The organism is Pseudomonas akapageensis, assembly GCF_011355085.1.
Taxonomy (GTDB): Bacteria; Pseudomonadota; Gammaproteobacteria; order Pseudomonadales; family Pseudomonadaceae; genus Aquipseudomonas; species Aquipseudomonas akapageensis.
In genome coordinates, this window is record NZ_VXCP01000028.1 from 1 (window position 1) to 115343 (window position 115343).

Annotated in this window: 98 protein-coding genes and 8 pseudogenes (1 of these 106 running past the window's edge); 46 read left to right on the plus strand and 60 right to left on the minus strand. The window is 60.5% G+C overall.

Features of this window, described 5'->3' with window-relative positions; genetic code table 11:
• Window positions 1–51: 51 nt before the first annotated feature.
• The 6 genes and pseudogenes from F2S13_RS18175 to F2S13_RS18200 all read right to left on the minus strand — a co-directional run bounded on the left by F2S13_RS18175 (window position 52) and on the right by F2S13_RS18200 (window position 8227).
• Window positions 52–1200, minus strand: a pseudogene (locus F2S13_RS18175) (alpha-hydroxy acid oxidase).
• An 18-nt stretch (window positions 1201–1218) separates the two neighbouring features.
• Window positions 1219–2781, minus strand: a complete 1563-nt coding sequence (locus F2S13_RS18180) for an acetolactate synthase large subunit (protein ID WP_218583983.1) — start codon at window positions 2779–2781, stop codon at window positions 1219–1221.
• Window positions 2778–4123, minus strand: a pseudogene (locus F2S13_RS18185) (MFS transporter). The gene F2S13_RS18180 and the pseudogene F2S13_RS18185 overlap by 4 nt, the downstream one beginning before the upstream one ends.
• An 86-nt stretch (window positions 4124–4209) precedes the next feature.
• Window positions 4210–5271 carry an NAD(P)-dependent alcohol dehydrogenase gene (locus tag F2S13_RS18190; protein ID WP_166363279.1) on the minus strand — a complete coding sequence of 354 codons (1062 nt, stop codon included), beginning with the start codon at window positions 5269–5271 and terminating at the stop codon, window positions 4210–4212.
• A gap of 55 nt (window positions 5272–5326) precedes the next feature.
• Window positions 5327–6784, minus strand: a complete 1458-nt coding sequence (locus F2S13_RS18195; RefSeq protein ID WP_166363281.1) for an acyl-CoA reductase — start codon at window positions 6782–6784, stop codon at window positions 5327–5329.
• 3 nt (window positions 6785–6787) lie between these two features.
• Window positions 6788–8227 (minus strand): phenylacetate--CoA ligase family protein, encoded by a 1440-nt coding sequence (locus tag F2S13_RS18200; RefSeq protein ID WP_166363283.1) that lies wholly within the window; start codon window positions 8225–8227, stop codon window positions 6788–6790.
• Between the two features lie 311 nt (window positions 8228–8538).
• Between F2S13_RS18200 and F2S13_RS18205 the strand changes: the two genes are divergently transcribed.
• Together F2S13_RS18205 and F2S13_RS18210 are read left to right on the plus strand one after the other, a co-directional pair.
• Window positions 8539–9690, plus strand: a complete 1152-nt coding sequence (locus tag F2S13_RS18205; RefSeq protein WP_166363285.1) for an iron-containing alcohol dehydrogenase — start codon at window positions 8539–8541, stop codon at window positions 9688–9690.
• Entirely contained in the window at window positions 9687–10346 is a 660-nt protein-coding gene (locus F2S13_RS18210) for a TetR/AcrR family transcriptional regulator (RefSeq protein ID WP_166363287.1), read from the plus strand. Before F2S13_RS18205 ends, F2S13_RS18210 begins: the two co-directional genes overlap by 4 nt.
• A gap of 97 nt (window positions 10347–10443) precedes the next feature.
• Here the strand turns inward: F2S13_RS18210 and F2S13_RS18215 are convergent.
• Both F2S13_RS18215 and F2S13_RS18220 read right to left on the minus strand, forming a co-directional pair.
• A pseudogene (locus tag F2S13_RS18215) lies at window positions 10444–11560 on the minus strand (DUF1329 domain-containing protein).
• A gap of 26 nt (window positions 11561–11586) precedes the next feature.
• Window positions 11587–13009, minus strand: a pseudogene (locus F2S13_RS18220) (DUF1302 domain-containing protein).
• Between the two features lie 298 nt (window positions 13010–13307).
• Between F2S13_RS18220 and F2S13_RS18225 the strand changes: the two are divergent.
• The 9 genes from F2S13_RS18225 to F2S13_RS18265 all read left to right on the plus strand — a co-directional run bounded on the left by F2S13_RS18225 (window position 13308) and on the right by F2S13_RS18265 (window position 22372).
• Complete coding sequence (locus tag F2S13_RS18225) at window positions 13308–14495, plus strand: lipid-transfer protein (RefSeq protein ID WP_166363289.1); 1188 nt, start codon at window positions 13308–13310, stop codon at window positions 14493–14495.
• Between the two features lie 64 nt (window positions 14496–14559).
• The gene (locus tag F2S13_RS18230) at window positions 14560–15000 is read left to right on the plus strand and encodes a MaoC family dehydratase N-terminal domain-containing protein (protein WP_166363291.1); all 441 of its coding nucleotides are present in this window, start codon (window positions 14560–14562) and stop codon (window positions 14998–15000) included.
• A 10-nt stretch (window positions 15001–15010) separates the two neighbouring features.
• Window positions 15011–15430, plus strand: coding sequence for a MaoC/PaaZ C-terminal domain-containing protein (locus F2S13_RS18235; RefSeq protein WP_166363293.1), 420 nt, complete (start codon window positions 15011–15013; stop codon window positions 15428–15430).
• A gap of 50 nt (window positions 15431–15480) precedes the next feature.
• Window positions 15481–16308: an SDR family NAD(P)-dependent oxidoreductase gene (locus F2S13_RS18240; protein ID WP_166363295.1), complete on the plus strand. Its 828-nt coding sequence runs from the start codon at window positions 15481–15483 to the stop codon at window positions 16306–16308.
• Between the two features lie 189 nt (window positions 16309–16497).
• Entirely contained in the window at window positions 16498–17082 is a 585-nt protein-coding gene (locus F2S13_RS18245; protein ID WP_166363297.1) for a DUF2889 domain-containing protein, read from the plus strand.
• A gap of 30 nt (window positions 17083–17112) precedes the next feature.
• Window positions 17113–18546 (plus strand): DUF1254 domain-containing protein, encoded by a 1434-nt coding sequence (locus F2S13_RS18250; protein WP_166363299.1) that lies wholly within the window; start codon window positions 17113–17115, stop codon window positions 18544–18546.
• An 18-nt stretch (window positions 18547–18564) separates the two neighbouring features.
• On the plus strand, window positions 18565–19599 hold the full coding sequence (locus tag F2S13_RS18255; RefSeq protein ID WP_218583984.1) for a DUF1254 domain-containing protein: 1035 nt from the start codon (window positions 18565–18567) through the stop codon (window positions 19597–19599).
• A 24-nt stretch (window positions 19600–19623) separates the two neighbouring features.
• Window positions 19624–21198, plus strand: a complete 1575-nt coding sequence (locus F2S13_RS18260) for an arylsulfatase (RefSeq protein ID WP_425500238.1) — start codon at window positions 19624–19626, stop codon at window positions 21196–21198.
• A gap of 31 nt (window positions 21199–21229) precedes the next feature.
• A complete protein-coding gene (locus F2S13_RS18265) occupies window positions 21230–22372 on the plus strand; it encodes an acyl-CoA dehydrogenase family protein (protein ID WP_166363305.1) in 1143 nt (380 codons plus the stop codon).
• Between the two features lie 109 nt (window positions 22373–22481).
• Here F2S13_RS18265 and F2S13_RS18270 read toward each other — a convergent pair whose 3' ends face one another.
• Window positions 22482–23042, minus strand: a complete 561-nt coding sequence (locus tag F2S13_RS18270) for a hypothetical protein (RefSeq protein ID WP_166363307.1) — start codon at window positions 23040–23042, stop codon at window positions 22482–22484.
• A 555-nt stretch (window positions 23043–23597) separates the two neighbouring features.
• On the opposite strand from F2S13_RS18270, the gene F2S13_RS18275 reads away from it, so the two are divergent.
• Window positions 23598–24053, plus strand: coding sequence for an REP-associated tyrosine transposase (locus F2S13_RS18275; RefSeq protein WP_166363309.1), 456 nt, complete (start codon window positions 23598–23600; stop codon window positions 24051–24053).
• A 235-nt stretch (window positions 24054–24288) separates the two neighbouring features.
• Here the strand turns inward: F2S13_RS18275 and F2S13_RS18280 are convergent, their stop codons facing one another.
• The 5 genes from F2S13_RS18280 to F2S13_RS18300 form a co-directional block, all read right to left on the minus strand.
• Window positions 24289–25650 (minus strand): DUF1329 domain-containing protein, encoded by a 1362-nt coding sequence (locus F2S13_RS18280; RefSeq protein ID WP_166363311.1) that lies wholly within the window; start codon window positions 25648–25650, stop codon window positions 24289–24291.
• Between the two features lie 9 nt (window positions 25651–25659).
• Window positions 25660–27444: a DUF1302 domain-containing protein gene (locus F2S13_RS18285; protein ID WP_343047521.1), complete on the minus strand. Its 1785-nt coding sequence runs from the start codon at window positions 27442–27444 to the stop codon at window positions 25660–25662.
• A 63-nt stretch (window positions 27445–27507) separates the two neighbouring features.
• Window positions 27508–27888, minus strand: coding sequence for a c-type cytochrome (locus F2S13_RS18290; RefSeq protein ID WP_166363313.1), 381 nt, complete (start codon window positions 27886–27888; stop codon window positions 27508–27510).
• 183 nt (window positions 27889–28071) lie between these two features.
• Window positions 28072–29523 (minus strand): arylsulfatase, encoded by a 1452-nt coding sequence (locus F2S13_RS18295; protein WP_166363315.1) that lies wholly within the window; start codon window positions 29521–29523, stop codon window positions 28072–28074.
• A gap of 106 nt (window positions 29524–29629) precedes the next feature.
• A complete protein-coding gene (locus F2S13_RS18300; RefSeq protein WP_166363317.1) occupies window positions 29630–31102 on the minus strand; it encodes a flavin monoamine oxidase family protein in 1473 nt (490 codons plus the stop codon).
• Between the two features lie 239 nt (window positions 31103–31341).
• On the opposite strand from F2S13_RS18300, the gene F2S13_RS18305 reads away from it, so the two are divergent.
• Window positions 31342–32349: an AraC family transcriptional regulator gene (locus F2S13_RS18305; protein WP_166363319.1), complete on the plus strand. Its 1008-nt coding sequence runs from the start codon at window positions 31342–31344 to the stop codon at window positions 32347–32349.
• Window positions 32350–32511: 162 nt separating this feature from the next.
• Here the strand turns inward: F2S13_RS18305 and F2S13_RS18310 are convergent, their stop codons facing one another.
• Complete coding sequence (locus F2S13_RS18310; RefSeq protein ID WP_166363321.1) at window positions 32512–33111, minus strand: CoA transferase; 600 nt, start codon at window positions 33109–33111, stop codon at window positions 32512–32514.
• A gap of 124 nt (window positions 33112–33235) precedes the next feature.
• Between F2S13_RS18310 and F2S13_RS18315 the strand changes: the two genes are divergently transcribed.
• Window positions 33236–34963, plus strand: coding sequence for a diguanylate cyclase (locus F2S13_RS18315; RefSeq protein ID WP_166363323.1), 1728 nt, complete (start codon window positions 33236–33238; stop codon window positions 34961–34963).
• Here the strand turns inward: F2S13_RS18315 and F2S13_RS18320 are convergent, their stop codons facing one another.
• Window positions 34964–35662, minus strand: a complete 699-nt coding sequence (locus F2S13_RS18320) for a WS/DGAT domain-containing protein (protein ID WP_246237931.1) — start codon at window positions 35660–35662, stop codon at window positions 34964–34966. It lies immediately after the preceding gene.
• Entirely contained in the window at window positions 35620–36204 is a 585-nt protein-coding gene (locus F2S13_RS18325) for a DUF2889 domain-containing protein (protein ID WP_166363325.1), read from the minus strand. The genes F2S13_RS18320 and F2S13_RS18325 overlap by 43 nt, the downstream gene beginning before the upstream one ends.
• A gap of 481 nt (window positions 36205–36685) precedes the next feature.
• Between F2S13_RS18325 and F2S13_RS18330 the strand changes: the two genes are divergently transcribed.
• From F2S13_RS18330 to F2S13_RS18345, 4 genes are read left to right on the plus strand one after another with little or no spacing between them, the layout of a single operon-like run.
• The gene (locus F2S13_RS18330) at window positions 36686–36859 is read left to right on the plus strand and encodes a hypothetical protein (RefSeq protein WP_166363327.1); all 174 of its coding nucleotides are present in this window, start codon (window positions 36686–36688) and stop codon (window positions 36857–36859) included.
• A 13-nt stretch (window positions 36860–36872) separates the two neighbouring features.
• Window positions 36873–38579, plus strand: a complete 1707-nt coding sequence (locus F2S13_RS18335; protein WP_166363329.1) for an FAD-dependent oxidoreductase — start codon at window positions 36873–36875, stop codon at window positions 38577–38579.
• Between the two features lie 15 nt (window positions 38580–38594).
• Window positions 38595–39371, plus strand: coding sequence for an SDR family NAD(P)-dependent oxidoreductase (locus tag F2S13_RS18340; RefSeq protein ID WP_218583985.1), 777 nt, complete (start codon window positions 38595–38597; stop codon window positions 39369–39371).
• Window positions 39372–39398: 27 nt separating this feature from the next.
• Window positions 39399–40154 (plus strand): glucose 1-dehydrogenase, encoded by a 756-nt coding sequence (locus F2S13_RS18345; RefSeq protein WP_166363331.1) that lies wholly within the window; start codon window positions 39399–39401, stop codon window positions 40152–40154.
• Window positions 40155–40296: 142 nt separating this feature from the next.
• Here the strand turns inward: F2S13_RS18345 and F2S13_RS18350 are convergent, their stop codons facing one another.
• From F2S13_RS18350 to F2S13_RS18375, 6 genes are all read right to left on the minus strand, one after another.
• Entirely contained in the window at window positions 40297–40728 is a 432-nt protein-coding gene (locus tag F2S13_RS18350; protein ID WP_166363333.1) for a RidA family protein, read from the minus strand.
• A 67-nt stretch (window positions 40729–40795) separates the two neighbouring features.
• Complete coding sequence (locus F2S13_RS18355; protein ID WP_166363335.1) at window positions 40796–41542, minus strand: DUF3726 domain-containing protein; 747 nt, start codon at window positions 41540–41542, stop codon at window positions 40796–40798.
• A gap of 1 nt (window position 41543) precedes the next feature.
• The gene (locus F2S13_RS18360; RefSeq protein WP_166363337.1) at window positions 41544–43247 is read right to left on the minus strand and encodes a hypothetical protein; all 1704 of its coding nucleotides are present in this window, start codon (window positions 43245–43247) and stop codon (window positions 41544–41546) included.
• Between the two features lie 26 nt (window positions 43248–43273).
• A complete protein-coding gene (locus F2S13_RS18365; RefSeq protein WP_166363339.1) occupies window positions 43274–44824 on the minus strand; it encodes a BCCT family transporter in 1551 nt (516 codons plus the stop codon).
• Window positions 44825–44947: 123 nt separating this feature from the next.
• Window positions 44948–45934 (minus strand): dipeptidase, encoded by a 987-nt coding sequence (locus F2S13_RS18370; RefSeq protein ID WP_166363341.1) that lies wholly within the window; start codon window positions 45932–45934, stop codon window positions 44948–44950.
• 13 nt (window positions 45935–45947) lie between these two features.
• Complete coding sequence (locus F2S13_RS18375) at window positions 45948–47390, minus strand: aldehyde dehydrogenase family protein (protein ID WP_166363343.1); 1443 nt, start codon at window positions 47388–47390, stop codon at window positions 45948–45950.
• Window positions 47391–47481: 91 nt separating this feature from the next.
• Here F2S13_RS18375 and F2S13_RS18380 point away from each other — a divergent pair, with 91 nt between their 5' ends.
• Window positions 47482–48390 carry a LysR family transcriptional regulator gene (locus F2S13_RS18380; RefSeq protein ID WP_166363345.1) on the plus strand — a complete coding sequence of 303 codons (909 nt, stop codon included), beginning with the start codon at window positions 47482–47484 and terminating at the stop codon, window positions 48388–48390.
• Window positions 48391–48402: 12 nt separating this feature from the next.
• Here the strand turns inward: F2S13_RS18380 and F2S13_RS18385 are convergent, their stop codons facing one another.
• The 10 genes from F2S13_RS18385 to F2S13_RS18430 form a co-directional block, all read right to left on the minus strand.
• Complete coding sequence (locus F2S13_RS18385) at window positions 48403–48678, minus strand: type II toxin-antitoxin system RelE/ParE family toxin (protein ID WP_166363347.1); 276 nt, start codon at window positions 48676–48678, stop codon at window positions 48403–48405.
• Complete coding sequence (locus F2S13_RS18390; protein WP_166363349.1) at window positions 48678–48950, minus strand: CopG family ribbon-helix-helix protein; 273 nt, start codon at window positions 48948–48950, stop codon at window positions 48678–48680. The genes F2S13_RS18385 and F2S13_RS18390 overlap by 1 nt, the downstream gene beginning before the upstream one ends.
• A 268-nt stretch (window positions 48951–49218) precedes the next feature.
• Window positions 49219–50322, minus strand: coding sequence for a choline metabolism transcriptional regulator GbdR (gene gbdR / locus F2S13_RS18395; protein ID WP_166363351.1), 1104 nt, complete (start codon window positions 50320–50322; stop codon window positions 49219–49221).
• 196 nt (window positions 50323–50518) lie between these two features.
• Window positions 50519–52162, minus strand: coding sequence for an acetolactate synthase large subunit (locus F2S13_RS18400; protein WP_166363353.1), 1644 nt, complete (start codon window positions 52160–52162; stop codon window positions 50519–50521).
• A 51-nt stretch (window positions 52163–52213) separates the two neighbouring features.
• Complete coding sequence (locus F2S13_RS18405; RefSeq protein ID WP_166363355.1) at window positions 52214–52435, minus strand: formate dehydrogenase subunit delta; 222 nt, start codon at window positions 52433–52435, stop codon at window positions 52214–52216.
• Window positions 52432–55320 carry a formate dehydrogenase subunit alpha gene (gene fdhF, locus F2S13_RS18410; protein WP_166363357.1) on the minus strand — a complete coding sequence of 963 codons (2889 nt, stop codon included), beginning with the start codon at window positions 55318–55320 and terminating at the stop codon, window positions 52432–52434. The genes F2S13_RS18405 and fdhF overlap by 4 nt, the downstream gene beginning before the upstream one ends.
• Window positions 55317–56879: a formate dehydrogenase beta subunit gene (locus F2S13_RS18415; protein ID WP_178119026.1), complete on the minus strand. Its 1563-nt coding sequence runs from the start codon at window positions 56877–56879 to the stop codon at window positions 55317–55319. Before F2S13_RS18415 ends, fdhF begins: the two co-directional genes overlap by 4 nt.
• Window positions 56876–57352, minus strand: coding sequence for a formate dehydrogenase subunit gamma (locus tag F2S13_RS18420; protein WP_166363359.1), 477 nt, complete (start codon window positions 57350–57352; stop codon window positions 56876–56878). Before F2S13_RS18420 ends, F2S13_RS18415 begins: the two co-directional genes overlap by 4 nt.
• A 297-nt stretch (window positions 57353–57649) precedes the next feature.
• Window positions 57650–58852, minus strand: coding sequence for an NAD(P)/FAD-dependent oxidoreductase (locus F2S13_RS18425; protein WP_166363361.1), 1203 nt, complete (start codon window positions 58850–58852; stop codon window positions 57650–57652).
• Window positions 58853–58984: 132 nt separating this feature from the next.
• Window positions 58985–60004 carry a GlxA family transcriptional regulator gene (locus F2S13_RS18430; RefSeq protein ID WP_166363363.1) on the minus strand — a complete coding sequence of 340 codons (1020 nt, stop codon included), beginning with the start codon at window positions 60002–60004 and terminating at the stop codon, window positions 58985–58987.
• 219 nt (window positions 60005–60223) lie between these two features.
• Between F2S13_RS18430 and F2S13_RS18435 the strand changes: the two genes are divergently transcribed.
• Window positions 60224–61210 (plus strand): alpha/beta fold hydrolase, encoded by a 987-nt coding sequence (locus tag F2S13_RS18435; protein ID WP_166363365.1) that lies wholly within the window; start codon window positions 60224–60226, stop codon window positions 61208–61210.
• 176 nt (window positions 61211–61386) lie between these two features.
• Complete coding sequence (locus tag F2S13_RS18440; RefSeq protein WP_166363367.1) at window positions 61387–62844, plus strand: catalase; 1458 nt, start codon at window positions 61387–61389, stop codon at window positions 62842–62844.
• Window positions 62845–63007: 163 nt separating this feature from the next.
• On the opposite strand, the gene F2S13_RS18445 is transcribed toward F2S13_RS18440, so the two are convergent.
• Window positions 63008–68473 carry a trifunctional serine/threonine-protein kinase/ATP-binding protein/sensor histidine kinase gene (locus F2S13_RS18445; RefSeq protein ID WP_166363555.1) on the minus strand — a complete coding sequence of 1822 codons (5466 nt, stop codon included), beginning with the start codon at window positions 68471–68473 and terminating at the stop codon, window positions 63008–63010.
• 263 nt (window positions 68474–68736) lie between these two features.
• On the opposite strand from F2S13_RS18445, the gene F2S13_RS18450 reads away from it, so the two are divergent.
• The 5 genes from F2S13_RS18450 to wrbA all read left to right on the plus strand — a co-directional run bounded on the left by F2S13_RS18450 (window position 68737) and on the right by wrbA (window position 73264).
• On the plus strand, window positions 68737–69120 hold the full coding sequence (locus tag F2S13_RS18450; protein WP_166363369.1) for a response regulator transcription factor: 384 nt from the start codon (window positions 68737–68739) through the stop codon (window positions 69118–69120).
• Between the two features lie 251 nt (window positions 69121–69371).
• On the plus strand, window positions 69372–70574 hold the full coding sequence (locus F2S13_RS18455; protein WP_166363371.1) for an NAD(P)/FAD-dependent oxidoreductase: 1203 nt from the start codon (window positions 69372–69374) through the stop codon (window positions 70572–70574).
• 252 nt (window positions 70575–70826) lie between these two features.
• The gene (locus F2S13_RS18460) at window positions 70827–71510 is read left to right on the plus strand and encodes a nitroreductase (RefSeq protein WP_166363373.1); all 684 of its coding nucleotides are present in this window, start codon (window positions 70827–70829) and stop codon (window positions 71508–71510) included.
• A gap of 82 nt (window positions 71511–71592) precedes the next feature.
• The gene (locus tag F2S13_RS18465; protein ID WP_166363375.1) at window positions 71593–72543 is read left to right on the plus strand and encodes a ring-cleaving dioxygenase; all 951 of its coding nucleotides are present in this window, start codon (window positions 71593–71595) and stop codon (window positions 72541–72543) included.
• A gap of 91 nt (window positions 72544–72634) precedes the next feature.
• Entirely contained in the window at window positions 72635–73264 is a 630-nt protein-coding gene (gene wrbA, locus F2S13_RS18470; protein ID WP_166363377.1) for an NAD(P)H:quinone oxidoreductase, read from the plus strand.
• A gap of 57 nt (window positions 73265–73321) precedes the next feature.
• Here wrbA and F2S13_RS18475 read toward each other — a convergent pair whose 3' ends face one another.
• Window positions 73322–73933 (minus strand): glutathione S-transferase family protein, encoded by a 612-nt coding sequence (locus F2S13_RS18475; protein WP_343047523.1) that lies wholly within the window; start codon window positions 73931–73933, stop codon window positions 73322–73324.
• A gap of 178 nt (window positions 73934–74111) precedes the next feature.
• Here F2S13_RS18475 and F2S13_RS18480 point away from each other — a divergent pair, with 178 nt between their 5' ends.
• Window positions 74112–75122: a glutathione S-transferase family protein gene (locus tag F2S13_RS18480; protein WP_218583987.1), complete on the plus strand. Its 1011-nt coding sequence runs from the start codon at window positions 74112–74114 to the stop codon at window positions 75120–75122.
• A gap of 68 nt (window positions 75123–75190) precedes the next feature.
• Here F2S13_RS18480 and F2S13_RS18485 read toward each other — a convergent pair whose 3' ends face one another.
• Window positions 75191–76084 (minus strand): tryptophan 2,3-dioxygenase, encoded by an 894-nt coding sequence (locus F2S13_RS18485; protein WP_343047524.1) that lies wholly within the window; start codon window positions 76082–76084, stop codon window positions 75191–75193.
• 333 nt (window positions 76085–76417) lie between these two features.
• Here F2S13_RS18485 and F2S13_RS18490 point away from each other — a divergent pair, with 333 nt between their 5' ends.
• Complete coding sequence (locus F2S13_RS18490) at window positions 76418–77329, plus strand: LysR substrate-binding domain-containing protein (RefSeq protein WP_166363379.1); 912 nt, start codon at window positions 76418–76420, stop codon at window positions 77327–77329.
• A gap of 4 nt (window positions 77330–77333) precedes the next feature.
• Here F2S13_RS18490 and F2S13_RS18495 read toward each other — a convergent pair whose 3' ends face one another.
• Both F2S13_RS18495 and F2S13_RS18500 read right to left on the minus strand, forming a co-directional pair.
• Window positions 77334–78698 (minus strand): amidase, encoded by a 1365-nt coding sequence (locus F2S13_RS18495; RefSeq protein ID WP_343047525.1) that lies wholly within the window; start codon window positions 78696–78698, stop codon window positions 77334–77336.
• A complete protein-coding gene (locus F2S13_RS18500) occupies window positions 78695–79813 on the minus strand; it encodes an iron-containing alcohol dehydrogenase (RefSeq protein ID WP_166363381.1) in 1119 nt (372 codons plus the stop codon). Before F2S13_RS18500 ends, F2S13_RS18495 begins: the two co-directional genes overlap by 4 nt.
• 344 nt (window positions 79814–80157) lie before the next feature.
• On the opposite strand from F2S13_RS18500, the gene F2S13_RS18505 reads away from it, so the two are divergent.
• Together F2S13_RS18505 and F2S13_RS18510 are read left to right on the plus strand one after the other, a co-directional pair.
• The gene (locus tag F2S13_RS18505) at window positions 80158–80376 is read left to right on the plus strand and encodes a hypothetical protein (protein ID WP_166363383.1); all 219 of its coding nucleotides are present in this window, start codon (window positions 80158–80160) and stop codon (window positions 80374–80376) included.
• A 142-nt stretch (window positions 80377–80518) separates the two neighbouring features.
• Window positions 80519–81412, plus strand: coding sequence for a SphA family protein (locus F2S13_RS18510; RefSeq protein WP_166363385.1), 894 nt, complete (start codon window positions 80519–80521; stop codon window positions 81410–81412).
• Window positions 81413–81455: 43 nt separating this feature from the next.
• On the opposite strand, the pseudogene F2S13_RS18515 reads toward F2S13_RS18510, so the two are convergent.
• Window positions 81456–82154: pseudogene (locus F2S13_RS18515) on the minus strand (L,D-transpeptidase family protein); the annotation flags it as partial.
• Between the two features lie 101 nt (window positions 82155–82255).
• Here F2S13_RS18515 and F2S13_RS18520 point away from each other — a divergent pair.
• Window positions 82256–83287 (plus strand): LysR substrate-binding domain-containing protein, encoded by a 1032-nt coding sequence (locus F2S13_RS18520; RefSeq protein ID WP_246237933.1) that lies wholly within the window; start codon window positions 82256–82258, stop codon window positions 83285–83287.
• On the opposite strand, the gene F2S13_RS18525 is transcribed toward F2S13_RS18520, so the two are convergent.
• Entirely contained in the window at window positions 83186–84775 is a 1590-nt protein-coding gene (locus F2S13_RS18525) for a winged helix-turn-helix domain-containing protein (protein WP_166363389.1), read from the minus strand. The genes F2S13_RS18520 and F2S13_RS18525 overlap by 102 nt on opposite strands.
• 261 nt (window positions 84776–85036) lie before the next feature.
• On the opposite strand from F2S13_RS18525, the gene F2S13_RS18530 reads away from it, so the two are divergent.
• The 4 genes from F2S13_RS18530 to F2S13_RS18545 all read left to right on the plus strand — a co-directional run bounded on the left by F2S13_RS18530 (window position 85037) and on the right by F2S13_RS18545 (window position 89025).
• Window positions 85037–85789: an SDR family oxidoreductase gene (locus F2S13_RS18530; protein ID WP_166363390.1), complete on the plus strand. Its 753-nt coding sequence runs from the start codon at window positions 85037–85039 to the stop codon at window positions 85787–85789.
• A 42-nt stretch (window positions 85790–85831) separates the two neighbouring features.
• Window positions 85832–86245: a cupin domain-containing protein gene (locus F2S13_RS18535; RefSeq protein ID WP_166363392.1), complete on the plus strand. Its 414-nt coding sequence runs from the start codon at window positions 85832–85834 to the stop codon at window positions 86243–86245.
• A 96-nt stretch (window positions 86246–86341) separates the two neighbouring features.
• The gene (locus F2S13_RS18540; RefSeq protein ID WP_166363394.1) at window positions 86342–87439 is read left to right on the plus strand and encodes an HlyD family secretion protein; all 1098 of its coding nucleotides are present in this window, start codon (window positions 86342–86344) and stop codon (window positions 87437–87439) included.
• Window positions 87436–89025, plus strand: a complete 1590-nt coding sequence (locus tag F2S13_RS18545) for an MFS transporter (RefSeq protein ID WP_166363396.1) — start codon at window positions 87436–87438, stop codon at window positions 89023–89025. The genes F2S13_RS18540 and F2S13_RS18545 overlap by 4 nt, the downstream gene beginning before the upstream one ends.
• Window positions 89026–89072: 47 nt before the next feature.
• Here F2S13_RS18545 and F2S13_RS18550 read toward each other — a convergent pair whose 3' ends face one another.
• Together F2S13_RS18550 and F2S13_RS18555 are read right to left on the minus strand one after the other, a co-directional pair.
• Complete coding sequence (locus F2S13_RS18550) at window positions 89073–89483, minus strand: cupin domain-containing protein (protein ID WP_178119027.1); 411 nt, start codon at window positions 89481–89483, stop codon at window positions 89073–89075.
• A gap of 110 nt (window positions 89484–89593) precedes the next feature.
• Window positions 89594–90349 (minus strand): SDR family oxidoreductase, encoded by a 756-nt coding sequence (locus F2S13_RS18555; RefSeq protein ID WP_166363398.1) that lies wholly within the window; start codon window positions 90347–90349, stop codon window positions 89594–89596.
• Window positions 90350–90748: 399 nt separating this feature from the next.
• On the opposite strand from F2S13_RS18555, the gene F2S13_RS18560 reads away from it, so the two are divergent.
• Window positions 90749–91699 carry a ring-cleaving dioxygenase gene (locus F2S13_RS18560; protein ID WP_166363400.1) on the plus strand — a complete coding sequence of 317 codons (951 nt, stop codon included), beginning with the start codon at window positions 90749–90751 and terminating at the stop codon, window positions 91697–91699.
• Window positions 91700–91758: 59 nt separating this feature from the next.
• Here the strand turns inward: F2S13_RS18560 and F2S13_RS18565 are convergent, their stop codons facing one another.
• Window positions 91759–92334, minus strand: coding sequence for a ferritin family protein (locus F2S13_RS18565; RefSeq protein ID WP_166363402.1), 576 nt, complete (start codon window positions 92332–92334; stop codon window positions 91759–91761).
• 282 nt (window positions 92335–92616) lie between these two features.
• Between F2S13_RS18565 and F2S13_RS18570 the strand changes: the two genes are divergently transcribed.
• Both F2S13_RS18570 and F2S13_RS18575 read left to right on the plus strand, forming a co-directional pair.
• Complete coding sequence (locus F2S13_RS18570; RefSeq protein ID WP_166363569.1) at window positions 92617–93576, plus strand: LysR family transcriptional regulator; 960 nt, start codon at window positions 92617–92619, stop codon at window positions 93574–93576.
• A 98-nt stretch (window positions 93577–93674) separates the two neighbouring features.
• Window positions 93675–95108: a mechanosensitive ion channel family protein gene (locus F2S13_RS18575; protein WP_166363404.1), complete on the plus strand. Its 1434-nt coding sequence runs from the start codon at window positions 93675–93677 to the stop codon at window positions 95106–95108.
• Window positions 95109–95167: 59 nt separating this feature from the next.
• Here F2S13_RS18575 and F2S13_RS18580 read toward each other — a convergent pair whose 3' ends face one another.
• Genes F2S13_RS18580 through F2S13_RS18590 form a run of 3 tightly spaced genes read right to left on the minus strand, consistent with a single transcriptional unit; the run spans window position 95168 to window position 97595 of the window.
• Window positions 95168–95818 (minus strand): response regulator transcription factor, encoded by a 651-nt coding sequence (locus F2S13_RS18580; protein WP_166363406.1) that lies wholly within the window; start codon window positions 95816–95818, stop codon window positions 95168–95170.
• 50 nt (window positions 95819–95868) lie between these two features.
• A complete protein-coding gene (locus F2S13_RS18585) occupies window positions 95869–96801 on the minus strand; it encodes a sensor histidine kinase (RefSeq protein WP_246237934.1) in 933 nt (310 codons plus the stop codon).
• Window positions 96798–97595 (minus strand): TetR/AcrR family transcriptional regulator, encoded by a 798-nt coding sequence (locus F2S13_RS18590; RefSeq protein WP_246237935.1) that lies wholly within the window; start codon window positions 97593–97595, stop codon window positions 96798–96800. Before F2S13_RS18590 ends, F2S13_RS18585 begins: the two co-directional genes overlap by 4 nt.
• Window positions 97596–97706: 111 nt before the next feature.
• Between F2S13_RS18590 and F2S13_RS18595 the strand changes: the two genes are divergently transcribed.
• From F2S13_RS18595 to F2S13_RS18620, 6 genes are all read left to right on the plus strand, one after another.
• On the plus strand, window positions 97707–98885 hold the full coding sequence (locus F2S13_RS18595) for an HlyD family efflux transporter periplasmic adaptor subunit (protein ID WP_166363410.1): 1179 nt from the start codon (window positions 97707–97709) through the stop codon (window positions 98883–98885).
• Between the two features lies 1 nt (window position 98886).
• Window positions 98887–100419 (plus strand): DHA2 family efflux MFS transporter permease subunit, encoded by a 1533-nt coding sequence (locus tag F2S13_RS18600; protein ID WP_166363412.1) that lies wholly within the window; start codon window positions 98887–98889, stop codon window positions 100417–100419.
• A gap of 135 nt (window positions 100420–100554) precedes the next feature.
• A complete protein-coding gene (locus F2S13_RS18605; RefSeq protein WP_166363414.1) occupies window positions 100555–101223 on the plus strand; it encodes an ATPase in 669 nt (222 codons plus the stop codon).
• Window positions 101224–101298: 75 nt separating this feature from the next.
• Window positions 101299–101982: a nitroreductase gene (locus F2S13_RS18610; RefSeq protein ID WP_166363416.1), complete on the plus strand. Its 684-nt coding sequence runs from the start codon at window positions 101299–101301 to the stop codon at window positions 101980–101982.
• Between the two features lie 112 nt (window positions 101983–102094).
• On the plus strand, window positions 102095–102373 hold the full coding sequence (locus F2S13_RS18615) for a ribbon-helix-helix domain-containing protein (protein WP_166363418.1): 279 nt from the start codon (window positions 102095–102097) through the stop codon (window positions 102371–102373).
• Window positions 102373–102687: a type II toxin-antitoxin system RelE/ParE family toxin gene (locus tag F2S13_RS18620; RefSeq protein WP_166363420.1), complete on the plus strand. Its 315-nt coding sequence runs from the start codon at window positions 102373–102375 to the stop codon at window positions 102685–102687. Before F2S13_RS18615 ends, F2S13_RS18620 begins: the two co-directional genes overlap by 1 nt.
• A gap of 96 nt (window positions 102688–102783) precedes the next feature.
• Here F2S13_RS18620 and F2S13_RS18625 read toward each other — a convergent pair whose 3' ends face one another.
• Entirely contained in the window at window positions 102784–103110 is a 327-nt protein-coding gene (locus F2S13_RS18625; RefSeq protein WP_166363422.1) for a DUF3077 domain-containing protein, read from the minus strand.
• A 656-nt stretch (window positions 103111–103766) separates the two neighbouring features.
• Between F2S13_RS18625 and F2S13_RS18630 the strand changes: the two genes are divergently transcribed.
• Window positions 103767–104018, plus strand: coding sequence for a hypothetical protein (locus F2S13_RS18630; protein WP_166363424.1), 252 nt, complete (start codon window positions 103767–103769; stop codon window positions 104016–104018).
• Between the two features lie 101 nt (window positions 104019–104119).
• Here the strand turns inward: F2S13_RS18630 and F2S13_RS18635 are convergent, their stop codons facing one another.
• The 4 genes and pseudogenes from F2S13_RS18635 to F2S13_RS18650 all read right to left on the minus strand — a co-directional run bounded on the left by F2S13_RS18635 (window position 104120) and on the right by F2S13_RS18650 (window position 105930).
• A complete protein-coding gene (locus F2S13_RS18635; RefSeq protein WP_246237936.1) occupies window positions 104120–104323 on the minus strand; it encodes a cupin domain-containing protein in 204 nt (67 codons plus the stop codon).
• A 204-nt stretch (window positions 104324–104527) separates the two neighbouring features.
• A pseudogene (locus tag F2S13_RS29705) lies at window positions 104528–104815 on the minus strand (short chain dehydrogenase); the annotation flags it as partial.
• Window positions 104816–104896: 81 nt separating this feature from the next.
• Window positions 104897–105139, minus strand: coding sequence for a hypothetical protein (locus tag F2S13_RS18645; protein WP_166363428.1), 243 nt, complete (start codon window positions 105137–105139; stop codon window positions 104897–104899).
• A gap of 125 nt (window positions 105140–105264) precedes the next feature.
• A complete protein-coding gene (locus tag F2S13_RS18650) occupies window positions 105265–105930 on the minus strand; it encodes a trimeric intracellular cation channel family protein (protein WP_343047526.1) in 666 nt (221 codons plus the stop codon).
• 252 nt (window positions 105931–106182) lie between these two features.
• On the opposite strand from F2S13_RS18650, the gene F2S13_RS18655 reads away from it, so the two are divergent.
• Window positions 106183–106386 carry a hypothetical protein gene (locus F2S13_RS18655; protein ID WP_166363430.1) on the plus strand — a complete coding sequence of 68 codons (204 nt, stop codon included), beginning with the start codon at window positions 106183–106185 and terminating at the stop codon, window positions 106384–106386.
• Window positions 106387–106564: 178 nt separating this feature from the next.
• Here the strand turns inward: F2S13_RS18655 and F2S13_RS18660 are convergent.
• From F2S13_RS18660 to ttdB, 9 genes and pseudogenes are all read right to left on the minus strand, one after another.
• A pseudogene (locus tag F2S13_RS18660) lies at window positions 106565–107145 on the minus strand (thiolase family protein); the annotation flags it as partial.
• An 8-nt stretch (window positions 107146–107153) separates the two neighbouring features.
• The gene (locus F2S13_RS18665; RefSeq protein WP_166363432.1) at window positions 107154–109265 is read right to left on the minus strand and encodes a 3-hydroxyacyl-CoA dehydrogenase NAD-binding domain-containing protein; all 2112 of its coding nucleotides are present in this window, start codon (window positions 109263–109265) and stop codon (window positions 107154–107156) included.
• 40 nt (window positions 109266–109305) lie between these two features.
• On the minus strand, window positions 109306–109671 hold the full coding sequence (locus tag F2S13_RS29710) for an acyl-CoA dehydrogenase C-terminal domain-containing protein (protein ID WP_343047532.1): 366 nt from the start codon (window positions 109669–109671) through the stop codon (window positions 109306–109308).
• A gap of 12 nt (window positions 109672–109683) precedes the next feature.
• Window positions 109684–110818 (minus strand): annotated as a pseudogene (locus tag F2S13_RS29720) (acyl-CoA dehydrogenase family protein); the annotation flags it as partial.
• Window positions 110815–111255 (minus strand): acyl-CoA thioesterase, encoded by a 441-nt coding sequence (locus F2S13_RS18675; RefSeq protein ID WP_166363434.1) that lies wholly within the window; start codon window positions 111253–111255, stop codon window positions 110815–110817. The gene F2S13_RS18675 and the pseudogene F2S13_RS29720, both read right to left, overlap by 4 nt.
• A gap of 4 nt (window positions 111256–111259) precedes the next feature.
• Window positions 111260–112543: a histidinol dehydrogenase gene (gene hisD, locus F2S13_RS18680; protein ID WP_166363436.1), complete on the minus strand. Its 1284-nt coding sequence runs from the start codon at window positions 112541–112543 to the stop codon at window positions 111260–111262.
• Between the two features lie 77 nt (window positions 112544–112620).
• On the minus strand, window positions 112621–113667 hold the full coding sequence (locus tag F2S13_RS18685) for a LacI family DNA-binding transcriptional regulator (RefSeq protein WP_166363438.1): 1047 nt from the start codon (window positions 113665–113667) through the stop codon (window positions 112621–112623).
• Window positions 113668–113935: 268 nt separating this feature from the next.
• Window positions 113936–114802 (minus strand): isocitrate lyase/PEP mutase family protein, encoded by an 867-nt coding sequence (locus tag F2S13_RS18690; protein ID WP_166363440.1) that lies wholly within the window; start codon window positions 114800–114802, stop codon window positions 113936–113938.
• 98 nt (window positions 114803–114900) lie between these two features.
• Window positions 114901–115343, minus strand: the 3' portion of a protein-coding gene (gene ttdB / locus F2S13_RS18695; protein ID WP_166363442.1) for a L(+)-tartrate dehydratase subunit beta. 166 nt of this gene lie beyond the right edge of the window; 443 of the gene's 609 nt are visible here — the last part of the coding sequence; its start codon lies beyond the right edge, outside the window; its stop codon occupies window positions 114901–114903.

Sequence of the window (115343 nt, forward strand, 5' to 3'; positions counted from 1 at the left end):
CCCCAACCCCTAAAACGGGGGCGATACTGTTGCCGCCCCACTGCCGCCCGGTTAACCGAAGGTGCCGGGCAACAGGATACCGCTATCGACCTTCTGCACATCCGTGACGCCACAGAACGCCATGGTCAGGTCCAGTTCCTTGCGGATGATCTCCAGGCACTTGCTCACGCCCGACTCGCCCATTGCCCCCAGGCCATACAGGAAGGCACGGCCGAGGTAGACCCCCTTGGCACCGAGTGCCAGTGCCTTGATCACGTCCTGCCCGGAGCGGATGCCGCCGTCCATGTGCACTTCGACCTGCCCGCCGACTGCTTCGACGATGGCCGGCAAGGCCGCAATCGAGGACGGCGCGCCGTCGAGCTGGCGACCGCCATGGTTGGACACAATCACCGCATCGGCGCCGTGTTGTACGGCCAGCCGTGCATCCTCGGCATCGAGGATGCCCTTGATGATCAGCTTGCCGCCCCATTGTTGCTTGATCCATTCGATGTCGTCCCAGCACAGGGTCGGATCGAATTGTCGGGCGGCCCAGTGCGCCAGGCTGATGGTGTCATTGACACCGCTGGCATGCCCGAGAATGTTGCCCAGATTGCGCCGCGACGTGCCGAGCATGCCGCGGCACCAACGCGGCTTGGTCATCATGTCCAGGAGATTGGGCAGGGTGAGCCTGGGGGGCGCCGAAAGTCCGTTGCGGATGTCCTTGTGGCGTTGCCCGGGCACTTGCAGGTCGAGAGTCAGCACCAGCGCGGAACAGCCCGCCGCCTTGGCGCGTTCGATGAGCTGGCGAATGAAGCGGCGGTCGCGCATCACATAGAGTTGGAACCAGAACGGTGTGCGAGTGTGCGCGGCAATATCTTCGATCGAGCAGATGCTCATGGTCGACAAGGTAAAGGGCACGCCGAACTTCTCGGCGGCCCTGGCCGCATGAATCTCACCGTCGGCGTGCTGCATGCCAGTCAGCCCTGTGGGCGCCAGGGCAACCGGCATGGCGACTTCCTGGCCGGCCATGGTGGTCTTGAGCGTTCGGTTTTCCAGGTTGACCGCGACCCGCTGGCGAAACTTGATGTGTTCGAAGTCGTCGCTGTTGGCGCGATAGGTCGACTCGGTCTAGGAGCCGGAATCGGCATAGTCGTAGAACATGCGCGGTACGCGGCGCTTGGCGAGGACGCGCAAATCTTCGACGGAAGTAATGACAGGCATCGTTGATTCCCTTTCAGGTTATGACTGAATGACCAGTTCGATCAGGAAAGGGCCCGGAGTGCCATTGGCCATCGCGAACAGTTCGTTGAACTGGGCCATATCGTCGGCGCGGGCGGCGTTAACACCCATGCCGTTGGCGAGTTTCACCCAGTCCAGGTCCGGATTGCCGATATCGAGCATGTCCAGCGCGGTCTTGCCGGTGGTGGCGCCTACGCTGGCCAGTTCGTGTTGCAGGATGGCGTACTTGCGGTTGGCCAGGACCACCACGGTGACGTCGAGTTTCTCCCGGGCCATCGACCACAGTGCCTGCACCGTATACATGCCCGACCCGTCGGCCTGCAGGGCGATGACGCGTCGGTCGGGTGCCGCGATGGCAGCGCCGAGGGCCAATGGCAGGCCGTCGCCAATGGCACCGCCCGTGACCTGCAGCCAGTCGTGCGGCGCCGCGTTGACCGTACCGGGGTAAAAGGCCTGGCCGAAAGTGACGCTTTCGTCGACGACGATGGCGTTTTCCGGCAGCAGGGCGTTGAGGCTTTGCGCGACCGCCGCCGAGGTGATGGCGCCGCTGCCGGGCTCCAGGTTTACCGGCGTGCAGGCGGGCGCTGGGAGCTGCGGGGCACCCAGTTCATCAGCCAGGCGCGCCAAGGCGTCGGCCAGGTCCTCTTCGGGGCGGGCCAGCACATGGACGACAGCGTCTTCCGGGTACGGTCGCGGCGACTTGCCCGGATAGGCGAAGAAGGTCGCCGGCACCGGTGTACCGACCAGAATCACGTTGGTGATACCTGCCAGTCTGGCGCGCGCCATGTCGCCGAAGTAGGGCAGGCGTTCGACGGCAAAGCGCCCACGGCCACGGGAGACACGCGCATTGGCGGTGGTCGAGAGCAAGCGGGCGTCGGTGGCGGCAGCAATACGGTGGGTGCTGGCCAACGCATCCTGCTCCAGCGCACTGCCAGCGAGCAGCAGAAGAGTCGGTTGACCGCTGCGCAGCACTCGAGCCATCTGCACGACCGTACCGGGGGCCACCTTGGGCGTCGGGATCGGCGCCAGTGGCGCGGCCACCGCGCCGCCAGCGTCCCAACAGACATCCGACGGCAGGATCAGGCTGGCGATACCGCCCGGTGCGGTACAGGCGGCCTGTACTGCGGCAGCGGCAGCCGAGCCGACGGAGCTGGCCTGGGTAGCGGTGCGTGTCCATACCGAGACCGGACGGGCCCAACCTTCGGTATCGGCGGTCAGCGGGGCGTCGAACGGGCGGTGATAAGTGGCCTGGTCGCCAACGATATTGACCACCGGCGTGTTGGCACGCTTGGCGTTGTGCAGGTTGGCCAGGCCATTGGCCAGGCCCGGGCCGCAATGCAGCAGGGTTGCGGCCGGCTTGCCGGCAATGCGCGCATAGCCATCGGCGGCACCGGTTACCACGCCTTCGAACAGGCCCAGCACGCAGCGCATGCCGGGAACGCGGTCCAACGCCGCGACGAAGTGCATCTCACTGGTGCCGGGGTTGGCAAAGCAGGTGTCCACGCCGCAGTCGAGCAGGGTCTGTACCAGGCTTTCGGCGCCGTTGATCGAAGTCTTGTTCATGCTTGCTCCTTGGTTGGGTTCGAGTTGCGTCGTTCGTTGAGGCTGCGGGCAGGAATTCCGATCAGTAGTGCCAGGACACCCAGTACCAGGACGACGGCGATCATGTCGAAGGCCAGGTACAGGTTGCCGGTTGCGGCCTTGATCGCCCCCACCGTGGCCTGGCTGGCGACGCCGGCCAGGTTGCCAAGGCTGCTGATCACGGCAATCCCGCCAGCGGCACCGGCAGCGTTGAGAAAGGCCGGAGGAATCGTCCAGAACAGTGGCACGGCGGACAACGCTGCTGCCGCGCCCAGGGCCAGAAGCGCTATGGAAAGCATGGCATTGCCCTGGGCAAGGCCGAGCAGGGCGAAACTGCAGGCGCTCACCAGCATGGTCAGGCCCAGGTGCCAGCGCCGTTCCATATGCCGATCCGAACTGCGACCGAGCAGGTACATGCCCGCGATCGCCCCCAGGTAGGGCAGGCTGGTGACCATGCCGATGGGTTTCAGATCGTTCAGGCCAAAGTCGCGAATCAACGTGGGCATCCAGTAGGACACGGTGTTCGAGCCGCTGTAGATGCAGAAATACACGAGCCCTGCGATATATAGCCGAGGATCGCGCAACACCTGGGCAAAGCCGCCATGTGCCTTGCCCGGTTCGGCCACAAGTGCGGCAGCAAGCGCCTGCTTTTGCTCGGGGCTGAGCCAGGTGGCCTGGGCGGGTTTGTCGGTCAGCCAGAACCAGCCGAATAGACCGAGCCCGATGGCCGGGATGCCGGTAAGCACGAAGAGCATCTGCCAGTCGCGCAACCCCAGCCAGCCATGCAGGTTGGTCATGATCGCACCGGCCAGCGGGCCGCAAATGATCCCGGCGACCACCCCCGCCATCATGAATGCCGCCGTGATGCGACCCCGCAAGGGGCGGGAAACCAGTAGGTCATGTACAGGATCACGCCGGGGAAGAAGCCGGCTTCGGCCATCCCCAGCAGGAATCGCGCACCAATCAGCTGGTTCGGCGTGGTGACGAACGCCGTGGCCACCGTGACCAGGCCCCACAGCACCATGATGCGCGTGAGCGTGGCCCGGGCGCCGACGCGCTGCATGTACAGGTTGCTGGGTACTTCAAAGAGGATGTAGCCGAAATAGAAGATACCGGCGCCGATGCCATAGGCGGCATCGCTCAACAGGATGTCTTCGGCCATGCGCAGCTTGGCGAAGGAGATATTGATGCGGTCGATCGCGTTGATGATGAACGCGACCAGCAGGAAGGGCATCAAGCGCCAGATGATACGGCGATAGGTGCTGGCCAGAAGGGCGCCAGGGCGCACCTCGGCGAGCGGCAAGGTTTGCTCGAGTTGATTCATGTCGTTTCCTGCGCGGTTAACCGTTTATTTTTTTTGTCTGGTACGCGAGGGGGGCGCTGCGGTGGCGGGCACCGCAGCGCAACACTTCAGTCCAGCGTCACGTCACGCAGGGTGGTCATGTCGATCACGAAGCGGTACTTCACGTCGTTGGTCTGCAGGCGGTCGAAGGCGGTATTGATGTCCTGGATGTCGATCATTTCGCAGTTCGGCAGCACCTGATGTTCGGCGCAGAAGTCCAGCAGTTCCTGGGTAGGCTGGATGCCACCGATGATGGAACCGGCCAGGGTGCGGTTGTTGCGCATCAGCAGGCCACCGTGGATCGGCTCCAGCGGTTCGATCGCGCCGACCAGCACCATCACGCCTTCGCGACCCAGCAGCATCAGGTAGGGGTTGACGTTGTGGCGGCTGGGTATGGTGTCGAGGATGAAATCGAAGGCATTGGTCGCGGCCAGCATCGCCTGCTGATCGTTGGACAACAGCACATGACTGGCACCCAGCGCGCGGGCGTCGTCGGCCTTGCCCGGTGAAGTGGTCAGCACCGTTACCTCGGCACCGAGCGCGACGGCCAGTTTCACCGCCAGGTGACCGAGCCCGCCGAGACCGACAACGGCCACTTTCGAGCCTTTGCCCACGCCGTAACGGCGCATCGGGTTCCACACGGTAATACCGGCGCACAGCAAAGGCGCGGCGAAACGTGGATCAAGGTTTTCGGGCATGCGCAGGACGAACTGCTCACGCACCACGATATGGTCGGAGTAACCGCCGTAGGTGTTCTCGCCGGTAACCCGATCCTTGCCGTTGTAGGTGGTCGTCGGGCCATGGTTGCAGAGTTGCTCCTGGTGCTCTTCGCAGGGTGTGCAATGCTGGCAGCTGTCGACCAGGCAACCGACCGCGACCCGGTCGCCGATCTTGAAGCGGCTGACGTTGCTGCCGACCGCGGTGACGTGGCCGACGATCTCGTGGCCCGGTACGCAAGGGTAGACGGTGTTGTTCCAGTCGTTGTGCACCTGGTGGGCGTCCGAGTGGCAGACGCCGCAATAGGCGATATCGATGGCGACGTCATCGGCGCGCAGGGCACGACGCTCGAAACGAATCGGGGTGAGGGCGCCGTGTGCCTCGTGGGCGGCGAAACCTATGCAAGTAGACATGGGTGAATCCTTCTTTTTTAAAAAAAAGTACCCCGACAGGGCCGGGGTACGGTGTTCAGATCGACGGGCGCAGCCAGGGCGCCGGCGTCGTTTCGGGCGAGGCAATCTGGTTGGATATCCATTTACCCATTCGCCGCAGCGGCTCGATGGAGTCCTGCGGGGCGGCCCATTTCATCGCAGCTGCATAGCCCAGCGAGACGATGCGCTGGGCGCCATACAAGGGCAGGATGTCCTTGAGTTCATCCTTGATGCTTTCCGGGTAGATGCCGACGGTCTGGGTGTAGGAGTCCACCGCAGCCATCACCTCGCTCAGATCGTCCACCGGCACCAGGTTGGCGGTGCGGTCGTCGAGCAGGGTGGCGAAGGACACAGGCTCCGGTATCTGCGAGCAGATGATCGCGCCTTCGCCGTCCTTGCCGCCGATCACCTGGTACCACTCGTCATCCAGGCGCAGTGCATCGACTTCGGCCTTCAGATTCTGGTCGTAGCGCTTGGGCACGGTGCTGAGGGTGTTGGGCAGGGTCTGCATGGCGTCGTAGACATAGCGGCCCAGGGTGTTCAGCTGCGCCAGGCCGGCTTCGTCGGTGCCGCTTTGCACGTAGACCACCCGGGCACAGACGCAGCCCTTCTGGTTCAGGGCGCCGATGTCGCTGGCCAGGCGCAGGGCGGCTTCGCGCAGGGTTGCTTCGCTGGCAAAGGTATCCTTGCCGATAATGCTGGCGCTGCGCTTGGGGTCGAGGGAGATCAGTTCCAGGCCCGGCTGGATGTACTGGGTGACATGCTTCATCGAAGCGTAGCCGCCCCAGGCGACGATCTTCTCCAGGTTCTGTGGCTGGTAGAGGCGTTGTTCGAAGGCCTGGTCGCCGCCTTTCCAGTAGGCCACGCTGAGGTGTTTGGTCAGTGGATGCTCGGGCGCCATTTCGACCATGGTGCGGGCGATGGCCAGGGCGGTGAACGGGTCGTTGGACGGCGCCTTGATGATCGCGTCGCTGCGCAGGACCATGTTACGGATGATGGTCAGCAGGGACAGTGCGGTGGCGTTGCCGGCGACGATGTGCAGAGTGCGTGCGCCGAAGCAGCGGGTTTCCAGCTCGGTGCCATCGATCAGCTGCTGCTTGACCCAGCCTTCCAGGTACTTGACGCCCATCGTGCTTTCCACGGCTTCGGTGATGGCCTCGCGGCTGAGCATGTGGCGCAGGCCCATGTAGCTGCCCTTGACCATGGTCGGGGTGGTGGGCGCGGTCAGGTAGGACAGCTCGCAGGCTTCCTGCAGGAAGGGATTTTTCGCAAGGTCCAGGCGCTCGCCGAGGGCCTGGGCGTAGTCGAGGATGTCCTCGAAGCTGAGCGTGTACAGATCGGCCAGTTTGGCCGGGTTGCCCAGCGGCAGCTTGTCGATGTACTTGTGCGCATCGGGGGTGAGGAAGGCGAGGTCGCCACCACGGCCGCCCACTTCGATCAGGTTGTCGGTGATGACCTGGCCACGGATGATCATCGGTGCGATAGGTTTGCTCACGGCTCAGCCCTCGAAGGTGTTCAGGAAGTCCATCGCTTCGCGATGTGAGTTTTCGGTCGCGGCGCAGGTGATCTTGTCGTCGCCGCCGTTCTTTTCGCTGTAGCGCTGGATCGGGCCGACCACGTAGCGGCTCGGCCGGCCGCAGGCGCAGGGCTTGTCCCATTCGATAGTGATTTCATCGCCGGTGATAAAGCCGCCCCAACGCGCTTCGGCGCCCAGGTCGAAGAACGCTGCGCGTCCAGTGACCCGGCCGGCGCGTGGCAGTGGCTTGCTGGTGTCCGGGTCGAGCAGGTAGGCGATGACGGTGGGCGCCAGGTGGAAGTGACCTTGATCGCAGCGTGCGTGGGAGCCGCCGACCACTTCCGACATGGCGTAGGTTTCATGCAGCGTCCGCCCGCCGGTGAAGCGCAGCACGTCCTCGCGCCAGCCTTCGGGTTGCACGACGCCCTTGGCGCCGCCGGTGGTGGTGATGTAGGAATCGGGATGGAAGACGCCTTCCAGGCCCAGTTCCAGCCCGGACTTGGCCATGTTGTGCAGCAGGTTCCAGGTGGCGCCGATATACACCTGTTTGCCCTTGAGCTCACTGGCCATTTGTTCGAAAAAGCTCGCCAGGTGCTGCGCGGCGCCGGCCTGCTGCTGGTCGAACTGCTTCTTCCTGGCCAGCATCTCCGGGCTGATGTCCAGGCGGTCGAGGGTGCCTTTGGCATGTGCTGCACGAATTTTCGCGCCCAGGTGCAGCATGTCGGTGGAGAGCGTCGACGGGTAGGCGGGATGGAAATGGGACTCGTCCGGCAGCAGGACCTTGATCAGGGATTCATTGGCGCGCACATGGCTCAGGTAGCCCTTGCGGTAGTAGGGGTAGGCGGTGTGCAACTCGGGCTGTGGGGTGTCCGGGCCGTTCATGTTCCAGGCGTACAGGCGGCGGATCTCGAAGGCCTTTTCAAATTCGCGCGCACCGTGGGGCAGGAACGACAGGGTGCCGGAGGTGCCCGAGGTATGGCTGATGCGCAGCGCCGGCACAGCCTTGTCCATGGTCTCGAACCAGTCGTCCAGGCCCTGGCAGGCGCTGACGTCGGCCGCGAGGATGGCTTCGCCGACCTGCGGAGTCACCAGCTTGGCCAGCCACTTGTTGATCTGGGCGAAGCTGCGTTTTTCCAGCAAGGAAGGCGGATAGGATTTGTAGACGGTGTGCTCGAACAGCAGCGGCACGGCGTCTTCCAGGTGTTCGATGCGCTCGACACCTTCGGCGTCGGCCAGCTTCTTGAGCACCGGTATGCGTTCGCGCAGCTCGGCGAAGCGTTGCTGCAGGCCGCACAATTGCATGGCGTCCAGATCGGCACGAGGCAGCTGGTTCCAGGCCTGTAGGGAATGGTTGACCAACGCCGTCGGGTCGGTCAGCAGGAGCTTGGTTTTTTGTTCTATTGACTGTTGCGCAATGGGCATCGTCTGGCTCGCTACTCGAATGAAGAAAACCGGCGTCTGTTGAGCGCCAGGGGATTTCGAGGCTTGAGTATGGGCAGACACACGTGGGTTTTGTTCCGGATTCAGGTGTTTGTCATTTCCTCTTATCTAATTGATAAATAACGAATAATTTGAGTGGTTCAGCCACAGACCGAGGGCCATTCTGATTTTGTGCCGGCAGCCTTGGGCGAACCACCAACAAAACTCCTGGCCCCCCTCCGAACGAGTGGAGCCCGGCACCGCCATCGCCTTTAACGTGAGAGGTTTCCAAATGGCTTACTTGTGAGGTTCTCATGTTGAAAATGGCCTTCCAGACCACTCGGTCGATGATCATTGAACCGGGCGCCTCGACTCGCCTTGCTACCCATGCACGCGAGATGGGTTGCTCATCGGTGCTGTTGGTGACCGATGCCGGCGTCATCGCCGCTCGCCTGCTGGATGCGGTGCTCGACGGCTTCGAGCGCGAAGCCATGGCCGTTACCGTGTTTTCCCAGGTGCAGGCCGACCCGCCGGAAGCGGTGATTCTGGCTGCCGTGGATGCCGCCAGGGCCTGTGGTGCCGATTGCGTGGTGGGGCTGGGCGGCGGCAGTTCGCTGGATGCCGCCAAGCTGGCGGCGCTGCTGGCTTGCAGCAATGAATCGCTGGCCCAGGTGTATGGCATCAACCAGGCCCGTGGTCCGCGCTTGCCGTTGATCCTGGTGCCGACCACGGCGGGTACGGGTTCGGAGGTCACGGCAGTTTCAGTGGTGACCACCGGGGAAGGGGAGAAGAATGTCGTCATTTCTCCGCTGTTGCTGCCCGACCTGGCGGTGCTGGACGCTGAGCTGACCCTGGGCTTGCCGGCCCATGTCACCGCAGCGACCGGGATCGATGCCATGGTCCATGCCATCGAGGCTTACACCACAAAACACCTGAAAAACCCGATTTCCGATTGCCTGGCCCGCGAGGCTCTGCGGCTGTTGTCCGGCAGCCTGTTCCGGGCCTGCAACGACGGCACCGACCTGGCCGCAAGGGAAAACATGCTGCTCGGTGCAAGCCTGGCCGGCATGGCCTTCGCCAACGCGCCGGTGGCGGCCGTGCATGCCCTGGCTTACCCTGTCGGTGCGCGTTTCCACGTGCCGCACGGCGTCTCCAATGCGCTGGTGCTGGGGCCCGTGATGCGTTTCAACTTCGAGGCGGTGTCGCACCTGTATGCGCAATTGGCGCCCATCGTCCTGCCTGGCATTTTCGGTAGTGAAATGCTCAAGGCAAACGCATTGGTCGATTACCTGGGTTCCCTCGCCGGCGAACTCAAACTGCCAACCCGCCTGCGCGATGTGGGCATCGCCGAGTCCGACATCGAGGCGCTGGCCATCGACGCGATGAAGCAGACGCGCCTGTTGGGCAACAATCCACGGGAAGTACGCCTTGAAGATGTGCGTGCGATCTACCGGGAGATTTTATGACCGATAAAAACAGCGGGGATGACGGCTTTCTTCAGGTCGAAGTGCCCGCGCAACCGCGCAAGGAGCCGCGCCAGGCGCGCTCCATTGCGCTGGTGAGCGCCTTGAAGCAGACCGGACGGCAGATTCTGGAAAGAGAAGGGCGCGATGCCCTGAGTGCCGTGCGCCTGGCAGAAGACGCCGGGGTGTCCATCAGTTCCATCTATGAATACTTCCCGACCATGGAGGCACTGATAGCGGCGATCTTCGAGGACTATCGGATCGAGGTCCGCACCGAGCTGTTTGCCGGCATTACCGCGCTGCCGGCCAGTGCCACGCTGTTTGATGGGATCTTGCTGACCTTGCGGGTCGGCCTGGCCGTTCACTACAAGAAAACCCTGTTCGATCCGGTGTTCAGTGTACGGTCCACGCACTATGACGAGTTGGTGCGGCTCGATCTGGTCAAGGCCAGGCAAATCTGGGACAGCACGGCGACGCTGATGAAGCGCTTTGCCAGCGAGATCTGCGTCAAGGATCGGGAAAAAGCCGAGTTCATGGTCTACCAGACACTGCTGTCGCTGCCCCGGACGATGTTGCTGGAAAGGCCGGGCTACCTCACCGATGAAGACACGCCTTTGATGATGGCGCGCATGCTGCACGCACTGCTGACCACCCGGTAAATTCGGACGTTCCTCGTTCCCACGCAGAGCGTGGGAACGAGGAAATGCCGGAAACAAAAACGCCCCGCAAGCGGGGCGTCGTTGTTACAGCCTGAGGTCAGCGTACGCCGGCGTTGCGCAGTGCAGAGGCCGTGAAGTCCGCCAATTTGTACGTAGCACCATACACAGGCCCCTGTCCCGACTCGTTGATCATGCCAAACGCCACGTAGCGGCCCGCGACCAGGTCGGCGATGCTTTGGGCGGCATAGTTGGCAATGCCATTTTCGTAATCGGTGACCAGGTAACCTTCGGCGACGCGCCACAATTGCCCGCGACCGTCATAGTGATCGACTTCCAGCAGATTCCAGGTGTCCTCGTCGAAATACATGTCGCGCTTGGCGTAGATGTGCCGCTGGCCCGGCTTGAGCGTGGCCTCGACATGCCAGACGCGGTGCAGCTCATAGCGCGACAGGTCCTGGTTGATATGCCCGGGCTTGAGAATGTCGGCGTATTTCACGTTGGGCGATTGCAGCTTGTAGTTGTTGTAAGGAACGTAGATCTCCTTTTTGCCGAGCAGTTTCCAGTCATAGCGATCCGGTGCGCCGTTGAACATGTCGGCGTTGTCGGATGTGCGCATGCCGTCGGACGCGGAGCCCGGGCCATCGTAGGCCAGTGGCGGTGCCCGCCGCACGCGACGTTGGCCGGCGTTGTAGACCCAGGCCGACGCGGGTCCTTGACCTGGTCGATGGTTTCGTGAACCAGCGAAACGGTACCGGCGAGGCGCGTGGGCCCGGTGATGGTGTTTTTGTAGTAATACAGGACGTTCGCCGCCGCGGCCGGGTCAACGCCCTGCATTTTTTCCGGGGAGCCCAGTTCCTCTGCAATCTGGACAATGATGTATGAACCGAATCTTGTAGCTGTCCGGATAACGCTTGAACAACGCCATCTGCCCGGGCGTGAGCTTGTCCTTGTACTGCTCGGCGTTGGCAGGAGTAATTACGAACAGAGGCTTCTCGTTCTCGTACGGATTGCCGAGAAAGCCTTTGGTCACGGGCGCAGCACCGGGTTTCAGGCCGCCTGTCCAGGCCGGGATACTGCCGTCGGCATTGCGCGCCCATCGGTGTCAGGGTCGTGCCCAGTTGGGCGGCTTCCTGTGGGGAAACGGCCGCCATCACACTGGTGGTCAACAGGGTGAGCGCCAGGGCGCCGATTTGCATCATGGATGTGGTTTTCATGCTGTAGTTCCTCCGTCTGACGCCTGTTAGAAGTTCACGCCGAAGCTGAGCGAAATGAAGTCGCGGTCAGTCTGGGTATTGAATTCACCGCCAAAGAAGTTGGTGTAATTCAGGCTTGCGGTGTAGGTACTCTGAAAGTCCGCATCCAGGCCGAGACTGACAGCCTTGGCGCCTTCCTCGAAGGTCGGGCTGCGGCCACTGACGTCATGGGACCAGGCCATGTTCGGGGTCAGGTTGACGCCGGCGATGGCGTTCGGGTAATTCAGGCTGGCGCGGGCACGGTAGCCCCAGGAACCCGGGGTGTAGAAGCCCTTGTCGTTGCATTCCTGTTGCGGGTTGCTCGGCCGGGTCGTGCCTGCAGGCGCACCGGGAACCTGGGTCGGACTGCCGGCACAAGTGGCCGCTCCGGCCGCCCCGGGCAATATGCCGGCGCCGAAGGTGGTGCTGCGACCGAAGCGCAGGTCGGTGCCGTCGGTTGCACCCAGGCCGTCGATGTGGGTGTAGCCCACTTCGCCAACCAGGGTCAGGCGCTCGCCCCCCAGGACCTGGTTGAAGAACTTGGTGGCAGTCAACTGCGCCTGGGTCACCGGCATGCGCTTGTAGCCAGGCAGATAGGTGCCCGGTGACTTGATGGCTTCACCGGTGGTGAACACGGGCGTCAGTGGCGACAGGCCGGTTGCTGCGTAGTTGAGATCCGCACCGTTGAGACTCAACGGCATGTTGGGGCGATGGCTGACTTCACCGCCCACCGAAATACCTTCGATGTTAGTGGCGAAACTCAGTCCATAAAGGTGGATGTCTTCGGGATACTCGACGAAGTAACGGGTGGCGCGAACCTGCTGGGCCAGCCCCGGCACGGTCGAGGTGTTCTGCAGGAAACTTACCGAAGGGCTGCGGCTGTGGTAGTTCATGGCATAGGCGCCGAACTCGGTGTCGTTCAGCTCCGGCACGTTCCAGCGCAAGGCCAGGCCATACTGGCCACCATCGCGGGCGTCCTTGTCTTCGGCGCGCGGCAGAAAGACGTCGTCCTGCACCCCGGCATTGATCTGGGCAATAGTGGCCGTGTTCTTGGCAACCCCTGGCGCCAGGTCCAGACCGGCAAGGACGTTGCGATCATGCCACGTCGACCGGGTTGATCGCGTTGATGCCGTTGCTGATAAAGGTACTTTCACCCCAGCTCACCACCTGCTTGCCCAGGCGCACGTTGCCCGCCAGATCGTCGAGGGTGTAGTTGTGGTAGACGAAACTGTCGAGGAACATCGCTCCCGAAGACTTGGCAGCGCGCCCACCGAGTTGAAGTTGGAGATGAATTTCGAATCCGGATCGGCTGCTGCCCAACTGGCGCCCACCGATATTGAAATCGATGGCCTGGGCCTGGGCGCTGACAGCCAGGGCGACGGCCATTGCCAGCAACTGCGGCGTGAAAGCGTCGAACGTTCGTATAGTCATGTGCTGCTCCAACTACTTCCGGATGTTTTTGTTTTTGTTTTTTTCGAGCTGGAATCAACGCTAATCGCTGCAGGGGGGGGACCGTCCCCCTCGGGGTGAGGGGGGTGTGCAGATCGAATGCACAAGGCTTTGCGAAATCCTGTTGCGCAGTGCTCTGTGCGGAACGCCAGAGTGAATCCCCCTCGACTGGAGGGGGCAACCAATCCGCCTGTTTAGGTAACCATCGTCCCAAGGGTTGCTGTGATCGCCGCCTACCCATGCAGCGAGCGGAGCCTTTCAATTGACCTTGGAGAAAATGATGTCGCAGAAAACCTACGTAGCCGGCGTCGGCATGATTCAGTTCACCAAGCCGGGTGCCAGCCTCAGCTACATCGAGATGGGCGCGCAGGCTATTCGCCTGGCGCTCAAGGATGCCGGTGTCGACTACAACCTGGTGCAGCAGGCGTATGCCGGCTACGTGTACGGCGACTCCACCAGCGGCCAGTCGGCCCTGTACGAAGTCGGCCTGAGCGGCATTCCGTGCATCAACGTCAACAACAACTGCGGCAGCGGCTCCACCGCCCTGTACCTGGCTCGCCAGGCCGTGGAAAGCGGTGCAGTCGATTGCGCCCTGGCCTTCGGTTTCGAACAGATGCAGCCGGGCGCGCTGAAGGATCATTGGACCGACCGTCCGACCACCTACGGCAAAGGCATGGAAGTGTCTGCGCGCATTTTCCCGGAAGGCGACGCCATGCCCAACGCCCTGCGCCTGTTTGGTGGCGCCGGCAAGGAGCACATGGAGAAGTACGGCACCAAGATGGAGACCTTCGCGGCGATTCGTGCCAAGGCCAGCCGTCACGCTGCCAACAACCCGCTGGCCGTATTCAAGAAAGTCATCACCACTGAAGACGTGATGGCAGATCCTGTGATCTTCCCGGGCGTGATGACCCGCCTGATGGCCTGCCCGCCGACCTGTGGCGGCGCTGCGGCGATCATCGTCTCCGAGCGTTTCGCCAAGAAACATGGCCTGCGCACCGACGTGACCATCCTGGCCCAGTCGCTGGTCACCGACCAACCGGACGCCTTCGAACCACCGTCGATGATCAGCATCGTCGGCGTGGGCATGACCCAGCGCGCCTCCCAGGAAGTCTACGAAAAAGCCGGCGTCGGTCCGGAAGATATCCGCGTTTGCGAAATGCACGACTGCTTCGCCCAGAACGAACTGCTGACCTATGAAGGCCTGGGTTTCTGCCCGGTGGGCGGCGCCGAAAAATTCGTCCTCGACGGCGACAACACCTACGGCGGCCAGGTAGTGGTCAACCCGTCGGGCGGCCTGCTGTCCAAGGGCCACCCGCTGGGCGCTACGGGTCTGGCCCAGTGCTACGAGCTGACTCACCAGCTGCGCGGCACCGCCGGCGCCCGTCAGGTCGAAGACCTGCAGCACGCCCTGCAGCACAACCTGGGCCTGGGCGGCGCGGGCATCGTGACGCTGTTCGGTCGCGGCTGATCTGCTGTACGCGCGCTCGTTTCGGGCGCGCGTTTTCCCTATCACCTGACAGGAACCCAGTGCAATGGCAGACAAAAGTCTGATCGGCCGTTCGCTCGGCGTGACCACCGCCGAGGTGGAGAAAGGGCGCCTGCGCTTCTTCGCCAAATCCATCGGCGAAACCGATCCTATCTACACGGATGAAACAGCGGCACGGGCGGCGGGTTACAAATCCCTGCCGATGCCGCCGACTTTCCTGTTTTGCCTCGAACGTGAAGGCCGGGATACCGACCACATCATCGAAGGCATCATGGGCTTCGATCTCGGCCGCATCCTGCATGCCGAGCAAGGTTTCACCTATCACAAGATGGCGTTTGCCGGCGATGTGCTGACATTCGATTGCCGTGTTGTCGATGTGTACGAAAAGAAAAATGGCGCGTTGCTGTTCGTGGTCAGCGAGACCCGCGTGACCAACCAGGATGGCGAGCATATCGCCGATGTTCGCTCCTCGACCGTACAGCGCTGAGGAACAGATGATGACTATCCCTCGATTCAGCGAACTGCAGCTCGGCTTCGAGCTGCCGTCCCTGCAGCTGCCAGCGATCAATCGCACCACCCTGGCGCTGTATGCCGGTGCCTCCGGCGATCACAACCAGGTGCATATCGACCTCGATTTCGCCCGTAAATCGCGGCAGCCCGATGTGTTCGCCCACGGCATGTTGTCGGCCGCCTACCTGGGCCGCCTGCTGACCAACTGGGTGCCGCAAGAACAGATTCGTGCCTTGTCGGTGCGCTTTGTCGGGATCACCCATCTGGGCCATATCCCGCATCTGAGCGGGCGTGTCGTCGAGAAATTCGAAGCCGATGGCGAGCAGCGCGTGCGTGTTCAGCTTCAGTGCAGCAACCAGTACGGCGAGTCCCGTCTGGTGGGTGACGCCGTGGTCGCCCTGGCTTGATTGATCAACTCTCGGTTTTCAACAACAAGAATATTGGCAGGAACAGATAAATGAAAAAGCTTGAAGGTAAAGTCGCCCTGGTCACCGGCTCCGGCCGTGGCATTGGCCGCAGTGTTGCACTGAAACTGGCCAGCGAAGGCGCCCGCATCGTGGTCAACGACCTGGATGCGGCACCGGCCGAAGAAGTGGTTGCCGAAATCCGTGCCGCCGGCGGTGAAGCCGTGGCCTGTGTCGGCAGCGTGACCGCCGTCGACTTCGCCGACCGCCTCGTCAAGACCGCGATGGACAGCTACGGCACCATCGACATCATCGTCAACAACGCCGGTTACACCTGGGACAGCGTGATCCAGAAGATGACCGACGAACAGTGGTACGCCATCATCGACTGCCACATCACCGCGCCGTTCCGCATCCTGCGCGCCGCCCAGCCGATCATCAGCGCGGCCGCCAAGCAGGAAGCGGCCGAAGGCCGTGTGGTCAATCGCAAGATCGTCAACATTTCTTCGGTATCGGCCAGTGGCAACGCCGGCCAGGTCAACTACTCCACGGCCAAGGCCGGCGTGCTGGGCATGACCAAGGCCCTGTCCAAGGAGTGGGGACGTTACAAGGTCAACGTCAACGCCGTGGCTTTCGGCCACATCGAAACCCGCCAGACCCTGCCGGTAGAGGGTGACCCGAAGTTCATCAATATCGAAGGTCGGGAAATCAAGGTCGGCATCAGCCAGGCCACCGTCGAAGCTTCGAAAACCATGATCCCGCTGGGCCGGCCGGGCAACCCGGATGAAGCAGCCAATGCCGTTTACCTGTTCTGCATTCCGGAATCGGACTATCTGTCCGGCCAGGTCCTGGTCTGCGGTGGGGGCCTGGGTACGGTCTGACGAACCCCGGGCCCTGTGTAGGAGCGGGCTCGCCGGATCGCCGGACCGCCGCGATGGAAGGCGACAGCCTTCCCCTGCGATATCAGACGTTATGCAGCACGGGGCCGCTTCGCAGCCCATCGCGGGCAAGCCCGCTCCTACCGGGTCGGCGTTGACCGATAGATCAAGTAACAGGTGCGAGACAGTTCGATGAACGACGACATATCAACCACGCCCACGCGCCGTCTGCTGCATACCCGCAATGTCACCTGCACGGGGTATTTGCGCAGCGACGGCCTGTTCGATATCGAAGGGCGCCTGCTCGACACCAAGGGCTGCGAGACCGATATGCCGTTCGGCACCATCGCCGCCGGTGGCGCCTTGCACCAGATGGTCATGCTGATGACCGTGGATGCCAACCTGGTTATCCAGCACGTCGAAGCGCGTTCGGAGGTAACGCCGGCGCCCTTTTGCAAGCAGATCAGCCACGTCTATGGGGCGCTCAAAGGCTTGAAAATCGGCGCCGGTTTCAAGAAACAGGTGGCCGAACGGGTCGGCGGGGAGCAGGGCTGCACCCATCTCACCGAGCTGCTCGGCCCCATGGCCACCACCCTGATCCAGACCACCGCGCCGCTGTTGCGCGAGCAGATGCGCTTGCGTGAAACACAAGAACCCGGATTCAAACGGCCGAAACATTGGGTCATCGGCACCTGCCATACCTATCGAACCGATGGCGAAGCGGTGCGCATGCTCTGGCCAGACCACCATATCCCACGTACGGCTGAAAGGGACTGATCAGCGCAATATCAATGGAGAACAATAATAATGAAGAACAGGATTGTGCAACTTGCCCAGACGACCCTGCTCGCCGCGATGGCCTGCAGTGCGTTGCTGTCAGCGCCCGCCGGGGCGGCGCAACTGACGCCGGATGAGGCGAGGTCGATTGCCCGGGACGCTTACATCTATGGCTTCCCGCTGGTCGACAATTACCGCATCCAGCATGCCTATTTCGAAGACCGCAGCCATCCGGAATACAAGGCCCCGTGGAATCAACTGCACAGCGATGCGCGGGTCTACACCCCGGACGACAAGGCGATCCAGACGCCCAATTCGGACACGCCGTACTCGCAACTGGGCGCCGACTTGCGCAGCGAACCGCTGGTGTTGAGCATGCCGGCGGTAGAGGCGGGGCGTTACTACACGGCGCAGTTCATCGACGCCTACACCCATAACTTTGCCTATGCCGGCAGCCGCACCACCGGCAATGAAGCCGGTAATTTCCTCCTGGTCGGGCCGGGCTGGAAGGGGGAAACCCCGGCGGGTATCAAGCAGGTCTTCCGTTCCGAGACCGATTTCGTCTACGTGTTCTATCGCACCCAGCTGTTCAATCCGGCCGATATCGACAACGTCAGAAAAGTCCAGGCCGGCTTCAAGGTGCAACCCCTGTCCGCCTGGCTCGGGAAGCCGGCGCCGGTCGCTGCGCCCAGGATCGATTTCCCCGAACCGCTCAGTGTGGAGCAGGAGCGCAATTCCCTGCAGTTCTTCAACATCCTGAACTTCGTATTGAGCTATTGCCCGACTCATCCCTCCGAGCAGGCGTTGATGGAACGCTTTGCCAGACTCGACATTGGTGCGGGGCAACGGTTCGATGCACAAACACTGTCGCCCGAATTGCGCAAGGCCGTTGAACAAGGCATGGCCGATGCCTGGCAGGCCAACAGGGAACTGGACAAGCTGGCCGCCAGCGGTGCGCTGACCAGTGGCGACCTGTTGGGCAGCCGTGAATACCTGAAGAACAACTACCTGTATCGGATGCGTGCGGCGGACTCCGGCATTTATGGCAACTCCAGGGAAGAGGCCATTTACCCCTCTTACATGGTGGACGCCGATGGCCAGAGACTCGATGGCGGCAATCGCTATGTACTGCGTTTCGCGCCGGGTCAGTTGCCACCGGTCAATGCGTTCTGGTCGCTGACCCTGTACGAGTTGCCTTCGCGGCTGTTGGTGGCGAACCCGCTCAAGCGTTACCTGATCAATGCGCCGATGCTGCCTGATCTGAAGCGTGACGCCGATGGTGGCCTCACCTTGTACATCCAGCACGACTCACCGGGCAAGGACAAGGAAACCAACTGGCTGCCAGCCCCCAAAGGTTCATTCCTGTTGGCCATGCGCCTGTTCTGGCCCAAGCCTGAAGCGCTCGATGGTGCCTGGAAAAAGCCGCCACTGCTCCGTGAACAACAGGTTCTGGCAAGTCACTGACACTAAGAGGGAATGTTCATGATCAAGTCACGCGTTGTTCTGGGCACCATGACCCTGGCCTTGATGGCCCCGACCTTGCTGCACGCGCAAGCAGCGCAAGAGAGCAGTGCCGTCACTGCCGACAATTTCGTCCGTGCCGAATCGGCCAGGTTCTTCGGCAACGTCATCAAACGCGGCGGTTTCGGCCAGTTTTCCCACTGGCGCGAGTTGTTGCCGATCGACAAGCAAGCGGTGGTGCGACCCAACCGCGACACCCTGTATTCCTCGGCCGTGTTCGATCTCGACGCGGGCCCTGTGACCGTGACCCTGCCCGATGCCGGTGACCGCTACTTCTCGATGATTGCCATCAACGAAAACGAATACACACCAGGGGTTGTGTACAAGGCCGGCAGCTACACCTTCAGCAAGAAAACGATCGGCACGCGCTATGTGTTGCTGGGACTGCGCACCCTGGTCGACCCGGCGAATCCGGAAGACGTGAAGGCGGCCCATGCCCTGCAGGATGCGGTCAAGGTCAGTCAAGCGGGCGGTCCGGGGCGCTTCGAGATGACCGCCTGGGACCCGACCAGCCTGAACAAGGTGCGTGAAACCCTCCTTGCACTTGCTTCGAGCGTGCCGGATTCCAAGGGCATGTTTGGCACTGCGAAACAGGTCGATCCGGTCCGGCATTTGCTCGGCAGCGCTTCGGCCTGGGGCGGCAATCCGGAAAAGGATGCGTTCTATCTCAACGTCACGCCACAGCGAAATGACGGTAGTACGGTGCACCAGCTCAAGGTCAAGGACGTGCCGGTGGATGCCTTCTGGTCCGTGAGCGTCTACAACGCCGCCGGTTACTACGAAAAAAACCCCTATGACGCCTACACCCTCAACAACCTCACGGCGAGGCGCGAGGGCGACGGCTCGGTGACGGTTCAGTTCGGTGGTTGCGATGGCAAGACCGCCAACTGCCTGCCGACCATGCCGGGCTGGAACTACATGATCAGATTGTACAAGCCCCGGGCCCAGATCCTCGATGGAAGCTGGACATTCCCCGAGGCACGCCCGCTCGGTTGATTGAAAAACACTTGAACAATGGAGATGCGACATATGCGCATGAACAAATGGTTGCCCGCGCTGGTGCTGGCGACCTCGATGCTGGGCACTGCCTTTGCCGCCACGGCCGCGGACAAACCGAACATCCTGGTGATCTTCGGTGACGACATCGGCTATTCCAACCTCAGCGCCTACAACCAGGGCATGATGGGTTATGAAACGCCGAACATCGACCGCATCGCCAACGAAGGCGCGCTGTTTACCCATGCCTATGGCGAGCAGTCCTGCACGGCGGGGCGTTCGGCCTTCATTCTTGGCGAACATCCGTTCCGTACCGGTCTGTTGACCATCGGCATGCCCGGCTCCGAGCACGGCATTCCGGATTGGGCGCCGACCATTGGCAACGTGATGAAGCAGCAGGGCTACACCACCGGCCAGTTCGGCAAAAACCACATGGGCGACCGCGACAAACACTTGCCGACGAATCACGGTTTCGACGAGTTCTTCGGCAACCTGTACCACATGAACGCCGAAGAAGAGCCGGAAACCTACTACTACCCCAAGGACCCGGAGTTTCGCAAGAAATACGGCCCGCGCGGGGTGATTCATTCCTACGCCGACGGCAAGATCGAGGACACCGGTGCGCTGACTCGCAAGCGTATGGAAACCATCGATGAGGAGTTCGTGCAGGCCACCGAGAACTTCATCGACAAGGCACACAAGGCCGACAAGCCGTTTTTCGTCTGGTTCAACGCCACCCGCATGCACGTCTGGACGCACCTGAAGAAAGAATCCGAGGGCAAAACCGGCATCGGCCTGTATCCGGACGGCATGGTCGAGCACGACGGCCAGGTCGGTGAGTTGCTGAAGAAGCTCGACGATCTGGGCATCGCCGACAACACCATCGTCATCTACACCACCGACAACGGCGCGCAGAAAGTCAGCTGGCCGGACGGCGGCACTTCACCTTTCAATGGCGAGAAGGGCACCACCAACGAAGGCGGCCATCGCGTGCCACTGTTGGTGAAATGGCCGGGTGTGATCAAGCCGGGCAGCCACTTCAACAACATGATCGCCCACAACGACTGGATGCCGACCCTGGCCGCCGCAGCGGGCGCACCGAACCTGGTGGCTGATATGGCCAACGGCAGCAAGCTGGACGGCAAGCAGTACAAGGTCCACCTGGACGGCTACAACTTCCTGCCGTTCTTCAAGGGCGAGGCCAAGGACAGCCCGCGCGAAGAGTATTTCTACTTCGGCATGGGCGGTGAATTGAACGCCGTGCGCTGGCGTGACTGGAAGATCACGTTCGCCAGCATGACCGGCTCCTTCGGTTCTGCGACCCGAACCGTGACCAATGCGCCAGTCGTTACCAATCTCAAGGCCGACCCGTTCGAGACAGCCCGCAGGGACTCACCGATGTCTATGCGCTGGGCTGCCGACCAACTGTGGCTGTTCGTACCGGTCCAGGAAAAAATCCAGTCCTTCATGGCAACCATCGGGCAGTTCCCGTTCCAGGAAGGCGTCAGCCTCAACCCGGCCAACATCAGTTACCAGAGCCTGGCGGTCAAGCAGGCGATGATGAAACTGCAGAAACTGACCCCGCCACCGGCGAACTGAGCAATACATCCACTGTCCCTGAGGAAGAGCCATGATTCCCCGCAATTTGTTCGAGCATGAACACGAAGAGTTCCGTAACACCGTTCGCCGCTTCCTGAGTGAGGAATGCACGCCGTTTCACGAGCAATGGGAAGAGGACCGCTGCGTGCCACGCGAGATCTGGCGCCGTGCCGGTGAGCTGGGCATGCTCAATGCGACGACCCCGGAGGCCTATGGTGGCCTGGGCCTGGATCGCCGTTTCTCGATGATCGCCTCCGAAGAAATCGCCTTTGCCAATACCACGGGCCTCAACGGCTTTTCGGTACACGACATCTGCGCCGGCTATTTCAACAACTTCGCCACCGAAGCGCAGAAACTGCAGTGGTTGCCGAAGATGGCCGAAGGCCTTGCCATCGCCGCGGTGGCGATGACCGAGCCCAATACCGGTTCCGATCTGCAGGCGGTAAAGACCCGTGCCGTGCTCGAAGGCGACGAATACGTCATCAACGGTGCCAAGACCTTTATCTCCAATGGCACCAACTGCGACATCATCGTCGTCGTCGCCAGGACCGGTAACACCGGCAAGGGCTCCCAGGACCTCTCGCTGATCCTGGTCGAGGCCGATCGCCCGGGCGTGATCAAGTCCAAGCCGCTGAAGAAGATTGGCTTGCACGCCCAGGACACCACCATGCTGTTCTTCGAAGACGTTCGCGTGCCGAAAGACAATGTGCTCGGCGGCGTGCCAGGGCTGGGTTTCATTCAATTGATGAAGGAACTGGCCTGGGAGCGCCTGGCCATTTCCATCAGCAGCATTTCCGGCGCCCAGGCGGTGCTCGACCACACCATCGACTACACCCGTGGCCGCACCGTGTTTGGCAAGCCGATCATCGACTTCCAGAACTCGCGCTTCAAACTCGCCGACTTGAAGGCCGAGATCACCATCGGCCAGACCTACGTCGATCGCTGCATGGAGCTGTGCCTCAAGCACGAGCTGACCACCGACGCGGCGGCGGCGGCCAAGCTGTACTGCTCGGAGTTGTATTCGAAGGTGGTCGATCAGTGCCTGCAACTGCACGGTGGCAACGGCTATATGCTCGAGTACCCGGTGGCCCGGCATTACCTGGACAGTCGTGTGAGCCGTATCTACGGTGGCGCCAACGACATCATGCGTGAGTTGGTCGCTCGAACCCTGTAAATCCATTTTCCGGCGCAGCGGCGAACCCCGCGTGCACCGGACTCTGTGGCAGGGACGGCCTGTCCGCCCCTGCCACGCGTTGTTTGCGACATTACCTTTCGTACAAAACCTAGCCGTATCTTTTGGATATTTCAAGGTAAAAATCAAGTACTAAGTTATTGTCACCCCCATCCACTATTTGATAATTGTAGTTAGGGTATTCGAAGTCATTCGGGTTTTCATCTGGGCGTCGCCGCCACTTCAATTCATTCCTGTTTTTATTCAGGATTCTAATGGGGCTAATGGTATCCGGGAGGTTGTCGCCCGTTACGATATTTCCATTGTGTGATATCTCAAAGAATGTGAATGGTTCAGTAGATGAAACTTTATTCCATGCGCCGACCATGTCTTGAGCGGCGCCGCTTTCAGCAACGCTCATTGTGTAGCCTTCGAAAGCACCTGAGTTAACGATAATTCTGTATTTATTGTTAGTGTATTGATGTTCAAATCTTAGCTCGACTGGAGTGGTGTCCCGATAGTTTAGATTTAGCCAGTCATCATTGACTACCTTGTATTTCACGTTGTTGTAAAAATCTATCTCTCGTACAAACTTTGAAAGTGTAACAGGGATGCGGCTGTGGTGGTTGTTGTCAACCTTGCCGTATAAGCGGGCAATAAATGACTTGGCCATGGTGTGCTCCTTTCGGTGGGACGTCTCTTGCTCAAGTTTTACTTCCTTGGACGTAGAAAAAGGTAAACTTTTTTCGGGCGGGGTGATACTGATAGATCTACTAGGGTTTTTATAACGTTTTCTTGGATGTGTGAGTTTTTTAAAGCGATTTTTTAGTTTTTTTTTGCAGGCATCTCACAGGGCTCAAGTTGATATGCGCCTCGAGGGCAAGCATCGGTACTGAACTAGGCGCTGTACGAAATTTGGGGAAAACCAACTGAGACCAATGCGCCAGTCGTTATCAATCTCAAGGCTGATCCGTTCGAGACTGCAGGGACTCTGCGCACCCTGTAAATCCAGTTTCCGGAGCAGCTGCTTGGGTCGGCGTATCCCGGAGGACGGAGCCGAAGCGGGCGCAGGATCTCAAGATCGCCGGGGAGCCCCTGCGGGCAAGACGGTATCTACGGCTTACGCGTGAAGCCGGTCGCTGTGCAACATCCTGAAAGTGCAGATGCCTCCGAAAATCCCCATTAACGCTAGCCTTTCTTCCCATCACCCAGCGCAGGAGAGGCAAGGATGCCCAGGCCAAACGCCCATCGCTTATACAGCGGACGTGTCAGCGAGCCAGGTCGAATCTACCTGGTTACCACCAATACCGAACAACGCAAACCAGTGTTTTCCAACTGGCGCATCGGTCGGCTTTTGGTCGGGCAGCTCAGAACCGCCCATGAAGAAGGCCTGGTCGCCTCTTTGGCTTGGGTGGTGATGCCGGACCATGCCCACTGGCTGTTCCAGTTGCAGAACACATCGCTCGCCTGCCTGATGAGTCGCGTCAAATCGCGAAGCAGCCGTGCGATAAATCGAGTGAGCGGCGGCAACGGGCGACTTTGGCAGAAGGGGTACCATGACAGAGCGATTCGCCAGGAAGAAGAACTGAAACAGATTGCTCGTTATGTGATTGCCAACCCGCTGCGCGCCGGGTTGGTTGGCCATATTGGTGACTATCCATTGTGGGATGCGATTTGGTTGTGATCGCGGCAACACCGACCAAGCGCTAACTTCGGGGCAAACCGTAGCCCGGTGTAGCCGCTGCCGCAGGCTGCGCTGGAGTCCCGCAGGGGCTCCTCGGCGATCTTGAGATCCTGCGCCTGCTGCGAAGGCGAGCGCAGCCTTCGGCAGCGGCTACGGGGGTCGTGTTTCTCCCCGAAGATAGCGGTTGCCCGGAGGGGGCAGTACGGTATCTACAGATTGCAGCAGCTCCGACAGATCAACGCAACCCATCAGTCCGCAACGCCGCCGGCGTGTAGTCAAACACCTTCGCCGTCAACCCATACTGGGTATTACGCGATTCCTCGTTACGCAGACCCAGCACCAGATAGCGGCCGGAAATCAGGTCATACAGCGTTTCGGCGGCTGCGTAGGTGGTCTGCTGGTCATAACGGAACAGCGGGTGACCCTCGGCGACGCGCCACAGTTGGCCGCGACCGTCGTAGTGGTCGACCTCGACGATCTGCCAGGTGTCTTCGTCCACGTACATATGGCGCTTGGTGTAGACATGACGCGCGCCCAGCTTGAGCGTTGCCACGATTTCCCAGACGCGGTGCAACTCGTAACGGGTGTGGTCCGGGTTGATGTGGCCGGCCTTGACGATGTCGTCGTACTTCAGCGCGGTGGATTCGAGCTTGTAGCTGTTGTACGGGATGTACAGTTCCTTCTTGCCCACCAGCTGCCAGTCGTAACGGTCCGGTGCGCCGTTGAACATGTCCAGGTTATCCGCGGTGCGCAGGCCGTCGGAGGAGGAGCCCGGGCCGTCGTAGGCCAGCTGCGGGGCGCGGCGGACACGGCGCTGCCCGGCGCTGTAGACCCAGGCCATGCGCGGTTCCTTCACCTGATCGAGGGTCTCATGGACCAGTGCCACGGTACCGGCCAGGCGCGCCGGTGCGGTGACCTGCTGCTTGTAGAAGTACAGGAGGTTGGCGGCGCGATCGGCCGGCAGATCCTGGACACTTTCCGGGTAGATGGTTTCTTCTTCGAAACGCACCGGCGTGTAGGAGCCGTCTACCTGCGGGGTGGCCTGGATGTAGCTGCGGCGCTGGCTGCCGCCCAGGTAACGGGTGACGTGGTTCCACACCACCTCGACGCCGTTCTTCGGAATCGGGTAGGCGAAGTAGCCGTGGAAGTTGGCCACGCCGTCGCCATTATTGATCGTCTGGATACTTAGCGCGTTCTGCTTGGCGTCCTCGGCAATGGCCTGGGGCACCGATGCGGTACGGTGGGTCGGGTAGACCGGGATCTTGTAGGTGTCCGGATAGCGATTGAACAGGGCCATCTGGCCGTCGGTCAATTTGGACTGGTACTGGGCGGCATTGGCCGCGGTGATCACGAACAGAGGCTTTTCCGCCGCGAACGGATCGGCGACAAAACCGCTGGGCTGTACCTGGCCCGCCGTCTTCGGCAGCCCGCCGGTCCAGGCCGGAATACTGCCGTCGGCGTTGCCCGCCTTTTCGGCGCCCAGCGGCGTCAGTACGGTGCCGAGTTTGTTCGCTTCATCAGCGGGTACTGCTGCCATGACATGGCAGGCCAACAGGCTGAGTGCCAGGATGCAACCTTTTTGAATTGTTTTTTTCATGATCAGACCTTAGAAGTTCACACCGAAGCTCAGCGCCACGAAATCGCGGTCGACCGAAGTGTTGAAATCGCCACCGAAGTTATTGGTGTAACTGAGGCTGGCGGTGTAGGTGTTGCGGTAATCGGCATCGAGACCCAGGCCGACGGACTTGGAGCCTTCGTTGAATACCGGGCTATAGCCGTCGACGTCGTGGGACCAGAACAGGTTCGGCATCAGGTTGACGCCGGCAAACACGTTTGGATAAGACAGCTTGGCGTAAGCCCGGTAGCCCCAGGACGTTGCGGTGTAGTAACCGTTGCGCCCGCCCTGATTGATGTCGCCGTAGACCGAATCGCGGCCGTAACGCTGGGTGTCGAGGGATTCGAGACCGCCGATATGGGTGACGCCCAGTTCGGTGGCGACGCTCAGGTATTCAGCACCCAGCATCGGGTCGAAGATGTGCACGAAGGAGGTTTGCGCCTGGGTGATCTCCTTGCGGCGATAGCCCTGGATGACCTGTCCTTCTTCACCATTGACGGTCGGTTCGATGTTGCTGCCGGTCAAGGCGCGGAGCGCCGGGTTCAACAAGCCACCGCCCAGGTCGGCGCTGTTGATCGTGACCGGAGCATTGGGCCGGTAGCTGATCTCGCCGCTCCAGGCGGTGCCGGTTGGCAGCGTGGTGGAGAAACTCACGCCGTACAGGTGAATGTTTTCCGGATAATCGAGGAAGTAGCTGCTGTTGCCGGCGGCGGTTCCCAGTCCCAGCGCGAATTGCTCTTCGGCGGGCAGGCCGCTGGCAGGCAGCACGGTGTTGATGAAGTTGGTCACGCCGGTCGCCGGGCGCAGGGCCAGGGTAGGGGATCGGGAGTGATAGTTCATGTAGTAGGCACCGTACTCGGTGCCATCGCCCATCCAGTGCAACGACAGGCCCCACTGGCCGCCGTCGCTGGCGTCGTGATCGCTTTCACGCGGGACGAAGACGCCTTCGCGACCGTTGAAGCCAAAAGGCAGGCCGGCGGCAGCGGCGATCGGCTCAAGCGGCGCGATTTCAGCCAGGCCGGCGGTAAAGTTCCTGTTGCAGCCCTTGGGGATCGGATCGGCGCCGAAGAAGGTGCCGCAGTTGTCCAGGGCGTAGGGCTGCCACTCGAGCTGGTAGAAGGCCTCGGCACTGAGGTTGTCGGTCAAGCCTTGCGATACATAGACCATGTTGACCGGAATCAGGCCCTCCTTGAGCTCCGCTCCGGGGCGGCGCAAGGCGGCGACGTCGAGGGGGTTGATGGAGTTGATCGAGTTGCCGATGAACAGGCTCTCACCCCAGCTCACCACCTGCTTGCCCAGGCGAACATCGCCGGATCGATCGGCAATGGAGTACTTCTGCGCAATGAAGGCATCGAGGAATTCGGCGCCGGAGGAGCGCGCGGACATGTCGCGACCTTCGTCACTGATCTGCTTGAATGGACGGTCCTCGTCCTTGAGCTCGAAGTCGTACCAGTATTTGCCACGCACGAAGGCGCGGGTGTCACCGTATGTCAGCTGCAGGTCATGCACGCCCTTGAAGATCTTTGAGAAGGTCTCGCCTTTCTGGAAATTCTGGCGGCCGTCGTCACCGCCGGAGGAGAAGCCGCGACCGCCGTTGGTGGTATCGATCAGTTTCTGGCTCGCGTCCTGGGTTCCCCAGCTCGCGCCAACCGACAGGGATGAGTCGAACTGGCCCTTGATCTCGCCGATCTCGAAGTCGATGGCGAACGCGTTGCCCATGCTCGCGACCGAAACGGTCGCTGCCAACAGGCAACGATTGAATGCTTTGCTGTGCACTGTGTGGTCCTTGTTATTTTGTTGTTGTGTTGGAGGTCGTGCTGTCTTGTCAGGCGTCCGGTGTCAGCGCTGCGTCTGCAGGAAACACAGCACGGCCTGGCGGTCCTCGGTCTTGCGCAGGCCACCGAAGGCCATGGCGGTTTCGGGGAATTTCTTCGCTGGCGCCGTCAGGAACTCATCGAGTTGCTCGACGTTCCAGATGGCCTTGGCGCCGGCCAGATCGCTCGAATAGGTGAAGCCCGGCACCGAGCCCATCGGTCGACCGACGACACCGCCCAATTTGGGGCCAACCCGGGTCTGGTTGAGGGCGTGGCAAGCGCTGCACTTGGTCTGGAACACTTCTTTGCCGGCGCCGACATCGCACTCGGCGTAGCTGGTGGCGCTGGCCAGGCCAAACCCGCTCAATGCGGCGGTCAGCGCCAGTCTGCGAATCGTTGTTTGCATTGTTGTTCTCACTGCTAACCCTTTCCTGCTGCCATCGCGGAGCAGGTAGCTAAAGGTGTCAGTTCGAGGGGGGGCGTGAATCGCTGGATGGCGACAGCGTTTCTAGCTTTCGGCGCCAATTCCGAGGCGGGGTGAAAAAACGCCAACCAAAGGCTTGCAAGCCTGGTTGGCGTCGGGGCAGGGTTATTTCGCTGGGGTGTAGGGATCCGGTGTGCCGGCTTCGATGGGCGGGTATTGCTTGAGGCTGGCCTTGAGGTCGCTGACGATCTTGAGCATGGGACGAACGATCCAGGAGTTCTGCGCAAGGACGTCATGCTCCTCGCGCAGGTCGGTCAGCAAGTTGATCCCCTTCGCCACCGGCAGTGTCTGCGGCGGGTCGTACATGTTTTCCTGCCAGATGAAGTGCAGTTTCCAGTTGCGCCATTTGACGGCTGAAAGCCGGTCGGCGACATAGGCCGGGAAACCTTCGCGGTTGGATTTTTCCTGTTTGCCCTCGAGGAATTCCAACTGGTCCACACCGTCTATCGGGCGGTCCTGTGGCACCTGCGCACCGGCCAGGTGGGCGAGGGTGGTGTACAGGTCGGTGATGTGCACGATCTCGTTGCTGACACGGCCCGGTGGCGTCTTGCCTGGCCAGCGCATGATGAAAGGCGCACGCAGGCTCGCCTCCATGGCAGTGAAGTAGCTGCCGCGCCAGGGGCCATTGGCGCCCTGCCAGGGATAGGTCGCCTCGCCGCCGTTGTCGCTGGCAAAGATCACTACGGTATTGTCTTCGATGCCCACGGCCTTGATGGCATCGAGAATCTGCCCGGTGCGGTGATCCATTTCGGCCAGTGCGTCGGCCCAGGAGCCATTGCCGGTCTTGCCGGCGAACTCGGGGTTGGGCAGGGTTGGCATATGCACCAGGGAGAAGGGGACATAGGCAAAGAAGGGTTTGTTCGCCTGGGCATTGCGTTTGATGAAGTCCACCGCGCGGTTTGCGACTTGCGCGTCTAGCGTGCGCCTGGCTGCCAGGTCCAGCCTGGCCACCTTGTGTGCCGGTTCGCCCTTGCGCGCCTCAAGGATATAGGGCGCTGGCGCTATCGATTCATCCCAGCCCTGGTTGCGACCGATTGCTGGCCACATGTCCTGGGTGTCATCGGCCGCCGACCACATCGCTTCGTCGTAGGTCCGCGCAACCCCGTACCATTCATCGAAGCCCTGATGGGTAGGGAAACGCTCCTCGTTACTGCCGAGGTGCCATTTACCCCAGATGCCGGTGGCGTAGCCCCGATCGGACAACAGCTCGGCCAGGGTGACTTCCCATTGGGTCAAGCCATCCGGCGCACCGCCGCCGACCACTTTGTAGGTGCCCGAGCGTATGGAGTAGCGCCCGGTCAACAGGGCCGAACGGGAAGGGGTGCATTGCGCCTCGACGTTGAAGTTGGTCAGGCGCACGCCTTCGGCCGCCAGCTGATCGATGCGCGGTGTGGGCGCGCCGCGCAGGATGCCGCCCCCGTACACGCCCAGTTCGCCGTAGCCGAGATTGTCCATCAGGATGACGACAATGTTCGGATTGGCCGCCTGCGCCAGGGCAGGTGGCGGCGCGCTGAGCAGCGCTGCACAGAGCGCAGCAATGGATGCTATGTGTTTCATCGACGTTCCTCGGGATCGGTAGGATCCCGCTGCCGATGCGCGGCTCGAATCGCCTCCAGTGCACGCAAGACGACTCGTCGAACGCACGGCACGCGGGACGTAATGCTTAGCCCAGCAATTTCTGCGTGCGCGCTGCCGCCTTGCCACCGGCACTGATCGCACCGTCGATGAAGCCGCGCCAGCCTTCGCCATGGTCACCCTGGCCGAAGATCACCCGACCGCGATCCTTCTGGAAGTGGTCGTAGTACTTGCCCAGCCAGTTCGGCCGGTAGCTGCAATAGGTACCACGGGCATAGGGGTCGAGCGTCCATTCGTAGCTGTAGCATTCGGTCACTTCGATACCCGGGAAGAAGCTTTCGAAGACCTGCTGCACGGCGTCGCGGTCCTGGACGTCGAGCTTCTGCGGATCGCTGCCGAAGCAGGCGAAAATGGTGTGATCGTCGGCCTTGGCGTAGGTGGTCACCAGGCTCAGCGGTTGGTGCGAGTCGGCGATGCCCAGGTACCTGCCTTCGACAGGCAGTTTGCCCTTGGTCCGTACGAACACCTTGATACCGCTGCCGGTGTGGGTTTCCTTGGCCGCGGCGATCAGGGCCGGGTCCAGGGCAGGGGAGAAGGCGATGCGCGGCAGCACGTTCATCGGCACGGCAACGATCACGGCGCCAGCCACGATGGTGTCGCCTTGTTGGGTGGTGATCAATACGCGGTCGCCCTTGTCTTCGACTTTGGCCACCGGGGTCGACAGGCGTACTTCGGGCTTGCCGTCGTCGATCATGGCGTTGATCAGGCTGACGGTGCCGTTCTTGAAGGTGTAGCGACCCAGGGAATCGCTGAATTGGGACATCTCCCAGCCCGGCAGGGACCACCAGCGCAGGACGTCGGCATAGGAGGCCTTGTCGCTGGTGGTGTGGGCGATACCGGCAATGTAGGCATCGACCACAGTGCGTTGCAGGGGCGTGAGGGTGACTTGCGCGTAGCGGTCGGACGCGCTCATCCCGTCCACGGCGCTGAGTTGGTCCCAGGTGTACTTGGCGTCGTAAGGGCGCTCCCAGAGCTTGCGGCCCTCGGCGAAATAGGCATAGATGCCCTCGACCGCACTCTTGAGCTCCGCGCCGGCAAGCTCGATGTGCTTGCCCTCGTGGATCACCGACAATCTGTCCTTGCCCGCGACGTGATGTTCGGGGGTTTCCTTGAGGGGCAGGCCGTAGCGCTCCACTTCGCCCCAGACGAAGGGTTGGGTCCAGTGGATCCAGGTTCCGCCCAGTTCGATCTTGTGGCCGGCGAATTCACTGCTGAACGTGCGTCCGCCGAGGCGATTGCGCGACTCCAGCAACAGCGTTTTATAGCCGTGCTTGCTGCTGTCGCGGGCTGCCGTCACGCCAGCGAAGCCGCCACCGATGACCACGACGTCGTAGTCGCAGCCAGCCGTCTTGCAGCTGTCGCCCTTTTCCTGCGCCTGCACGCCGCCAACCTGGGCCGCACCGACCGCAACCGCCGCGCCGGCCGCGCCGACGACCCCGGCATCACGCAGAAACTTGCGCCGGCTGACGCCGCTTGCGCTACCCACTTCACGTTCCGTCATTACCCCACCTCTTTTGTTGTTGTCATCGCCCGCGGGCGTTCAGGGCACAAAGGTGACAGAGGTGGGCTCGCCATGAATCGCTCAACGGCGCCACGCAATCTCACATCTGGCGCCAGCGTCGGTAAGTGTCCACGGATGCAGCAGCAGGGAGCCCCCTCTTATTTAGGGGTAGTGAAGCGGCGAGGTATGGGGTGTAATGGCTCGAGCATCAAGGCACCTGAGCAAGGGGGCGCATCACCATGTCTCATGCCAACTACACGGTTTTCAGTGAGACGCTGTTGCAGCGGCACAGCGAAATCTTCCGGCCATTCCTTGCGTCAGTCGGTTTGAGCCCGGATGTGGTCGACCATGCGGACAAAGAGCTGCCCTTGGGCAGTTACATCGATCTTCTGGAAACCACCGCCGAAAACATCGATCCCTGCCTGGGTCTTCGCCTTGGCCTGGGACAGCTTAACTCATCGAACACGGGCAGTTATCTGGGGGCATTCGGACATGCGGCACGCAGCGCCGCCAACGTTCGCGAGATGCTCAACTTTGTCGCGCGCTATCTGGTGGTGCATGCGCACGCCAACGAACTGACCTGGTGCCTGCGCGGCGGACGGGTGGAAGTCCACTACCAACTAACTGACCCGAGTATCACGCGGCGGCGACAGGATGCCGAGTTTGCCATGGCCGGGCTTTACACCACCCTGTGCACCGTCACCGACAATAAATTCGCGCCGCTGCGGGTCGATTTCGCCCACCCACAGCCTGCCGACATCAGCCCCCACCAACAGGCTTTCCAATGCCCTTTGCGGTTCAGCCAACCCATCAATGCGATGGTCTGGCCGGGCAGAATCCTGGAGGAGCCGTTGGTCACGGCCGACGAGCGTCTGTTCCAGGCGTTGCAGCCGTTTCTGGAAGAGCAGCGCAAGAAGCGCCTGGCCGACACCGACCTCACGGCACGCATCAGCCAGGCTATCGCCGGCAATCTGCGCGCTGGCCATGTCGGGCTCGATGCGATCGCCAAACAGTTGAGTTTCAGCCCGCGGACGTTGCAGCGGCGCTTGCAGGAGCAGGACCTGGAGTTCAACGCGCTAGTCGAGGAGATCCGCATCGCCAAGGCGTTGGAGTACATGGAAAACTCATCGCGCAGTGTCAACGATATCGCTCTGGGGCTGGGGTACACCGAGGCCAGTTCGTTTACCCGTGCCTTCCGCCGCTGGACCGGGCTCAGCCCGCGTGAGTTCCGCCAGCAAAGACGTTGAGATTGCTTCGATTCTCGTTCCCACGCTCCGCGTGGGAACGCAGTGTCAGACGCTCCGCGTCGACCTGGCGGAAGGCAACGCAGAGCGTCGCAAGAGGCATTCCCACGCAGAGCGTGGGAACGAGGTTAACGAGGTGATTTCACCGCCGGGCGCCGATGATGATCAACCGATCCACTCACGCAGCACTTCCTCGGTATGTTCCCCGCGTTTGGGCAGCGGGCCCGGCCGGGCCGCCGGTGTGCCGGAGAAGCGGGGTGCGGGGTTGGCCTGGAGCATGCCGCTTTCGCGATCGAACACATTGCGGGCGCGCAGGTGAGGGTGGTCTGCTGCTTCGTCCAGGTTCAGCACCGGGGCGAAGCAGGCGTCGGTGCCCTCGAGGACTTCACACCATTGCGCGCGGGTGCGTTGGGCGAAGATCGCGGCGAACTTCTCGCGCAGTTGCGGCCATTTTTTCGGGTTGTAGCCGTTGGCGGTTTCCGGATCGTCGCCCAGACCCAGTTTCTCCCGCAACAGGGCATAGAAACGAGGTTCCAGCGAGCCGACCGAGACATAATTGCCATCGGCGCACAGGTAGGTGTTGTACCAGTGCGGACCGTCGAGCCCGCTCTGGCCGCGCTCATTGGGCAACTGGCCGCCGGCCTTGGCACTGAGCACCACATCGGCGCCCAGGTCGGCGAGCAGCATTCCACAGAAGGGCCCTGGCCCAAGACCTGCGATTTCGACAACCTTGATGCCGGCCAACGGCCCTTGTTTCGTCTGCATGTTGCCCTCCATTGAACGTTGAGTACGCACCGATCATAGCGTTGGCTTGAAAAGCCCCACCCCCTTCAATCGGGGAGTGTGCCCCCGAGCTACACTCTTGACCATCCACTGTCCGGAGGTGGGCATGCACAACCGGTTCCGACCGTTTTGGGGATTTCGCACCTTTTTGCGGCTGGCCATTGCCCATCCGCGGCAGACGGTATTTGTCTGTTTTGCCGTGGTGTTCGCAATCACCCTCGTGCTTGCCGGCCGGCAGTACTGGCTGGGCCGTGAACGCCAGGTCAATGATCGCCAGCATCATTTGCACCTGCAGGCCCTTGTCATCGATGCCGCCTTCCATGGCGCCAAGCAGCGCTTGCGTTTTCTGCGGGACTCTGCCGAGCACATTCTCGCCGATGTGCAGAACGACTCGGTATCGGCGACCATCGACGAGGCCCTGAAAAACGCATTGCAAGCCCGACAGATGCCAACATGGGGGTTGCAAGGCCCATTGGCCAATGCCCCGATACGCGCCCTTGGCGATCAGCCCTTGGCCAGCATCCCCGGCTTTTCCCGTGACGCCAGGACGCTCAAGCAGGACCTGATGTTGTCGCGTGTCCTGAGTCAGTTACTACCTGCCCAGTATCAGACCAGCCCGGATCTGGCGCGTGCGGCGTTCATCTCGACCACAGGTGTGGTCGTCGCTTATCCGCCCATCGCCGATGACAAACTGGAGCCTGTCCTGAACGAATTCAGTGCGACATGGCTTGCGCAGGCAAGGGCAGGGCAAGTGGCGGATTTCGATGTCGCCTTCCTGACCATCGAGGCCCGCCACCTGGCCACCGGCCCTTATCTGATGCTGATCTCTCCAGTCATGTCCACGGGTGCGGTACGCGGCGCCATAGTCTTCGGCTTTCCGCAGGAACGGCTGCAGAGCTACCTGATTGCATCGTCACTTCCCGAAGAAAGGCATGCGTTGCTGGACGCACGCGGCACATTGATCGCTTCCAACGAAGAAACCTTTATCAAGCAAGACGGCAATTGGCTCACGACATTGCCCGCGCAATTACCAGGACTGACCCTGCCCGGGTTGTTCCAGACCAAGGTCGGCGCCTTGCATGACGCTGACGACTACGTCCTGTATCGGGAGCTGCCGGAAGCCGGTTTGATGCTTGTCGACCATATCCCGGCAGACACCATACGCTGGCGCGTCATCTCCCAGTTCAGCACGGCATTCGTCTGCATCTGGATATCGCTGGGTTTGTTGCTGGTCATGACCCTGTTCATCGTCGACCTCCTGCTCACTCGCCAGATGGCGCTCAATGCGCAACTGCGCGAGCTGGGCCTGGTCGATACGCTGACCCAATTGGCCAATCGACGTCGCCTGCAAATGGACTTCAAGGGGATGGTCAGACGATTTGGCGGTGAACATCCCATTGCGTTGCTGATGCTCGATATCGACAAGTTCAAGAACATCAATGACAACTGGGGCCATTCGGCCGGGGATGAGGTACTCAAGCACCTGGCCACGCTATGCCGGGCCCTGGTGCGCCCGCAAGACCTCGTTGCGCGCTATGGCGGCGAAGAGTTCTGCTTCGTGCTGCCGGACACAACGAGCGTGAAGGCAGTCGAAATCGCCGAGAAATTGCGCCTGGGCATCGAACAATCGGTCTGCCTGCCAGATGCGGCAACGATGCTGACGAGCGCTCCCTCCAGGGAAATCTGGCTGACGGTCTCGATCGGCGTTGCGGAGTTCAACGCCGATGGTGCTGCCAATCTGGAGGAACTCATCGCCAAGGCGGATCGACGCCTGTATGCGGCCAAACAGAATGGCCGAAACAGGGTCGTCGCCGATGATGCCTTGACGATGTAGTCAAGTAGGGTTTGCGGCTGCCTTTGGCGCTCGTTTCCTGGGTGTTCCTTTGGTTGGCTTGGCGACAGCTGTAGCCTGATCTGCCGCGCTACTCATTTCCTCATAGGACTCCAGCAAACAGCGCGCGAGAAAATCCGGGTCGGGAACGATGTTCGGTGAGCTGGTCAGCGAGATGAACATCTTGTCGCAGTAGCTGGTGGGGTTCCAGATCAGCGACATGCCATCGGCCAGAGGGCCCATGCCACCCCAGTGCACCAGCTTTGCCCCGAGCAGATAGAGTGGAACGTTAGGGCCGGGGACATTGGTCACCATGCAGTTGTGCAGCAAGACAGGCCCCTTGCCGCCGCCTCCGGTCAGCGCAGCCAGGCGACCGGCCAGGCCCAGGGTCGCCGGCGGGGTGAACTTTTGCAGGTTGGTCAGTTCCTGTGCGCCAATTGCATTCTGGATCGCCTTGCATTCGGTGGTGGCGAGCTTTACTGCCTGCAAACGCTCGAGTGGGTCTTCAATCTGGGTGCCCAGGGGGAACCTGAGGATTGAAATCGAGTTGGTGGAGCGCTCGTCCCCTTCCTGGCGCGTATTGACCGGCGCCATGCTTACCAGAGATTTCTCCGGCAGTTCATCCTTGGCCAGCAAGTACCGGCGCATGGCGCCGCCGATCATGGCAAGCACCGCATCGTTGATCGTCGCGCCCGGTACCATGCCATCCGGACCAATTTGCCGTCGGGGCGATAGGCATGGCAGGTACCGATGATCCAGGGTTTGGGCTGCGGGCGATTTGATTCACTGTCCTGCCCTGGCTCCCGGGGTTCGCGCTCGACGAAGAATGTGGTCTGGAAGGCCGTGGTCGCCATCGGCCCCAGCAATTCGGTCAGGTGCGTGCAACCCAGGCTGCCACCCACTCGTTCAAACACGCGCTTCTTGAAGCCCGGGCCGATCTTCAGCCCCACCAATTTGGCATACACCGGATTGACCTCGGCGCAATAGGGCGTAGGGCCGACTTCGGTGCAGGCTTCGAGTTCATGAATCACCATATCCAGATCGAACACCAGGGTCAGGCGCATCTGGTGGACGGGCTCGCCTGCTGGCAGGTCCTTGAAGAGCATTACCGAGTCGTATGCCTTGCTGTCGTGCAAGCGGCCTTCGATTTCGTACAGGCCATCGCTGCGTTCATAACCGCAGCAGGTCACCTGGCGGGTATGCATCAGCTTGCGTGTCGTGCGCGGGTGTGTCGGGATGGTCATGCCCAGTTCCTCGTCGATTCTGATGGGGGATGGCGGCAATCGACGATTGTGAGCAGCATTGACCGGGGTAAACACCACCCCATTTGGGTTGGCGCAAGCGCCAAAGCTGCGCAGCAGGCGAGATCGCCTGGGAGCCACTGCGGGGCTCCAGTGCAGCCTGACGGCAGCTGCTCGAGTGCGTAAAAAAGGCGTTGGCATCGCCCCTCGACCCGGCCGAATAGACACGCGATTCCTTGTGGGAGCTGGCTTGCCAGCGATGAATTCACGCCGGTGTCCCAGGTAATCCGCGGCGTCTGGATCGCGGGCAAGACCCACTCCCACAAGGTCCTGCATCAACCAATAGAGTTTTTTTGTGCCAGTTCGCCTTGAGCTGCCCATCAGCAGAAACAAAACCCTAGTCCACTCGGACGAAGCACAATTTCGCAGGCGTTTTTAGTCTTGCATTCATGACAGTCATTCCCTCGTCTGAAGTGGACCGACCATGAAAACAAGAAAAAAATGCTTCCTCCTCTTGTCCCTCTGCGCCTTCGGCGCCGCCTATACCGGCCTGTTGGCGCGCCCATTGCCAGCGCAAATGAGCATTGCCTATTACTGTCCGCCCAGCTACCAGACCTGTTACTTCCCCGGGCCCAGCATCGCCCAACTGATGCCTTAACGGGGAGGTGCCAATGAACTGGACAGAAAGCTGTGATGTGGTGGTCGTGGGGTCGGGCAATGGCGGACTGGCCGCCGCACTCTGCCTTTACGAAATGGGCGTCAAGGACGTTCTGGTCGTGGAGTCATCCGACCAGGCCGGTGGTACCAGCGCGTTGAGCGGAGGTGGCGTTTGGATTCCCGGCAATCCCTATGCTGAAGCCGAAGGTATTCAGGACAGTTACGACGACGCCCTGGCGTATGTGCTGGCGACCGATCCGGAAGGCACCGTGCCGCGCGAGATGATCGAAACCTACCTGCAGAACGCGCCGAAGATGCTGCGCTTCCTGCATGGGCGTACCCGCATGCGCTACCGGTCGCTCGCGCACTATCCCGACTACTTCTCCACGCTCCCGGGCTCGCGCACGGGGCATCGCTCCATTGAACCCGAACCGATGGATATCACCAGGCTTCGGCGCCGGGGTCAGTACCTGCGCGATCATCACCCCATCCTGAAGATTCTCGGCCGCGTACCCATGACCCAGACCGAGGCACACGTCTTCAACGTGCAGGCGCCGGGTTGGCGGCTGTTGGCGGCCAAGCTCCTGGTGCAGTATTTCCTCGACTTGCCCCAACGCCTGCGCACCCGCCGCGCGCGCCGCGCCACCTGCGGTAGTGCCGGCGTTGCACGCCTGTTGTGGTCGATGGAGGACCGCAAGCTCCCGCTCGACCTGAACACCGAGATGATTGACCTGGTGATGGAGCAGGGCAAGGTCACCGGCGTTATCGTGAAGACCGCAGGCCGCCAGCGGACCATCGAGTGCCGGCGCGGCGTCGTGCTGGCCTCGGGTGGTTTCGAGCACAACCAGCGCATGCGCGAAACTCACTTGCCTGCACCCACGCACACCAGTTGGACCACCACGCACAAGGGCAACCGCGGCCTGCCGATCGAGATCGCCAACCGGCGTGGTGCGCGCCTGGCGCGCATGCACGGTGCGTGGTGGGTACCGACCTTCCGCGTGCCGGGTATCCCGTATCCTTACCCGTCGATCATGGAGAAGTCGTATCCCGGCAGCATTGTCGTGGAGAAACGCGGCAAGCGTGTCGCCAATGAATCGATGAACTACCAGATGTACGTTCGGGAATGTCATCGCCTGCATCAGGCGGGCACCGACACCAGCCATCTCTGGATCATCTTCGATGCCGACTTCCGGGAAAATTACATCGTCAGTCCCATCCTTTCTTCGAAATTGATGCCCGACCGACGCATTCCCAAAGCCTATTTCGATGAGACCTTCCTCACCAAAGCCGACACCCTCGACGCCCTGGCGCTCAAGGTCGGCATTGATGTTGCGGGACTTGCGGCGACGGTAGAACGCTTCAATCGATTCGCGGCCACGGGCAAGGACGAAGAGTTCGGTCGAGGAGACAGCGAGTACGACCGTTACTACGCAGATCCGGCGGTCAAGCCCAACCCGTGCCTGGCGCCGATTCGCCGCGGGCCCTTCTACGCGGTGCGGATCTATCTCGGCGAATTTGGCACCAATGGTGGCCTGGACATCGACACCAACGCGCAGGTCCGGGACGAGCAAGGCGAGCCGATCCAGGGCCTGTACGCCACGGGCAACTGTGCAGCGGCGATTCTGCCCGCGTATCCGGGGCCGGGTTCGACACTGGGTCCATCGATGACCTTTGCCTATCAGGCGGCCAAACACATCTCGGGCGTCACGCCCACTGAATGATCGGAGTGATCTTCAATGACAGCGATGCAAACGGAGTTTCCGCAAGGCGCGGTATTGGTGGTCGGTGGCAGCGGCGGTGCGGGTGAAGCGATTTGCACACGCTTTGCCGAGCTCGGTTCCGACGTCTTCCTGACCTACCACCGCAATGAGGCACGGGCTGCGCAAGTCGTGGCCAAGGTCGAGGCGCTGGGCCGGCGCGCACGGGCTTGTCAGCTGTCGATGAGCGATGTGTACGGCGCGCGTCGGGTGATCGAGACCATTCTCGATGAGGGGCGCGTGCACACCGTGGTCATCGCGGCAGGTTCCGATATCTCGCAACCCAAAATTCGTGATTTGAGCGTGGAGGACTGGCGGGCGGTGATCGACGCCGACCTCAACGGCTTCTTCAATATCGTCCAGACCACGCTGCCCCATCTCAAGGCAAATGGCGGCGGCTCCTACGTGCATGTCAGCTCCGCGGGGCTGCATCGCTGGCCGGAGGGCGATGTGCTGTCGGTTGCCCCGAAAGCGGCCATCGATTCACTGCTCAAGGGCATTGCCAAGGAAGAAGGGCGTTTTGGTATTCGCGCCAACAGCGTCGCCATTGGCGTCATCAACACCGGCATCTTTTTGCGTCTCTGGGAAGACGGCACCTTCGATGAACAGTGGGAGGCCGCCGTGCACCGCAATCTGTGCCTCAAACGCTGGGGGCAAGCAGAGGAAGTGGCCAGCGCGGTCGCCTTCCTCGCGTCGAACAGGGCGCTCTACACGACCGGGCAAACACTTTCCGTCGACGGCGGGTACGGCGTCTAGCCATCACTGTTTCTGAGGAGTAGCACAATGAAGCGATTGGAAGGCAAGGTGGCATTGATTACCGGCGGCGCCCGGGGCCAGGGCGAGGCCGAAGCTCGTCTGTTCGTGGCCCAGGGCGCGCGCGTGGTGATCGCCGACGTGCTGGTCGAAGACGGTCAGCGGGTGGCGTCCGAGCTGGGCGAGGCAGCGATGTTCCAGCGCCTGGACGTCACCTGCCCCGAGGATTGGAGCGCAGCGGTGCGTGCGGCGCAGGCGCGCTTCGGCACGCTCGACGTGCTGGTCAACAACGCCGCCATCCTCAAGCTTGCGCCCATTGAAGCCTGTTCTCTTGAGGACTACCGCAAGGTCATCGAAGTGAATCAGGTGGGCTGCTGGCTGGGCATGAAAGCGGTGCTGCCGGCGATGAAGGAAGCGGGCAGGGGCTCGATCGTGAACGTTTCCTCGACTGCAGGTATGGAGGGGGTTGCGGGCGGTTCGGCCTACGTTGCCAGCAAGTTCGCCGTGCGAGGCATGACCAAAGCTGCGGCGCTGGAGTTCGGCGGCCACAACATCCGGGTCAACTCCGTACACCCGGGCGGCATCGACACGGCGATGGCGCGACCGCCGGAGTTTGCCGATTTCGACTCGACGTCGATCTACCGCGGTCTACCAATCCCGCGTATCGGCCGCCCCGATGAAGTGGCCAACCTGGTGTTGTTCCTGGCATCCGAAGAATCCACGTATTGCACCGGTTCCGAGTTCATTGTGGATGGGGGGATGCTGGCGGGTAATACCTTCGGTTAATAGTGACGTTCGTGACCACACAATTCTTTGTAGGAGCTGGCTTGCCAGCGATGCAGACTACGCGGTATGTCTGAAACACCGCAGTGATACATCGCGGGCAAGCCCGCTCCCACAGAGTTTGTGTCTAGCCAGTCATTTATGATCAGTGAAAATCCTCTGTGGGAGCTGGCTTGCCAGCGATACTGACGAAGCGGTCCGTCTGAACAATACAGGCGTAAACCACCAGCTCCACCAGCATTTCCTCCCGGGCAAGCCCGGCGACCACGATGGCGGCGCGGTTGGGGTAGGGGGCCTGGAAGTACTCGGTGTACAGGGCGTTGACCGTGGCCAGGTAGCTGCGGTCGGTGACATAGATCAGCACCTGGGTGACGGCATCCAGGGTGCTGCCGGCCGCTTCCAGGGTGTGGCGCAGGTTGTCCAGGGTCTGGCGGGTCTGGGCTTCGATGCCACCCGCCACCACCTGGCCTTGCCGGTCGATGGGGATTTGCGCGGTGTAGAGCGTGCCGTTGCCGACCACGGCCCACTCCAGGGGCGCGCGCGAGGCGAAGAGGTCGGTTTTGATGGCGTGTTTCATGGAGACTGCTTCCTGATTAGAGAGCTGATTCGAGAATGAACGTGATGCGAAGTGCTTGCAGGCGCTGCTAAGTGGCGTCGCTGCCTTCCCCGGCGCCGCGCCGGCGGGATTCTTCGGTGCTTTCCACCAGTACCCGGTCCCCCAGCTTCTTCAGGGCGGCCCACACGTTGGCATTGACTTCAAGGCCCGTGGAGCGCTGCCGGTCTGCCGTCTCGGCGAGGATTTTCCAGTCCAGGCTCAGGTCGGGTGCGGCCGCGGGTTCGTTGGGGGCGGGCAGTAGCTGGAAGTGCTGGGATATCAGCACGTTGATGCTTTGCTCATCGCTCTGGGCCGGCTGTACAGACGTGTGGACCTGCAAGCTCGGGCTGCTTTGGCCGGCACCGAAGGTCGCCAGCCATTGCCGCTGGGCATCGCGCCAATGGACACAAAAATTCAGACCCTGGTCGGTACAGCGCGCCAGGTAACCCAGCAACAGCAAGCGGTTGTGGCAATGGCGGATGCGCACCGACGCCGAGCCGGTATGCAAGGCCTTGGCGATGCCCAGTTCGACCGCCTGGGCGGCGCAACGCAACACGCTCTGGCCGTGTGCATCGAGGGTCAGCTGCGCGGCATCTTCATAGCAGGTGTTGAACGGCCGGTCGGTTTCCGTCTCGAGAAACAGCAGGGCCTTGTTCAGTGTGCCGATACCGTCGAGCCCTTGCAGTTGCAACCAGGCGATCATTTGCGCGGCGTCGTCGCAATCCCCCGGCGCGAAGCCGATGCCTTCGAACGCCTTGCGGCAGACAACCTGGATTTCATTGAGCGATACGCGCATTTCAGAGTTCTCCAGCGGGTGCTGCCAGTTGCGGCATGACGGCGAAGTTCCAGTCGTCATCGAAAGGTTGGCCGATGTCGCTGACCAGTGGCGCGCCCTGGAACAGGGTGATGCGCACCCAGCGGCTGGACTTGGGGTCGAACTTGCCGGCACCGAAGAACGCCAGCTTGCAGCGCAGCAGGTGGATCGGCAGCATGGCGCGATCCAGCAAGTTGGCGCGGATTTCCCCATAGACGCCACGGGCCATGCCTTGCAAGCGGCAGACAGTGCCCTTATAGCGCGGTTCGGCGATCAGAAAATGCGCCGTCAGGTGGTCCGGGTGCTGTTCCAGGTGGTGCAGCAGGGCGCCATGGCACCGTTGGATATTACGGGCGATGCCCAACTGCATTTCCTTCTCGGCACCGGGTTCCTGTGCACGTTCACCCAGGCGCGGCTCTTCTTTCTCCGCCGAGCGATACCAGAAAAAGTGATTGGCCTCGGCTCTCTCCAGATTGTAGTCCAGGGCCCAGCGGTACCGGGTTTCGATCACGGCGCGCAGCTCATGCAGCGGCATCTGGGCATCGAGGCGAAAGCCTTCTGTGACGTCCATTTGCGCGGCCAACGGGTCGACCAGCTGCGGATACAATTCCAGCAACAGGCTGACCAGCAACTCCTGGCAACCCAGGCCGGCATGCTCCTCGCTCCATTCCCGCACCTGCTGCCATAGCGCATCACTCAAGGGCTGGCAGCCGAGCCATTGGCGCAAGTGTTCGAGGTCGGCCAGGGTGCGCAGATCGGCTGCGCTTTGGCGTTGGTCCTCGGTAGTGGTTTGCTCCAGGTGCCGTTGCGCCCGTTCGAGCAGCACCTGCAAGCGTTGCCGCCGGGGCAGGTCGGCAGGCTGTGCAGTGACCTGTGCCAGGGCGGTTTCCCTGGCCCATACCCACTGTTCGACCAATTGTGGGTGGTTGATCAGAAAGGGCGCCATGCCCAGCCCCGTGGAATTGCCGACACCCAGGTAGCGCTGCAGGGCAGCGTCCAGCCCGACGGCGCGCTGGGGCGCGCGCGCCCGGGCCATGTGTTCGATCTGCTCGATACTGAAGTGGCGCAGCAGGTAGACCGTGAACATCTGCGCGCTGAACGGCTGGTTGAAATCGGCATTGTCCTGCAGGCAACTGAAGTCGGCGATGCCGAACTTGCCATTGCCGTAGACGGCCGTGGTGCGATACAGGTAGCCCACCTCGGCCAGTTGTGTCGGCTGCGGCTGGCGCCCTTCGGCCAGGGCTTCGACGAAACGGTCGAAGTTGCGCAGGCTGCGATTGGCCCGTGACAGCACCAGCACCCGGGCATCGAAGCGGCCGGCTTCCTGCAGCGGCACGTTGCGCCGCAGGTCGGCCAGTTGTGCGCCGTCGACATCGCCGGCAAGCAGGGCGAAGGTGACGTCCCACTGGTCGGCGATCACCCGGTCGCTGCGCTTTTCCGGTGGCAGGTACATGGAGAAGATCACGCAGTGATAGCGCTGGGTGGCGGTCTCGATGCGGTAGATGGCCGTGCCGTAGCCTTCGGCATCGAGGTCGAAGCAGGTGCGCTGGATGTGCCAGCGCTCGTTCATCATCCGCCGCATGCTGCTGCGCACAAAGCTCAGGCGACTCTGGAAATGACTGCCAAGGCGGTCCAGGTCCATGACCTGGGCGGCGGGCCGCAGGCCTGTGTGCTGGGTGGATGGCATGCTTGCTACTCCTGAACGATTCATGATCAGACCGCCTGCTCACGGGCCATGTGCCGGGCAATGCGCACGGCATCCCAAAGCGCTGGCAGGATCAACAGGGACACGGGCACCGCCGTGATGACGATAAAGGACTGCAGTGCTGTGACGCCGCCTGAGCCGATGGTGATCAGCACCACGGCGGCCAGGCCCATGCCGATGCACCAGAAGGCGCGCAGCCAGCCCTTGGGCTTGTCGTTGCGCGACATGGCCATGGCCACGGTGAAGGCCATGGCGTCACCATTGGTGGCCACCGAAATGAAGCTCAGGAACAGGAACAGCGCCGAGATCAGGCCGCCCATCGGCAGGTTCTGGGTCACGCCCAGCAGCAGGGCTTCGGGTTGGGTACCGTGGGCCGTGACGCTGCCGGGTGTCTGCAGTTCCAGGCCGATGCCGCTGCCACCGACCACAGTGAACCAGAACATGGTCACGATCGGGGCAATGATCGACAGAGTCATGATGACTTCACGGATGGTGCGCCCTCGCGAGATCTTGGCCACGTACAGCGCTACCATCGGCGCGTAACCGATGAACCAGCCCCAGTAGAACACCGTCCACCAGTCCAGCCATTTGGTGTCGGCGCGGAACATCGTCATCGGGATGAAGTGTTCCAGGTGCAGGGCGAACGCGCTGGGAAAACCACCGAGGATGAACATCGTCGGCCCGAACACGACCATGAAGACGGCCAGGCCGATCATCAACCAGACGTTGATTTCGCTGACGAAGCGGATGCCCTTGAGCCCGACCAGGCACGAGGTGGTGTACATCACCGTCACCAGGATAATGGTCACGGACTGGGTGAAGATGTCGTTCGGCAGCCCCCAGACAGCATGCAGGGCATTGCTGATCTGCAGGCCCAGGAAGCCAATCGGGCCGATGGTGCCGGCGACCACGGCGATGATCGACGTGGCATCGGCCAGGGTACCGATCGGGCCATCCAGCGCACGCTGGCCGAACAAGGGGTAGAGCAGGGTGCGGGGTGCCAGCGGCAGGCCCTTGTCGTAATGCAGGTGCATCAACACGATCGCCAGCAGGCTGCCGAGCACGGCCCAGGCCAGGAAACCCCAGTGCACGAACGACTGGGCCAGTGCGGCGATGCCGGCGGCTTCGGTGTTCGGCTGCATGCCGGCGAACAGGGGAGGCGGGCTGGCGAAATGCATCAGCGGTTCGGCCGCCGCCCAGAATGCACCGCCACCGGCGAGCAGGGCGCACATGATCACGGCGATCCAGTTGAAGGTGCTGCTGTCCGGCCGTTGGTTGACGCCGCCAAGTCGCACGCGGCCGCATTTGGAGAAGCAAATGCCGAGGCTCACCAGGAAGGTCAGCAGCATCAGGACCTGCCAGTACAGACCAAAGAACTTCGTGGACCAGGCGAACAGGGTGTTGACCAGATTGGACACGGTGGTGATGTCGACCAGGGCCGCAATCAGGAAGGCACCGAGGAAGCCACCGCTGATGAGAAACAGCGGCCAGTCGATCTCTTGCCGAGCTGCAAGGCTCAAGGGTTTGCTATCGGCTTGAAGCGTGCTGGACGTTTTCATGAGGCCTCCAGAGTGTGCATTTTAACCTGCACAGCAGCGGTGCGCGGGCCGACTCCGGACGGGGAGAGGGACGAGGGGCGATTGTTGTTGTTTTTCATGCTGTCCTCACGGTGGTGTCGATGGTCAGGCTTGTGCAGTGGTGGCGGTTTCCAGCAGGCGCAGCCAGTTCAAGCCCATGATGTTGCGTACCTCATGGTCGGCGAAGCCGCGGGCTTGCAGGCCCCGGGCAATCACAGGGAAATCGCGGCTGTCGCGGAACCATTGCAGGGGCGCAGGCCAGTTGGCGTTGTCGGCCGAACCTTCGCCGTAGTCCTTGTCCTTGCTCCAGCGACCATTGCGCATCCACTCCAGCACCTGCAGCGGCTGCTGCTGGCACAGGTCGGTGCCGATGCCGATGTGCTCGACACCCATCAACTCGGCGGTGGCCGCGACCATGTCGCAGAAGTCTTCAAGGGTGCACTGTGAAGCGCCCTTGAGGTGGAAGGGGTAGGTGCTGAAACCGAGCAGGCCACCGGATTCGGCGATGCCGCGAAGTACGGCATTGGATTTGTTGCGCCTGGCGGCGTGGAAGCTCGACGGGTTGGCGTGGGAGACGATCACCGGCCGGCTCGACAGCTCGATGGCTTCCAGGGTGCTGCGTTCGGCGCTGTGCGACATGTCGATGAGCATGCCCACGCGGTTCATCTCGCTGATCACCTGGCGGCCGAAGCGGCTGATGCCGTTGTCTTCGCTTTCGTAGCAGCCACTGGCCAGCAGGCTCTGGTTGTTATAGGTCAGCTGCATGATGAAGACCCCGAGCTGGCGGAAGACCTCCACCAGGCTGATGTCATCTTCGATCGGCGAGCAGTTCTGGAAACCGAAGAACACACCGACCCGTCCTTCCGCGTGGGCCCTGCGGATGTCGGCGGCATCGCGTACCGGTCGGATCAGCTCAGGCCAGGCTTCGAAGCGGCGGTTCCACTCGCCGATCCGCGACAGGGTTTCCCGGGCATTCTCGTGGTAGGCGATGGTGGCGTGCACCGCACTCAGGCCACCGGCCTGCATCTGCCGGAAAATCTCCGGGCTCCAGTTGGAGTACTGCAGGCCATCGATCATCAGTAAGTCGTGCATGGCGGTCTCCACTTCAGGGGCGCACATAGGTGGTCTTGACCACGGTGTAGAAGTCGCGGGCGTATTGCCCTTGTTCGCGGGGGCCGAAGCTCGAGGCTTTGCGACCACCGAACGGGACGTGGTAGTCGGTGCCGGCGGTGGGAAGGTTGACCATCACGCAGCCGGTGCGCGCGCGGCGCTTGAAGTCGCTGGCGTGCCGCAACGATTGGGTGATGATCCCGGCGGTCAGGCCGTATTCGGTGTCATTGAGCACAGCCAGGGCTTGCTCGTAGTCATCGACCTTGATCACGCAGGCGATGGGCCCGAACACTTCTTCCCGGTTGATGCGCATCTGATTGTGGCTATCGACGAACAGCGCCGGACGCATATAGAAGCCTTCAGGCTGCAGGGCCAGGCGCTCGCCGCCTTCGACCAGGGTGGCGCCTTCTTCCTGGGCCAGTTGCAGGTACTGCAGGTTCTGCTCCAGTTGCCGTGCTTCGGCCACCGGACCGATCTGCACACCCGCTTCCAGGGCGTGGCCGACCTTGAGCTGGCGCATGCGCGCGGTCAGGGCGGCGACAAAACGGTCGTGAATGCCTTTTTCGACGATCAGCCGCGAGGACGCCGTGCATTTTTGCCCGGTGCCGAAGAACGCGCCGTTGAGTGCGCATTCCACGGCAATTTCGAGGTCTGCATCGTCCAGTACCACCAGGGCGTTCTTGCTGCCCATTTCCAGTTGGCAGCGCACCAGGTTGCTGGCGGTGGCAACGGCCACCTTGCGCCCGGTCGGCAGCGAGCCGGTGAAGGTCAGGGCATCGATGTCGGGGGAGTGGATCAGGGTTTCGCCAACGCTGGCGCCGCTGCCCATGACCAGGTTGAAGGTGCCGGCCGGCAGCGCCTGGCGGCTGATGATCTCGGTCAGTGCCCAGGCGCTTGCCGGTACCAGGTTGGCCGGCTTGAACACCACGGCATTGCCGAAGGCCAGGGCCGGGGCGATTTTCCAGGCGGCCGTGGCCATGGGGAAGTTCCACGGCGTGATGATGCCGACCACGCCGACCGGCTCGCGTACCACTTCGATGTCGATGCCCGGGCGCACCGATGCGGCGGTCTCGCCCATCTGGCGCAGGATTTCGGCGGCGTAATAATGGAAGAACTGACCGGAGCGATTGACCTCGCCAATGCCTTCGTTAAGCGGTTTGCCTTCTTCACGCGAGAGCAGGCGGCCGAGCTCTTCCTTGCGGGCGATCAACTCGTCGCCAATGGCCATCAACACCTGTTGGCGCTGTTCCAGGCCGCTGGCGGCCCACTGCGGCTGAGCCTCACGGGCAGCGGTGATGGCGTCGGCGGTCTGCTCGGCGCTGGCCTGGCAATAGTGGCCGATGACGTCATGGACGTCCGAAGGGCTGTGGTTGGCGATGACGCCCTGGCCTTCGCACCAGTTACCGGCAATGTAGTTGTTGTACGGTTGCTGTGTCATGAGAACCTCCGATTGCGTGGTTCTCATCTTGGGAGTAATACTGAATAAATAAAAATTAATAATAAAAATGATTTGATAAGGAAAACTTACCATGCTCCCCGAGTTGAAAATCACCCAGTTGCGCTATTTCGTGCTCGTGGCGAAGCTCAAGAGTTTCCACGGGGCATCAAGGCAGGCGTGCCGTACCCAGCCTGCGCTGTCCCTGGCGATCCGCGAGCTGGAGCAAAAGCTTGGCCAGCCCTTGTTCGAAAAAGGTGGCAGGGCGGATCTGACGCCGTTTGGCGAGCACTGCCTGCCGTTGTTTCAGGATTTGCTCGATCATCATGACCGTATCGCCCAGGAGGTCACCCTGTTGGCACGGCATGAAATCGGGCAGGTCAGCATTGCCACCGTGCCGTCGGTGGCCAGCCGACTGTTGCCGCATCTATTGGCGCGCTTCGTTGGCGACCACCCGAAAGTGCAGATCAGCATCCAGGACGGCAATGCCGACAGCGTGCAGCAGTTGTTGGCCCAGGGGCAGGTGGACTTTGCCATCAGCAGCCTGTGGATGCCCGACGAGAACATCGAATTCCGGCCCGTGCTCAGCGATCAAGTGGGGGTGGTGTGCCGCCGCGATCATCCCCTGGCGGCGACCGGTGGCGCCTTGCACTGGTCCAGCCTGCAATCCTGGCCCCTGGTGCGCAACGGCACCTCGCGCCTGCTCGAAGGCACGGAAGCGGCGGGCTTGCTCGACAGCAGCCTGCTGTTCGTCTCCAACATGATTTCCCTGATCGCCATGCTCGAAGAGGGCATCGGCATCACCACGCTGCCGTACCTGGCGTTTCCGGCCGGCAACGAGCAGTTGGTGTTCCTGCCGCTGTCACAGCCCAAGGTCGAGCGTCAGATCGGCATCTTGTGCAGGAAAGGGCGCAGCCTGTCGCCGGCGGCCGCGCAACTGATGGGTTTTTTGTATGAGAACTTGCGGTCGAGGGAAGAGGCAGCTGCAACTGCTTCGGCATGAGGGGCGTCGGTATCAGCGATCCTCGCGGGTGTGCCACAAGCGCAGCAGGTAAATGGTAGAGCCAACAATTTCGTAGCGCATCTCGTAATGCCCGACCAGAATCCGGCGCACATCACGCGGTTCAAACTCTTCCAGCCGCTCGCCAATGCGTGGGTTGGTCAGGAGCGTAGTCGGCGCGGAGGTGAGTTGTTGCACTGTCTTTGCTGCTGCAGGTTGGTTCACCGCAGCGAGGAAATCGTAGAGTCTGGTCAAGTCGCTGAGGCCTTTGCTTGTCCACTTCAACTCCATCAGCGCGGAACCGGTAACGGGGTGTCAGTACTCAGGCTTTCGGCCCATGCCTGAACGGCCTGGTGGTCGATTACGCGGCCAGCGTCCACATCGGCCAGCGCCTCCCGGGTCAGGCGGCTGCGTTCTTCTTCCTGATCTATCCAGGCCGACAAAGCCTGTTTCACGATCCAGTTCTTGGACCGTTCCAGGCGTTCAGCCATCAAATCGACCTTCTCGGCCAGTTGCACTGGGACGTGAGCTGTAACGGATCGGGTTTTTGCTGTAGTTGCCATGATGGGGTCAGTCCTGTTTTGCGTAGGGCCGCAGGCTTTCGTGTAGCACAGCCACTGGAGTCAAGGGACTGGAGTGGTTTGCCGAACCTTCCTGGGTAATTTACTTCAGGTCACTACGATTCACTATGATTGAAAGTTAATCATATTGAATTGTAGTGAAGCGTCAATAGCGCATATCGACAGTTTATAGCCCGGTTGTCGGTGGTGATCAGCATGGAGGGGGCTCGGAGGTGCTAATCGCTACCTCAGATTCCAGCGCGCCAGGAATCTATAGCCGGACACTGGCAAAGGTCGATTCGTTGCGGGCCTGGCCGAGCGTCAACAACGCTCTGGACAACGGCGACAGCACCAGGGCTTGTGGCAACGGAATCATCGCCACTTGTTCTGCGGTATTGGAGCCTACGCGCTCGTCGCGTGGCGGAATGCCGTAGTATTCGCGGTAGCACTTGGAAAAGTGTGGCGTGGATATGAAGCCACAGATAGACGCCACTTCGATGATCGACATGGGTGTCTGCTTGAGCAGCTGCCGCGCACGCACCAAGCGCAGCTTCAGGTAGTAGCGTGACGGTGAGCAGTGCAGATATTTCTGGAATAGCCGCTCCAGCTGGCGACGCGAAACCGAGACATACACGGCCAATTCATCCAGGTCGATCGGCTCTTCAAGGTTGGCTTCCATCAGCGCGACGATTTCCTGCAGTTTGGGCTGGTTGGTACCCAACATATGCTTGAGTGGCACGCGCTGGTGATCCTGCTCGTTGCGGATGCGCTCGTAGACGAACATTTCCGAGATCGCCGCCGCCAGTTCACGACCGTGATCGCGGCTGATCAGGTGCAGCATCATATCCAGCGGCGCAGTACCACCGGAGCTGGTGAAACGGTTGCGGTCGAGGGTGAACAGCCGGGTGCTCATGGCCACCCGCGGGAAGGCTTCCTGCATGGCGGCCAGACATTCCCAGTGCACGCTGCAATCGAAACCATCGAGCAAACCGGCGCTGGCCAATGCCCAACTGCCGGTGCACACCGCGCCGAGGCGCCTGGACTGACGCGCCTGACTCTGTAGCCAGATGACATGTTCACGGGTAACGGTGCGTTGAATACCGATGCCACCGCAGACGATCACAGTGTCCAGGGGCGGGGCCTTGTGCATGGCGGCGTCGGGGGTAATTTGCAGGCCGTCACTGGCCCACACCTGACCGCCATCAACGGTCAACGTAGACCAGCGATACAGCTCATGACCCGATAGCTGGTTGGCCATGCGCAACGGCTCGACCGCCGAGGCCAGGGAAATCAGCGTGAAATTATCCAGCAGCAGAAAGCCGATGGATTGTGGCGTGCGGTTCTGGGGTTGGGCCCCGGAGTTGTGCGACATCATCGCTGTATCTCCCACGCAAAACGGGTGGGATACCACCTTGTTTCTATTATAGAGCGTTAAAAGAGCGAATAGTTACAAGCGCAAAAGGGGCATTAGCACCTTTGTTCATGAAAAGTGAGCGATGAGGTAGCAAACCGGCGGCGGCAAAACGGGAGCTCGCGGGTACCGAGCCCCTTTTACCAGACGAGTCGATGGCCTATACCAAAGCGCTTCTTCGCTTCAACTCGTTGTTAAGGATCAGATCGTTTTCTGAGTAGTCAATCGGGCAGTCGATCACGTGAACACCCGGCTCCACCATGCACCGCTCGATCAAGGGCAAAAAGCCTTCCGCGCTTTCCACGCGATGCCCCTTGGCCCCGTAACTGTTGGCATACATGACGAAATCAGGGTTGCCGTAGTCGAGCCCGAAGTCATCGAATCCCATCTGGGATTGTTTCCAGCGGATCATGCCGTAACCGTCGTCACGCAGGATGATGACGATCAGGTTCATCTTCAGCCGGACGGCGGTTTCAAGCTCCTGGCTGTTCATCATGAAGCCGCCATCGCCACACACGGCAACAATCGGCTTGTCTGGATACACAAGGCGGGCGGCCATCGCTGAGGGCAGCCCGGCCCCCATGGTGGCTAATGCGTTGTCCAGCAGGACGGTATTGGGCATATGGGCTTTGTAGTTGCGCGCAAACCAGATTTTATAGATGCCGTTATCCAGCGCGATGATGCCTTCAGAAGGCAGGGCCTTGCGCAGATCGGCAACCATTCTCTGCGGATAAATCGGGAAGCGGGCGTCATCGGCACCTTCGGCAGTCTGGGCTTCGTTGGCCTCTCGAATGGTCAGAATTCGCTCGAAATCCCAATGGGGCTGGTTGGTGATCGCTTCGCCGATCTGCCACACCGCGTTGGCGATATCACCGACTACCTCAATCTGAGGAAAGTAAACCGGGTCAACTTCTGCGGATCGGAAGTTGATATGGATGACCTCGGTACCCCCTCGAGCCATGAAGAAGGGTGGTTTTTCAATGACGTCATGGCCAACGTTCACGATCAAATCTGCAGACTCAAGCGCCCGGTGCACGAAGTCACCGGAAGAAAGTGCGGCGTTGCCCAGGAAACGAGGGTGGCGTTCGTCAACGACGCCCTTGCCCATCTGCGTCGTGATGAACGGCAGGCCCGTCTTTTCAATAAACCGGAGAAGAACCCGGGCGGTCATCTTGCGATTGGCTCCGGCGCCGATCACCAGAATGGGATGTTTCGCCGCTTCGATTTTTGACACCGCTGCTGCGATTGATTTGTGTTCGGCCACAGGGCGTCGTGAGAGGCTGGGCGGGATCGGTGTGCTGTCGGTGTGCTCGGCGGCGATATCCTCGGGGAGTTCGAGATGAACGGCTCCAGGCTTCTCTTCCTCGGCCAGTCTGATGGCTTCGCGAATCCGAGACGGGATGTTGTCCGCTGAGGCCAGTTGGTGGGTGTATTTGGTCAGCGGAGCCATCATTCCCACAACATCAAGAATCTGGAAGCGACCCTGCTTGGACTTTTTGATCGGCTTCTGCCCGGTAATCATGAGCATTGGCATCCCACCCAGGTAGGCATAGGCCCCTGCAGTGACCAGGTTGGTTGCGCCAGGGCCGAGGGTCGATAAACTGACCCCCGTTTTGCCGGTCAGGCGGCCATAGGTTGCCGCCATGAAACCTGCCGATTGCTCATGCCGAGTGAGTATGAGTCTGATGTTGGAGCGCCTGAGCGATTCAAGTAAATCCAGGTTCTCTTCGCCAGGAATTCCGAACACAAACTTCACGCCCTCATTCTCGAGGCATTGCACTACGACATCTGAAGCTTTGAGCATTTCACTCTCCTCCCAAATGATGCAGGCGACACCTCGCCGGGGCGTTTGAACCTATGCCTCCCAGCCCGCCCCACTGATCGCCGCCTGCGCCAGTGGGTGCAGTTCAGCCTCTGGATGCGCCGTCTGCCAGGCCAGCAACTCCTTGCGCATGCCGGGCGTCCAGTACAACTGTAGATGATTGCGCACGCCGGCCACGGCCAGTTGCTGGTCGGGTTCGGTGGCGAAGTACAGGGCGATCTGGTTGACCATTTTGATCAGGTTGGCAGTACTCATCGGCGTACCTCCGCTTTTGCTCCGGCGCTACGTGCCTGGCGGCGTTCGTTGAGCAGGCGGTGTTGTTCGTCGCTGAATTCCTGGTAGCGTTTTTGCCACTCGGAGGGGTTGTAGACGCGGCTGACTTCCACGGCGGTGACCTTGTACTCCGGACAGTTGGTAGCCCAGTCGGAGTTGTCGGTGGTGATGACATTGGCCCCCGATTCAGGGAAGTGGAAGGTGGTGTGCACCACGCCTGGGGCTACCCGATCGGAGACCCGCGCACGCAATACGGTCTGTCCGGCGCGGCTGCCGATGCCGACCCAGTCACCTTCGTTGATGCCACGGCTCTCGGCGTCGGTCGGGTGGATTTCCAGGCGGTCTTCTTCGTGCCAGACGACGTTGTCGGTACGCCGGGTCTGTGCGCCGACGTTGTATTGGCTGAGGATGCGCCCGGTGGTCAGCAGCAGGGGATAGCGACTGTTGACCTTTTCCTCGGTGGGCACGTAGCCGGTGAGCATGAAGCGCCCCTTGCCGCGCACGAATTCCTCGATGTGCATGGTCGGCGTGCCGTCCGGTGCCGCGGCGTTGCACGGCCATTGCAGGCTGCCGTGGCGATCCAGCGAGGCGTAGCTGACATTGGTAAAGGTCGGCGTCAGGCTGGCGATTTCATCCATGATTTCCGACGGGTGCTTGTAATTCATCGGGTAGCCCAGGGCGTTGGCCAGGGCCACTGTGCCTTCCCAGTCGGCCTTGCCGCCCAGAGGTTCCATGACCTTGCGCACCCGGGAGATGCGCCGCTCGGCGTTGGTGAAGGTGCCGTCTTTTTCCAGAAACGAGCAGCCCGGCAGGAATACGTGGGCGAACTTGGCGGTTTCGTTGAGGAAAATGTCCTGCACCACTATGCATTCCATGGCCGACAGGGCCGCGGTGACGTGCTGCGTATTGGGGTCGCTCTGGGCGATGTCTTCGCCCTGGCAATACAGGCCCTTGAAGCTGCCGCCGAGGGCTGCCTCGAACATGTTGGGAATGCGCAGGCCCGGATCGGGTTGCAGGGTGACGTTCCAGGCCTGTTCGAACTGGGTCCGTACCACTTCGTTGGAGATGTGCCGGTAGCCGGGCAGTTCGTGGGGGAAGGAGCCCATGTCGCAGGAGCCCTGAACGTTGTTCTGCCCACGCAGCGGGTTCACGCCCACGCCTTCGCGTCCGATGTTGCCGGTGGCCATGGCCAGGTTGGCGATGCCCATGACCGCGGTGCTGCCCTGGCTGTGTTCGGTGACGCCCAGGCCATAGTAGATCGCTGCATTGCCGCCGGTGGCATACAGGCGGGCGGCGGCACGGATGTCGGCGGCTGCGACGCCGCAGATGTCGCCCAGGACTTCCGGCGAGTTTTCCGCGCGGCTGACGAACTCGCGCCAGCGGGCGAAATCGCTGCCCTCGCAACGGGCGTCGATAAAGGCCTGGTTGAGCAAGCCTTCGGTGACGATGACGTGGGCCAGGGCGTTGAGCATGGCGACGTTGGTGCCCGGGCGCAGCGCCAGGTGGTATTCGGCGCGGGCATGCACCGAGTCCACCAGATCAATGCGGCGTGGGTCGATGACGATCAGCCGTGCGCCTTCACGCAGGCGGCGCTTGAGCTGGGAGGCGAACACCGGGTGGGCATCGCTGGGGTTGGCGCCCATCACCAGAATCACGTCGGCCTGCATCACCGAGTCGAAACTCTGGGTGCCGGCGGACTCGCCAAGGGTTTGCTTCAGGCCATAGCCGGTGGGCGAGTGGCAGACCCGCGCACAGGTGTCGACGTTGTTGTTGCCGAAGGCGGCGCGCACCAGTTTTTGCACCAGGTAGGTTTCTTCGTTGGTGCAGCGGCTGGAAGTGATGCCGCCAATGGAGTCGCGGCCGTATTTCTGCTGCAGCCGGCGGAATTCGCTGGCGGCGTAGGTTACCGCTTCGTCCCAGCTGACTTCCTGCCAGGGGTCGTTGATGTGCTTGCGGATCATCGGTTTGGTGATCCGATCCGGGTGGGTGGCGTAGCCCCAGGCAAAGCGCCCCTTGACGCAGGAGTGGCCGTGGTTGGCCTGGCCGTTCTTGTCTGGAACCATGCGTACCAGTTGGTCGCCTTTCATCTCGGCGCGGAACGAGCAGCCCACGCCGCAATAGGCACAGGTGGTGATCACGCTGCGTTCGGGCTGGCCCAGTTCGACCACGCTTTTTTCCATCAGGGTCGCGGTGGGGCAGGCTTGCACGCAGGCGCCGCAGGACACGCACTCGGAGTCGAGGAAGTTCTCGCCACCGGCAGCCGCGACCCGGGATTCGAACCCGCGCCCGGTAATGGTCAGGGCAAAGGTACCCTGGGTTTCTTCGCAGGCGCGCACGCAGCGGTTGCAGACGATGCACTTGCTCGGGTCGTAGTCGAAGTAGGGGTTGGAAGTGTCCTTCACATCGGCCAGATGGTTGTCGCCTTCATAGCCGTAGCGCACCTCGCGCAGGCCGACCTGGCCGGCGACGGTTTGCAGCTCGCAATTGCCGTTGGCCGAGCAGGTCAGGCAGTCCAGCGGGTGATCGGAGATGTACAGCTCCATGACGTTTCGGCGCAGGTTCGCGAGCTTCGGCGTCTGGGTGTGCACGTTCATGCCTTCAGTGACTGGCGTGGTGCAGGACGCCGGGTAGCCGCGCATGCCGTCGATCTCCACCAGGCACATGCGGCAGGAGCCGAAGGCTTCCAGGCTGTCGGTGGCGCACAGTTTGGGAATGGTGGTGCCCAGCAGCGCGGCGGCGCGCATCACCGATGTCCCTTCGGGCACGCTGATGCTGCGGCCGTCGATGTTCAGGGTGACCTGCACCTGGCTATGGCGGGCCGGGGTGCCCAGGTCAATGTCTGTGTTCGGGTCGAAGAGGGTGATCATTGGTCGGCCTCCGAGGCTTGCAGACCGAAATCGGCAGGGAAGTACTTGAGGGCGCTGGCAACCGGATAGGAGGTCATGCCGCCCAACGCGCACAGCGAACCGTATTGCAGGGTGTCGCACAGGTCCTTGAGGATGATCACCTGCTCATCACGAGCGCTCTGGTCAGGTGCGGCCAGCAGGCGGTCGATCACCTCCACGCCCCGAGTCGAGCCGATGCGGCATGGGGTGCATTTGCCACAGGATTCCTCGGCGCAGAACTGCATCGCAAAACGCGCCATGCGGGCCATATCCAGGCTGTCGTCAGCCACCACTACGCCACCATGACCGAGCATCGCACCGATGGCGGCGAAGGCTTCGTAATCCAGTGGAGTGTCGAATTGCGAAGGCGGCACCCAGGCGCCGAGGGGGCCGCCAACCTGGGCGGCCTTCAGCGGCCGGCCACTGGCGGTGCCACCGCCGTAATCTTCCACCAGTTCCCGCAGGGTCAGGCCAAAGGCCCGTTCAACCAGGCCGCCGTGGCGAATATTGCCCGCCAGCTGGAAGGGCATGGTGCCCAGGGAGCGGCCCATGCCGTAATCGCGATAGAACTGCGCGCCCTTGGCCAGAATCAGTGGCACCGAGGCCAGGGTCAGCACGTTGTGCACCAGGGTCGGCAGGCCGAACAGGCCCTGCAGGGCGGGAATGGGTGGCTTGGCGCGGACGATTCCGCGCTTGCCCTCAAGCGAGTCCAGTAGCGCGGTTTCCTCACCGCAGATGTAAGCACCGGCACCGACGCGTACTTCCATATCGAAGGCCTGGCCGCTGCCGCCGACATTGGCGCCCAGGTATCCGGCGGACCGGGCGATGTCCAGCGCTTCGCGCAGTGTGGCCACGGACTGGGGATATTCCGAGCGCACATAGATGTAGCCGTAGGTGGCCCCGACACTGAGCCCGGCAATCGCCATGCCTTCGATCAGCAGGAAGGGGTCGCCTTCCATCAACATGCGATCGGCGAAGGTGCCGGAGTCGCCTTCGTCGGCGTTGCACACAATGTATTTCTGCGCCGCCTGGGTGCCACGCACCGTGCGCCATTTGATCCCGGCCGGGAAGGCCGCGCCGCCACGGCCACGCAGACCCGAATCGAATACCGCAGTCGCGGTCTGCTCGCCGCCCAGGGCGATGGACTGGGTCAAGCCCTCGAAACCGCCGTGGGTCCGGTAATCCTCCAGGGACAGCGGCCGGGTAATGCCGGCGCGGGCGAACAGCAGGCGTTGTTGCGTCTTCAGATACGGCAACTGCTCCACCGGGCCCAGGGCCAGGGGATGGGCGGACGGATCGCCTTGCAGCGCATCGAGCAGGGACGGAACATCGGCAGCGGTCAGCGGACCGAAACCGATACGGCCTTGCGGGCTGTCCATTTCCAGCAGCGGTTCCAGCCAGTACAGGCCGCGAGAGCTGGTGCGTTGCAGCTCCAGCGGTAGATTGCGTTCCCGGGCCTGGGTGGCAAGGGCCAAGGCCACCTCATCGGCACCCACGGCACGGGCGACGGAATCACAGGGCAGATAGACGCGCGGCATCATGCGTCCTCCTGGCAAGCATCGAGCAGGGCATCCAGGCGCTCGGCGCTGAGCCGTGCATGCAGCTTGCCATCCAGCTCCAGGGCTGGCGAGCAGGCGCAGGCGCCGAGGCAATACACCGGTCGCAGACTGATGCTGCCGTCGGCGCTGCTACCGTGGTCGTCCAGTTGCAGTCGTTCGCGCAATTGCGCTGCCAGTTGCTCGGCGCCGCGGCTCTGGCAGGACTCGGCCCGGCACAGACGCAGGATATGCCGGGCCGGAGGCGCGGTACGGAAGTCATGGTAGAAGCTGATCACCCCGCGAATCTCGGCCTGACTCTGGTTGAGGGCGTGGGCAATCTCGGGGATGGCGGCATCGGGAATGTAACCGATGCCCTCCTGAATCTCATGAAGGATCGGCAACAGTGCGCCAGGGGAGCCCTTGTGGCGCTCCAGCAGGCTGTTGACCATAGGCAGGTGCAACATCTCATCAGGCATACAGCATTCCTCACGGTCACGGGCAAACCAGGTGGTTGTCGGTTGTCCGAAAGTGTCGGCTGCGGCACTCGCGCCACATCACGGTATCGTGGCAATCTCAGGCCGTTGGCCAGGTACCCTGTGTGGGCATCTTGTTGGGCCCGGTACGATCTTTGCCGTATCTCTCCAGGGCATAAGGCAGCTTGCCACGCTGCCTTTGATTCATCTGCACCAAAGCGACGTGTTCAGTTCTTTCCACGACTGCCTATTAAGTCTAGAAGAGTGGCGTATATGTAACGCGGATTCTAGGAGCGGGTCTCACGCCACCGGAATCAACGGATCGGCCGCTGCCAGGGCTGTGACGCGATCAGCGGCCGGCGGGTAGATCCACTGGGTGTTGATCTGGGTCTTGAGCGACTTGGCTTCCTCCTTGACCAACTTGAGCTGGCGGTCCCAACCTTCGGTAAACACCGCACCCCAGGTCCCCAGGTCAAGGCACGTCACATACTTGGGCTGACGGTAGGTGGTCGGGGCGACGCCCAGGAGGTCGGCGGCGGCATTGTTGCCGGCATGTCGACCCAGGGCGATCGCGTGCTGACAGGACATCGCCGAGAAGTTGCCAAGATCATCGGTGGCGGCATAGGCAACGTCACCGGCGGCAAAGATATCCGCCTGGCCCAATACCTTCAGGTTGTGGTCGACATGCAGCCGCCCCTGGGCGTTGCGTGCACCGGTCAGTAGTTCGGTCAGGGGGCTGGCGCGAAAGCCAATGGTCCAGATCACGGTCCTGGCCTCAATGCGCTTGCCATCGGCGAGGGTCACGCCGTAGGCATCGACCGCTGCAGCGGAGGTGTTCAGGACCCACTCGATGCCCAGATGCTCGGATGCCTCGACGATAGCAGGGCGGATGCCTTCGCCCATGGCCGCCCCGATTTGAGGGGCCCTGTCGACGACGATCACCCGCACATCCGTGTTGTCGCCCAGTGCGGCACGCAGGCGCGCAGGCATCTCGGTGGCGGTTTCGATACCGGTGAAGCCGCCACCGACAACGACGACTGTATTGCGTGCGGTGCTATAGGGTTGGTTCTTGAGGGTCTTGAGATGCTGCTCCAGGTAGACCGCTTCTTCGATCTGGTCCACATCGAAGGCGTGCTCGTGTATGCCGCCTGAATCCGGGCGGATGAGTTGGCTGCCGGTTGCCAGCACCAGCCGGTCATAGCGCAATGTGCCCTGGTGGCCAAACTCGCTGCTGTAGCCGACGGTTTTTCCCTGTTCATCGATGCTGTTGGCCGAACCCTTGATGAAGCGCACACCCACCGACTGGAACAATTCATCCAATGGCGCGAACATCGTGTGCACGTCGGCCTCATAAAAACGCGGGCGAATCCGCAGTTCGGCCTGGGGGGCCAGTACGCTGATCTGCACATCGTGACGGTCATGCATGTCCAACTGCCGGGCGGCGCTCAAGGCGCTCCAGACGCCGCCGAATCCTGCGCCAATAACCAGAATATGCTGTTTCATGAGCTTGCTTCCCAACACAGGTAACCAAAAGGTTGCCCATCGTAGAAGCAGCGCTGACTGTCCCCCTAGGCCATAAAACCCTGAGTTTCGGCCAGCGGCGAAGGTGAAGGCCTATCCGCAGGGGAGAGCAGGTCAGTCAGCCCGTGTGAAGCGGCTGCGATAGTCCCGGGGGGAAATGGAAAGATTGCGCTGGAATGTGCTGCGCATCCTTTCTTCGTCGCCAAAGCCACACAGGCGTGCGATCTGGTCAATGTTGCGCGGGGAATTCTCCAGCATCCGTCGCGCGGCCTCCATACGGAACAGCTCTATGGCTTTGGCCGGCGTGCGGCCAGTCTTGAGCTTGTAGACCCGGGCGAAGTTGCGCTGGCTCATGCGCGCCTGATCAGCCAGGCGCTCGACGGTGAGTTTTTCGTCGCCCAGGTTCTGTTCCAGCCACAGGTGCAGGTGCTCGAATGCGACGCTGTCTTCGGACTGCGATTGCAGCAACTGGCTGTACTGTGCCTGGCCGCCAGGGCGCTTGAGGTACACCACCAGATCCCTGGCCACTTGCATGGCCACCTCGCGACCACAGTCGGCTTCCACAAGCGCCAGCGCCAGGTCGATACCGGCGCTCACACCTGCCGAGGTCCAGATTGCGCCCTGCTGGACAAAAATGGCGTCGGCATCGACGTCGATCGACGGGAAGCGTCGCTTGAGCGTGTCGCACATTGCCCAGTGCGTGGCGGCACGCAGGCCGTCGAGCAATTGCGCCTTGGCCAGCAGAAACGCACCGCTGCAGACCGAGGCAGTCCGTCTGGCCTGGCGCGAGGCGGTGCGCAACCAATTTACCAGGTCTGCATAATTGTCCAGGTTCTGGCATATATCAGGGGCGCCAGGGACGATGAAGGTGTCGATGGGCAGCTCGGTCAACTGATCCAGGCGCTCGGTTTCCACGCACAGGCCTTCGGCCGTCTGGACCAGGCCGCCTTCCAGGCTGGCGGTATGCAACTGGTAGCCGGGCAATCCGCGCTCGGACATGGCTCTGGAGGCGGCCCAGAACACCGTCTGGGCACCGGTCAGATCAAGCAAGCCCACTTGATGATAGGCGACGAAGACCATGTGCCGGGATCGATCCAGGGGAAGGGGGGCAGGGGCCAGTGTCAGTTCAGTCATTGCAGTTTGTACCATGCCTGTTTTTCAAACGAAGTGCTGGAATAAGGGCTGCACACAGGCTTGTCAAGGAAAGGGTTACAGGCGGTAGACGAGAAGTTATCCGTGACCTGTGCCAGCGTGAAGTGGCGGAAATTCAGGGCTTTATGTCATGGCAGGCGCTATCTGGGCGCCATAGGCTGGACCGCGCTACATAAACCTCGTTCTATCAGGAGCATCCCCATGGCTGACGATTCTTCACTTTCAATTGATGAGTCTGTACGTCGAAACCTGTTGCTGGGTGGCCTGGCCGTGGCAGCCGTAGCCGCCTTGCCGGCCTCCGCGTCAGCGCAGACACCCGCTAAAAGCGCATCCTCCATCGCCAAGGGAAAACAGAGCGTGGGAACCATCGTTACCGCAGAAGGCGTCGAGCTTTACTACAAGGACTGGGGACCGAAGGATGGTCCGGTCGTCACCTTGAGCCACGGCTGGCCGTTGAATGCCGACAGCTGGGACTACCAGGCCTATTTCCTGGCCTCCCACGGTTTTCGCGTGATTGCCCATGACCGTCGCGGCCACGGCCGTTCGAGCCAGCCCTGGGACGGCAATGACATGGACCACTACGCCGATGACCTGGCTACCGTCATCAACACCTTGAACCTGCACAACGTGACCGCTATCGGCTTTTCCACCGGCGGTGGGGAAGTGGCGCGCTACGTCGGTCGGCACGGCACCTCGCGCGTCGCGAAAATCGGCCTGATCTCGGCCGTGCCGCCCCTGATGGTCAAGACCCCTGCCAACCCGGGCGGTTTGCCCATCGACGTGTTCGATGGCATTCGCACCGCAATGCTGGCCGATCGTTCGCAGGTCTTCAAGGACATCCCCAGCGGTCCGTTCTATGGCTTCAACCGTCCGGGCGCCAAGGTTTCCCAGGGCATGATCGATTCCTGGTGGCGGCAGGGGATGACCGGCGGCTTCAAGAACACCTTCGACTCGGTGAAAGCGTTTTCCGAAACCGACTTCACCCAGGACCTGAAGAAGTTCGACAAACCGACCCTGATCATCCACGGCGATGACGACCAGATCGTGCCGATCGACGCGGCGGGCAGGGCTTCGAAAAAGCTGGTGACCCATGCGCTGTTGAAAGTGTACCCGGGCGCGCCCCACGGTCTGACCGAAACCCATAAAGACCAGTGCAACCAGGATCTGCTGGCCTTCTTGCGCAGCTGATCCGGCGCCGCACCATTCTTGTTGCTTCCCTCCTTCAGCTGCGGCGACGCCTGATTCATCTGCCGAAGGCGGATGAATGCGAGAGTCACGATGTCTCTGGAAGATGACATCGATTCGATGCCTCTCGTCGTCACCCGCAGCTTTTTTACAAGCCCACACTATCGAGGCCCCAAGCCATGTCGAAAAACAGACTGACAACGGTCAACGGCGCTCCGGTCGTTGACAACTTCAACATCCAGACCGCCGGCCCCCGTGGGCCCGCCTTGCTGCAAGATGTCTGGCTGCTGGAAAAGCTCGCCCACTTCGATCGCGAAGTCATTCCGGAACGTCGCATGCACGCCAAAGGTGCCGGCGCTTTCGGTACCTTTACCGTGACCCATGACATCACCCGCTATACTAAAGCCAGCCTGTTCAGCGCGGTGGGCAAACAAACGCCGATGTTCACCCGTTTTTCAACGGTGGCGGGGGAGCGCGGGGCAGCCGATGCCGAAAGGGATATTCGCGGCTTTGCCGTCAAGTTCTACACCGAACAAGGCAATTGGGACCTGGTCGGCAACAATACTCCAGTGTTTTTCTTCCGTGACCCGTTGCGCTTCCCCGACCTGAATCACGCGGTGAAACGCGATCCGCGCACGGGAATGCGCAGCGCACAAAGCAACTGGGATTTCTGGTCGTCACTGCCCGAAGCGTTGCACCAGGTCACCATCGTCATGAGCGAACGGGGGATCCCGCGCAGTTATCGGCACATGCACGGCTTTGGCAGCCACACCTATAGCCTCATCAATGCCAACAATGAGCGGCACTGGGTCAAGTTCACCTTCAAGACGCAACAAGGCATTGCGAACCTGAGCGATGAAGAAGCCAGACACCTGATCGGCGAGGATCGGGAAAGCCATCACCGCGATTTGTTCGACAGCATCGAGGCCGGGGATTTTCCACGCTGGACGTTGTACATCCAGGTCATGACCGAAGCCCAGGCCAAGACTCATCCGGTCAACCCGTTTGACTTGACCAAGGTCTGGCCCCATGGCGACTACCCGCTGATCGAAGTCGGTTGCATCGAACTCAATCGCAACCCGCAGAACGTTTTTGCTGAAGTCGAGCAAGCAGCGTTTACCCCGTCCAGCATCGTGCCGGGCATCAGCTTTTCTCCGGACCGGATGTTGCAGGCACGCTTGTTTTCCTACGGCGATGCGGCGCGCTATCGACTGGGCGTCAACCACCACCAGATTCCGGTCAACACCGCCCGGTGCCCGGTGCACAGCTTCCATCGTGATGGCGCCATGCGCGTTGATGGCAACCATGGTGGCACGCTTTCTTATGTGCCCAACAGCGAGGGCGAATGGGCGGACCAACCCGGTTGGCGCGAGCCGCCGCTGGAGTTGTCCGGTGCCGCCGATCATTGGGATCATCGCCTCGACGATGACCATTACGAGCAACCCGGCAATTTGTTCCGCAAGATGACTGCGCAGGAGAAACAGGCGTTATTCGACAACACTGCGCGTTCACTTCGCTCGGTATCCGAGGATGTCCAACAGCGTCATATCGTCAATTGCACCAGGGCCGATCCTGAATATGGTGCAGGCGTAGCGAGATCGATCGCGAAATACACGGATTCTGGCGCCGATATCTAGTTTTGCAGTGGTATTACCGCATCACCCCAACACCCGATGCCAGTGCATCGGGTGTCGGGTTTTTTTTGTACTTGAGATTTGTGCAGGGTATGGCTACAGGACAGCCGTGGGAGCGGCCCCCCTTTCTGTTTCACGCCGAGTGGGCGTTGCGTTCGAGGTGTCTTTACGCGACGGGAAGAGTGAATTGAACGGTGGCCCCCCGGGGCTGGTTGGCGCTTGCCCATAAACGGCCGCCATGCGCCTCGATGATCGAGTGACAGATCGACAACCCCATCCCCAGGCCGGTGGGCTTGGTGGTGTAGAAAGCAGCGAAAATCCGGTCTGCGCTTTCCGAGGCAAAACCCGGCCCCGAATCGCTCACACTCACGCGTACGCAGCCAACATCATCCAATACCGAGCTGATATGCAATTGACGTTCGCTTTCGCTGACAGTGCTCATTGCCTCCAGCGCATTCATGATCAGGTTGAGCAGCACCTGTTGCAGTTCCACACGGTCTCCCTCGGTGAAGGGCAAGCCGTCCGTAAGTTGGGTCTGTATCGAGACGCCACTCTTGGTGATCTGGCCACGGGTGAATTCGATCATCTCGCGGATCGCTGCGTTGGTGTCCAGCGGCCCCTTTAGCGGTGGTGCCTTGCGGATATGGCCACGGATTCGCCCCAGCACATCCGCCGCTCGATTGGTTTCCATGATGAGACGGCCGAGAACCTGCCGTACCTCGTCGAGCTCCGGCGGCTGGGCGCTCATCCAGCGCAGCGCAGCATCGGCGTTGAGGATGGCCGCGGCAATCGGCTGGTTGACTTCGTGGACGATCGAGGCCACAAGCTGGCCCATGGTCGCAACGCGGTTCGCGTGGGCCAACTCGGTTTGCACTTCACGATAGCGTCGTTCGCTCTCGCGGATTTTTTCTTCCGCCTGCTTGCGCTCCGTCAGATCCAGCACGAAAGCGACCCCTTCCTTGCTACTGGCTTGGAACATGGCCAAACCGACGATGACCGGGAGGCGGCTACCATCCTTCCTGACATACTCCTTCTCGTAGGGTTGGGCGTGTCCGGTCTGCACAGCGTGCGCCATAGCGTGCTCGCTTTGCTCGCGAAACTCCGGCGGCGTCAGATCTCTCCAGCGCAGGTTGATCGAGGCCAGATCTTCCCGTTCGTATCCCACCATGCGAATAAATGCATCATTGGTCTCGATAATGTCACCGTCGGTATTCCAGACGACAATTCCAATGATGTTGGCGTCCACGAGGCGCCGGATCTTCGCTTCGCGTTCCGCCACCTCGCGGTACAAACGGGCATTTTCCAGCGAGATTGCAGCCTGTGAGGCCACCAGCTTCAACACGGCGATCCGGGCCGGGCCAAATACACGGGCGGTCAGATTGTTTTCAAGGTAGAGCGCGCCAACGAGCTTGGCCTGGTTCATCAGCGGCAGGCAGAGAATTGAACGGGCGCGATGCTGACGGATATAAGGGTCTGCGCAAAATGAAGCCTCGGCCACAGCATCGTCAAGAAAAACGCTCTCCCGGGTGCGCAGGACATGATAGAGAACTGACTCCGGCAGCAGCGCCGCACTCACCGGCGCATAGCTCAACTGCGTCGCATTGCCGCCGATAGTCACGTGCGCCGCTATCCGGTGCTCACTGCCGTCCGACAGGATCAACAGGCCTCGTTCGGCGCCGGCCTGTTCGATAGCGGTGCACATGATGATATCGATGAGCTGTTCCAGGACGATTTCCCCCGACACGGCCTGGGACACCTTGAGTACGGTGGCAAGATCGAGGTGTTCGACCGGTGTTGCCATCGTAGTCGTCGGGCCGAGTCTGTGTTCTTCGGTCCTCAGCAACGGATACCGCCTATCAAGCTGGCGCACCTTGCCATCGGCGCCCCAACGCAGGTAGCCGTACCGGGCATCCTGCAAATACACACGGGCGATCTTGCCAAGACCGCGCGCTGCGTAGAAGCGAGACGCGAGTTCGTTGGCAAGCGCCTCGATATGGACAAAGCTGCTCTCCTGGGCCGTGTGGATGGCTTGCTCATAAAGCAACTCGGCATCCATCACACGCCCTTCGACGCGGGCGATTTCGGCGCCGACCAGCGCGGCCCTGCTGGCGAAATTCTCCGGGCACTGTTGTGCCCAGGTCTGGAGCTGCCGGTGATCCGCCGCCATCGCGCTCAAGTGCTGCGCATGCTCGTCCACCGGGACACCGTCGCACCAGGCCGCCCGGGCCAGTGCGTCATAGAAGTAATATTCAGCTTCCTCGAAGAACAAGTGGGAAGTCCAGAGCAACTGCCGTGCCTTTGCGGCGGCTTGCATGGCCGCCCCTGGGTCATCGGCCATGTAGCGGGCCTGTAATTTGCGGACCCAGTACCAACACTCGGCCAGTGCCAGGTCCGAGTTGCTGGACAGGTGGGTTTCGGTGTCAAGCTCGTTGAATTGCCCGTCGTCAAAGCAACCGAAGCTTGGCGTCAAGCCTCGGAACATCCGGATCACCGCCAGTTGCGTGTCGATGAAATCGATGACCAGTCCGAAGCGCACCTTCCTGGCGTAAGCCAGGCCACGTTCGGCTTCGCCTTGCGCTTCGGGCAGCGGCTCACCCGCAAAAAGTGAGTTGGATGTGAGGCTGTTGCCTGCATAGGCGCCATATGGCAGGTCGCCGATCCGGTCAGCCGCGACAAACGAGCGGCGCAGCAGTTCGCGGCATTGCCCAACGGGTCTCATCCAGCGCACGGCAAAATTCGAGAAGCATAGAAAGGTGCTGGGTTCGAATCGCCTCAGGCCACGTCGTTCAACAAGTTTGCAGCCGAGCTGGCCGAATCGGAATCCAGCCTGGTAATCGCCGAAACGCCGTCCGGCGACTCTGAATGCATTGGCGTAATGCATACATGAGGCGTCGCAGTTACCCCACTCGAGACTGAGACTGATCGCCTTGGAGATCGATAGGCACGTCAGGTTCGCATCCGTCTGCACGGCAGGCGGGAATAGCTTGCACAGAGCGTTGACTGTCATGAGGGACACCGCGTCCTGCATCAGCGGCAAATCGATGAGTTCTTCGATTGACCGATCCCCCATCAACGACCAGATCCGGTCGTATTCCAGGCGCACGTCATCATCGCTCGGGTGGGCTGACCACTCTATGCCCACATGCCGCAGGTAGGCGAGACAGACAGCGACCGCGCTATCGCTGCGATCCAGGAGCAGGTAGACATCCATTTGCAGACAGGCGACGTTGGCGCGATCTATCGTGGTCGTGGCGCGATTCGACAGCGCCGTAAGGCGCTTGTCCGCGACAGGTAGCTGCCCGGTCAGGAACTCACATTCGGCCCGGTTCAACTCCAGCGCGAAGATCAGCCCATGCCGACGCGCCCAGCAGTCGTCGTCCAACAGCTGCGCACCCGTGCTGAGATAGTTGAGCGCCGAAGCATAGGCAGTCGACGCCTTGGCGCGCTGGCCGGCAATCAGGTTGAGCTCTGCCAGTTGCTCCCGCTCGCCCTGGTCGGTGAGCAGTGCGGCGCCGCGATTGAGCTGGCCCACGATTTCAAAGATCGTTTCCTCCCGCCTTTGCGGGGGCGTCTGCGCTGCCAGCAACCGCCCGATGCGCAGATGGGCTTCGGCGCGCGAATCCCTGGGGATCAGCGAATAGGCGGCTTCATGAATACGGTCGTGAACAAATCCATAGGCACCGTCCAGCCGCTCGACCAGTTCCTGGCGAATCGCCTCCCACAGTACCGCGCGGATCCGCATCCTGGGGATACCCAGAACGGTCGAAAGCGCCGTGATTCCGGCAACGTTACCCAGGCAGGCAAGCTGCTGCAACGCCTGCTGCGTCTCAGCCGGCAGGCGGGTCAGTTTGCCGACCATCAGGTCCACGATGTTGTCGGTGTAACCCTTGGCATGGATGCGATCCGGGTCCCAGCACCACTGCCGGGCGTCATGCTCGAAGGTCAGCAACTGCTCATCGGCGAGTGCTTGCAGAAACTGGATCACGAAGAACGGATTGCCGGCGGTTTTTTCGAGCACCAACTGTGCCAGGGGCTCGATGCGCGCAAGCTCGGCATGCAGCGCCTCGGCGATCAATTGCTCGATATGCACCTTGGCGAGCGGCGCCAGCGTGATCTCAACGATCCTGCCCCCCGCGTTTCGAATGGACTGGAGTTTGCTCGTCAGCGGGTGTGTGACATCCACCTCGTTACTGCGATAGGCGCCCACCAGCATCAAATGGCGCACATCCGAGCTGATCAGCAGATCTTCGAGCAGGTCGAGCGTTGCCGCGTCGAGCCACTGCAGATCGTCGAGAAACAGTGCGAGCGGATGTTCCGCCTGGGCAAATACACCGATAAAACGCCGGAACACCAGAAGGAAACGGCGTTGCGCCTGTTGGGGGCCAAGTGCCGGAACCGGTGGCGGCTCGCCGATGATGAGCTTCAGTTCGGGAATGAGGTCAGTCATGAGCCCCGCATTGGCGCCCAGCGCCTCCTGCAGCGCATCACGCCAGTTCGCCAGTTCCGTGTCGTTCTTGCCAAGCAGCGTGCGCACCAGGCTTTGAAATGCCTGCACCAGCGTCGAATAGGGTATGTCGCGCCTGTATTGATCGAACTTGCCGGAAGCGAAGAGTCCTCGCGGCGGTACCAGCACCTTGTGCAACTCATTGACCACCGAGGACTTGCCAATACCGGAATAGCCGGTGACCAACACGAGTTCCGGTGCGCTGTTTTCAATGATCCGATCGAACGCGGCGACCAGCGTGTCGATCTCAGGCTCGCGCCCGTAGAGTTTCTCGGGAATCAGCAGCCGATCGGAGGTGCCGTGCTCGTCTAGCGCGAAGGTATTGATCTGGTGCAAGTGCTGCCAGTCTGCCAGGCACCGCTGCAGATCAAGTTCAACACCAGCGGCCGTCTGGTAGCGCTCCTCAGCGGTTTTGGCCAGCAGCTTCATGACAATATGGGAGAGCGCCTCGGGGACGGATTCGACCCGCGAGCTGGGCGGCAGCGGTTGTTTTGCGATATGACAGTGCACCCATTCCATTGGCTCGGAAGCCGTAAACGGCAGCGAGCCGGTCAACATCTGGTAAAGCGTGACGCCGAAGGAATAGAGGTCGCTGCGTGAATCGATCGAGCGATTCATTCGCCCGGTCTGCTCAGGTGCCATGTAGGCGAGCGTGCCAGCGAGGGTCTCGGGCGCCTGTCGCTCGCGCGGCAGCCGCGAGGCGAGGCCGAATCCGGTGAGCCTGGCCTGTCCGTCGGTGCAGTTCACCAGGATATGGCTGGGCTTGATATCTTTATGGACGAGTCCTCGCTGGTGGAGCCTTCCCAGAGCCATCGCGATGCTGACAGCGAGACGCAAAAAAACAGTCGTTTCCATGGGCGCGCCGAGCAGCTGCACAAGCGGCACGCCGCCGGGATCCTCCAGCACCATCTGCATCTGACCACCCTCGCGTACCATCGCTATCGGTCGCACCGCCCACGCGCTATCCAGCTCGTCTTTCAGGCCAAACTCGTGAGCGAGACGGTCAAGGCAGGAGGGGGAAGGTTGTTCGGTGGCGGGCCGCGCAATCAGGACATTGCAGTCGCTGCAGGCATTCGGGTGTGGCTCCCGACAGAAGATACGCTCACCGTCGCCCCATAATATCTGCATGCTGTTATCTATCGGCGTGGGAGCAATAGGTTGTTTCTTATAGGCCATGTAGTTACTTGTATGCCATGTGGTTTTTAATATGCGGCAGTCCCAGCTTATGCAAGCCAGCGACGAGACGTCACTTGTACCTGGGTACAGCCGAAGTATCCTTTGGTTGCGCGCCCTCATACATTAATCTTGGAAAGTTATACTTAGGTATACTTGTCCATGTTATAAAGCCGCGTATGATGTAATAAGGATAGGTGCAATCACGAGCGACCCAAATGCTGCAAGACACTCAGTTGCGCAATACGACGATTATTGCAGTTGTCGATGATGACGACTCCATTCGGACAGCCCTGGAAAGCTTGTTGCGTTCCAGCGGTTATACAGCTCGAACCTATTGCAACGCTCTGGAGTTTCTCGGCGGGAACGCCCCCGCTGAAACACATTGCCTGATTTCCGATATCCATATGCCGGGAATGAGCGGGATAGAGATGCATGTATGGCTTGTCGCGAAGGGCTTCCACATCCCCACCATACTCATCACCGGTTATCCTGAAGCGGCGCCATTCCTTGGCGCCGATGCTCCGAGCCTGATTACCTTACTATCCAAACCCTGTGACACCGACAGGCTGCTGAGTTGCATAGAAACAGCCCTCCGCTAGCGGCACTGAGAACACTCTGGATGTTTTTTGCTGCCCCAGAAACATACCTTCGTATAAATTCCTGCGACTGGCGTATAACTCAGCTGAACCGATGTAGAAGTGTGCCTGGAAAAATCCGTCAATAACATGAAGCCGCAGCGGACGACTCGCTGTAACGAAGATGGGCTCCCTTCATTTCGGTGCCCGACATCGTCCAGTTCAAATTGAAGAATAACTTCAAGATTATTGACCACACTTCTGAGGAACACATCATGAAACAGCATATTCTGGTTGTTGGCGCCGGGTTCGGTGGTGTTTGGAGTGCATTGAGCGCCGCACGTTTGCTGGACATTCACCATCGCAACGACGTGGAAATCACCTTGCTGGCGCCCCAGGCGGAATTGCGCATGCGTCCCCGGTTCTACGAAACCGACGTGCACAAGATGTTCGCGCCCCTGGACGGGCTCTTCGACTCGGTGGGTGTACATTTCATCAAAGGCACCGCCGAGCGCATCGACGAACAGCAAAGGACTGTTGGCTACCGCGATGGGGCTGGCCGCCAGGGCGTGTTGGGCTACGACCGTCTGGTGCTGGCGGCCGGCAGCCAGCTAGCCCGCCCGACGGTGCCAGGCCTTGACGCCCATGCATTCGACGTTGATCAGATCGAAGCGGCGGTGCGCCTGGAGAACCACCTGAAATCCCTCGAGCACCGACCCCATAGCACTGCCCGCAACACCGTGGTAGTCGCAGGCGGCGGTTTTACCGGTATCGAAACCGCTACCGAGATGCCAGCACGCCTGCGCTCCGTGCTCGGTAACGATCAGGACATCCGCGTGATCATTGTCGACCGGGCGCCGCAGATCGCCGCGTCCATGGGGGACGGGATTCGTCCTTCGATCATCGAGGCCTCCGAACACCTGGGTATCGAATGGATACTCAACACCAGTGTGGCGGCGGTGGATGCCAACGGCGTCACCCTCGCCGATGGTCGCCATATCGAGAGCCAAACGGTGATCTGGACAGTCGGTTTTCGCGCCAACCCGCTAACCGAACAACTGAGCAGCGTCCACGATACCCAGGGGCGTTTGCATGTCGATCAGAACCTCAAGGTGTTCGGCCAGGAACATGTCTACGCTGCCGGCGACGTCGCCTATGCAGCTACCGATGACCTCGGCAACTTTGCAGCAATGTCCTGCCAGCATGCGATCTCTCTGGGCCGTCACGCCGGGAATAACGTCGCCGCGGATTTGCTGGGTGTCGCGCCCACTCCCTACCGTCAGCCCAAGTACGTGACCTGCCTGGATCTGGGGGCCTGGGGCGCGGTGTTTACCGAAGGTTGGGATCGTCAACTGAAGCTGGTCAAGGAACAGGCCAAGGACCTCAAGACGCAGATCAACACGATGTGGATCTACCCGCCAGCAGCTGATCGAGCCACCGCCCTGGCAGCGGCCGACCCGATGATTCCCGTGGCCTGAAAATCCAGCCTGAACGTGGCGTCCGTAACAGCATGACGGACGCCCGCCGAGCACCGCTGCAACCTTTTGAGAGAGCGGGCTTTGTTGTTCGCAAATCCGGAACCCTGCGTACAAGCACTGCGCCTTCTCAGCCAACATGAACGCTCATATGCTTCGGTCACGTCCAGGGATTCAAAAGAAACGGGAAGCGAGTAGACGCCAATACAACCGCAATAGCTAAGAAACCCATCTAATAATAAGGAGACGAAAACGATGCAGACCAGCCCATTCATTGATGATCTGATACGCGACCGTCGTACAAAGCGTGGTTTTCTGGATCGACCCGTATCGATGGAAATGGTGAAGGACATCCTTTCGGCGGCCAAGTATGCACCCAGTTCAAGTAACAGCCAGCCGTGGCGCTGTTATGTCATAACCGGTGAGGCGCGCGAGCGCATTACCACGGCCGCGGTGGAGGCGTACCGCGCAGCGCCCGATGGCCTGGTGCCGGAATATTCCTTTTTTCCTCAGCCGCTGCATGAGCCCTATGCGACCCGTTTCAATTCGTTTCGTGGCCAACTGGGCGAAGCTCAAGGATGCTGCCGAAGCGATATAGCCGGGCGGCGTCGAGACGTCGAGCGCCAGTTCCGTTTTTTCGACGCGCCCGTGGGCATCATTTTCACGATGGATCGCCGTCTGGAATGGGCCAGTTTCATTTGCTATGGCTGCTTTCTCCAGAACCTCATGCTGGCAGCGAAGGGGCGTGGTCTCGACACCTGCCCTCAGCAAATCTGGTCCCTGCAGCACCCGGTACTGCGCACTGAACTCAACCTTCCCGATGATCAAATGGTGGTAGCAGGCATGTCTCTGGGTTGGGCCGACAACAGCCTGGCGGAGAACCAGATGAGCTTGCCCAAGCTACAGATGGAAGAGTTCGTCACCTTCGTCAACGCATAACGACAGCAACCTTCACGCATTCGGCAGCCGCGCTGACAGCCGTGGCGGCCTTTGCTCGGCCAAACAAAAACAGGAGAACTACATGCCAACCATAAAAGGCTTTCACCATCTGACTGCCGGTGTCGCCGGCGCGCAAGAGGATGTGGACTTTTACGTGAAGCTGCTGGGACAGAGCCTCGTCAAGAAGACGGTCCTGCTTGACGGTGACGACCCCATCTATCACTTGTATTACGGCAACGCCAAAGGGGATGCGGGTACCCTCGTGACCTCGTTCCCCTTCAAGCAAAGGGGCGTGAAAGCCCGTCCGGGTTCTGGACAGATCAAGGTCATCAACTATTCCGTTCCCAAGCATTCCCTGGAATTCTGGCGGGCCCGTTTCGCCGCCAAAGGCGTCCCATTCGCCCAGCAAGTGGTGTCGCGTTTCGGCGAAACGCGCCAGCGCTTTCAGCATCCGTGCGGCATCGAGTTCGATCTGGTGGCCACGGATCAGGACACCCGTCCACCGTGCATCGCCAGTGATATTCCAGAAGAGTTCGCCATCCGTGGCGTGCACAGCATCACGCTGTCGCTGCGTGAAGTGGCGGAATCGATCATCTTCATGCAGGAAGCCCTGGGCTTTCGCCATGCAGCCGAAGAGGGGCCCTACCACCGTTTTGAATCAGGCACGGGTGGACTGGGAACCATCGTCGAATTCCAGCATGAACCCGATCGTTTGCAAGGCTCATCGATCTACGGGGAAGGCACGATCCATCACGTCGCGTTCGCCGTGGACAACGTCGAGCAGCAAATGGTGTTGAAAGAAAAGCTGATGGCGATGGGGCATATCGACACCTCCGAATCGGTGCATCGCAATTACTTCCGTTCCATGTACTTCAAGATGCCGGGCGGGGTGATGTTCGAGGCAACCACTACCGACATCGGTTTTACCATCGACGAAGCGCAAGACCGGCTCGGTTCCGAGTTTCAACTCCCATCCTGGCTGAGCGAGCGCAAGGACGAGTTGCTCGCCCGGCTGGAGCCGATTTCCGTCTAGGTCCGCAACACAGCAGTCAACACGCCGCGACGTTGCCGCAACGTCGCGGTTCACACCCCGCCAAACTAAGGTTTCAACATAAGGTTCCAACATGTCAAAGCCAAAAGTCCTGATTGTTTTTTACTCACGCGCAGGTTCCACGGAAACTCTCGCCAACGCGATCGCCCAAGGCGCCATCGCCGAAGGCGCCGAGGTTCGGCTGCGTCGGGCCCGGGAGCTGGTCAGCCACGAAGTCATGCTGCAAGCACCCGGCTGGTACGACAGTGCAGAGGTCATGAACGCAAAGTATGAACGGCCGAGCGAAGCCGACGCCGAATGGGCCGACGCCATCATCTTCGGTACGCCAACGCGGTTTGGTTCTATCGCCTCGGAACTGAAGGCGTATATCGATAGCCTCGGCGGCTTGTGGTTCGCCGGCAAGCTCAATGGGAAAGTGGGTTCAGTGTTTGGCGCGACGTCCTCCAGACATGGCGGCAACGAAGCGACCCTTTTGTCGATCTATGGCCCGATGGCCCATCTCGGCCTCATCATCGTACCGCTCGGCTACGCAGACCCGGCGATGTTCAAGGCCGGTACGCCGTATGGCGCAACCCATGTGTCGAATCGCGATACCTTGACACCGGATGAAGACCACCTGGCAGTCGCGCAATTCCAGGGCAGGCGAGTCGCCTCCGTCGCCAAGTCATTGCGGTGCCCACAACGGGTCACTGAAGCGGCCTGAGTCGAACGGCCAGCCTCATCCCTCTGTCCAGCGAGGCGACTACAGGCGCCTCGCTTTTCAACCCGCATGAAATAGATCGATCCAACCGGGTTGGTCCTTGATCCGTGTTATCCATCGCTCAATGGAGGGGAATTTGTCCATGTCGAATCCACCTTCGGTTGCCAGTGAGACATAGGCAAACACCCCCAGGTCGGCCACGGTATAGGCGTCGCCGACGAGCCAGTTGTGCCCGGATAACCATTGCTCGAGCTTTTCCAGCGCGGGGTAACCCTCGGCGTGGAATTGCTGGATCTGCTGTGCCATGGAATCAGCGACACCCTTCAGATGGTACACGCGGCACAGGGCAAGCGGCTTTTGCAGATCTGCCTGCTCGAACGACAGCCAGCTGAATATTTCAGCTTGCAGCCAGGGATCGTCAGGAAGGTAACGGCTGCCCTGCGCCAGATAGCACAGGATGGCAGCGGATTCGACAAGGGTCCTGCCGTCGTCAAGTTGCAGTACGGGGACTCGAGCGAAACGGCTGATCTTCTTGAATGCAGGACTTGCTGCTTCGCCCTTGGCCAGATCCAGGGTGATGCGTTCGTACGGTATCCCCAGCTGATTGAGCAATATGCGTACTTTCCACGAGTTGCCCGAGAACCGACTGTCATAGAGTCGCAAGATGTTCACTCCAAGGAAACGGGGGGGCGGCCTGAAAAGTAATCATATCGTCCTTTCAACTGCAGAGCCGCGTTTACCCAGTAATAACTTTATAGGCAGAGCTTTTATCAAAAACGTTGTTTAGAACGAAGGAGTATTTTACGTGCCTGTTGATAATACAGCTGTAATGGCGAGTAGTGAGCAGTTGATGAACATGGCGGGCGCTGCGCGCGCTGCCATTGTAGATCCAGCTCGAATCACCCTGGTGGGTGATGATCCGAACCCGCGCTTCGAACTGTTCCATGCAGCGAGCTCGCTGTGCTCGCAAAAGGTGAGGACGGTTCTTTTCGAGAAGGGGCTGGCCTACCGTTCGAACGACATGATCATTCTGTGTGCGATGGGGGTTGACGGGATCATCCCGGCGGAACACTACAGTCCTGCCTATGTCCGTTTACGCTTGATTGCTGGCCGAGAGCTGAACCAGGATTTCGTCACCCGTTACAGCGGGCGCACGTCAGTCGAATCGGAAGGCTTTGATCCCTGTGTCGTGCCGTTGCTCATTGACTATGAGGCTGGTCGGGTGATCGTGGACTCCAAGCGGATCTGTTGCTATCTCGATGCTGTGTCGCGTGAGCCGGTTCAGCTGTTGTGCGATGAGCCGCAAGCGCGTGCCGAAGTGATGCGCCAGGTGGAGATCGTCGACAGGATCCCGAACGGAGCACTGCTCTATGGATTTCATCCGGATGCCGATAGACGGCCGGATATCCTCAAGTCGGTGATGGAAACGGTGTATGAATGCAAAATCATGGCGCTGGAGGCTTTGGCCGCCGCCAACGCCGATGACCCGGCACTGGTCGCCGCCTATCGCGCCAAGATCGTCAAGGAAAGCGGTGGCAAGCAGGTGCGCCATGACGCGGACTTTCAACGGGCCGCTCGCCAGCACACGAGGGATCTGTTGGCGGAGCTGGAGCATACGCTGGCTGCGCAATCGTTGCCCCGTCCGGACGGTAATGGCTTCTCGCTCGGCGATGTGGTCTGGGGCGTCAATCTTGTTCGCCTGGCGTACCTCGGGCTGGCATCCCTGTGGGATGAACTTCCCAACGTGGCGCGGTATGTCGATGCACTTGTTCAGCGGCCTTCGCTGCGCAAGGAAGCCATTCAGGCTTCGATCGATTCGCTGCCGCCCTCCGGCTATCTGGATGCCCTCGTGACCCGCTGAGCCCAGGCGGCTCAGCGGGGTACTCCAGATGAACAGCATGGGAGCGCGTCGACACCGCTGGCGGGTCGTCAGCTCCTGTGCTTGGCCATGTGCGGGCATACCGCCGGTGGATCGCCGATGAAGGTGCGGGCCGACCAAAGTTCCGGGAATGGAATTTCGTCCAGCGTGGGCACCAGCCATGCGATGCCTTCGGTGCCGAAGTAGGCAGGCCGTGCACCGAAGGTGCGGCGTGTTGCCATCAAGTGGCGATACTTCCAGTTACTGAATCCCTCGGCGATATCGGCGAGCGTTTCACCGAGCTGCTGGAGTTCGATGTTGCTGTCGGAGTCGGTGTAGATGTCGCGCCAAACCTGCTCGATTTCCTTGCTGGGAGAGTAGGGCGCACTCAGGTCGCGTTCGAGCACCTCTATTGGCACTTCCATGCCACGGCGGCGCAGATAGGCGAGCACGTCGTCATAGATGCTCGGTTCAGCCAGCGCCTTTTCAAGTTGTGCCCAGCGCTCGGGTTGCGGCTTGAAATGTTGCAGATGCACGGCTTGCTTGATCCCAAGCAGATACACCATGTGCCGATACGTCCACCCCTGCAGTGCGGTGTCCTTGCCAAAAAGGGCAGCGACACGTGAAAGGATGGCCAGCAAGTCGTTGGGAGTCATCCAGGCGATCGAGCCCCAGGTCGCGTCAATCACTTTTTGATGTTCAACCACACGCAGCAGCGTTCGGTAGGCCTGGGGTAGATCATCGGCGCGCAATTGCCTTTGCGCTGTCTGGAACTCCTTGATGATGAGCATCCAGTAAAGTTCGGTCGCTTGCACGTGAGCCATCCAGGCGTGCTCGCCAGGATGATCGCTGATCGTACGTTGCAGGGAGTGCAGCGCGTCGGTCTGGATCCAGGCGCTGTAGGGCGTTTGCCCGGGCGGAGTGATGACTGGCTCGTGCTTTTCAGGGTTAAGGGTATCGTTCACTTTTATGCTCCTTGTTGTTTTCAAGCCCATTAGCAACCTCGGGTCAGTGCCACTTGCCGGCAAGCACAGCAGGCACGCGACTTTAATAAAACTCGGCGCAATGGATATTGTTTGGAGAAAAGGAATATTAGGTTTGTTCGCAGGGCTTTAGAAGTTGGTGGCCTTGTACGCTAAGTTCCGAAACAGCGAACGATCTCTCGCGCTTATGGAAGTTGCAGTGCATTATCATGTGGCGGCGAAAGGCTAAACTTGCGTTGCAGTGTCGATGCTTGATTTCACGAATTTATTGCTCAGAACGCTCTCCATCATGATTCTATTCAGGCGAGAACCCAGATGCTGGATTTGAAGGACGTTTATTACTTCGTTCAAGTGGTCGACCGTGGCAGTTTCACCGCCGCTGGTAACAGCCTGCGCCTGCCTAAATCAACGTTGAGCCACCGGATTCAGGAACTGGAGGCTTATCTCGGCGTCCGGCTGATTAACCGCACATCGCGTCAATTCAGCATGACGGACGTTGGTTCCGAATTTTACCAACACGCCATCGCCATGCTGCATAGCTCGGACGTCGCTGAAGAGGCAGTGCGGCAAAGGCTGGCCGAACCCAGCGGTGTTATCCGCATCACCACCGCCGTCGAAATCGCCCAGTTCGCGCTGCGCGACCTGCTTCCGGTCTTCCTTGCCCGCTATCCCAAAGTGCAAATTGTGGAAATACTGACTGACAGGCTGGTGGATATTGTCGGTGAAGGCTTTGACCTGGCGATACGCGGGCATATCGCGCCGTTACAGGACTCGTCCCTGATACAGCGCGCCATTGCGAAGGTCCCGTGGTGCCTGTTTGCCGGCTCGCAATACCTGGAACAGATGGGCAGGCCCGCACACCCCGAAGATCTGGCGCAGCACGCGACGATTTCGATCGTGCGGGGAGGGCCGGCACAATGGCAGTTGCGCGAAGCGTCCGGCACGGAAATCACTGTACCGATTGCCCCCAGGTTCCAAAGCAACGACATGACTTCAACGAAGGAGGCCGCCTGTGCAAACCTGGGCATTGCTGCTCTGCCAGGTTACATCTGCAAGGCGGAACTGAAGGCCGGAACATTGCAGCGCGTCCTGCCTGGCTGGATGGTCGCGGACGCGCGCATGACCGCATTGATGCCCTATCGGACCGGACTTTTACCTGCGGTAAGGGCGCTGATAGATTTTCTCGCCGTCGAGATCCCCAAGGCGACAACCTTCGACGACGAGTAATCCCTCACTCTGTTGCGGCCGAAGCCAGCAGGCGCTCAAGTTTCAGTGCGACCTGCAGCAAGCCGCGATCGTCCCCGGGGCGCGCGACGATCTGCAGACCTGCGCGCAGGTTGTCGTGGTGCAAGGGCAACGGAATCGAGATTGCAGGGAAGCCAGCGAGATTGAACGGCGCGGTGTAGGTCATCAGCGCTTCGCGGACCGTACCCCGCCAAGCGCCAATGCTCATCGTCGTTGCATCAACGCGTGGTGCGGTACATGGGCAGGTCGCCAGCACCAGATAATCGACGTTTGCCATGGCTCGGCTGAGCTTCGCCGTGAAGTGCCGACGCGCTTGCTGCCAGTGCGCGTAGTCGCCCAAGGCAACGTTCCTGGCGAGGTCAAGTCGGCCAACCGTCTCGGCACCGTAGTGACGAGTGATGAAGTCCCAGTCATTGCGCGCAAAGTGGCTAATGCCACCCTCGGTCAGGACAATGCCGGCGAATGCCTGGAAAACCCCGTCGAACAGGCCGGCCGTGTTGACCTCGTCACAGGGGTAGCTGCGGCCCAGGGTGGCGATGGCCTGCTCGAAAGACATTGCCACCTCGGCACTCAAGGGGACCGGTTCGATGTGGCGAATCACCCCGAAGCGCGGTGACTCGGCCGTTTCGCCGCCCTGCAGCGCAACGCCCAGAGCATCCGCCAGCACCGTGACGTCGTCGACGCTCGCGCCGAGCAGGCCCGGGTGGTCCAGGCTCGGCGCCAGCGAGAAGATGCCCTGTGTGGGAAATGTCCCAAAGGTCGGCTTGAAGCCGACCACCCCGCATAGCGCGGCCGGAATGCGCACCGACCCACCGGTATCGGTACCCAGGCCCGCCGCGACGGCACCGTACGCGATCGCCGCCGCCGCACCGCCACTGGAACCCCCGGGAATGCAGCGCGTATCCAGCGGATTGAGCGTGTCGCCAAACGCGCGGCTGGCCGTCGTGACCCCCCAGGCGAATTCGTGGGTCGTCGTTTTGCCGATGATAATCGCGCCTTGCTCCACCAGCCTGCGCACGATAGCGGCATCTGTCGATGGAACATTGCCGATGTAGGCCGCCGAGCCATAACGCGTTTCGATGCCCTGGGTATCGATCAGGTCCTTGACGCCGATGGCCAGGCCCTCGAGTGGCCGAGCGCAACCCTCGGCATACTTGCGATCGCTTTCTGCTGCGGCCGCCAGTGCCTTGTCCCACGCAATGGTCGCGAACGCATTGACCGCGCGCTGGCTCGACCAGGCGATGCTCAATACGTTGCGTGTCAGGGCAACGGTGCTCATGCGCCTGCCCGCCAATGCATCGCGGGCTTCGCGCAGCCCCGGCGCCCGGTTGTTCAGGAAGGGGCCGCTCACCAGAGACTCTCCAGTAGCATATCGAGCTTGGCAGACGCATTGCTGCCCAGATCATCGACCTCTTTCGGGTAGTTCGTTTTGAGCAAATCGGCGACTTTCGCCAGTTGCGACTTGTCGATATCGAAGCTGCTTATCCGATTTGGCAGACCAAGGGTGGTCACCAGATTGGCGATCCTGTTGGCGAGCTGCTCTGCGGCCGATTCGGTGCCTTGCCGTGTGGACAATGCATCGAATTTCGCACCGTAATACTCGGCGCACGCACGAATGACGGGTGCCAGCGTGATGCATGAAGTGGCGCTGTGAGGCAGCCCGAAGGTGCCGCCGAGAATATGGCCGATCCGGTGACTGAGCCCGTAGGTGACCGACGCCGGCGAGAAATAACACTGCCACGCGGCGAGCTGAAGTTGCAGCAGGTCGTCGATTGTGACCAGTCCGTTGGCAATGGCGCTGCGCGTATCGATCTCTTTCGGCCACTTCTCCAGGACGGCAAAGAAACGCTCCAATCCGCTTGCCGCCATGATCGTGTGGGGATGGTCAGTACCGACTATGCGCATCCCTTCCACCGCGTGGTCCATACCCTTGATGGCCGAGGACAATAACAACGGGCGGGGCGTATCAAGCAAAAGGATGGGGTCGATCACGACCACCCTGGGCACCGTTTCCCGGATCGCATAGCTGCGTTTGAATTTCTCCGGACCGCCAGTCTCGGTGATGCCGAAATAATGCGAAAACTCGGAACCGGACAATGTCGTCGGCAGGGCCGCGATCGGAAGGTAACGGCCCGTCTGCTGGAAGTGCAGATACGACACCGCCTTGGCGGCATCAAACACTGAGCCACCACCGAGCGCGATGATCGAATTGGCTTCGAGACGAATGCAGGCAGCCAAACCCTCCTGGACCGAGACATCGGGCACATGTGCAGGCAAATCGGTAAAGATGCCCACACCCTGTTTGATATGCGGTTGCACGTGAGTCCTGTTCAAGTGCTCCAGGGCTGTTGCCGTGAACGTGATAGGGCGGTCAATGCCGTAGTCGCCAAGGCGGGCGACGGTATCGGCGAGGATGTTTGCGCCCCAAATGACTGAATCCTGCGGCAGGCAATTCAATTTATTCATTCTTATCGACCTATACGAGTGGCGAATGCAGATTGGCGACAGCGCTGCCTGCAGTTCGAGAGCCTCGGACGAGCTCGTACTGAAAGCATGTGGGTAGCGGTGATGCAGTCACAAGCCGGCTAATGTCGGAAGTAGCGTACAAGTATTTGGACGATTGGATGGAAGGCACTACGCAAGCGTTCGCCGGCATAACTTTCTGTCGGGCATTTGATTGGGTTCCAATTAACCATGAAGTGCATTTATTTGCCGTTGATTCGCACGCGAATTAATGCATGGGCAACATATTGCTAATTGATAAGCCAAACCTGTACGCACAGTTCAATATTTACGAACGATAAGGTCTGATGGCGCTCAATGGCCTGGTATGGCCGGCCACTGCTGCCTCGGTAGCTTATCCGGTTGACGCGCCGAAAAGCCCCGTAAAACAAGGCGTGACGCCGAAACAAGTGCTTTGTCTGCGGGTGCGAAAAATCTTCAGTCGACAGCACTGTACGGATGTAGTGGCGTTGCCCGGCATCGCATCCAAATCGGTGCAGGCCTTTTTTTTGAGCGTGACATTTTGAAAAATCAGTTCTATAAAACTGCCGAAGGTTCCGCCGTACCTCGCTATCGGTATTTGCTCAAGAGTCTGACTCTGGTCCGCTGAGACATTGTCTCGGGGTGTGCCCGCATATTTGCTGAATAATAATAAAAAAGGTCTTGGTCATGAATCAACGTTTGTCATTGAAGTTGGCTGGTTTCACTGTTATTGCATTGAGTGTCGGCCTGGCACATGCCAGTGAAAGGGGTGGGACCTCTTATCCCATGGGCGCCGAAACTTACATGGGCGGCGTGCTGCCGCCTCCCGGTGTTTATGGCCAGCTTTTCGTCAGTCATTATGAAGCGGATACGTTTCGCGGGAATGATGGCCAGAAGTTGCCAATGGACTTTGACCTGCGGGTGGACTGCGTCGCCCCTCGACTGATTTGGGTAACGGAGCAGAAAGTTCTCGGCGGTGACCTGGCCTTGCATATCATCGTGCCGATGGTGGATTTGAAGGTCAGCGTCAATGGTCAGGAACAGAGCAACAGCGGTTTAGGCGACATTCTTTTTGCTCCTGCTCTGGGCTATCACTACAGCGAGAAGCTGCATGCCATCTTCGCCGTCGATACGATCGCGCCCACGGGCAAATACAATCGCAATGACCTTGCCAACCCCGGCCGCAATTACTGGGTGTTCCAGCCACTCGTTGCGCTGTCTTATGTCGACCCTGAAGGCTTGAATGTCGATCTGAAGACCATGTACGACTTCAACCGCAAGAACGAAGCCACCGATTACCTCTCCGGCCAGGCGCTGCACATGGACTACGCAGTGGGGTGGGGGCTGGGTAACGGCTGGGTAGTAGGCGTAGGCGGTTATGCGCTATGGCAGACCACCGACGACCGGCAGAACGGCCAGACGGTAGAGGACAACAAGGCCCGTAGTCTGGCCATTGGCCCTGCGATCAAATACGCCAGTAACAAAGGGTGGTTCCTGACGGCGAAATGGCAGGATGAAACCCAGGTGCGTAACCGTCCTGACGGTAACGCCTACTGGCTCAAGTTGACCATACCGTTCTGAAAACTGGATGAGCATATAGCCATCAGGTTTTCGACGCGATTAATTCATTTGTAATTCTAACTTTGGTGCCAACGGGTAGTATCGAAAATAACTCTGCTACATCCTGATTGTACATGCGAAAACAACCATGACTGGTCCGTGTGCCGATCCCGAACTTTTTATTTGAACCATGAATAAGATACGCCGGCAGTCCCAAACGTATTTTATAGGGGCCGAGTGGATTGTCCGGCCCAGGTGGCACACGGTCCGGCAACGGTTCACCTTGCGCTGCATGTTCGGCACGAATCGATGGTGGAGGAAACCATGAAGGGTTGGCGACTTTTTCCGTGATGCGGGTCATTGCCACAGGAGAGTCCCACCCTTCACGGCCAATACCCAGCGGATAGGTATAAACGAGCCGGGTTCCGACAGGAAAGTAGTAAAGCCGGAGTTCAGTCAGGTTGATCACTACGCCTTCCCTCGGACCAGCAGGCAAGGTGAACTGAGTGGGAATCTGAATCTGCGTACCGACCTTTGGCAACCAGGCATCCACGCCGGGATTGGCGTCGAGCATTTCTTGGTATCCGAGATCGTAGCGCTCAGCCAGATCGGCAAAGGTATCTTCATAACGCGCGATAACGGTTTGTCTGACACCCACAACTGAACTTCCATCGGGAGGTAGTTCGTAGCGAGCAGCCATGCTCGGCTGAAACACAAAACTGGCTAGCACTGCCGACGCCAGCTGCAATTTATTCTTTTTCATAAAACCAACTTTGTTGAAAGAACGGGCAGTCTCGCGACCAAGTGCACGATGTTCGGAGTTTGCTATGTAGAGCGCAAACGCATAATGTTTATAGGACCTAGTTGAAAACCGAATTCATGATGCAAGCTAGAGATGTAGAAATCGATTTGCTGCAGGCCTTCATAGCCGTCGCGGATACGGGTAGCTTTTCCGCGGCTGCCGCGGTGATTTCTCGGTCGCAATCAGCGGTAAGCCAAAAGATCATCCGTCTGGAAAAGGTCCTTGGCACACGGGTGTTTGAACGTACCAGTCGGGCGTTGACCCTGACGCCGGACGGTGAGCGACTGTTGATTGGCGCGCGCAAAATGATGGTGCATTTTGACGATTTCCTGCGCGAATTCAGGGAGCCGGCGACGGTGAATGTGCTGCGCCTTGGTATCTCTGAAAACCTCGTGCCCACCCAGTTGGTCAATCTGTTATCACGCTTCACCAGACTTTACCCTGACATTCGGTTGGAACTCACCACCGGGTTTGGCAACGACCTGTTGGCGGACTACGAAGCTGGGCAGCTGGATGTGGTGATCACCAAACGGAAGTTCAGCTCCACGGTCCAGCGAGGCAGAACAATCTGGCGCGAACCGCTGGTCTGGATTGCCGCCAGGGATTACCAGATCCAGGCATCGCTTCCGGTGCCCCTGGTGATGATGCAACCGCCGTGTGGCTACCGTTCGATTATGATCGAGGCGATGGCTTCGGTAGGCCGGGAGTGGACTTCGGCCTGTCTGGCAAGCAATCTGATCGGTTTACAGGCCGCGGTGGCGGGTGGACTGGGCATTACAGCACTGGGCACTTCATTCCTGCAGGAAGGCATGCGCATTGTCGAGCCCTCGGAAAAGCTGCCAACCCTACCCACCACTGAAGTGGTGGTGATTGGTGATGAAATTCGCACCCGGCATCTGGTTCAACCTCTGGTGTCGATACTGACTGAAGGCCTGATGTCCAGTACCAGCCTGATCTGGCCGAAGGCCGCCGAAGAGCAAATCGGCTCGTGCTCATTCGGGCAATCCGGCCAGCCGCAGTCCATCGGCGAATCGGGCGAGATCCTCCGGCCGTTGGATCGGCAGCCAGTCCTTGAGGTTGGAGACGCGCAATGAGGGATCCAGTTCTTGCAGGTGTTGCATCGCCAGTTTCGCTTTGTCCATGCGTCCGCTGAGCGCATGGCTGGCCGCCAGCAGGGCCGCTGGGGCCAGCAGGCTGGGCAGGTTGCCCAGCGCCTTTTCCGCCCATTGCGCAGCGGCATCGAAGCGCCCGGCGAAGAAATGCGCGAGCGCCATCCCGACCTGCATCCTGAACATCTCCGGATCCAGCGGACTCAAGCGAACGGCATGGTTCAAGTTTTCGATGGCAGCGTCTGTTTCACCGCGCAGGGCGCGCAGGATGCCACCCAGGTACCAGGCGGGAGCGAGGTTGGGATTGAGCAGGCGCGCCCGGTCGAGCAGCGCAATGGCGCCATCGACATCGCCAGCCAGATGGCCAAGCGCATGGCCGCCGCGCGTCAGTGCGACCGCATCATCGCGGCCGAGCGTCACCGCCAGACGCGCCAGCCGTATGCCCTCGGCGATTTCTGCGGTGCGATCGGTCATCCAGCCATTGAGCTTGCGCCAGAAGTGGCACCAGGCGGCCATGCCATAGGCCGAGGCAAATTCGGGATCGAGTTCGATGGCCGTGTAGAACATCGGCAGCGCCTGCTCGATGGCTTCCCGGCTGCCGCTGTGCAGTTTCGCCATGGCGCGCAGGTAATAATCGTAGGCGTCCAGGCTTTCCGTCGGCTTGCGTTTGGCGCGTTCGATTTCCGCCCGTTCCAGCTGTGGTGCGATGGCGCCGACGACGCTTTCGGCGATTTGATCCTGCAACTCGAAGATGTCGTCGAGCTGGCCTTCGAAGCGCTCTGCCCAGATATGCGTCCCGCTCGTCGCGTCGATCAGTTGCCCGGTGATGCGCACTTTGTTCGCGCATTTGCGTACGCTGCCTTCGAGCACGTAGCGCACGCCCAGCTCCTGGCCGACGCCCTGGGCGTCCACTGTCCGGCCCTTGTAGGTGAAACTCGAGTTGCGCGCGATGACGAACAGCCAGCGGATGCGCGACAGGGCGGCGATGATGTCCTCCACCACACCGTCGGCGAAGTATTCCTGCTCGGGATCGCCGCTCAGGTTATGGAAGGGCAGGACGGTAATCGAGGGTTTGTCCGGCAGGACGAGCGTGGAGGAGGGCATTAGCTTCGGGGCAACGGGCGATGGTTCGTCGATGTCAGGCGGTCGCGCTTCCCCGCCATTGTCGACCTTGACCTGCCCGACGAAACGGTAACCCTTGCGGGCGACCGTGCGCACCAGGCGCTGTTCCTCGCCGGTATCGCCGATGGCCTTGCGCACCGCATTGATGTGGCTGGTGATAGTCGACTCCGACACGATCCGGCCGCTCCACACCGCCTCGAGCAAGTCGTCCTTGCTGATGACGCGATCGGGATTGCTGACGAGCAGCAGCAACAGATCGAAGACCTGCGGCCCGACGGCCACGTTCTGCCCGCGCAAGGTCAGCTCCCGGCGTTCCTGATCGAGTACGTAGCCTTCAAACGCGAATGGCACGGTGAGCATCTCCTGGCGAAGCGCCCTCAACTCCGTGTCCCAGGCGACTGTCGATGAGTACCTGATGCCAATCATACGGCAGCACGACACCCGCTGCACCGTGCGCGGCCAGGTAGGCTGGACGAACAACAGCATCTTTGGACGTAAATGCAAGCTTTTGCCAAGGCAAAACCAGGCCCGGCGCAAGGATTTGTTTCGCAGGCGCAGGCAATCTCTCCCTACACCGACGCAATCGTTGCAGTCGACAAGCGGAGAAAAGCCATGAAGATCGTCGTCATCGGAGGCTCCGGCCTCATTGGATCGAAACTTGTAAAAACCCTTCGCCAGCGCGGCCATGACGTGCTCGCCGCCAGCCCCAGCACGGGCGTGAACAGCATCACCCGCGAAGGCCTGGCCGCAGCGATGGATGGGACAGATGTGGTTGTCGACGTGGCGAACGCGCCGTCGTGGGAGGACCAGGCCGTCCTCGATTTCTTTGAAACCTCGAGCCGCAACCTGCTGGCCGCCGAAGCGGCTGCCGGGGTTCGCCATCACGTCGCCCTGTCGATTGTCGGCAGCGAGCGGCTGCCCGAAGCGGGTTATTTCCGGGCCAAGGTCGCGCAGGAAAGCCTTATCAAGGCGTCCGGCATTCCTTTCACCCTGCTGCGTGCCACGCAATTCTTCGAGTTTGTCGGCGGGATTGTCCAGTCGTTCGCAGTTGGCGAGGAGTTTCGCGTTTCGCCAGCGCTGATCCAGCCGATAGCGTCCGACGATGTGGTGGCGGCGCTGGCCGATGTCGTACTGGCAGCGCCGGTCAATGGCACGGTTGAAGTTGGCGGCCCGCAAGCCTTGCCGCTCGACGAGCTGGCCAGGCGCTTTCTGCGGGCAACCCAGGACAACCGCAAGGTCGTGCCGGACGTGAACGCGCGCTATTTCGGTGCCGTGCTTGACGATCAATCGCTGACCGCCGGCAAGAACGCGCGCCTGGGCGCGATCCAGTTCGAAGACTGGCTCGCTCAGTCGACGACCCGGTAACGATTCGCGTCATCAACTCCCCACCCACGAAGGGGCAATGTCATGGTTACTCGATTGGTACTGGCCGCTGCCTTCGCAGCGCTCTCGATCGGCGCAGCGTCGGCCGCTGAGCCGCCCGCCGGCAAGGTGACGGTGGTGTTCGACCGTCCCATTCCCAATATCCCAGGCAAGAGCATGAAGGGCGTGCTCGTCGAGTATGGGCCGGGCGCGGCGTCGCCGTCCCACACCCATCCGAAATCGGCCTTCATCTATGCAACGGTCCTGGAGGGCGCGTTTCGCATAAAAGTCAAAGGCGAGCCGGAAAAGGTCTACAACGTCGGCGAAAACTTCGTAGAGGAGCCGGGCTCCGTGCACGAAGTCAGCGCCAACGCCAGCGACACCCAACCCGCACGCCTGTTGGCCGTGTTCGTCCTCGACACCGACGAAAAGGTACTCGTTACACCGATCAAAAAGTGAGCCGATCAGACGCCCATGAATGCTCGACAGCCCGGCGGCAGGTCACTGCCGCCCCGTGGCTGCTGTAGTCCCAGGCATTGAACAGGAAATGACAACATGAACTCGCTCCAGGACAAGGCCGCCAATGTCGCCGACGCAGGCTCCGGGAGCCCTGTCGTCGTGGCGCGGCGAAGCAAGCGCAAGATTATCGGCATTTTGCTGTGCGTGGGAGCCGTGGTGTTCGTGGCGGCGTGGGGGACCATGGCGATTTTCAGTGGCGTGACCTCTACCGATAACGCCTATGTGCGTGGAGATGTCACCTCGCTCGCCGCCAAGGTCGCCGGTTATGTCACCGCGGTAGAGGTCGAAGACAACCAGGCCGTCCGTGCTGGCGACGTGTTGTTCCGCATCGATGACCGCGACTATCGCGCCAGACTTGCGCGAGCTGTGGCCAATGTCAGCGCTGCCCAGGCGCGCCTGACCCATGTCGATGCGCAGATCCAGCTGCAGCGTGCGCTGATCCGGCAGGCCGAAGCCCAAAGACGCTCGGCCAGCGCCGATATGAGCCTGGCAACCAAGACCCACGATCGCAGCCGCAAATTGATCGTCACCAACGCGGTCAGTCAGGCCCTGGTGGATGAAACAGGCACCGCGCAATCCAGAGCCGCGGCCTCGGTTTCGGCCGCTTTGGCAACGGTCGAGGCGCAACAACAGACAATTGCCGTGTTTGAGGCTGAAAAAGAGGCTGCTGTGGCCGCCGTTTTGCAAGCACAGGCCGCGCGGGATCTCGCCCAGATCGAGCTCGACCACACCGTGGTGCACGCGCCTGTGGATGGTGTGGTCGGTAATCGCCAGATTCGTCTCGGCCGCTTCGTGACGCCGGGCGTTTCCCTGCTCGATATCGTGCCGGTCAACGACGTGTGGATCGTGGCCAATTTCAAGGAAACCCAGCTCGAACACATCCACCCCGGTCAACACGTGCGCATCACGGTCGATGGCTACCCCAACACGGCATTGGCTGGCGTGGTCGACAGCTTTGCGCCGGGCAGTGGCTCGGCGTTCAGCTTGCTCCCCGCAGACAACGCAACAGGGAACTTTGTGCGTGTCGTGCAACGCGTTCCGGTCAAGATCCGCCTGGCTGACAACCCATTACCGGGGCGCATCGTGCCAGGCCTGTCCGCCCGGGTGGAAGTGACGCAAGGGGAAGGCTCATGAACACGCTTGCCAGCGCCACGCCGGGCAGCACCAAAACCAGGACCGGCGTACTGCTCATGGTGGGCATCGTGCTGGCTACGCTGACGGAAGCGATCGCCGGCACCGTGCTGGCGCTTGGGCGCGGCGATATTATCGGTGACACCTATGCAACGCCTGACGAGTTCGCCTGGCTGGATGTCGGCTACCTCGCGCTCAAGCTGATCGGGTTCATGACCGCCCCTTGGCTGTTGCAGCGTTTCAGTCCGCGTAATGTGATCATCGGCGCAACCCTGACCATGGGCCTGGCGTGCTGCATGGCCGCCATCACCGCACGGTTGGACCTGCTGATTGCACTGCGTATCATTCAAGGTATCGCCGGCGGCGCCCTGCTGGTGGCGGGCCAGGCGATCATTTTTCGTGCCTATCCGCGCGCGCTGCAGCCAATCCTGCAAGCTCTGTTCGCCATGGGCTCCGTGGTCGCGCCCGGGACCCTCGCACCGGCCCTGCAAGGATGGTTGATCGACAGCCAGTCCTGGACCTGGATTTTCTTCAGCGTGGTGCCGCTGGCCCTGGCGGCAACCGGCCTTTTGCTCATCGCACAACACCCGGTGCCCGCCAAGGTGCGGCAACGGCCCTTTGACTGGCTCGGGTTCTCACTGATCTCTGCGACCCTGTTCTGTTTTGCCTACGTGCTCAGCCAAGGCAGCCGCTGGGACTGGTTCGAGGAGCCGCGCATCCATTGGCTGACGGCAATCGGCATCGCTTCGCTGCTGGTCTTTCTCGGCCAGCAAGTGTTGGCCAAAGGCCAGGGGCTGTTCGATTTCACGGTGTTCAAATCGAGCGATTTCACCTTTGCCTTTTGCGTCAGTTTCGTTGCCGGTGCCGCGTTGTTCGGCAGCGCATACCTGATTCCGGCGTTCGCCCTGTCGGCGCTCGCGTTTACGCCGACCGATGCCGGCCTGCTCCTGTTGCCCAGTGGCGGTTTTTTTATCGGCTCACTGCTTATTGCGGCCTTTCTCTTCAAGGCTTGCCACGTTCCACCTGTGGCTACTGTGCCCTTTGGCATCCTGCTGATCATGGGGGCGATGTGGATGCTGTCCGGTTCCACCAGCGAAAGCGGCGCCGACGACATGATGACGGCCATCCTGCTGCGCGGCCTGGGTCTGGGCTTCCTGTTTCTGTCGATCACGCTGATCGCCTTCACCCACCTCAACAGCCGCAACCTCGCCTACGGAATCGGCCTGTTCAATACGGGGCGGCAATTGGGTGGCTTGATGGGCGTTGCGGGACTACAGACTCTGATCGAGCATCACATCGTCATCAACGGCGCGGTCCTCGGTGCCAACATCACCCCTGGGGGGAATGCGCTCATCGAACGGCTGACCACCACTGCGGCGATGCTGGCGGGGAAGGGCATGGATCAAGTCGCCGCAGGCCGGGCAGCTACCAGCCTGCTGGGCAAGGTCGTCTCAGGTCAGGCCTCGGTGATTGCTTTCGATACCGCGTTCTTCGCAGTGGCCCTGCTATTTGTCGTTGCGGCCCCTGTATTGGTCGGCATCAAGATCGGACTCGCGCGATACGCGAAAGCGCGCGACGAGCACTCGTAGCTCCCGTGCTACTCGCCGACGCGCATATTCCCGGCCCGTGATTCCAGTCATTTGACGGGAATCACGGCTGGCTTGTTTGCATCCTTCAGCAGGAAGACCACAAACTTCGCGGGCTTGTCCTGGCTGGCGTTGCGTCCAACCGTGTGCACGTCTTCTGGTCCTTCATAAAAGCTTTGCCCAGGCGTCAGCGTGACTTCCTTGCCACCCGCCACGCCCATGACGATGGAGCCTTCGAGGACATAGATAAAGCCATGGGCGTCATGACGATGTACAGGATCGGCACCGCCAGGCGGAAACTCCACTGTGAGCATCAGCACTTCCTTTCCGGGGTAGTCGGGAAGCGGTTTGACCATCACTTTTTCGACGGTTGGGGGCGGCGCGGTGGCGGCCTTGTCCTGGGCCATGACGATCCCGCTGCACACCAGGGGCAGCAGGACGAAGAGATGATGAATTTGCATGCAACTCTCCTCATTTGAAATGCCTGGAAGACGGCTGAAGCCGTCGACAGGATTGTAGAAGACCGGCTGGTGGCGATCTGTAGCGCAGTCGTCATCTGTCGGCCTTGCGGCTAGCGCGCAGCGGCAGTGTTCTTGAGCCAGGCCTCGAAGTGGGTGGGGCCGATTATCGGATTGGCGCCGGGCGTCAGCGACTGGTCATCGATCGGTACGCCGAAGTAGGTGGCCGCGGGGTCCGCGATCGCCTCGCGCGGATCGTTCTTTTGTTGCAGGTAGGCTTTGACGAACCAGGTCATGGGCTGTTTATCAGGCCCGGCCACCTCGACCATCCGGTTGCTGGGTGGTTGCACGGCGATCTTCGCCAGTGTCGCCGCGATGTCGGCCGAAGCGATCGGCTGAAAGGCGGCGGCGGGCAGACGAATGCTGTTGCCCTGGGCGCAGGTTTCGGCAATGGCGCCGATGAACTCGAAAAACTGCGTGGCCCGTAGGAGGGAGTAGGGCACGCCGGAGTCTTCGATGAGTTTCTCCTGGGCCAATTTGGCCCGGAAGTAGCCCATGGCGAGCAAGCGCTCGGTGCCGACCACGGACAGGGCGACATGGTGTTTCACCCCGGCAGCCTTCTCTGCGGCAAACAGATTGCGCCCGGATTCCTCGAAGAATGCCATGGCCGGGGCGTCATCGAATGTGGGCGAATTTGCGACATCGACCACGACCTCGGCGCCCACCAGCGCCGCCTGAAGGCCTTCGCCAGTGACGGCATTGACGCCAGTACTCGGTGCGCCTGCCAGGACGTCATGCCCTTGCTGGCGAAGGTTGTTGCAGACCTGAGACCCGATCAGGCCAGTTCCGCCGATTACGACAATTTTCATGGGAGTGCCTCCAATGTGAAGGTGCACCGCAGGGTGCTTCTATCGGAGTGTGGCGAGCGCTCTGCACTTCATGCCAGCAACTCGCGGTTGATTGGCTGGCGGCAATCACAAAGGTAGTCATGGGGCAGATTGGGTATTGCCGCAACGCCATTGATTCGCATGGATGAACTAGTTAGGACCCGCGAGTTGACTCCGTCAAGGACATTGTGCGCGGGATGAAAGCCGTGGGGCTCTCACCTATACCGTTTCGCCATAGTTCACGAATCCGGAACCCTGCGTACAAGCCCAGCGCCTTCTCAGCCCAGCATAACGACAGCAACAATCACGCAGCCGCCAGCCGCCAGCCGCGCTGACAGCCGTGGCGGCCTTTGCTCGGCCAAACAAAAACAGGAGAACTACATGCCAACCATAAAAGGCTTTCACCATCTGACTGCCGGTGTCGCCGGCGCGCAAGAGGATGTGGACTTTTACGTGAAGCTGCTGGGACAGAGCCTGGTCAAGAAGACGGTCCTGCTTGACGGTGACGACCCCATCTACCACTTGTATTACGGCAACGCCAAAGGGGATGCGGGTACCCTCGTGACCTCGTTCCCCTTCAAGCAAAGGGGCGTGAAAGCCCGTCCGGGTTCTGGCCAGATCAAGGTCATCAACTATTCCGTTCCCAAGCACGCCCTGGAATTCTGGCGGGCCCGTTTCGCCGCCAAAGGCGTCCCATTCGCCCAGCAAGTGGTGTCGCGTTTCGGCGAAACGCGCCAGCGCTTTCAGCATCCGTGCGGCATCGAGTTCGATCTGGTGGCCACGGATCAGGACACCCGTCCACCGTGCATCGCCAGTGATATTCCAGAAGAGTTCGCCATCCGTGGCGTGCACAGCATCACGCTGTCGCTGCGTGAAGTGGCGGAATCGATCATCTTCATGCAGGAAGCCCTGGGCTTTCGCCATGCAGCCGAAGAGGGTCCTTACCACCGTTGTGAATCAGGTACTGGCGGACTGGGAACCATCGTCGAATTCCAGCATGAACCCGATCGTCTGCAAGGCTCATCGATCTACGGGGAAGGCACGATCCATCACGTCGCGTTCGCCGTGGACAACGTCGAGCAGCAAATGGTGTTGAAAGAAAAGCTGATGGCGATGGGGCATATCGACACCTCCGAATCGGTGCATCGCAATTACTTCCGTTCCATGTACTTCAAGATGCCGGGCGGGGTGATGTTCGAGGCAACCACCACCGACATCGGCTTTACCATCGATGAGCCGCAAGACCAGTTGGGTTCCGAGTTCCAACTGCCATCCTGGCTGAGCGAGCGCAAGGAGGAGTTGCTCTCCCGGCTGGAGCCGATTTCCGTCTAGGTCTGCAACACAGCAGTCAACACGCCGCGACGCTGCCGCAACGTCGCGGTTCACACTGTTCATGGGGGATTCCCCGAGGGAAGGTTGTCCTGAATCAGTGAGGTAAAGCAGACGGTACGCCACACACATTCTTCAATGAAACGGATACTGGCGCCGTCCTTGCCGCCAATGGCGCGGTCGCGGTAAAAACCGAGCCTTGCACCCAGTGCGCACAATTGACTCGCTCCTTGGTGAATGCACTGGATGCACGCGCCAAAAGGCTGCGATTTTCGAGTTTCGTTGTCGCAGTAGAGCGCGCTCATCAGCATCGCGGGCTCGGTGAAACCACCGAGGTCGCGAATCCGCAGGGTGATGAACTCGACATAGTCGAGGTTGGCGCTGGCGATACGATGGAACAGTTGCTGGACCGCGATGAAGCTGACATTGCGCAACCTCTGTTGGCCCAGCTTGACTTGGGCCAGCATATCGAGTGCGGTGGAGAGGTGATCCTGCAGCAGATCGACCATCTCGATCCGGTCGGCCCTGACCAGTGATGTGTGTGCACCATAGTGGCTGACACGAAACGTATGACTGGCGGCGAGCGGTTCTTGTCGGGGATTCATGGCAACCGTCCTCATGGGCGCGCGGTAGCGCAACGATGTGTTCCTTTCGATGAGGACCACATTAAGCGCGCGCCGGCCATGTGACACTCCTACCTCCGGACGTCCGGTTAGTCAGTGGGTTTACCTGCGGCATACCGAAGTATGGAGGAGCACAGCCAAGGCATTAATGCGCTGTCCCGAAGTAGGAGTGACGTCCCGCGACCGCGTACATAACCTGTTCACACACCGCGCACCGCCGCTCCGGCCTATTGGAATGGGCGAGGCGTCGTTCAAATCCACTGACTCAAGCGGCCTTGCGCCCGGGTGGCGAAAATGATGAACAGAAGTGACCTGCGTCGTGCTGACATCAAGCTGCTGGTTGTATTCGAAGCCATGATGCATGAACGAAATGTTGGTCGTGTCGGCGAAAAGCTGTTTCTGACCCAACCCACCATCAGCGGCGCCCTGGCACGTTTGCGGTTGATGTTCAATGACCCGTTGTTCATACGCTCGGGGCGCGTGATGGAGCCCACTGCACGTGCCGAAGAAATATATTCCAACCTGACGCCGGCGCTCGATAGCATTGCTGTCGCGTTGAGTCGCTGCCAGGCGTTCGATCCCTGCGCCAGTGAAGCGACCTTCCATATAGGGCTCTCGGACGATGTCGAATACGCGCTGCTGCCGGGTTTGCTCCGGCATCTGCGCACCGAAGCACCGAACATAACGCTGGTGGTGCATCGGACCGATCATTGGCAGATGTCCCGCATGCTGGCGTCCGGAGAGGTTTCCCTGGGTATCAGCCACACCCTGGACCTGCCGGCCAATGCCCGGCGCAAAAGTCTGCGGGCAACTCACCCCATGCTGCTGCGGGCCGACTCACAGGCTGGTGAGTTGGGGCTGGACGAATTCTGCCGTCGTCCTCACGCGGTCGTGTCTTCGATGGGCAATGTTATCGATGACTCCGACCGCGCCCTGAGCCTGATCGGCCGGCAACGCAAAGTTGTGCTGGCGGTACCCCAGTTCAGCGCTTTGCCGGTATTGCTCGCCGACAGCGACATGATCGCCATCGTGCCGGATTACGTCGCCCGGGCCATGGCGGTGGTGGATGGGTTGAGAGCCGAGTTCGCACCTCTGGACCTGTGTACCCAGGAGCTGTCCATGGTCTGGCGCGGGGCGACTCACAGCGATCCGGGCGAATGCTGGTTGCGCTCGCGATTCAGCGTACATCTTTCCGAGCAGGCAGAGCGGCAGATGGCACCGGGCTCTGTTGAGCCATTGGCTTGCGCCGTGGCTTGAACCGCCCAGATCTTCCAAGTGCCTTCGCGGTTTTTCTCCCATGAACGCTAATCTATTTATTAATGGAAATAGCGTACAGCTCGCCGGAGAAAACATTCATGTTCACATTCCTGCAGGCTCATCCCCTGATCTGCGCTTTCACCCTCATACTGATTGAACTGTCACTCTGGCAGTTCATTGGTGCCTCGCGGCGTAACCTGCGAGTGTGCGTGCGCACCGGTTTTTTTGTGATGTTTTGCCTGGTAATGACGGCTGCCGGCATCAGCCCCTTGCAACCACCACTTTGGCCAGAGGACCCCATACTGAACCTGGTGGCCACGGTATTGGGCATTTCCTGGTGGCTGTTTGCGGCCAGAGTACTGACCGTGATCCTGGGCAATGGCTTGATTTCTCGCGGCGGCCAAAGCGCTCGATTGTTCTACGATCTGATGGGCGGGTTGATTTTTCTGATCGGCATTGTCGGCGCCGCGGCCTATGTCTTGCAGCTCCCGGTCAAGGGCTTGCTGGCGACATCCGGGGCGATGGCGATCATTATTGGTCTGGCGCTGCAAAGCACATTGAGCGATGTGTTTTCAGGCATCGTGATCAACACCACCAAGCCTTACCAACTGGATGATCAGATTTCCATTGATGGTACCCAGGGGAAGGTGGTCGAGATTGACTGGCGCTCGACACATTTGATAACCGATATGGGCGGCATGGCGGTGGTGCCCAACTCTTTGGCAGCGAAAGCGCGAATTATCAATTTCAGTCGTCCCGGGAACGTACATGGGGTCAGTGTGATCATTGCAGTACCCAGCAGCGTGCGTCCACGCCGCGTCATTGATGCACTGGAAAAAACCTTGCGCGGGACCCAGGAATTGTTACCAGATCTCTCCGCTAAAGTTTCGGTAAAAAGCTCGCAACTTGCATGCACCGAGTACGAACTCAAGGGTTATATAGATTCGGAAAAGCGAAAGACCGAAGTGTGCAACCTGATGTTCGACCTCGCCCATCGTCATCTCCAGGCCGCAGGTGTCTCCTGGGGCAGCGGTCAGGACAATCAGCCCTGGAGCCGTCAACGCCAGTTGCTGGAGGACGTGCGCATTTTTCGCTCACTGAGCAGCGAAGAGCGAGATCAACTCGCCTGCGAAATGATCCCGGTGGACTATCAGGCAGATGAGGTCATTCTTGCCTTCGGTGAGGTTGCCGATTGCCTGATGATTATCAGTACCGGGGTGGTTTCCGTCTCGATTCACGACGGTGAAAAACTGATTGAAGCCGTGCGCCTGGGGCCGGCAGAGGTCATGGGTGAAGAGGGGATTCTCACTGCAAGCAGCTCGCGAGGAGAGTTTCGCAGTATCACCAGTGGCCGGCTTTTTCGGATTGAAAAAACCACGCTCGACAACCAGTTGGAGCGCCTCGGTGATTTGAAAACGGCCCTGAGCAATCTGCAGGATCAGCGCCAGGAAATCCGCCAGGCCGTGGTCATGCAAAAGCCCGTGGAGATCAAGAAAAGCGGGTTGTTGCACTGGCTGTTGCAAAGGAAGTGAAATACTTCAGCGCGGGAAGTGGCAGCCATCATCTCTGCAACAGGCCGGTGCGCGTATAGTCAATCAACTGGAGCGGCTGAGATAGCCTCGGCCATCCTCACCAGATCGGCAAATGAACGTGCACCCATTTTTCGCATGGCATGGCCACGGTGTATCTTTACCGTGATTTCGCTCAGCCCTATTTCCCCGGCAATCTGTTTGTTCATCAAACCCGAAGCGGCCAACGCCATGACCGTTCGTTCCCGCGCTGTCAGCGTCGTGTAGCGCATACGCAAATTATCGGTATAACGCTCGGACTCCCGCTGCAGCTTGTCCCGTGTATGGGCGGCGCAAACCGCATCGATCAAGTCCTGCTCGCGAAAGGGCTTGGTCAGAAAGTCTACCGCTCCGGCTTTCATTGCTCGCACCGTCATGGCGATATCGCCGTACCCGGTTATAAACACAATCGGTATGTTGATGCCGGACGCAGCCAGATAGCTCTGAAAATCCAGGCCGCTGCTGCCTTGCAGCCGCACATCCAGCACCAGACAGCTGAGAGCATCCGAACGGTTGTATTTCATGAAGTCTGCGACCGAGCGGAACAATTCGACTCGCAAGCCGATGGAGCGCAAAAGGCTTCCGATCGATTCGCGCAGTGGCTCATCATCGTCCACGACGAAAACGATTGGCTCACTGTTAGCGGTTTTATCAGTGGGGCGTGGTTCGTTCATTGCTTGTTCCGAAGGGGGAGGTTGGACATGCAGTCGTTTGGTCGGTGGGTTCAGCTCGACTCGCTGGTGACAAGCACGGGTAGTGCAAACAGAAACGCACTGCCCTTGCCGGTTGCGCTGGTTGCCCATATACGCCCATCGTGAAAATCGATGATCGATCGGCAGATGGAAAGTCCCAGGCCCAAGCCGTTTTCTTTAGTGGTAAAGAACGGAGTGAACACGTGAGGCAGGATATTGGCAGGGATACCCGAGCCCTGGTCGGCCACTTCCAGCACGACCTCGCTGTCCTTCACCCAGGTGCGAACGTAGAGAGTCCGTTCGCATACCTGCACCGCGTTCATCGCATGACAAGCGTTGATGATCAAATTGATGATGACTTGTTGCAGCTGCACGCGATCAGCACTGATCTGGCCAGTAAAGGCTGCCAGGTCGATTTTCGGACTGATCTTGTGGTGTGCCAATTCGTGTCGGACCAGGCTCAGGGTATCGCGGACGATGTCATCGAGTGACTCTGTCTGGCGTAGCGGATCGCACTTGCGCGACAACGCCCGGACCCGGCTGGTGATCTCGTTCGCCCGGCTGGAACTGTTGATGATCCGGTCGAGTGATTTGCGTGCTTCGTCCAGGTCCGGGACCGGCCGGCTGAGCCAATTGCGGCAGGCGGCACCACTGCTGGTGATCACCGCCAGCGGCTGATTCACTTCATGGGCGATGGACGCTGCCAGTTCGCCCAGGGATGTCACGCGATTGACGTGGGCCAATTGGGTCTGGGCGCGGAACAGCGCTTCTTCGGTTTGTTTGGCCCCCACAATCACTACGTTGATCGAAAACAGGTTGATCGCCATCAACAGCAACATGATGCAGAACAGCGTGGTGGCAAGGTCGGTTTCAGTTCGGGTGTCAATGATGATCCCGCACGCCACGCTCAGACTGACCAGCCAGGCCAGAACGCTTTGCAACGGCTTGGGACTGACCCTGATCAAGGGGCGAGAGGTCTTTTTGCCTGGATTGCACATGTGCCGAAGGCCCGCAGGAATGTCTGAACGGCAAGATTGATCCAGTGATCCTGCTGCGCTGCCGAGGGGGTTGAAGAGGGGTGTGTAAGGCACTGCATATGCGCCTCCGAGCGTACAAGATTGTTGAACGTGGCAGCGGCTGCTTCCAGCCCCACGCTGGCTACGTCCAGCTCACCTGCCTGGCATGCTTTCTCGAGATGCCGCGCAACGATCCCGTTCATCGTTTGCGGGCCTACAAGATAGAACCGCCTCGCCAACTGAGGAAACCGGGGGGCCTCGCCAATGATGACCCGGAACAATGCAAGCCCGGCCGGCGCAAGAAAAATTCCCATATAGGCTCGCGCCAGTGCGGTCAGGACCTCGCGAATATCAGCTTCTGAAAGCGTGATCTCGCGAACGGCCTGCAGGGACTTTTCGCATTCCGCCTCAACGACTGCTTCGAAAAGCGCTTCTTTTGTCGGGTAGTAGGCATAGACCGTCGATTTCGAGACGCCCGCAGCTCGCTGGATCATATCCGTCGTCGCCGCACTGAAGCCATGCGCCAGAAATATTTCGCGCGCTCCTGAAACGACCCTGCTGGCCTTGTCCGTCCCGGCTGCCGACAAGGCGGGCTGTGATTTTGATGGCTTTGGGGACGTTATCGAAGTGGACATTGACCGTGACCTTGATACGAAAGCTGATTGAACGGGAGGTTTGGAAAAAGTAAACCCATCGGTACGACGTGTCAACTCCAGAACATGTGCGTATTTATTAATATTCATCAATCTATTCATGGTGGCTTTGACTTAATCGAACCGATCGGTTTAGATTGATGTGGAGGGAAGGCCCTCGACAGCGTTCAACGACGTGTCAGTGACGGAGCAAGTCAGTTCATGAACGATTCACTATCCAAGCTGGAAGGCGCGGTACCGACCGCAGATATGTCCCGCCAACGAAACCGGCGCAAGCGCTTGTTGTTGGTTTCGGTGCTTGGCCTGGCGGTTGTCGGCGTCGGCTATGGCAGTTGGGTGTATCTGCTGACGGGCGAGTCCGTCACCACAGACAACGCATACACGGCGGCAGAGGTCGCGCAAATCACGCCTCTTGTTGGCGGCCCCGTCAAAGAGGTAAGAGTCAATAACACGCAAGCGGTCAAAACCGGAGATGTACTGGTCGTCCTTGACGATACGGACGCCAGGCTTCTGGTTGAGCAAGAGGAAGCGAATCTCTCGCGCACTCAGCGCGAAGTCCGTCAGTTGATGGGCAATGACGTCAACTTCGCTGGCCAGGTTGACCTGCGCAAGGCAGAAATCGCAGCCGCGAAGAGTGAGGCGATTCGTGTGCAGGCGCTGTATGAGAAAACCGCCATCGACGAGGGGCGCAGGCGCAACCTGGTCAAGGAAGGCGCCATTTCACGAGAAGAGTTCACCAACGCTCAAATACTGTTGCGTCAGGCCCACGCTACAGTCCAGCAGGCCAACGCACGCATCCTGTCGGCCCAGGCAGCCATGGATGCCGCCAAAGGTGCCCGGCAGGCGAATTCGGCGCTGATCAATGACACCGCCGTAGACAACAACCCCGCCGTGTTGTTGGCCAAAGCCAGACTTGAACAGGCTAGAGTCAACCTTCAGCGCACAGTCCTGCGCGCACCCTTCGATGGCATCGTCGCGCAACGGGCTGTCGATATCGGGCAACAGGTGCAGCCGGGCATCAGGCTAATGAGCGTGGTTCCGATCGATCGTATCTACGTGGATGCGAATTTCAAAGAAGGGCAATTGCGCGAAGTGCGTCCAGGTCAACGTGTGGAATTGACCTCGGACCTCTATGGCACCCGTGTCGTCTACGAGGGGTACGTCGAGGGATTTGCCGGAGGATCGGGATCGGCATTCGCGGCCATTCCTGCACAGAACGCTACGGGAAACTGGATCAAGGTCGTGCAAAGGCTTCCCGTGCGTATTCGCCTGGATCGCGATCAATTGATGCGCCATCCGCTGCGGGTGGGTCTATCCATGGAGGCCACCGTGGATATCAGCAGCCTTCCCGACTCCCGGTCAGTTGCGCAGAGGCACTGAGATGACTGCCTCCAAACATGCACCCCTCTCGGGATCGAGTCTGGTCATCGCGGCGATCGTGCTGTCCCTGGCAAATTTCATGGTGGTGCTAGATACCACTATCGCCAATGTCGCAATGCCCACGATTTCGGGATTTCTCGGGGTGTCGACGACCGAGGGAACATGGATCATCACGTCCTATGCCGTGGCTGAGGCCATCACGATCCCGCTCACCGGATGGCTGGTACGTCAGGTGGGCGAAGTGCGCCTGTTCATGATCTCGCTCGTGACCTTCGTCGTGTTTTCAGTGTGCTGCGGCTTATCCTGGTCACTGGGAAGTCTGGTGCTTTTTCGCGTGCTGCAAGGGTTGGCGGGCGGTCCACTGATTCCGCTTTCATCGACGCTGATGCTTTCGGTCTTCCCCAGGCACAAGTCGAATATCGCGTTGTCACTCTGGGGAATGACGACTGTCGTTGCGCCAATTTTTGGCCCTATCCTGGGCGGGGTGATCTCCGACAACTGGAAATGGGGATGGGTCTTCCACATTAACGTGGGGTTCGGCGTGCTGGTGATGCTCGGCGCGCTGAGCACGATGCGCGGGCGCGATGGACCGACCAGGCGGTCGCGTATCGATGGCACAGGTCTGGCCCTGCTGGCGCTGTTCGTTACCAGTTTTCAGTTAATGATCGATAAAGGGCGAGAGCTGGACTGGTTTTCGTCGCCCATCATCACCGCTTGCGCCGCCGTTGCAGTGATTACGCTGATCTTTCTGATCATCTGGGAGCTGACCGATCCCAATCCGGTCATTGACCTGAGTGTCTTCCGCTCACGCAACTGGCTGGTCTCTACGGTAACGTTGAGCCTGATGTTCGGGATCTTCTTTGGCAATATCGTTCTGACGCCGCTCTGGCTGCAGCAGCAGATGGGCTATACCGCGACGTGGGCGGGGCTGGCCACGGCCCCCATGGGCATTCTTGCCGTTGTTACCTCTCCGATGGTTGGGCGGTTGCTGCCGAAAATCGATCCGCGCTGGATCGTCTCGTATGGTATGGGCGTATTGGCAGTTTCCTTCTTCATGCGTGCCCACTTGACCACACAGGCCGATTTCATGTCTGTGGCGATTGCCATGTTCGTATTGGGTGCGGGCATTCCTGCGTGCATGATCACGCTGACTTCATTGGGTGTTTCCGACCTGCCGGCCGAGAAAGTGGCCAGCGGAGCAGGCCTGCAGAATTTTCTGCGCGTACTGTCGATGGCCTTTGGGTCATCACTGACTCAGACCTATTGGGAGCATATGGCGAAGGCAAACCGAGCCGAACTGGTCGCCAGTATTTCCCCTGGAGCGGAGCAGGAGATCGTCTCGGCAGCGGTCCACGCCGGATTGTCGACCGATAGTGCGGTGACTTTCTTCTCGCGCGCGGTTGACGGTCAAGCGGTGATGCTGGCTACCAACGATTTTTACGCCTGGGCTGCCGTGCTGATGACATTATCGATTGGAGTCGTCTGGCTGGCCAAGCGTCCGAAGGGGCCACTCAAGCCCAGTGAACACCACTGAGTGTATTCTCAACGCCGACCGCTGCTTTCACCATTCGTTTGGTTAATAGTTACCATCAAGAAATGCAAGTTCTGTTTTTCCGGCAAAGGAGGAGGATGGCTCTGTACCGAATCGTCTGCTGAAGGAACATACGCGATGAGAATTTCTACCTTGCTTGCTCTTGTTGCCGTGTTGACCTGCAGTGTTACCGCCACTGTGCCAGCTTATGCTGCCGGACAGTCCTGCCACTTTTTGCCGATAGTCGACAGCACCACCGCTCTACAGCATGCCCAATCGGTCGGTGTGCTCTACAGCGAAAACACCCTCAACACCCTCCAATACCTGGAGCAGTACCACTCTGTAGCGCTGAACGGCGCGAAGAACCCCGCGCTGGATTCGCGCATCAGCAACGCATTCGTCAACAGCTCCGATCCGAAACTGGCGATCAACTGGCTCATGGGTTCGCTACAGAAAGCGTTCGCCTCGGTGACCGTCTACGACAACCTCGACGCGGTGGTGCAAGCCCATCCTGACGTGGTGGTGATGCTGGACACTTACAGCCGTCTGGTGTCGAAGCGCAACAACCGGGTTGAAGCGCGGTTCATGGCCAAGTTCTACGACTCGAACCTGCAATACATCGGCAAGGCCGAAGGCTCGCGTGAGCAACAAATGCCGTCGGTCTGGGTTCATGGCAAAGCAGCAGCAGAGATCGCCGCGCAGATCGACCAGCAAACCGAACTGCAATTGAACGCGCTGAAACAGTTTGATACGTCACTGAAGGCGCTCGTTTCATCCCGCCAGGTGGCTCAGCTCGCAAACAACTGATGGCGTGGCTCCCGGGAGGGGAGCGCCGGCCGATCATGCGAAAATCAGGAACCTTGTGGCAAAGAGACGAAAACGATGCCGACCAACCCCTTCATTGATGATCTGATACGTGAACGTCGTACCAAGCGTGGTTTTCTGGATCAACCAGTGTCGATGGAAATGGTTAAGGACATCCTTGCAGCGGCCAAGTATGCGCCCAGTTCGAGTAACAGCCAGCCCTGGCGCTGTTATGTCATCACAGGCGAGGCACGCGAGCGCATCACCACGGCCGCGGTGGAGGCGTATCGCGCAGCGCCCGATGGCCTGAAGCCGGAATATTCCTTCTTTCCTCAGCCGCTGCATGAGCCCTATGCGACCCGGTTCAATACATTTCGCGGACAACTGGGCGATGCGCAAGGGTGCTGCCGAAGCGATTTAGCCGGGCGGCGTCGAGACGTCGAGCGCCAGTTCCGCTTTTTCGACGCACCGGTGGGCATCATTTTCACGATGGATCGGCGTCTGGAATGGGCCAGCTTCATCTGCTACGGCTGCTTTCTCCAGAACATCATGCTGGCCGCCAAGGGGCGTGGCCTGGATACCTGCCTTCAACAGATCTGGTCCCTGCAGCACCCGGTACTGCGTACCGAACTCAACCTTCCCGATGACCAGATGGTGGTAGCAGGGATGTCTCTGGGCTGGGCCGACAACAGCCTGGCGGAAAACCGGATGAGCCTGCCCAAGGTGGAGTTGGAAGAGTTCGCCACCTTCGTCAATGCATAGACTGGAAGGCTAGAACATGCGTTGAAGCTGTTGCCGTTCTTCCATCAACGGGCCTTGGCCAATTTTTCGGAGTGGAGTAGGATTAAATCCTGTCTTGTCCGGGAATCTCATCATGCGTAGCACTCAACAATTCAGCATCACCCTGCCCAATCAGATGGCCGATGTGGTGAAAGCCAAGGTGGCTGCCGGTGAATATGCCACTGAAAGCGAAGTGATTCGAGATGGCCTACGGGCACTGCTGGCCCGTGATCGAGCCCTGGAAAACTGGCTCGTTGGCCAGGTTGCCCCGACCTACGATGCCTTGAAAGCTGACCCCTCACGTTCGCTGAGCGTCGAGCAGGTGCGTGCCCGGTTGTCGGCCGAGCACCAGAGCGCCACCGCAAAATCGTAATGGCGTATACCGTCGAGTTTGCACCGGAGGCTCTGGAACAGCTGGCTGCGCTCTATCGCTACATCGCCATGGAGGCATCGCCGGACATTGCCAAAGGTTATACAGATGCCGTCGTAAACCATTGCGAAGAGCTACGGACGTTCCCGCACCGAGGGAACCAGCGGGACGATATACGGCCGGGTCTACGTATCACGAACTATCGCAAGCGGACCGTGATTGCTTTTGCTGTCGATGCCAAACAGGTTTCCATCCTGGGCGTTTTTTACGGTGGACAAGACTTCAAGGCCGCCTTGCAATCTGAGCTGGATGACTAGCGCGGTAGGGGCTGAAGCAAATTACTGCACAACCTTGCCAGCAAGCCTGACCATCAGGCCTTGCTGGCAGAGGCATTGTGAGCAAAAGACGCGAAATCAGCTTTCGGCTTTTTTCGAACGCGCGGCAGCCTTGGTTTCAATCCCATCCACCACGGCATCCACTAACGCCTTGGCCATTTCGATGGAATGAAAGGTCGACCACAGCAACCCCGCATTGGCGTCGGTCTCGCTGATACAGATCTGATAGATGGTTTCCCGCGCGCATCTGAGCGACAGGGAAGCGTGCAGCAACGCATCTTCAGCATTGATCCCGGCGCACACGGCAAACAAGGGACCATGCCCGGCATCACAGGTGCCGAAGGCGGTGGCTACGGTTTTGTAGAGGTCATCTGCGGAGGGTGGATCGGGAACGACTTTGATCATGGTGAAGCTCCAGAACTATATAGATGGGAGCTACCACTTTTCGCTTGCACACGAAGAGGTGGCAGCTGTGCGCAGGTGTGCAAGACCGAGAGTTCCGGAACCCGGCAGGCGCGAACGCCTCCCACGCACAGCCGCCATAAAACACTTCGCGAAGAAAGTACTCCGGAGAGGGTTATGACGCTGCTTGGAACAGAACTTTCTCGAGCTTGCACACTCGGCCGCTGATTTTGCAGCGACCGAACGAGACTAGAGCGCAGACCAAACAGACGCAACCTTCAGGAGGGCGACACGGGCTGTAGGATAATTCCTTAAATCGAAATCGAGAAAGAAATTCGTCTTGAATTATGTCGAATAGGGTGGAACTCGAGTTGCGCCCGCTTCGCGCGCGAGCGCAGCCTGGCGGCAGCGGCTACAAAGGTTCGGCGCACCACGGCCGATGTAGCAGCTGCCTTCAGGCTGCGTCCGCGCGCGCTGGATGCCTCGGCTATGCGCCGACTCTTTGCACAAGCAGTTGAGATTCTCGATAGTTTTCCCCTGGAAACACCCTTTTTAAAACCGCTTTTCAGCACAAAATTTTTGCAGTCAAAGCAGAAGGGGGCATGTCCTAAATTTATACGTGCGCTTTTTCCAGCGCATGAGCGTTTGGAGACTTCCCCGTGAAAGAAAATACCGGGTTTGCGTGTGTCGACCTCGCCCTTGAACGCAACAAACAGCTCATCGAGGAAGCCCGAAAGCTACGCAGCGCCGCTGCCGCTCTACTCGAAAATCCCCATGCCGACGCAGAGACGTTTGCGCTCTACTTGCGGATGAAGCAGAAAGCAGACCGGAAAACGGAAGAGGCTATCAAGCACCGGAAATTGATCAACCGGGAAGAGCAGGACCTGACTGCGCTCATTGCGGACCATTAGATCTGATGGCTACAGCATCCAGTATTGCAGCATCGCGCCGCCTGAACCTTGCACCGGATCCTGGTCGGGAAACGGCAGCTTTTTGATGTTCTCCAGTTGCACTAGTCGTAGACCCCATAGCGCCATTGGGGCGGCCAGCCGTGGTTGCTGAAGGTCTTCTCGAACTGCGCCGCCGGATCACTGCCCTCAATGGCGATGGCGTTGGCGTAAATCAGCACCGGCAGGCGCGGATTATTGGGCACCCAGCCGTTAGGTTCGAGCAGCAGCGTTTGCACGGATTTAGTCGAAGTGTGCGAGTTGGCCATTGCAGTTCTCCAGATCTGGTCAGGGATCGGGCGTGCGCGTTACCGGCGTCCAAGACGACGAGCGATCAGGTAACCGACAAGCAGCCCCGCGCTCACTGCCAGTAACCTGGAAGGCCCATGCTGGACTGCACCGACTTCGACTCGACTTGTGGGAGTGAGGTGCTGAACCTGTCTGTCGTCGGTCCCTTGAGTCGGCAGATCTACCTGAGCGTTATAGCGCACCTTGTTCAACTTCAGACGTGCACCATCGGCCAACGTCAATGTCAGGTCTCTGATGGTGCCGGCGACTCGATCGGGAAACACCGGTTCGCCGGCTGGATCAAGCTCGTCGTACAGAAACTGCTGTCCTTCCAGCCACCCCACGGCGGTGAGCAACTCGGGGCCCAGGTAATACTTTCCATCGAGAAAGAAACCGGGGAAATGTCGCGTGCGTTCGAGGCTCTCGACGGCGTAACGCTCGCCTGGCTTCATACCGGTTGATGAGTCGATCATGCTGATGGCCTCCGCTCGCTCTTGTTGCGATAGAGGGCAGGAGGCGAACAATGTTCCATCGGGGTGACTGAAGGCAATGATTTACGAGGGCTTCACTTTCCCTTCTATCCGCTGCACCGCGTCCGCATCCGCCTGGAGAAGCTTCAGCTTGAATGCTTCGAGGTCTTCGCTGCTCACCCATTCAATACGCCATAGCATGTACAGCATGCCTTGGGCCTTATACAGGGCCTCAAGCCGCTCGGCATGATTGTCGGTCTGGCGGATGTCGTCTGTCGCTTCGTCGAGATCGGCCAAGGCCTGGGTTTTTTTCTTGCCATTGTTCATGGTGGCACTCCTGATATGTGCGCTTGCTGATCCTCTTGGTCATTCCAATAGCCTACCGCTGACACATAGCTACAAAGATAGCTGAATGCTCGCGGGGGAAATCGGCAGTGGTGAACTGTATGGACCTAGTCCCGCCTGGTGGTGAAAATCACTGGCATTTGCAGATCCTTGTAAATGGCGAGAAACCTCAATCCAGAGGTGAAAATCAAGGCAATCCAACCGGCAATCCGGATTGACGGGAATGTATCGCGTAATACGACATAGAGGGTGCACCCCAGCAGGATCGGCGTGGCATAGATCTCACGTGACATCAACAACGAGGCTCTCCCGGCGAGCACATCGCGCGCGATGCCGCCGCCAATACTGGTCAGTAAGCCCATCATCACGGCTAATGGGGCAGCAAGCTCCAATCCCACCACTTTCTCGGTAGCGACCAGTCCGAACAGGGCGGCCGCGAATCCATCGAGGTACAGCAACAGACGATAGCGTTGCTGGAGTTTCTGGGTCAGAAAAAAAGCCAGCAGCGCTGCAAACAAGGCGACCCAGATGTAGTTGAAGTCAGCAATCCAGAAAATCGGCAGATCGAGCAACAGGTCGCGAATGGTGCCACCACCGATGGCGGTGATGATGCCAAGAACAATGGCTCCGAACAAATCGACACCGACTTTCTGGATAGCCAGCACACCGGTAATGGCGAACACGGCGGTGCCCAGCATTTCCTGAATATAAAGCATCCGTTTCTCCGTTCTCAGGTAATCCGCCAAGTGAACAATGGCGCTGCGAGCAGGCACATGCACGACGTCTGCAAGGTAGCGTCGTCGATGTCGTTCAGGTTGTGATTGTAGTTAATGCCGGGTGCCCCCGGATCAAAGGCCATGGTCTGTCATCAATTGCTAAAGCGCTGTCGCCAAATGAAATGTAGGCAGCCCCTCCAACGGTTAACTTCTTCTCACAGTCTGCGCGCAAAGCACAGCTATTTGGGGGGTTGTCCGGTCGGCCCGATTGCCGGCCGCATGACCTTCAGTTCGAAGGAGAATAATAAGATGCATATAGAACGACTCACCGGCAGTTTTGACGCCGAACTGAGAGGTGTGACTCCCGTTGATGCCGTCCCTCAAGACGGCCGGTTGAACGAGACCGCGGGGCTGCTGCAACAGAAAGTGCAGTTCGAGCTTGACTCGGACATTTTCCGTCCCGATTACATGACCCTCTACCTGCGCTTCGTCGGCTGGCGGACCTATGAGTAGTGGACGATGAGCTGATCGTGCCAGGGGGGGGCCAATTGGAGGCCCTGCGGGCCTCATCGCGGGCAAGTCGAGTCGTCGCACCGCCGCTCCCACAGTGGTCCGCGGTGTACGAAACGCTTCTGTGGGAGCGGGCTTGCCCGCGATGAGGCCTCCAAGGGAATAAAGGTCCAAAGGACAATCACAACACCTCAAACAACCCGGCCGCACCCATGCCACCGCCGACGCACATGGTCACCACCACGTACTTCACCCCACGACGTTTGCCCTCCAGCAAGGCATGGCCGACCATGCGCGAGCCGCTCATGCCGTAGGGGTGGCCGATGGCAGTTGCACTGCCGTTGACATTGAGCCTGTCGTTGTCGATGCCCAGCTTGTCGCCTCACGGCTGATACCGTAGCGCTTGGCCACCAACTCGGCGGTTTGCAACATCGGCATATAGGCGAGGGGGGCGTTACGCAGGCCGCTTTCGTCATGCTGGCTACCGATCCATTCCATATGACGATTCTGCACCAGGCTGATGTGCTCCTGGCCGGCGCCGAGGGTCACTTGCATGCCGTCGACCATAATTTGCTTGGCTGCGGTGGCGATGGCCATCAGGCCTGAGGCGCACTGACGGTCCAGGGTCTGGCCGCTGACGGTCTGCGGCAGACCCGCTGCCAGTGCGCTCATGCGGCCCAGGTTCCAGCCGGCAGTGCCCGCGGGCATGCCGGTGCCCATCACCAGGTCTTCGATTTCACCAGGCTCGATACCGGCGCGTTCGAAAGGGCTCAGATTCGTTCGATTCGGGTCTTGCCGGCAGCCACCAGTCGCTGCAGCAGGGGTGCCGGCTGGAACCACAGCTCACCATAGGCGCCCAGGGACTGGCGGTAGTGCTCGATACCGGCCAGGACCTTGTCCAGGCCCAACTGCTCGGCATAGTGCATCGGCCCGCCGACATGGCCGGGGAAGCCGTAGCCATTGATCCAGACCAGGTCGATATCGCCGCTGCGCAGGGCTATGCCTTCGTCGAGCAACTGAATACCTTCGTTGATCAGCATGAACAGGCAGCGGTCATGGATTTCCTGTGTGGAGATCGGACGGCGTTGCACCTGCAATTCGCCCGCTATGCGCTCGGCCAGGGCAACGACTTCATAGTCTTCCTTGCGCTCGCGGCCTTCATACAGATAGAAACCCCGCGCGGTCTTCTGCCCGTAGCGGCCCAGTGCATACAGCTCGTCGCCGATCCTGTAGTAGCTTGAATCACGGGCAAAGGCCGCACGGTTGGCATCGCGCACGAGGAAATTGACGTCGACACCGGCCAGATCGGTCATGGTCAGCACGCCCATGTTCAGATCCAGGTCAGTGAGCACCTTGTCGACTTCGGCGGGCGTGGCGCCTTCGAGCACCATCCGGTGGGCTTCGCGGTTGTAGGGTTCGAGCATGCGGTTGCCGATAAAGCCGAAGCACACGCCGGATACCACCGCCACCTTGCCGATACGTTTGGCGATTTTCAGGGTCGTGGCCAGCACGTCGGGCGCCGTGGCCTTGCCGCGCACCACTTCGAGCAGGCGCATGACGTTGGCCGGGCTGAAGAAGTGCAGGCCGATCACGTCCTGGGGACGGCGGGTGACGGCGGCGATCGCGTCGACGTCGAGGCTGGACGTGTTGCTGGCCAGGATCGCACCGGGCTTGCAGACTTCGTCGAGGGTACGGAAAACCTGCTGCTTGATCTCCATTTTCTCGAACACCGCTTCGATGACCAGGTCGGCGTCGGCGATCTCGGCGTAGTCGAGGGTACCGGTGAACAACGCCATGCGCTGCTCCAGCTGCTCAGAGCTGAGCTTGCCGCGCTTGACGCTGATCTCGTAGTTCTTGCGGACCTGTGCCAGGCCACGGTCGAGCGCCTCGGCCTCCCGTTCCAACAGCATGACCGGGATACCGGCGTTGGCGAAGTTCATGGCGATACCGCCGCCCATGGTACCGGCGCCGATCACTGCGACCTTGTTGATCGCCCGGATCGGCGTGCTGGCCTCCACACCCGGCACCTTGCCGGCTTCGCGCTCGGCGAAGAACACATGGCGCAGGGCTTGAGACTGGGCGGAATCCTCGGCCTGCTTGAACAGCGAAAGCTCCCGGGCCAGGCCCTGGTCGAGCGGCAGCACGCAAGCCGCTTCCACGGCCGCCAGCACCAGGCGCGGCGCCAGGCGGCTTTTCCAGCGCGGCTCGTTCTCGGCGCGGTAGCTTGCGAAAAAGTCGTCGGCAAGCTCGATACCGGGGTTGGCATAGCGGTCGGCCGGGCGGGCAGGGGCGCGAATGGCGAGCAACTCACGGGCATAGGCGCAGGCTTCGTCGAGCAGGCCCTCGGCACTGTCTGTGACGCGGTCGAGCAGACCCAGCATCAGCGCCTGCTCGGCACCGACCTGCTGGCCGGAAATCATCATGTTCAGTGCCGCTTGCGCGCCGAGCAGACGCGGCAAACGCTGGGTACCACCAGCACCGGGCAGCAGGCCCAGGTTGATCTCCGGCAGGCCGACGCGGGTCTTCGGCTCGCCGATGCGATAGCCGCAGGCCAGCGCCAGTTCCAGACCGCCGCCCAGGGCCAGGCTGCCGATGGCGGCGATCAGGGGTTTATCGATCTGGGTCAGGCGCACCAGCAGGCCGGGCAGGTCGGGGGCGGCAAAGGATGCCGGGCTGCCGAATTCGGTGATATCGGCACCGGCGCAGAACAGCCCGCGCGCGCCATGAAGGATGATGGCCTGAACTGCCGGGTCGGCGGCCGCGCGTTCGCAGGCTTCCAGGATGGCCGCGCGCAATGGCTGACCGAGGGCATTGACCGGCGGGCGGGCCAGGCCGATCAAGGCCAGGCCTGCTTCTACCTGATAATTGACCAGAGTGTTCATGGTGACTCCTTGTAGCGCGAGAAGACGTGATGAAAGGGGATCAGAACCATGGGGCCTGCATGTCGAAGCAGACACGGTTACCGGCACTGAGCAGGCGGGCCTGGCCTTCCAGCGTGGCCAGTTCCCAGTCCATGAAGTAGCGGGCAGCCTGCAACTTGCCCCGGTAGAAGTCGGCCTCGCTGCCGTTGGCGCCATCGGCCAGGGCACGACTGGCGAGCAGGGCCATGCGCAGCCACAACCAGCCGACCAGCACGCGGCCGAACAGATCCAGGTAAAGGGTGGCGTTGGCCAGACCCAGGTTGGCATCGGCCTTGACCTGGCGCTGCAGTTCAACCGTGACCCGGTCGAGGATCCCCAGGGCATCGCCCAGGGCGCTGGCCAATGGCGCGCAATGGTAGTCATCCACGGCCTGGCCCAGGGTGGCACGAACCTCGGCGAGGAACAGGCGATAGCCGGCACCGCCGTGCTGGCCGATCTTGCGCCCGAGCAGGTCGAGGCCGTGAATGCCTTCGGTGCCTTCGTGAATCGGGTTCAGGCGGTTGTCGCGGTAGTACTGTTCCAGCGGGTACTCGCGGGTATAACCGGCGCCACCGAGGACCTGGATGCCAATGTCCGAAGCGATCACGCCGTAGCGTGACGGGTAGGACTTGATCATGGGGATCAGCAGGTCGAGCAGTTGCGTGGCATCGTTGCGAGTCTGCTCGCTGCGGCTCGCCGACCAGATAACCGAACGCGCCACCCTGTTCGCCGAAGCTCAGGACAGTCGAGGTGGTATTGCGATTGCCCATCTTGTGCAGCAGGCCCGCCAGCGCCACGTCGTTGCGCGAGCCGCTATGGCCCTCGGCATCGACCAGGAACCTGGGTACCAGAAATAGCGAGATGCCCTTGACACCCGCCGGTGCACCTTCGATGCGTGCCAGCACCAGATGCACGATATTTTCTGTCAGTTCATGGTCGCCGCCAGAGATAAACATCTTTTGCCCGAACAACCGGTAGGTGCCATCGCCAGCCAGGCGCGCACTGGTGCGGATATCGCCCAGCGCCGAGCCCTGGCCCGGTTCGGTGAGGGCCATGGTGCCGCTGAAGCGACCGGCCAGCATGGCGGGCAGGTAACGCTCACGCAGTTCGGCGCTGGCAAAGCTCTTGAGCAGATTCGCGGCACCGATGCTGAGAAAGGAGTAGGCCGTCGTCGAGACATTGGCAGCGTTGAAATAGGCCATGCAAGCGCGTAGCACTACCTCCGGCAATTGCAGGCCGCCATCCTCGACGTCGTGATGGGCGGCGAGGAAACCGGCCTCGGCGAAAGCTTGCCACGCAGCCCCGGTTTCCGGAATCAGATGGACCTGCTTGCCATCGAAGGTCGGCTCGCAGGCGTCGGCCTTTTGATTGTGCGGGGCGAAGTACTGCGCGGCGATTTCGCGTGCGGTGTTCAGCGTGGCGTCGAACACGTTGCGGTCATGGTCGGCATAGCGTTCGCGTTGCAACAGGGCTTCGGTGTCGAGCAGCTCGTAGAGCAGGAAGCTCAGTTCACGTTCATTGAGCAGGTCAGTCATGGAGCAACCTCGATGGTCTCCAGCGCCCGCCGAAAGTCCGCCGGCAGCGGCACCGGCCGACGTGTCACGCGGTCAACGTAGACATGAATGAAGTGCCCCTGCGCCGAGGCCTCGGTGTTGTCATTGGCGAACAGACCGACCTCGTAGCGCACGCTCGAGGTGCCCAGGTGAGTGATGCGCAGGCCGGCGCGTACGATGTCCGGAAAGGCGATCGACGAGAAGTAGCCGCAGTGGGTCTCAACCACCAGGCCCACCGTCGGGCTCTGGACGAAGTCCAGCAGGTTTTGCTCCAGCAGCCAGCCGTTGACCACGGTGTCAAACCAGCTGTAGTAAACGACGTTGTTGACGTGGGCATAAACGTCGTTGTCCATCCAGCGCGTGGTGATGTCGCGGAAGTAGCGATAGTCGTCGCGGTTGTGCGGTACGGGTTTGCTCATGGCTTCAGGCCTCCAGCTTCATGCGGCGCACGCGGATGTCCGCCTGCTCCTTGTGTCCTGACATATGCTCGTAGCCGCACAGGCGTGAGCAGTATTCGCCGACCATCACGCTTGCCGCGTCGGTCAGTACGCGCTGGTAGGTGTGCGTCTTGATGAATTTGCCCACCCACAGCCCACCGGTGTAGCGGCCCGCACCCATGGTGGGCAGCGTGTGGTTGGTGCCGATGACCTTGTCGCCATAGCTGACGTTGGTGCGGTGACCGAGGAACAGGGCGCCGTAGCGAGTCATGCGGTCGTGGTACCAGGCCGGATCCCTGGTCATCACCTGAACGTGTTCGGAACAGAGTTTTTCAGCCACTTCCAGGGCTTCTTCATCCGTGTCGCACAGGTAGATCTCGCCGAAGTCGCGCCAGGCGACACTGGCAATCGGCGCGGTGTCCAGGCGTGAAAGCACCCGCTCGATGGCAGCCGGCAGCTCCTGGGCGATGGTTTTGCTGGTGGTCACGCAATAGGCGGGGGAAGTAGGGCCGTGTTCGGCCTGGCCGAGCAGGTCGACGGCAACCAGTTCGGCGTCCACCGTATCGTCGCAGATCACCAGTGTCTCGGTGGGCCCTGCGAACAGATCGATGCCCACACGCCCGAAGAGCTGGCGCTTGGCTTCGGCCACATAGGCGTTACCGGGACCTACGATCATGTCGACAGCGGGGATGCTCTGAGTACCGATGGCCATGGCGGCCACTGCCTGGACGCCCCCAAGGCAGTAGATCTCGTCGGCGCCGGCCAGGTGCATGGCCGCCACGATCTCGGGGCAAGGCCGGCCTTCGAAGGGCGGCGCACTGGCGATAATGCGCTTGACGCCGGCTACCTTGGCGGTGAGTACACTCATATGGGCGCTGGCGATCAGCGGATACTTGCCGCCGGGGATATAGCAACCCACCGAGTTGACCGGGATATTGCGATGACCGAGCACGACACCTGGCAGCGTCTCGATCTCGACGTCGTGCATCGAGTCCTTTTGTACCTGGGCGAAACGGCGGATCTGTGCCTGGGCGAACCTGATGTCGTCGAGTGTCTGCTGCGGCAGGCTGGCGATACAGGCGTCAATCTGCTCCTGGGTCAGGCGCATACTCGACGGCGCCCAATTGTCGAATTTTTCCGAGTACTCGCGCACCGCCGTATCACCGCGTTGCTCGATGTCGGCGAGTATGCCCTCGACAGTGGCGCGAACCTGAGCTTGATTGCTCGCCTTGGCCTGGGCCGATTGACCCTTCTTGAGGTAGTGGATCACGGGTAGTTTCCTTTGGGTTTCAGGGATTGCCGCTTCAGGCGGATGGGTAAGTGGATACTGGCGGTCGGGATGTGGTCCTAGGCCGTGGAGCGCAGTACGAGTCGCCCCGGTACTTCGCGCAGCGCTTGCGCGACGCTGCCGCCGGGCCGGCCTTCGTCGAGTAGCCCGATAGCGCACTCGATCATCTCTCTCACCGGCTGGCGCACCGTGGTCAGGCTGTTCTCGGGATAGGCGGCGTCGCGGATATCGTCGAAGCCAACCACGGCCACGTCCTGAGGCACGCGCAAGGAAGTGTTCAGGCGCAGATGGCTCAGCACGCCGAGGGCCATTACGTCATTGGCACAGAACACAGCGTCGATCTTGGCTTGGCCGGTGCCGAACAGTCGGGACGCCGCTTCTCGTGCCCCTGCGTAGGTATATCCACCCTGTACGCACGCGATCAGGCGCTGGCCATGGGCGGCCAGGCCACGCTCGAAACCGCGCAGTCGATCGGTCGTGGTGGAGACGTCCAGGTCGCCCGATACGAAGGCACAATGGCGACGGTTCTGTCCCACCAGATACTCGGCGACCGCTGCCCCCATGCATTCGTTGTCGCAGCACACCGACCACACCGTCGGATCCCCGACACGGCGGTTCATGAACACCACCGGGACACCCTGGCGACCGCACAGGTTCGACATAGGCGAGGACAGCTTCGCCGCGGTGACCACGATGGCGTCGACCTGGTACTGCAGCACCTGTGGCATCAATTGATCCGCGTCGCCGCCCGGCGGCACCACGAAGAGCAGCACTTGCCGGCCGGTCCTGCGCAGTTGCAAGGAGAACTCCTCAAGCACTGCGGGGTAGAAGGGATTGGCCATGTCGCCCATCACCAGCGCGATGATGCCGGTGCGCCGACGATTCAGGGATCGCGCGATGGCGCTGGGTTGATAGCCCATCTCATCGGCCAGGGCGAGGATGCGTTGGCGCAGCTTCTCGGAGATGCGCGAATGTTCGTCGAAGGCGCGAGTGATGGTGGAGGTGGCCACCCCGAGCCGCTCGGCGAGATGCCGGGCGGTGGGCCGTGCGCCCGCCCGGACGGTGCTCCGGGGCAGGGGATCGTATGGGGGGATATCGCGCGTCATCGGGTTGCCTCAGCCTTCGTGCAATCGTGTGCACACATGGGCTGAATGCTGCCTGCGATTTGGATGGTCGCCCCCTCTCCAATGGAGGGGGGAGACGAAACAACGCCCTAGGGAAAAGTGGCGGAAGGGGGGGTAAGAAGATCTGGCAACCTGAATGAGGCAATCCGGGTTGTTCCGGATTGCATGTTGCCGCTGAGGGAGAGGCGGCGAAGATCAGGCCTTGCTGGCAAATGCCGTATGAGGAAACGACGGGAAATCAGCGTTAGCGTTATTCCTGTACGTTCATGTATTCCCGTGCCCAGGTCAGGTAATCGCTCGGGAAGGTGTAGTTAGTCACCAGCTCCGAGGCATTCAGGCCGTTGCCAAGGGAAGTGCCGCGCTGTTCGCGCAGGCTTTCGTAGGTGGCTTTGATCGCCGCGAAGTAGGGGGCGTGACCGTCCACCACGATGCGCACCCCCAACTCAGCCAGACGTCTGTCGTTGCGCAGCGCCTGGTTGCCATAGGTCACTAGCATCAGCGGTACGCACAGGCCTTCGGCAATCGCCTCAAGATGTTCGAAGTCCTGCACCCCGACCAGGCAAATGCCGTCGGCACCGGCGCCCTGATAGGCGCGGGTGCGATGGATGACATCGGCGAGCGGCTGAACACCGGCGTGGGTGCGGGCAAAAATTGCCAAGGATTTTTCGTCACGCACCTCTTGAGCGGCGCGTAGCTTGCCGACGCCTTCTTCCACGCTGATCAAGTCGAAGGACCTGCGGCCGAACTGGGCGGGCAGCAGGGTGTCCTCAAGTGTCAGTGCGGCAACGCCGGCACGCTCCAGTTCTATCACTGTACGCATGACGTTGAGGGCGTTGCCGTAACCGTGGTCGGCATCGGCGATCACGGGTAAACGGGCTACACGGCCGATACGAGCGGCCTGCTCGACAAACTCGCTCAACGTGATAAGGGCAATGTCCGGGGCGCCGAGCACTTGCAAGGCGACGACCGAGCCGCCGAGGATACCGACCTCGAAGCCGAGGTCGGCTGCAATGCGAGCCGACAGGGGGTCGAATACGGATGCTGTACGCAAGCAGGCTTGACTGGCAAGCAGGGCACGGAAGTTGTTGCGCAGCTCGTGGTGACAGGCTTTTTGCATAGCTATCTCTGGATTCTTTTAAATGATCAAATTCCGCAAGGCATGGTGCAGCGCAAGGGGAGCGATCACGGCTTCCCTGCCGTGGTCGCCCTGCCAGGTCACTTGATAAAGCGTACCTGGCTGTTGATTTTCTCGATGACCGAACCCTTGCGTTCGTTAAAGCGCGCCTTGTTCTGCTCGAACAAATTGTTGCCCTTGGTATCAATGGAAATGATCAGTGGGCCGAACTCGCGGACTCGGTTGACCCACAGGGTTTCTGGCATGCCGAGATCCTGCCACTCGGCGCGCTCGATCTCCTCGACCTTGGTCGCGGCAAGTACCGCGCAGCCGCCGGGGAACACCGCATGCACCGCTTTGTTTTCCAGGCAGCCAGCGGTGGTTTCCGGACCCATGCCACCCTTGCCGATGATCAGCTTGACGCCGGTTTCTTCGATGAATTGCCGCTCGAATTTTTCCATGCGCATGCTGGTGGTTGGTCCGATGGAGACCATCTCGAAGCTGCCATCATCTTTCTTGCGTACAATGGGCCCTGCGTGAAAAA

Coding starts and splice junctions, on each gene's coding strand:
- F2S13_RS18180 (WP_218583983.1), bottom strand. CDS start 2,781: ATGAACAAGACTTCGATCAACGGCGCCGAAAGCCTGGTACAGACCCTG.
- F2S13_RS18190 (WP_166363279.1), bottom strand. CDS start 5,271: ATGTCTACTTGCATAGGTTTCGCCGCCCACGAGGCACACGGCGCCCTC.
- F2S13_RS18200 (WP_166363283.1), bottom strand. CDS start 8,227: ATGCCCATTGCGCAACAGTCAATAGAACAAAAAACCAAGCTCCTGCTG.
- F2S13_RS18205 (WP_166363285.1), top strand. CDS start 8,539: ATGTTGAAAATGGCCTTCCAGACCACTCGGTCGATGATCATTGAACCG.
- F2S13_RS18210 (WP_166363287.1), top strand. CDS start 9,687: ATGACCGATAAAAACAGCGGGGATGACGGCTTTCTTCAGGTCGAAGTG.
- F2S13_RS18225 (WP_166363289.1), top strand. CDS start 13,308: ATGTCGCAGAAAACCTACGTAGCCGGCGTCGGCATGATTCAGTTCACC.
- F2S13_RS18230 (WP_166363291.1), top strand. CDS start 14,560: ATGGCAGACAAAAGTCTGATCGGCCGTTCGCTCGGCGTGACCACCGCC.
- F2S13_RS18235 (WP_166363293.1), top strand. CDS start 15,011: ATGACTATCCCTCGATTCAGCGAACTGCAGCTCGGCTTCGAGCTGCCG.
- F2S13_RS18240 (WP_166363295.1), top strand. CDS start 15,481: ATGAAAAAGCTTGAAGGTAAAGTCGCCCTGGTCACCGGCTCCGGCCGT.
- F2S13_RS18245 (WP_166363297.1), top strand. CDS start 16,498: ATGAACGACGACATATCAACCACGCCCACGCGCCGTCTGCTGCATACC.
- F2S13_RS18250 (WP_166363299.1), top strand. CDS start 17,113: ATGAAGAACAGGATTGTGCAACTTGCCCAGACGACCCTGCTCGCCGCG.
- F2S13_RS18255 (WP_218583984.1), top strand. CDS start 18,565: ATGATCAAGTCACGCGTTGTTCTGGGCACCATGACCCTGGCCTTGATG.
- F2S13_RS18260 (WP_425500238.1), top strand. CDS start 19,624: ATGCGACATATGCGCATGAACAAATGGTTGCCCGCGCTGGTGCTGGCG.
- F2S13_RS18265 (WP_166363305.1), top strand. CDS start 21,230: ATGATTCCCCGCAATTTGTTCGAGCATGAACACGAAGAGTTCCGTAAC.
- F2S13_RS18270 (WP_166363307.1), bottom strand. CDS start 23,042: ATGGCCAAGTCATTTATTGCCCGCTTATACGGCAAGGTTGACAACAAC.
- F2S13_RS18275 (WP_166363309.1), top strand. CDS start 23,598: ATGCCCAGGCCAAACGCCCATCGCTTATACAGCGGACGTGTCAGCGAG.
- F2S13_RS18280 (WP_166363311.1), bottom strand. CDS start 25,650: ATGAAAAAAACAATTCAAAAAGGTTGCATCCTGGCACTCAGCCTGTTG.
- F2S13_RS18290 (WP_166363313.1), bottom strand. CDS start 27,888: ATGCAAACAACGATTCGCAGACTGGCGCTGACCGCCGCATTGAGCGGG.
- F2S13_RS18295 (WP_166363315.1), bottom strand. CDS start 29,523: ATGAAACACATAGCATCCATTGCTGCGCTCTGTGCAGCGCTGCTCAGC.
- F2S13_RS18300 (WP_166363317.1), bottom strand. CDS start 31,102: ATGACGGAACGTGAAGTGGGTAGCGCAAGCGGCGTCAGCCGGCGCAAG.
- F2S13_RS18305 (WP_166363319.1), top strand. CDS start 31,342: ATGTCTCATGCCAACTACACGGTTTTCAGTGAGACGCTGTTGCAGCGG.
- F2S13_RS18310 (WP_166363321.1), bottom strand. CDS start 33,111: ATGCAGACGAAACAAGGGCCGTTGGCCGGCATCAAGGTTGTCGAAATC.
- F2S13_RS18315 (WP_166363323.1), top strand. CDS start 33,236: ATGCACAACCGGTTCCGACCGTTTTGGGGATTTCGCACCTTTTTGCGG.
- F2S13_RS18320 (WP_246237931.1), bottom strand. CDS start 35,662: ATGGTACCGGGCGCGACGATCAACGATGCGGTGCTTGCCATGATCGGC.
- F2S13_RS18325 (WP_166363325.1), bottom strand. CDS start 36,204: ATGACCATCCCGACACACCCGCGCACGACACGCAAGCTGATGCATACC.
- F2S13_RS18330 (WP_166363327.1), top strand. CDS start 36,686: ATGAAAACAAGAAAAAAATGCTTCCTCCTCTTGTCCCTCTGCGCCTTC.
- F2S13_RS18335 (WP_166363329.1), top strand. CDS start 36,873: ATGAACTGGACAGAAAGCTGTGATGTGGTGGTCGTGGGGTCGGGCAAT.
- F2S13_RS18340 (WP_218583985.1), top strand. CDS start 38,595: ATGACAGCGATGCAAACGGAGTTTCCGCAAGGCGCGGTATTGGTGGTC.
- F2S13_RS18345 (WP_166363331.1), top strand. CDS start 39,399: ATGAAGCGATTGGAAGGCAAGGTGGCATTGATTACCGGCGGCGCCCGG.
- F2S13_RS18350 (WP_166363333.1), bottom strand. CDS start 40,728: ATGAAACACGCCATCAAAACCGACCTCTTCGCCTCGCGCGCGCCCCTG.
- F2S13_RS18355 (WP_166363335.1), bottom strand. CDS start 41,542: ATGCGCGTATCGCTCAATGAAATCCAGGTTGTCTGCCGCAAGGCGTTC.
- F2S13_RS18360 (WP_166363337.1), bottom strand. CDS start 43,247: ATGCCATCCACCCAGCACACAGGCCTGCGGCCCGCCGCCCAGGTCATG.
- F2S13_RS18365 (WP_166363339.1), bottom strand. CDS start 44,824: ATGAAAACGTCCAGCACGCTTCAAGCCGATAGCAAACCCTTGAGCCTT.
- F2S13_RS18370 (WP_166363341.1), bottom strand. CDS start 45,934: ATGCACGACTTACTGATGATCGATGGCCTGCAGTACTCCAACTGGAGC.
- F2S13_RS18375 (WP_166363343.1), bottom strand. CDS start 47,390: ATGACACAGCAACCGTACAACAACTACATTGCCGGTAACTGGTGCGAA.
- F2S13_RS18380 (WP_166363345.1), top strand. CDS start 47,482: ATGCTCCCCGAGTTGAAAATCACCCAGTTGCGCTATTTCGTGCTCGTG.
- F2S13_RS18385 (WP_166363347.1), bottom strand. CDS start 48,678: ATGGAGTTGAAGTGGACAAGCAAAGGCCTCAGCGACTTGACCAGACTC.
- F2S13_RS18390 (WP_166363349.1), bottom strand. CDS start 48,950: ATGGCAACTACAGCAAAAACCCGATCCGTTACAGCTCACGTCCCAGTG.
- gbdR (WP_166363351.1), bottom strand. CDS start 50,322: ATGATGTCGCACAACTCCGGGGCCCAACCCCAGAACCGCACGCCACAA.
- F2S13_RS18400 (WP_166363353.1), bottom strand. CDS start 52,162: ATGCTCAAAGCTTCAGATGTCGTAGTGCAATGCCTCGAGAATGAGGGC.
- F2S13_RS18405 (WP_166363355.1), bottom strand. CDS start 52,435: ATGAGTACTGCCAACCTGATCAAAATGGTCAACCAGATCGCCCTGTAC.
- fdhF (WP_166363357.1), bottom strand. CDS start 55,320: ATGATCACCCTCTTCGACCCGAACACAGACATTGACCTGGGCACCCCG.
- F2S13_RS18415 (WP_178119026.1), bottom strand. CDS start 56,879: ATGATGCCGCGCGTCTATCTGCCCTGTGATTCCGTCGCCCGTGCCGTG.
- F2S13_RS18420 (WP_166363359.1), bottom strand. CDS start 57,352: ATGCCTGATGAGATGTTGCACCTGCCTATGGTCAACAGCCTGCTGGAG.
- F2S13_RS18425 (WP_166363361.1), bottom strand. CDS start 58,852: ATGAAACAGCATATTCTGGTTATTGGCGCAGGATTCGGCGGCGTCTGG.
- F2S13_RS18430 (WP_166363363.1), bottom strand. CDS start 60,004: ATGACTGAACTGACACTGGCCCCTGCCCCCCTTCCCCTGGATCGATCC.
- F2S13_RS18435 (WP_166363365.1), top strand. CDS start 60,224: ATGGCTGACGATTCTTCACTTTCAATTGATGAGTCTGTACGTCGAAAC.
- F2S13_RS18440 (WP_166363367.1), top strand. CDS start 61,387: ATGTCGAAAAACAGACTGACAACGGTCAACGGCGCTCCGGTCGTTGAC.
- F2S13_RS18445 (WP_166363555.1), bottom strand. CDS start 68,473: ATGCAGATATTATGGGGCGACGGTGAGCGTATCTTCTGTCGGGAGCCA.
- F2S13_RS18450 (WP_166363369.1), top strand. CDS start 68,737: ATGCTGCAAGACACTCAGTTGCGCAATACGACGATTATTGCAGTTGTC.
- F2S13_RS18455 (WP_166363371.1), top strand. CDS start 69,372: ATGAAACAGCATATTCTGGTTGTTGGCGCCGGGTTCGGTGGTGTTTGG.
- F2S13_RS18460 (WP_166363373.1), top strand. CDS start 70,827: ATGCAGACCAGCCCATTCATTGATGATCTGATACGCGACCGTCGTACA.
- F2S13_RS18465 (WP_166363375.1), top strand. CDS start 71,593: ATGCCAACCATAAAAGGCTTTCACCATCTGACTGCCGGTGTCGCCGGC.
- wrbA (WP_166363377.1), top strand. CDS start 72,635: ATGTCAAAGCCAAAAGTCCTGATTGTTTTTTACTCACGCGCAGGTTCC.
- F2S13_RS18480 (WP_218583987.1), top strand. CDS start 74,112: ATGAACATGGCGGGCGCTGCGCGCGCTGCCATTGTAGATCCAGCTCGA.
- F2S13_RS18490 (WP_166363379.1), top strand. CDS start 76,418: ATGCTGGATTTGAAGGACGTTTATTACTTCGTTCAAGTGGTCGACCGT.
- F2S13_RS18500 (WP_166363381.1), bottom strand. CDS start 79,813: ATGAATAAATTGAATTGCCTGCCGCAGGATTCAGTCATTTGGGGCGCA.
- F2S13_RS18505 (WP_166363383.1), top strand. CDS start 80,158: ATGGCGCTCAATGGCCTGGTATGGCCGGCCACTGCTGCCTCGGTAGCT.
- F2S13_RS18510 (WP_166363385.1), top strand. CDS start 80,519: ATGAATCAACGTTTGTCATTGAAGTTGGCTGGTTTCACTGTTATTGCA.
- F2S13_RS18530 (WP_166363390.1), top strand. CDS start 85,037: ATGAAGATCGTCGTCATCGGAGGCTCCGGCCTCATTGGATCGAAACTT.
- F2S13_RS18535 (WP_166363392.1), top strand. CDS start 85,832: ATGGTTACTCGATTGGTACTGGCCGCTGCCTTCGCAGCGCTCTCGATC.
- F2S13_RS18540 (WP_166363394.1), top strand. CDS start 86,342: ATGAACTCGCTCCAGGACAAGGCCGCCAATGTCGCCGACGCAGGCTCC.
- F2S13_RS18545 (WP_166363396.1), top strand. CDS start 87,436: ATGAACACGCTTGCCAGCGCCACGCCGGGCAGCACCAAAACCAGGACC.
- F2S13_RS18550 (WP_178119027.1), bottom strand. CDS start 89,483: ATGCAAATTCATCATCTCTTCGTCCTGCTGCCCCTGGTGTGCAGCGGG.
- F2S13_RS18555 (WP_166363398.1), bottom strand. CDS start 90,349: ATGAAAATTGTCGTAATCGGCGGAACTGGCCTGATCGGGTCTCAGGTC.
- F2S13_RS18560 (WP_166363400.1), top strand. CDS start 90,749: ATGCCAACCATAAAAGGCTTTCACCATCTGACTGCCGGTGTCGCCGGC.
- F2S13_RS18570 (WP_166363569.1), top strand. CDS start 92,617: ATGAACAGAAGTGACCTGCGTCGTGCTGACATCAAGCTGCTGGTTGTA.
- F2S13_RS18575 (WP_166363404.1), top strand. CDS start 93,675: ATGTTCACATTCCTGCAGGCTCATCCCCTGATCTGCGCTTTCACCCTC.
- F2S13_RS18580 (WP_166363406.1), bottom strand. CDS start 95,818: ATGAACGAACCACGCCCCACTGATAAAACCGCTAACAGTGAGCCAATC.
- F2S13_RS18590 (WP_246237935.1), bottom strand. CDS start 97,595: ATGAATATTAATAAATACGCACATGTTCTGGAGTTGACACGTCGTACC.
- F2S13_RS18595 (WP_166363410.1), top strand. CDS start 97,707: ATGAACGATTCACTATCCAAGCTGGAAGGCGCGGTACCGACCGCAGAT.
- F2S13_RS18600 (WP_166363412.1), top strand. CDS start 98,887: ATGACTGCCTCCAAACATGCACCCCTCTCGGGATCGAGTCTGGTCATC.
- F2S13_RS18605 (WP_166363414.1), top strand. CDS start 100,555: ATGAGAATTTCTACCTTGCTTGCTCTTGTTGCCGTGTTGACCTGCAGT.
- F2S13_RS18610 (WP_166363416.1), top strand. CDS start 101,299: ATGCCGACCAACCCCTTCATTGATGATCTGATACGTGAACGTCGTACC.
- F2S13_RS18615 (WP_166363418.1), top strand. CDS start 102,095: ATGCGTAGCACTCAACAATTCAGCATCACCCTGCCCAATCAGATGGCC.
- F2S13_RS18620 (WP_166363420.1), top strand. CDS start 102,373: ATGGCGTATACCGTCGAGTTTGCACCGGAGGCTCTGGAACAGCTGGCT.
- F2S13_RS18625 (WP_166363422.1), bottom strand. CDS start 103,110: ATGATCAAAGTCGTTCCCGATCCACCCTCCGCAGATGACCTCTACAAA.
- F2S13_RS18635 (WP_246237936.1), bottom strand. CDS start 104,323: ATGGCCAACTCGCACACTTCGACTAAATCCGTGCAAACGCTGCTGCTC.
- F2S13_RS18645 (WP_166363428.1), bottom strand. CDS start 105,139: ATGAACAATGGCAAGAAAAAAACCCAGGCCTTGGCCGATCTCGACGAA.
- F2S13_RS18655 (WP_166363430.1), top strand. CDS start 106,183: ATGCATATAGAACGACTCACCGGCAGTTTTGACGCCGAACTGAGAGGT.
- F2S13_RS18665 (WP_166363432.1), bottom strand. CDS start 109,265: ATGAACACTCTGGTCAATTATCAGGTAGAAGCAGGCCTGGCCTTGATC.
- F2S13_RS18675 (WP_166363434.1), bottom strand. CDS start 111,255: ATGAGCAAACCCGTACCGCACAACCGCGACGACTATCGCTACTTCCGC.
- F2S13_RS18685 (WP_166363438.1), bottom strand. CDS start 113,667: ATGACGCGCGATATCCCCCCATACGATCCCCTGCCCCGGAGCACCGTC.
- F2S13_RS18690 (WP_166363440.1), bottom strand. CDS start 114,802: ATGCAAAAAGCCTGTCACCACGAGCTGCGCAACAACTTCCGTGCCCTG.